Here is a 115,343-nt window from a genome sequence, read left to right as displayed (position 1 = left end):
GCTCTAACTCACCAATAGAAGTATTGCACTGAATGATCCAACCAGCTTCTGCATGCGCACTCACTTCAGACTGTATGAAAATTGTTGCTTTTTGTGGGTCTAAACCAACCGCTAGGTAAAGAGCTGCTAAGCTACGAATTTGTTGGCGTAGCTTTTGCGGTTCTTGGGGAACGGTAATGGCATGTTCATCCACAATACAAAAATAACAATTGTATTCATTTTGTAATTCGATAAATTGTTTCATTGCACCAATGTAATTTCCGATTGTCGGAGTACCACTGGGCTGAATACCAGAAAAAATTGTTTTCATTAAATAACCACCTGACTTTAGACTTAAGATAGTGAATAGTTCTATTATACATTTTATTAGAAAAAAATACATGGGAACTTCTTGAAAAATCACCAAGAGAAGTAAATTATAACAGCGACCATAAAAATAGAAAACTGTATTACTTTTTTACAGAATCATAACGAATATCCATAAAATTTCATAAAAATTAACCCTAATTTTACACGGATGTAATGAAGGAAAAATAAACAAAGTTAATAAAAAATGTTTAAAAACCCCTAGTATTTTTATTAGAAATTAGGTATACTGGTTTTAAATAGAGGAACAGTACAGTTCCCTGTTTCAGAAACGCGATGATTCGCGAAAAGGAGTGATGCACAATGTTGACACTTTATACTTCCCCGAGTTGCACGTCATGTCGTAAGGCTAGAGCCTGGTTGCAAGAGCACGAAATTCCTTTTAAAGAAAGAAATATTTTTTCTGAACCTTTAAATATTGAGGAATTAAAAGCAATTTTAATCATGACAGAAGATGGAACAGAAGAGATTATCTCTACTCGCTCTAAAGTTTTCCAAAAATTAAATATGGATTTGGACGAGCTTCCACTTCAAGATTTATTAGAGTTGGTTCAAGAAAACCCTGGATTGTTGCGTCGGCCAATTATGATTGATGAGAAAAGATTACAAGTCGGTTTTAACGAAGATGAAATTCGTCGATTCTTACCAAGAGATGTTCGACAACTGGAATTGCGCCAAGCACAATTAATGGCAGGTTTATAAAAAATATAAAATTTTGTTCTTTATTTGTTAATTGTAATAAAGAACGATTCATATGAATTTAGGGCCAGGGATTTTTATCTCTGGCTTTTTAATACATATTTAGAACTTGTATTCATTTGATTTGGCAGAACGTGGTCAAGGAAAAATAGTATCTTTTTTGGAGAGACTGCGTTAAGATGAAGAGGTAGAAGGAGCGAAAAACCAATCGTTAAAAAAGTTCAAAGTTTATAAAACGTTCGCTAGTTTTCTAGGATTTACAGACTTTCCACTTTACTTTTGTGTAGTTTTCGCTACAATGAACGTAAGAAGTTTCCTGATTGAAGCAAAGAGAGGTGTAGCGCTATGGAAATGGAACATATTAATGAAAATACGATTCGTGTGTTAATTGGCAACGAAGACCTGGCGGATAGAGGGATTACTTTTCTTGACTTACTAGGAAACCACAAAGATGTTGAAAATTTCTTTTATAGTATTTTAGAAGAAGTTGATGTCGAAGATGAATTCCAAGGCAGTGAAGCAGTCACTTTCCAAGTCTTGCCTAAAAATGATGGTTTAGAACTGTTTATTAGTAAAAATGTCGCTATGGACGACTTGTCTTCCTTAGAAGGTCTGAGCGAAGTCAATGCAGATGTTAGCGAATTAATTCGCAAACAAATTGAAGCAGACAAAGCAGCCGCCGATGAACTTGATGAGATGGAAGCCACAGATGAAACAAACAGAAATGTAATCTTTGAATTAGATAATTTTGAAGCGATGATCCAATTATCCAAAGAAGTCTTCATGCAATCTGTTTTGACTAACTTATACACGTACAACGATCGTTATTACTTACAAGTTTTGTTCTTAACCGATGAATTAGAAAAAACAAATGTTGACAATGAAATTGCACAGATTTTAGAATTTGCTCATAAAACAACTGTCACTCAGGATACTTTAGTCGAATATGGCACTTGTATTATGGAACGCAGTGCGTTGGAATTAACACGTTATTACTTTAATGATTAAGCAAAAAAGCAAAAACTTTCGAGTTTTTGCTTTTTTTTTGATGAAAATTAAGAAACTTTGCGTAGTTTATTTATGAGAGGTGAAAATCATGTTAACAGCTTTAACGGCAGACAACCAAGAGTTATTTTCTTTAATCGATTGCTCGATTGATGAATTAACACAGATACGAAGCGAACAAGCTTTTGTGTGTCCAATGTGTCATCAATCGGTCATTTTGAAGGCAGGCCCCATTAAAATACCCCATTTTGCTCATCGTAAAAAGAATAGTTGTTGGTACGAAGCAGAAGCTGAAACAGAAGAACACCTCCGCTTGAAGCAGCTTTTTGCGGAAAAGTGTTTACGCGAAAAGCTGTCCTTTCAAGTTGAGGCATACTTACCCACCTTGAAGCAACGCCCAGATTTACTCATTGGGAAGATAGCCATTGAAATTCAATGTAGTCCATTGCCAATTAAACGTTTGGTGGAACGGACGGAGACTTATCAAGCTCATGGCTATCAAGTTGTTTGGATTTTAGGTGAACGATTAGTGCCTAAAGACAAGCTCACGCAATTAACGAAACAATTTCTTTACTTTTCGGAGTCCTTGGGGTTTTATTTATGGACGGCCAATAAGAAACAAGAACGAATAGAATTACTTTGTCATATTGAAGAGAGTCAATGTCAACAATTTTATAGAAGAAAACAATCATGGGATTTTTACGAAAAAAAATTACTAGAAATCTTCCGACTACCGACCGCTAATTTAAATTTACTGCCAGATAGACGGCACACTGGTCAATTGATGCATGATTATTATCAAAAATTGACGCAACAACTTGGTTACAGAAATGCTCAGTTGCTTAGAACACAGAGTTTTTTATACACGAAAGGTTGTCACATTCTCCAGTTACCTCCTTGGTTTTACTATCCTGGATTGAAGCTATTACCTTCTTCTGAAGAAGATATTCATTTAAAAATGCTTGTTTGGGAAGCACTAAAAACCAAAGAAGGGCGTTTAGTGACCAAACAGGAACTATGGCGTATCTTGGAAGCTAGTTTTTTGGAAGAAGGGAACTTTATTTGGCAACCGCTGCCGAATATTGGCTTAAAAAAGCTTTTTAAAATCGTGGGGAATAGCTTATTGAGCTGGTTACAAGAATGTTATGTGTTAATTAAAGTAAACAATAAGTACCTAATAACTAGTATTTTCCTAAGAGAAGATCCTGAAAAGCTCATTCATTGGCTAAAAAAAGTGAAAAAACAACATTTTTTTAGTCACACGTGTTAAATTATGATAGTATAATGAGTAAAACGTTTCTTAAAGGAGAGTAAACTATGAGCGAAATTAAACAATTACCAACACGTGATGAAGTTCCAACTCCATTGACTTGGGATTTAACCAAAATTTTTAAAGATGATGCTGCTTTTGATGCTGCGTATAATCAGTTGACAGAAGAGCTAAATCAAGCAGAATCATTTAAAGGAACCTTAGGGAATGGTGCAGAAGCTTTTCTAGCTGCGTTAGAATACGTTTTAGATGTCTATCGAAAAGTGGAAACATTATATGTCTATTCTCATTTAAAAAATGATCAAGACACTACAAATACAGCTTACCAAGCTTTATATGCCAGAGCTAGTTCTTTATATGCACAAGTTAGTGAAGCTGTTTCTTGGTTTGACCCAGAGGTTTTAACATTAAGTGATGAACAAATCTGGGGATATTTTGAAGAGCAGCCCAAATTAGCTGTTTATCGTCACTATATTCAAAATATTTTAGATGAACGTCCCCATGTTTTATCGATGGAACAAGAAGCTTTACTGGCGGGGGCTAGTGAAATTTTTGGTGCCTCAAGTAATACATTTTCAATTTTAAATAATGCAGACTTAGAATTTCCAACTGTGCAAAATGCTGAAGGCGAAACGATTCAACTTTCTCATGGCGTTTATGGTCAATTAATGGAAAGTGTCGATCCATCTGTTCGTGAAGCAGCATTTAAAGGGTTGTACAAAGTGTACAAACAATTTAGAAATACATTAGCCTCAACTTTAGGTGCACATGTTAAAACGCATAATTATAAAGCAAAAATTAGAAATTATGATTCTGCTCGGGCAGCCTCTTTAGCAAGTAATCATATCCCTGAAAGTGTTCACGAAACATTAGTAGCTGTAGTAAATAAACATTTACCTTTGCTACATCGTTATGTAAAATTAAGAAAAAAATTATTAAACGTAGAAGAATTACACATGTACGACTTGTATGCGCCTTTGCTAGGTGAAGCACCAATTCGTTACAGCTATGAAGAAGCAAAAGAAAAAGCAATTGAGGCTTTAAAACCACTAGGTGAAGACTATCTATCTATTGTCAAAGAAGCTTTTTCAAGTCGTTGGATTGATGTGATTGAAAATCAAGGAAAACGAAGCGGCGCATATTCTTCAGGAGCTTATGATACAGCCCCATACATTTTAATGAATTGGCATGATAGTTTGGATCAACTATTTACATTAGTCCATGAGATGGGCCATAGTGTTCATAGTTACTATACAAGAAATAATCAGCCGTATGTTTATGGCGACTATTCAATTTTCTTAGCTGAGATTGCTTCAACCACAAATGAAAATATTTTAACAGAATATTTATTACAAACAGAAACAGATCCTAAAGTACGTGCGTATGTCTTAAATCACTATTTAGACGGCTTTAAGGGAACCATTTTCCGTCAAACCCAATTTGCGGAATTTGAACATTTTATTCACACGGAAGATGCTAAAGGCACGCCATTAACAAGTGAATATTTGAGTGAGTATTATGGCGAGCTCAATGCTAAATATTATGGACCAGAAGTAGTTAGAGACGAAGAAATCAGTTACGAATGGGCGAGAATTCCACATTTTTATTACAATTACTATGTTTATCAATATGCAACTGGCTTCTCAGCCGCTTCGGCATTGTCTAAACATATTTTAGCTGGAGAAGAAGGAGCTTTAGAGAAGTACCTTAACTACTTGAAAGCAGGAAGTAGTGACTTCCCAATTGAAGTGATGAAAAAAGCGGGCGTGGATATGACACAAGCCGCGTATATCGAAGATGCAATGAAAGTTTTTGAAGAACGTTTAACGGAATTAGAAGCTTTGGTTGAAAAATTATAAGTCGTAACTTCTTAGTAAACATAAAATATAAACCTGGTTTTACACAGAATAGTAAATATATCTGTGTAAAACCAGGTTTAGTTATATAATTAAATAGATTGTTGCTGTGATATAAAAGAAAGCAAAGATTCTTTGCTTTCTTTTATATCAAGCTTCTATTATCTTTAGAGTAATAAAAGGAGGTTTTTTTTTGAACATAGGGAATTCATTAAAAATGAGAAGAAATGAATTAGGATTGACACAATCAGAGGTTGCTGAGAAATTATACGTTACTAGGCAAACAATTTCTAACTGGGAGAATAATAAATCATATCCTAATATTGATTGTTTAATTGAACTAAGTAATCTTTATGAAATGACCTTGGATCGATTATTGAAGGAGGACAATACGATGGTGGAGAAACTTTCGAAAGATATTAGAGAGGGACAGAAGTACAAAAAATTATTTTTAATATTATTAATTATAGTACTATGTATAGGTGGATATTTTACTATTTTACAACTTCGTCTGAATAATTTTTATAGCGGTGTCAAAGAATGGAATCAAAATGGTCAAACTTATAATTTAATAGAAGATAACATTCAATATCATGTGGTTAAAATTGATAATTATAATCTGTTTACAATTCCAGAAGAATTGGAATTAATGAGTTCGTATATCTCTGAAAACGAAAAGTTTAATATGTATTATAGCGGTGATGATTCGAATATAAAAATTTACTGGACAACAGGAGCATTAAATGGGTTAGAGTTATCTTTTGATAAAGAATTCATCTTTGACAATGTAAATCAAAGAAATAAATTTTCTTATGAGATTCAGGAATTAATAAATAAAAATTTAGATAAGGATAAAAAAGAACTAACCATATTATATAAGCAGACTAAAAATAAATGGGAAGAAATAAATTAGCTTGTGTTAAACCGAATAAAATTTCCTCGATTTTTTGAGTTAGTATCGGCGAGTATTGTCTGATAGCGTTCCAAGAGGTTAGTCGATGAACTGAAATAAATATTGGTGGTCGATACAAATTTCGGTGTTAATATTTAAAAGTACATAATATATACATGGACCCATTCCATAGCTGTCTTTTATAAGAACAAATCATCAAATGTAGCAGTATTAGATTTTATCTATTATTATAGAACATGGTGAAAATAGTAAAAGAAGGGCCAGTAAACTGGTCCTTCTTTTTTATAATAAATGTAAATGTCCATTTGGAAAATGATAATTGGAGCGACGTTTAAATTCAAAGGTTGCGTCACCTTGGTCCAGCAACGGTTCGTTATGTGGATGGACACGACAAAGTTGTTTAATTTCATCCATGTTTTCAAAATTTTCGACTAAAATGCCGAAATCGTTCTCGCAAGTATAGTTGTAAACGACTGCGGTAGGATGTTGTTTAATCCCCATTTCTCGAGCAACTTTTTGGTCGGTTTGGAAAGATTCTTTGACAAAATCGGATTGTCGGTCTTTACGATACATATCAATATCCCCGCCGGCCGCTAGAAGTAGTTCTTCTGATAACTCAGGAGAGTAAGCTAGACCGTCTTCAGCTACTGCTTTTTGTAAGCCAATCAACAATTGTCGGCCTTTTTTTCGGCCTTGTAACTGTGCTGCTTTATAGTCAAGAGCGGCTGAGTATAAATCTTCAAAAATTCGATTCCGTCGTTTAATGTCATTAATCGGAATATGTTGACGACTCAAAAATTCATTGATCGTTTTCATGTTTAATAAAGGAATAAAGCGCAATTGTATTTTCTTCTTGTCGTTAACAGACAATTGTATAATTTCTTTTTCAATTTCTAAACAGACGCCGCCTAAAGGATTGACGAACAAATAAATTTCAACCATTCATACTTCCTCCAATGCCATGCTTTTTCAAATACAGGTGCCAGAACGTCAGTGCTTCGAATACTAAGGGGCAGTGGTCCGCATCATGCGTTGAATCTTGTTAGGTGCAAGCGTAATGGGAATGTTCAAATCAGCCATTAATGTTTGAAACGCTTGCTTGCCGCTTTCAGCTTCAGTAACTTCTAACTCTAATTCAAAATCGTGCTGTTGGTTATACCAACTTTCGTCTAACGCAAGTAGTCCTTGAGGAATTTGTTTTTCTGCACGTGCTGTTTTTAATGAACCAATTAAATGGATCGAGGCGATTTCAATACCTAATTCTTGTAATTTCTTCGCCACAGCCCCCTCAGTAGGGAGGTGATTCCTCTTGATAAAGTGGTTCGCCGTCTCAAGCGATAAAGGGTCATTGATTTCTAATAATCCTTCTGGCGCAGGAACTTTTAAGGTTAACTCACCACGATCTGCTAATACGCGAATTCTTAAGCCCATTCGTTGTGCTTTTAATTGAAAATCGTCCGTATCAAAATAATGATTTGTTTGCGTAAAAAAGTCCGTTTTTTGAATAGCAAAATGGTCGATTAATCGTTTGAAATCTTGCGGACTAACTAATGTTTTAAATTCAATTTCTAAGTGCTCACTCATGGGGTTCTCTCTCTTTCTTAAATCACTCCAATTTTCACATATTATATAGGTTTCCGTCAAGAAAAGTGGTCTTCTCTGTGAAAATTTTTTCTAATGAAAGGCGTTTGGAAATCAAATAGCGAATAACACCCTATTTTAGGGAGGACTGTGGTAAAATAATCAGTGAATGAAATTCAAGGAAATTGAGGGATCTACCATGGAACGAGAGTGGGAGCTGTTTTTAGCGCCATATGAACAGGCGGTCAGCGAATTAAAAGTAAAACTACGAGGTATTCGTAAACAATTTCGGGAGCAAGATAAACACATACCAATTGAATTCGTTACAGGACGTGTGAAACCAGTAGATAGTATTTTGACAAAGACGGCAATTCGGCATATTCCTTTAAATCGGATTGAAGAAGAAATGCAAGACATTGCTGGTTTGCGGATTATGTGCCAATTTGTGGAAGACATTTACCAGGTAGTCGCACTTTTAAGAAATCGTAAAGACTTAAAAATTGTGGAAGAACGTGACTACATTGAAAATAAAAAAGAAAGTGGCTATCGTTCGTACCATGTGGTGGTGGAATATCCTGTGCAATTAGTCACCGGGGAAAAGATTATTTTGGCCGAAATCCAAATTCGGACACTTTCCATGAATTTTTGGGCAACGATTGAACATTCTTTGAATTATAAATATCAAGGTGTCTTTCCTGAAGAAATGAAAGAACGCCTTCAGCGAGCGGCAGAGGCAGCCTATTTATTAGATGAAGAGATGTCATCTATCCGTGAAGAAATTCAAGAAGCACAACATTACTTCTCTCATGGCCGTGGATTGCTAGAAAACGAATACTATAAGCAAATTAAAAACGAAACACCAGAAAATCAGTAAAGGAGTCTGCTTATGAAAGTGGCGATTGTTCATAACTCGGAAGAAAAATCGAAACAAGTCACAAAACAACTGACAACACTATTAGAGCAAAACCAAATTCAAATAGACAATCGTCAACCTGAACTTGTGATTTCAGTCGGCGGAGATGGTACGCTTCTTTCCGCTTTTCATCGATTTAATCATCTGTTAAACGAAGTAAGTTTCTTAGGTGTACATACCGGACACTTGGGTTTCTATACAGATTGGCGTGATTATGAATTAAAAGAACTAGTTGAGAGTTTGTGTATTCATCGTGAAAAAAGTACGAGTTATCCATTATTAGATGTGCGGATTCGGTTTAGAGATGGGAAACCAGATAAACATTTTTTAGCATTAAATGAATCAACAATTAAACGAGGAAACCGGACGATGGTGGGCGATGTGTTTATTAAAGACGAACTGTTTGAACGATTTCGTGGTGATGGGTTGTCGATTTCGACCCCAACCGGCTCTACTGCGTATAATAAAAGTATTGGTGGAGCTGTTTTGCATCCTAGCATTAATGCGTTTCAGTTAACCGAAATCGCCTCCTTAAACAATCGTGTCTTTCGAACATTGGGGTCACCGATTGTAATCGCACATACGGAGTGGCTGGAGATTAAATTACAGGAAAGTGATGATTATTTTGTCACGGTGGACCAATTAGATATTTATCAAGAAAATATCGCTTCCGTCTGCTATCGAATTGCAGACGAACGGATTCATTTTGCCTCTTATCGGCACATGCATTTTTGGCATCGAGTGAAAGATGCCTTTATTGGTGAGGATTAATTAAACGATGGAATTTCAATGGACATACGACAAAGAAACAACACAACAAGTGAAATATTTTTTAAAGGAACAAGGCGTTTCAAAAGGGTTATTAGCTAAGGTGAAATTTCAGGGTGGTAAAATTCAAGTGAATGGGACCGTTCAAAATGCCATCTATCCTTTACAAACTGGCGATGTCGTTAAAATGACGATTCCAGATGAAGCGGAACATGAGACATTATTAACAGATGATGAACCGATTGAAATTGTGTTTGAAGATGATCATTTTTTAGTAGTTAATAAGCCCGCTGGCATTGCCTCGATACCTGCTCAGTATCATCCTTCAGGAACGATGGCGAATCGTGTTAAGGGCTATTACAAGCGTCAAAATTACGTGAATCAAGTTATTCATGTCGTGACTCGTTTAGATCGAGATACTTCTGGGCTGATGTTATTTGCGAAACACGGCTTTGCTCATGCTTTAATTGATCAAGAATTACGAGAAAAAAAGGTGACAAAAATTTATTATGCCCTTGTTGGTGGAGCGATTGAGCAGTTAAACGAGCATCAATTGATTGAAAAGCCAATTGGGCGCGACTTGTCCTCTTTATTAAAACGCCAAGTTATCGAAACAGGTCAATTTGCTAGTACAGAATATTGGCTCGTAAAAAGAGGAGCCCAAGCAGCAGCTGTGCGCATTCAGCTCCATACAGGACGAACACACCAAATTCGGGTACATTTTGAAGCAATTGGCTGTTCATTGTTAGGGGATGAGATGTATCATGGAGAGATGGATCAAGGAATTGAGCGGCAAGCGTTGCATTGCATGGAACTAATTTTTACTCATCCTTTTACCAAAGAAACGGTTCATCTGATTTCCCCACTAGCGGAGGATATGAAAAGTGTAGATGATACGTTATAATAATAAAGAGGCAGGAGGGGAAAGTGTAAGATGAATGAAGGCCAAGAAATGGAAGAGCAATTTGCCCTTCTTTTAGAAACGCTAAAAAATCAACAAATGAACGAATTTCGTGAGCTATTTTTAGCGTTACACATTTATGAACAAGGACAATTTTACCAATCGTTAGATGAAAAAGACCGACAACATTTATACAATTACCTATCTCCGAAAGAACTAGCGGATATGTTTGATGTTATCGAAGAAGATAATGAGAATATGAAAGATTATTTAGCTGAAATGCGTCCAAGTTATGCAGCAGATATGTTAGCTGAGATGTATACCGATAATGCGGTGGATTTACTAAATATGTTAGACAAAAGTCAAAAGGCGAAATATCTTAGTTTGTTAAGTAGTGAAGAAGCAGGCGAAATTAAAGAGTTACTTCATTACGAAGATGAAACTGCTGGGGCGATTATGACCACCGAATTTGTTTCGATTGTGGCGAATCAAACAGTGCGTTCTGCGATGTACGTCTTAAAGAATCAAGCGGACATGGCGGAAACAATCTATTACGTTTACGTAGTCGACCAAGAAAATCATTTAGTCGGCGTTATTTCGTTGCGGGATTTAATTGTTAATGATGATGATACCTTGATTGCTGATATTTTGAATGAACGGGTTATTTCAGTTCATGTCGGCGATGACCAAGAAGATGTCGCGCAAACAATTCGTGACTATGACTTCTTGGCTGTGCCAGTTACAGATTATGATGATCATTTGTTGGGGATTGTAACAGTTGATGATATTATTGATGTTATTGATGATGAGGCCGCTAGCGACTACTCTGGTTTAGCCGGGGTCGACGTTGAGGAAGTTAGTGAGAACCCTTTAAAAGCCGCTTCTAAACGATTACCTTGGTTAATTACGCTACTGTTTTTAGGAATGTCTACGGCCTCGTTAATCAGTAATTATGAGTCGTTAGTTAGCGAAGCGAGTATTTTAGCCGTTTTTATTTCTTTAATTACCGGAACAGCCGGCAATGCCGGGACACAATCATTGGCGGTCGCGGTACGCCGTTTGGCTATGAAAGATGAAAAGGATAGTAATTTTGGTCGCTTAATCTTAAGTGAAGTGCTCACGGGACTAGTGACGGGTGCTGTGACAGGTTTAACCATTATGATTGTGGTTGGCGTGTGGCAACATAATCTTCCGCTTGGATTTGTGATTGGGATGGCAATGCTCTGTGCAATTACTGTGGCGAATTTAGCAGGGAGTTTAATCCCAATGTTAATGGATAAATTAGGGTTTGATCCCGCAGTTGCCAGTGGCCCGTTTATTACTACCTTAAGTGATTTAACCAGTGTATTAATTTATTTCAATATTGCCAGCATGTTTATGCGTTATTTTGTTTAAAAAATTGCACTTATTTATCATAAGACTGAGGTAAAAGGATTCGTTGGTTTGCTTGAAATCAAAAAAGTGAGATAGCCGTTAATACGACGGCTACCTCACTTTTTTAGATACAAGAAATTAAACAATTTTTGTGCCATGGACTTCTGTGACTTTTAAAGTGTCCATCACAGTTTGAACGTTTTCTGTGGAAATACCGCCACCTGGTAAAATAAGAATCCGTTGATCTGCGTAGGCAATTAATTCTTTTAAATGATCAAAGTTGCCTTCGATAGGGGTACCAGCTGGCCCGCCATGAGTTAAAATACGCGTCACACCACGCTCAGCTAACCAGTCAATCGCCTTAAATTGGTTTTCTTTCGACAAGGCATCAAAAGCCATATGGAAAGTGATTTGCAAGCCTTCAGCTGTTTCAATGAATAAGTCCAAAGCTTCTTCATCTAACCAACCGTCCTCAGTTAAACAGCCAATAACAATGCCGTCGGTTCCTAATTTCTTTGCTTCGATTAAATCGGTATGCATAATTTTTAATTCAATATCATTATAGACAAAATTGCCGCCACGAGGACGAATGATTGTCATCACTGGTACAGAATGTTCGCCAGCGTATGCTAAGACTTCTTCAATAACACCAGTACTTGGCGTCGTTCCACCTACGGCTAAGTTATCGCATAATTCGATGCGATTCGCACCTTTTTGAATGGCTTGGGGAATCTTAGTGAAATTTTCGGCACAGAATTCTTTAATCATTTCTTATCGCTCCTTGCTTTTTCTTCACAGGCATTGTACCATAATTCTGCTTACTACCATAGCCCTGAAAAAAAGAGTGCAACTTTTTATAAGAGAAAATGTTCATTTAATGAACGTAAGGAGTTTTAAATGTTAAAGAAAATTGAACGAGCACAACAATTATTGAAAAAAGAAGCAGCCGTATTTCGCTGTCCAACTTGTCATGAACCAATGCATGTAGAAGGGGTTGGTCTGATTTGTCAACAGAGGCATCAATTTGATTTATCCAAGAAAGGCACGCTATACTTTCTAAATCATGGCGTTCAGACAGAATATAATAAAAAAATGTTTACTTCTCGGGGAAAAATGATTCAAAGTGGTATGTATGCGCCTGTTTTAAACAAAATTATGCACTATCTTCCTCAAAATAAAACAGTAGTCGATGTTGGTTGTGGTGAAGGGAGTTTTCTAGCTGAGTTAAGTCAAGCAGGCTTATCTGGACTGAAAATCGGGTTTGATTTATCAAAGGAAGGAATCTATTTAGCAAGTAATCAGCCGATTGATGCGTTTTGGTGTGTGGCGGATTTAACGAATTTGCCATTTGCGAATGAAGGGCTTGATACGATTTTAAATATTTTTTCCCCTTCACATTATCAAGAATTTCGGCGAGTACTAAAAGCTGACGGGACTGTGATTAAAATTATTCCTGAAGAGAATTACTTAAAGGAATTACGAGCGGCTTTTTATCCCAATGACGAAAAGAAACAAAGTTATTCCAATCAAAAAGTAGTCCAACGTTTTGCCGAGGAATTAGCAGTGGAAGTAGATGAACGAATAACTTATTGCTTTGACATTCCCGAGGAAAGACGGTTGGATTTATTAGAAATGTCGCCATTAGAGTGGCAAGTTTCTCAAGAAGTTAAAGCCGAGCTACAACAGCGACCATTGGAAAAAATCACGATTGACGTCCGCTTGTTAGTAGGTCGTAAAAGATAGACTTTTTTGTGAAGAAAATCCTAAAAAAGTCTTGCAATAAAGTGACATTGGTGTTATATTACTTACAAGTTGTTTTTTCATTGGTTTTTATCAGGGTCCTGTTCTGATAAAAGTTAGTGAAGAGACCTTCACTAACGTAACGACTCGCCGTGCTAGACACCGAGACGGTACGTTTTTTTTATTGGTTAGAATAGCTGCCGCCTGACATCATCGCGTCATGCGGTTTTTTTTTTGAAAATAAGTATTGTGGGCGCTATTTATTTTGAATTTATGCTAAAATGAACACGATTGATATTTGAGGAGCTGAAGATAGTTGACGAACCATATTGTTTTATTTGAACCACAAATTCCAGCAAATACTGGAAATATTGCACGGACATGTGCAGCGACGAATACACCGTTGCATTTAATTGAACCTTTAGGATTTTCAACAGATGATAAACACTTAAAACGTGCCGGATTAGATTATTGGAATGATGTAAATATTACGTATCATAAAGATTTGGCTGCCTTTTTAGCCCATGTGGCAGGCAAACACTTGCATTTAGTAACCAAATTTGCTCACCAAACATACAGCGAGGTCAATTATAATGATGGCGAGGACCATTATTTCCTTTTTGGAAAAGAAACAACGGGCTTACCAGAAACGTTTATGCGAGAAAACGAAGAAAAGTGTATCCGAATTCCTATGAATGATGAACATGTGCGCTCATTGAATCTTTCTAACACTGCCGCACTAATTGTTTATGAAGCCTTACGTCAGCAAAATTTTCCGAACTTAGAACTGACGCATCATTATGAAAATGATAAATTGGATTAAAAAAAGTTAAGACAGTAGCGCTTTTTTCAAAAATGTCAGAAGAAAGTGGTTTTATTTTTACTGTTGCCCAATTTTCAAGCCTAGAACAAAAAACAATTTAGATTTTTGTTCTAGGCTTATTTTGCTTGGATTACTAGAAACTTCCATGGATATTTTCGCAGGGAAGTGATAAACTAGAAAGACATATGAAGAGATAAAGAAGTTTGGAGAAGTTACATGAAATTATATTTTACACGACATGGAAAAACTGAATGGAATCAACAGAAACGATTTCAAGGAATGACAGGAGATTCGCCGTTATTACCAACTAGTTATGACGAAATTAAACAATTAGGCCAATATTTACAAGATATTCCGTTTGAAAAAATTTATTCTAGTCCGCTATTACGTGCCAAAAATACTGCGCGGGGAATTCAACAAGAATTGACTCATCCAGTTGAAATTGTTTATACAGATACCTTAAAAGAATTAGGTTTAGGTCGTCTAGAAGGACAATATATTGAAGAAATGCGTAATTTTTATGGAGAAGAATTAGATCATTTACGGCATCGTTTAGATTTGTATGATCCAACAATTTTTGATGGTGAACCAATCGAGCAAGCGATTCAACGGATTTCAGAAACAGTTGCTGAAGCGGCGAAGCAACACGAAGGTCCAGTTCTATTTGTCGGACACGGAGCAGCCCTGACAGCGGCAATCCAAGCGATGGCTGGTAAACCATTATCAGAATTACGGACAATGGGCGGGCTGTTAAACAATAGCCTTTCAATCCTTGAAACCAAAGAGGCATCAAGGAACATGCCGTACGACTTAACGTTATGGAATGATACGTCTTTTTTAGCTAAAGAAAAAGCACAATAAGCGCACAACAGAAAGGAGGGCTTGTAGTGGTAACACTTTTTGGTGAGGACGAAGAAAAAGCCTTTATTGTTGGGACTGTACAAGCAATCTTTTTTGAAAATCCCAGTAATTTTTATAAAGTTGTTCTTGTAAATGTGACCGATACAAATACAGATTATTTAGAAAAAGAAATTGTAGTAACTGGAAGTTTTGGCCAAGTTCAAGAAGAGGAACCCTATCGTTTCTTTGGTCATTTTGTGGACCATCCTCGTTATGGCAGACAGTTTCAGGTGGATAGTTATCAGCAAGAAAGACCGACTTCGGCTAGTGGGGTGGTTAACTATTTATCAAGTGACAAATTTCCTGGCATTGGTAAACGAACCGCTGAAAAAATTGTTGAAGTATTAGGGGAAAGTGCGATTGACCGAATTATTGATGATCCTAGTGTTTTGGAAGAAGTTACTGTTTTAAATGAAAAAAAACGTCAAGTAATCGTCGAAACAATTCGCTTGAATCATGGGATGGAGCAAGTGATTGTGGGACTAAATCGATACGGCTTCGGTAGTCAGTTAGCTTTTTCAATTTATCAAACCTATCAAGAAGAAACCCTTTCTGTGATTCAAGAAAATCCTTATCAGTTAGTTGAAGATATTGAGGGAGTCGGATTTAAACGAGCGGACAATATTGCTGAACAAATCGGCATTCAGGCGGATTCTGCTGTTCGAATTCGAGCGGCGATTTTACATGAAGTGTTTGAACACTCTATTCGCTCAGGCAATACGTATGTTCAAGCAGATGTTTTATTAGAAGAAGCGATTCGGACCTTGGAAGCAAGTCGCCCAGTGGAAATCTCACCTGATCAAGTGGCCAATGAAATCATTACGTTAGTCGAACATGGAAAAATCCAACAAGAAGAGACTAAACTTTTTGAGAACAGTCTCTATTTTTCTGAATGGGGCATTGGTACTTCGATTCAGCGTTTACTTTCTCGTAAAAAAGAAATTCATTATGAGGAAGAAGAAGTCCAAAAAAATATCCGAATGATTGAGAAACGTTTAAATATTCAGTATGGCGACTCGCAACAAGCAGCGATTGAAGAAGCGATTAAATCGCCGTTATTTATTTTAACTGGAGGGCCCGGAACAGGGAAAACAACTGTTATTAATGGGATTGTCTCGTTGTTTGCGGAACTAAATGGTCTTTCATTAGATCTCAAAGACTATACGCAGGAGATGTTTCCAATCTTGCTAGCGGCGCCAACTGGGCGAGCAGCGAAACGTATGAACGAAACGACAGGTTTACCTGCAAGTACCATCCATCGTTTGTTAGGCTTGACAGGCCGTGAAAAAAATCCGAGTTTAACCGCCAAAGAATTAGAAGGTGGTTTGCTAATTGTAGATGAAATGTCAATGGTGGATACTTGGTTAGCCAATACGTTATTAAAAGCTATTCCGACAAACATGCAAGTGATTTTTGTTGGTGATAAGGATCAGCTACCGTCTGTCGGTCCAGGTCAAGTCTTACATGACTTATTGCAAATTAACGAAATTCCCAAATGTGAATTAAACGAAATTTATCGTCAAGGAGACGGTTCAAGTATTATTCCTCTTGCCCATGAAATTAAAGAAGGAAAGTTGCCTGCTGATTTTCAAAAAAATCAAAAGGATCGCTCGTTCTTTGCAAGTGATATTGGTCATATTGAAGAATACATTCGACAAATCGTCACAAAGGCAAAAGCAAAAGGGTTTACGCCACAAGATATCCAAGTTTTAGCGCCAATGTATCGTGGCGCAGCTGGCATTGATGCCTTGAATAAGATGATGCAAGAAATCTTCAATCCAAATGAGGGGAAGAAAAAAGAAGTCAAGTGGAATGACACCGTCTATCGGATCGGGGACAAAGTTTTGCAACTAGTCAATACGCCAGAATTAAATGTGTTCAATGGAGATATGGGAGAAATCGTCGGAATTACTTTAGCCAAAGACTCAGAGGACAAAGTGGACGAGTTGGTTTTACAGTTTGATAATAATGAAGTAACGTATAAAAGAAATGAATGGAATAAAATTACGCTATCGTATTGTTGTTCGATTCATAAAGCGCAAGGTAGTGAATTCCGCATGGTGTTACTGCCAATGGTTCATCAGTATAGCCGAATGCTGCAACGAAATTTGTTGTATACAGCAGTGACACGTAGTAAAGAATTATTAATTCTATTAGGTGAGGTTTCTGCTTTTGAAACATGTGTCAAAAACGAATCGGCTAGTCGCATGACGATGCTAAAAGAACGAATCGTGAACGCAGAACAAATGACCTTAACGACTAGAACTCAGTTAGAAGCCTATGAAGAAGGTTTAACGGCAGACCATCCATTTACTGAAAAGGAAACAAAAGCTGTCTCTTATGAAACTGAACAGCAATCAACGAAAGCCAATCAGATCAAAGAAACAGACGAGCAATTAGTTGAAACAACGGTACAAGAAGTTTCACTATTTGCTGATGAAGGGGAAGAGTCAACCCCAGAAACAGCAAATAAAGCGACAAAAGTTGTCGAAGAACCATTACCAAAAGAACCACGACTAACAGTCGAAATTATTCAAACAAATGCTGTTGATCCAATGATTGGAATGAAGGATACGACGCCTTATCAATTTCTGTGAGAAAAGGAAAGAGTGCCATAAGTCGTTTTGACTTATGGCACTCTTTTTCAACCTTAAGGGACTCAGTTAAAACCAAAACAAACGTTTTTGTGTGGTATAAACCATATCAATACTTCGTTTGCCTAAAATCTCGCCATCTGCGTGAATGGTTTGTGGAATCGTCGAAACAATTCGAATTTTGCTTGATTGAAAATGATGAAAATGCTTAGATTTCCCTTGTTTTTGGCGAAGCAATAGGAAAATAAGCCACAAAATTTTAAAAATATTGATTCGTTCCACGACAACTAAGTCCACGACTGCTTTGCGAGGATTGGCCGTCGGCATAATTGATACGCCCCCGCCAAAATAAGGATGATTTGTGACCGTACATAGGAAAGCACGATTAAATGTGTATTGTTTACCATTCATTTCAACTAAAATTGGAAAGCCTTTTTGTTTAAAAAAGACATGAATGATTGAAGAAATATAGGAAAGCGAGCCAAGCTTAAATTTATTTAAGGCTTTTTTTGATGACGATTCGTTGGTTTTTTCCACGATTGCCGCATCTAACCCTAAGCCAACATTATTGGTGGCTAAGCCGATTTCTTCTTGGTTGGCTTCTACATAATGAATCGTTTGAATTTCTTTTGGTCGTCTGGTGCGCAGGATTTGATGCAATGCTTTATCAATATTTCTTGATAATCCCACCCCTCGTGCAAAATCATTTCCAGAGCCGCATGGAATATAGCTTAAAGGAATAGCTGAATCATATGGAAGTAATGAATTAATGACATTATGTAGTGTGCCATCGCCGCCTAGCACGACTAGGATTGGAAAAGTTGAAACGTCTAAGTCTTCAGACCAAGGAAGTAAAGTTGTTTCTGCAAGTTCCTTCGTCAATTCTTTTTCATGTCCAGCGTAATCAGTGTAAAGAGCCGTATATTTAAGTTCTTGTTGCTTGAGTTGTTGAATCACTTTTCTAGCGACTTTTCGGCCATTGCCGCTACTTGCCTGCTCGTTGATAATAAGATAGTAGTGAATGTTCATTGAGCTCCTCCTTTGAATCGCTATTGTCCATTATACCAGAGGGAGGAACTTCTGCGAATAAAGATTGCTTAAAAAAGTAAAAAATGACTAGAAAAAGGCACGAAACAATGCATGAGAGGTGAAAACTGCAAATAAGTGCAAAGTAAAACAGGGCTTTCATTGACTATTTTGACGTTCCATATTAGAATGTGAACTGTTGCAATTGTAACCAAGGTTCATCAACCGTATAGCGTAAATTGCTGAAAACCTTTATAAATAAGGGTTTGTATCGATGTTTTAAATTGTTTGCCACAAATTTGCCACAAAAAATTATAAAAAATTTTCGTATCTTGAAATGGAATCTGTTTCCATTTTTTTAGATACGTGTAGATAAACGTTTGCGGTCATATTGATCGTGTGATGGCCTAAGCGTTCTGAAACAAATTTTATATTAGAACCACTTTCTAAAAGATGAACTGCGTGCGAATGTCTTAGCGCATGTGGTGATAATTTAGGAATATCTGCTAATGTACATATTGTCGTAAAATACGTTCTGTAATTACACTGTTTTAAGAAGTCGCCTTTTGAATCTGTGAATACAAACTCTTTATTCAATATGAAAGCGTTTGATTTTAAAGAGTGTTCAATTTTCTTTATTTTAAAGCTTTTCAAGAGTTCAATACATTTTGTATCAAGCATAATTGTTCGATAGCTTGATATGGTTTTGGGTGTGGTAATAAAATTTTGATTGTTTTCACGGTATAGAGTTTTGTTCACTGTGAGTTTATCTTCTGTAACATCTTCCCATTTTAATGCTAACGCTTCACCTAGCCTTAATCCAGTTCGAGCAAGTAAAAAAGTAAGTACATAATATTGATAGTTAATAAAAGGTTTTGTCCCTTTATAAGATTCAGCAGTGACTAAAAGAGTTTGTAACTCTCTTTTTTCAAAGAACTGAATCGCTGTTTTTCTCTTTTCAGTTTTAGGATATTTAATATTTTTCATAGGGTTAGAATCTATTAATTTAAAATCGTTAACTGCATCCTCTAAAGCACTATTAAAAGTTGAACAATAGGATTTGGCTGATTCAATTGATAGATGAGTACACATTTCGTTTACCCAATTTATACAATCTATACGACGAATTTCGGTTATTTTATAATAAGCAAATTGGGGTAGAATGTGTAAACGAATTGCTCTATTTAATTTTGCCAAGGTTGATTTTTTTACTTGTTTTTCTTTTAGTTTTATCCAACTATTCAAATATTCCTGAACTAAAATATCCTTGTTGTGTTGTACAACTAGTCCTGAATTTAGCTTTCTTTCTAGCTCGTTTGCTGCAGCTTGTGCATCCCTTTTTGTTCTAAATCCGCTTTTTGAAACTTCTCTGAATTTTCCATTTTCTTTGTATCGAATGCGATAGCGCCATTTTCCATTAGGCTGTTGTTTAATACTTGCCATAGTTAAATTACCTCACTTTCTTAAAGAACTTATGTTCGTTTTTTGCTTTTTAAGAAAAGCCCGAAGGCTTTTCTTGTTATCCAATTTTTTTAATTAATATAAAAGCACTAGATACTAAAAGGAAAAATAATCCAACAATAGGTAAAGTATGATTGCCTTTTTCTCCAGTTTTTGGCAAAGTAGCTTTAGATGCTGAATTTGGCATTGTTTTAGCTTCTTTTTGTGACAATGTGTTTACATTAGATATTTCATTTTGAACAGGTACATTATTTGCTGTTGAATTAACGGTTACAGAATTTTCAGTGTTTTCTGTTGAAAGTGATGATGCAGGATTACCAATAGTTACTGTTGTTTGTATTGTTGTTTCGGGATTGTTTTTATCAGTAAATGAAACATTATATTGCCCTGGCAATGAACAATTAATTACTTCGATATTTTTATTAGCATTTCCTTGTGCAAGAGTTAAGCCAAGTTTTTGGGCTTGCGAAATTGTCATTAACTGAATATTATTTAAATTTGCTGTTCCAAGTAATGCATCAAGATCAGTATGATAAACTTTTGAATTTTGTTGCCCGTTTTTAGAAACATATGCATAGTTACTTGTTATAACAATATCTAAATTTGATTTATCTCCATATGTGTAACTAACTAAGCTTAATAAATCATTTTTTGTAAGTTTTACGCCATTTTCAACATTGTATTGACCGTTTTTAGCAGTCAAAAAAGGCTTTGGTACAGCGCTAGGTTTTTCTGTTGGTTCTGGAGTTGGGACAGTAGTTGGTTTTGTCGAGCTACTAGTACTTGAACTGTCAACGGAACTTGAAGATTGGGATTCAGTTGATGTTCTTGAACTATCGATAGTAGTACTATGCTCTGATTCTGCTTGAGTTGAAGAACTTGAACTAGTGTCAGTTTCAACGCTAGAGGATGTAGTGCTACTAGCTAAATCATTCGTTGTAGTAAAGGTACTATCTGTTGTAGCAATATTAGAATTTGTAGTCGAGCTGCTAGTCGTTTCCCCATATACAGTTTGCGATGAATAAATAAGTGATAAAAGAACAACAGATGATAATAAAATTTTTTTCATATAAAAATTCCTCATTTCTAAAAAATATTTATATAAAAACCACCTAGCCAAATTGGTCAGGTGGTTCTTTTTCGTTAACATAAAACCACTTTCCAAAGTTTCTGATTAGTCGTTTTTTAGTTATATTTATTTTTTTCTGCTTGTCTCTTGTTTTCCATAAGATAACAGAGATGTTAGTAATCAAAACTAGTAAAAAATAAGAATATAAGGGGCTATTTTAAAAAATAGTATTAAATATTCTAAAAATTTTTCCATTACATAACCACTTTTCCAACGATTCTGAATTCATCATTTTCAGTAATGATAATGTCTTTGTACTTTTTATTGAATGATTCTAATCTAACAAAGTTATTTTCAAACCAGATTCGTTTTAAAAACGATTCACCGTTTACAATAACAACGCCGATGTTACCGCTATAAATCTCTGACTGCCGTTTTACAAAAACGTAATCGTTATCATGGAAGATAGGTTCCATAGAATTGCCATTAACACTTAAACAAAAATCAGCTTCATCTGGTATCTGTTCAATAGGTAACTCTATTTCTTCACAAGTCTCATCTGTTAAAAATTCGCCTGTTCCTGCAGACACAGCCCCATACCATTTTGTAGTCCCGTAAACTGTTTCTTCTTCTTTTTTCTTTCTAAATTGTTCTAAAGAAGTGATGGGGTTATTTTCTCGTTTAATCTCTTGTTCTTGCTCTTTCAATTGATTATCTGCAAAATCATAAACTTTTTGTTGGCGAGATGGTGTGAGTTGATTGTAGACAGGTAAGACGTCTAAGGTATTTTTATAAATAGATTGCCCCGACAACCAAGCCATATCCACTTGAAAATAGTTTGCAAGTAAACCTACTAATTGTAGCTTGGGTGATCTTTCACCATTTTCATATCTTGATAAAGTTGTTTTAGTTGTACCTATATTTTTTGCCAATTCTTCTAAAGTTATTCCTTTTTCTATTCGTAATTCTTTAAGCCTTTCTGGAAATAACTTCTCATTCATATTTTATCACCTCCAAATTTTCTTTACAATACAAAGTATAATGCGATAAGTACAAAAAGTAAATAAAAAAGTTACCAAATGGTAAAAAAAGTGTTGACATTGGTAAAAAGTGTAGTATACTCAATTTGTAACCGAATGGTAACTCAAGGAGGTGAGATTAAATGGAAAAAGCTTTTAATCGATTAAAAGGCTTAAGAGCAGAAAGAGGTTTAACACAAGTTGATATGGCAAAATTGTTAGGTATGAACCCCGTTACTTATAGAAAAAAAGAAAATGGAGAACGTGATTTTACGTTAAAAGAAGTTGCTAAAGCGCAAGAAGTATTGGAGATTGATCCTCAGTACTATTTTTTTTATAAATTTAGTAACCAAACGGTAACAGGTCGGCCGGCATAGGAGGTGAGAGGAATGGAAATTGAAGAAAATAAAATAACCATTCCCATGAAAAATGGCGTGTGGGAATGGTCGTTACATGGTTTTGGTTTTAAGAAAGGTCAAACTCAAAACGGTTAGGACTAATTTCTTTTAACGGATAGTTCGTATAATAGGTAACTTTGCCTTCGGTAACACCCGAAAATACCAATATGCATACACCGTTAGAGTATTCAATGAAACTACCTTTAAAAGATGGCGTATCAATGATGTTATGTTTAGCATCATCATCGCTCTTAACGAAAGGTGTTTCAATAAAATGTTCACTGTCTTTGAAATGATATTCGTGTTTTAACTCACTATTGATATTCATAATATTTTCACCACCTTATCAGTTATTTCAGTGGACCACTCACTGATAAAGAAATTTTATCAAAAGGAATAAATAAAAATCAACCAACTTAGGAGGTGAGAAGGATGTTAGAACAATCTGATAATTTGTTAAAAGTAACAGTAAAAAACGTCAAGAAAATCCAGTACGTGGAGCGCATTATGAAGTTAAAGTAAACGATTTAGTTTTAGGTAGAGGCATAAGTAAAGTTACTTTTGATATGCCAGCTGGTGGACGTCCTAAGATGATAATTGAAGCATATCCAGATGAAATTATTTTCGATGAATTACGAACGGAAATCAAACTAAAACCGCTAGGACAATTTGAAGATAGTCCAGCGGCGGAATAAACTATTTCATAATTATGATTGGAGCTTTTCCATCGTAGTAGACGTCTGTTTCTTGAATTTCTTTTGGATTGGTAGTTGCAAAGTAATTCACAGTATCTGCTACGTCTTGTTGATTAAAATGTTCTAGATAGTATTCAGTAGTTTTATCTTTAGGAGCATTTTTGTAAAGTTCCATAATTTCATTGGCAATAGATTGCTTATAAGCCATGAAAATCACCACCTTATCAGTTATTTCAGTGGACCACTCACTGACAAGGAAATTTTATCAAAAGGAATGAATGAAAATCAACCAGCTTAGGAGGTAATAGAGATGATAAAAATTAATAGAAGTAATTCAAAAAGTGGAAGTAATTATGATGCTAATAGTATTGAAGAAGCTCAAAAAATCGTGAGTGAACTGATAGATAAAGATACAGTTACAATCACGATTAAACAAAAAGAGTGTGAAGAAGGAGAACCTGTGACAGCTAACGGCGATAAATTTTCTGACGTAAATAATCACTATCGCTAGAAGTAAACAGACCTTCGTAGTTCGAGGTCAATCCGCCAATAAACAGTCGGTCTTGTTTGGTGATTACCTGAAAAAACGAATCTCTGATTTGTATAATTGTTTTGTTTGACAAGATTATCCATACGTTAGGCTGTATCTGAATAAAGTCTTTTGAAACACTCTGAATAATGGATTGAAGCGAATTAGCGTTTGAAGCTCTTTCTAATTCAACAGAAACAATATATTTTTCCATATATATTTCACCTCCTTGGGCTAATTTTATCAAGAGGTGGGAATCAAAACAACCAGCATAGGAGGTGAGAGGGATGGATAAAAATCAACAAGAAGCAAAAGAAACTAGAAACATATTTGAAGGACGTAGCTTCAAATATCCACCAGTCTCAAAGGAAGAGTACATTAAAGCATATGAAGAATATGTTAAGCGATGTTCAGAAAAGCATTTAAATGTAACAACTCTTGAAGAATATACGAAAATTGCTGTTGAAACAGATGAAGAAAACCCGAAAACAATCGCAGTTATCACTGCTGATGATATTGAACCATGCGAAGGTTTTCGAGTTCGAATTGGATAGATGTCAATAAAGTAGACACAAAAAGAGAAGATACTTAAAGACATTCAAAGTACAGAGCCTCCTTTTCATTTGGTGTAAGCATATCTAAGGTGCCATGAGGAGAGGACGTTTGGTGTTATAGAATCCTTCAATGTAAGCGAAACAAGCTAACCGTACTTCTTCGATTGAATGAAATGAACGGCGGTTTAATTCTTCTTTTTTCATATATTTAAAAAAAGCTTCGGTGACAGCGTTATCCCACGGATAACCTGGTTTAGAAAGAGAATGGACAATCGGATGATTCTCTATAAACTTTCTAAATTCTAAAGAGGTATATTGAGAACCTTGATCTGTATGAAAAAGCACCGAATTCATTGGTTTTCGAGAGTGAATGGCTTTGTCTACTGTTTGAGTGGCTAGTCTTGTATTCATTGTTGCTCCTACGGTCCAAGCAATTACTTTTCTAGAATATAAGTCTAAAATGACACACAAATACACAAATGTTTTCTTCCCGATGGGGATATAAGAAAAATCACTTGTCCAAACTTGGTTTGGAGCAGGTGGATTGAACGCTTGTTTTAGATGATTTGGGCGTGTCAAAGAAACCTTATTTTTCTTTTTTTTGAAAACAGGTTTTATTGTAGACATTTTTGGTAGGTTCATTGATTTCATCAAGCGATAAACTCGGCCAATACTAATTGAAATGCCATAATCACGCAAAAGAATTCGGCGTATCTTTGCAGCGCCAAGACGTTTTTGAGAAGAAGTATAAATTTCTAAAATTATTTTTCTTAAGCGTTGATTTTCTTTTGTTCTTGGGGCTACTTTTCCAGAAAAGCGTTTGTAATAGGTGGAACGATTGACTTTGAGTACGCGACAGAGTGTAACAATACTGTGTTCATATCGAAGAATGTGTATGGCTTTTAATCGTTCGTCAAACGAGGCGTGAATATGGCAATCGCTTTTTTTAGGATTAAATTTTCCTCCTCGAGCTGCGCATTTCGTTTTTGTAGCTGTTTGATCTGACGAGCCGTAAGGATCGTGTCATCGTCAATTTTTACTTCAGAATATTGTTTGACCCAACGAGCAATTGAAGAAAGAGCAATGCCGTACTCTTTAGATAAAGCATTTTGAGTTTTACCACTTTCGTGAAGTTTCACAATGGATTTTTTAAACTCTTCATCAAATTTACGTGGTGATTTTCTGTTGTTTCCCATATTAAAAAGTCCTTTCAAAATTTGTGTCTATTTATTTAAGAGTATATCAAAAAATGTGTCCACTTTATTAGGATACATGCATTCCTATCAAGGCTATTGAGTGTATAAGCTTTGAAGAGATAACGCAGACCAAACTAGCTGATTTTTGCAACTAACAAAAAAGTCAACCGACCACTGGTTGACTAAGAAGAATATTTTACCAGAAAAGTGGTAGCTTGTGATATGCGAGGTTACTTTACCCCAAACATTGGTCACAATAAAAATATTTTATCATAAATAGAAAAACTCAACTAGTTTTTTTCTAGTCGAGTTTTCTAGATGACACCACTCAAGATGAATTGAGTTGTCCATATTATATCATGATGAAATATGAAATTTCAATAAGAGTAAATAAAAAAGTCGGATTGCTCCGACTGTGAGTAATGTTTTCGACATAGTTATTATACCACAAAAGGAGCGATTCCACTTGATTCAATTGCTAAAAGAAGTAGATTTTCGACAAACAAAAGCGAATGCTAGAAATGTGTTGAAGAATTTTAGACGTTTAGAGCGAATAGCTGGTCGCTCTTTGATAGATTTAAAATCACCAATTATTACAGATATGCCTAAAAGCCAAAGTCATGGGAACAAAGCAGAAGATGCACTGGTACAATTAGCAGATGCAGAAGCAGAAAGAGATGCAATTTTATCTGCGCTTATGGCATTAAGCCTAACTAGCAGACAAATTTTACATTATAGTTTTTGTGTGCAGGACCGTTACTCTAATTACAAGATAGCTAGGGAAGTTGGCTATTCTGAAAGAAGTATTCAACGAATGAAATCAGAGGCTTTAATTGAATTTGCCGAAGCGTATCGAAATGGAAAAATAATTGCATATAAATAAAATTTTTGGCGGTTTTTTGGCGGAAAGTTGGCGGTTTTTATCAATATTTAGATGTTATTATGGTAGTGTCGAAAGATAAGGAAACGAGGTAAGGCATGCATTACCTATCTTAGCTCCGTTTCGCTTATCTTTTGAGGCTACCTACAAAAAAAATAAAGAATAAGGATGTGGAAAGTCCAGTTCTTTCTGTCTCGTTTAGTCATAGGTAGCAAATATTGCAATAAACTTGGCATGAAGCTTACACGTAGACGTACGCTGAAAGCAATTGTCAAGATAGCGCTATGTAAGTTGCAATGATCACTCACAAATCATACGTTCTCAAACTAAAAGAAATGGGGTGTAATTCCTCTCTCTTTTTTCTACAGGTTTGTGAGTGATTACTATTAAAAATTGAAAAATCAATAGATTTAAACCTAGTGAAGAGCATTTGAACAATGTGCTAGGGTAGTATGGGATAAGTCGATAACTAAAATGAATTGGGATACTGATTGATTTTAGTGGTGGATTTTACAGCAATGTAAAAAGGACTAATAGTAAAAGCTATTAATCGTAAAGTACTACGTGGAATTTGTGCAGGTGTAAGGTACGAAACTTTCGGGCGTGACAATAGACGCTCCAGTGGAGAATAATCTAAGTTAGGTGGAAGTGTGAGAAGCTTGGCAGACCTTAGAAACCTCAAACCAAGCGCTTTGCAGAGAAACTGAGAAATCAGTGTTTAACGAAAGAAGTCGGTACGAGTAGCTTAATGCAGCAATTTATTTACAGATGACAAAATAATAAAAATGGGACTCTTATGTAAATGCTGAATGTTCAAGTGAAAGTTATTAGCCAGTAGAGCTAGATCATACAGAAAAAGCAAAGAGAAGCTATTGGGTAGCGCCCGATAGTTCAGCCTCTTTGGGTATGTGACCGAATAACACTGTAAACAAAGGAAGCAGGAAGAAAAGCCTAAATCTGTTGATTTTTGAGTTTTTAAATAGGGAGGTTAATGCCATGAAAACAGGCTTTTTCAAAACAAAATATCGTACAGAAAAAGGTTTATTTACGTGTAAGTGGTTAATGTTGTTAGGTAAATGCTTTTTTGTAAAACACAAGAAAGTAGCTTAAAAAGCTATTTTCCCTATTAATTATTTTCTGTATTTTGAATTATCGCTGTGGCGGAACAGGTAGACGCTCGTACGTGAGATTAGACATTGGAACAACGTATAAGTTCGTATGTAGGGCTTTGGCCCATCGGGTAAATCTAATCATGCAAGGTGCAAATCCTTGCCAGCGATATTGAGTTTGCGGTAAATCTCGACTGCCTGTAGCGAAAACCGTACAGAGATTGATCAGCAGTGATGGTATTCAAAGATATAAACCATTCTTATGCTGCTGGAATGACAATCTCAAAAATGGCATAGTGGGAAAATCCTTTCGGTTGGCGTGAAGCATCTGGGATGCAACGAGCATATAGCAAGATAAGAGGCAGGTTCGATTCCTGTCACGCCAATAGGTAGCTTTGCTACTTAAATAAAAGAATCATCAATAGATGTTTCTGCTACATTCACGTGAGGCACTAGCTTGCAAGTGCCTCTTTTTTATCTGGTAGAAGAATGAAAATTTATGTATAATAACGTTTGTAGAAAAGTGAAAAGATGGTGGCTAATCTCTTGAATAAAGGGGTGATGCCTATGGTTCATAGCTTTATCCCTAGAAGGGAGTAGGCATGTCTGTATTTGAAGCATTATCGCTAATGATTGCATTTGCGACATTGGTATTGCTGATTATAGACCATACGAACACAAAAAAATAACCATCTAACACTTTGACAGGTCGTAGATGGTTATCAAAACTAATTTATGACAGTCACCGTCTTTTTAACGGTTCTACATGGGGCGTGTTAGTAGCACGTCCTTTTTCTATATATATTATACCATGAAACAAAATAAATTCAATCGAGACTACTCAATGTAAGTGAGTGGTCTTTTTGTATTTTAAGAAAAGAGGTGAATCATATATGATTACAAGCGGCACTCTAAAGGTAGAAGAAATAAAAAAGCCACTAGACTATGGGTTCTAGTGGCTAGGTAGCAAATCTTTTTAATTGGATTGTTAGATAAAATTGAGGGTTGCAAAACATTTAATCAGCATCGATAAACTATTATTTATAAGGAGTTGCTACCTATCAATAGTATATCAAGAAATAATTTATTGAATCAAGTACATAAAAACAATTAGGAGAAAAAACATGAAAAGCTATTGGTATGTATCGCTAACACATAAATATCCACAGCCGAACCGCTCAACTGATTCAATGCGCGTTGTAATGTCTGTGCAGATAAAGAAGAATGCTTCCATTGTCGAAATGACAAGAGAAGCCACACCGAAAGAAATTGATGCGTGCAAGCTTGTTTATTGTGGGCATGGTAGTTGGGAAGATAAACATATACAAAAGAATATAGAGAAATACATTTAATTTACAAAACAAATGTTGCAAAAAGTGAGGTGGTGTCACATGTGAAAAAATACGAATTGGCCAGAGAGGATTATGAAAAAGGCTTAAAATACAGAGAAATAGCTGAAAAGTATGGAGTGTCAATTAGTACTGTTAAATCATGGAAATCTCGTTATTGGTCGCAAGAAAAGGTTGCAACTAAGGATGCAACCATACCTAACAATAAGGGGGCGCCTGACAGAAATAAAAATGCTGTAAAACATGGTCTTTTTGCTAATTGGTTACCATCTGAAATATTAGAAATCATGAATGAGGTTGCAACCTCTAAGCCAGAGGATATTATTTGGAATAACATTATGATTCAGTACACCGCTATTATCAGAGCGCAGAAAATCATGTATGTTTCTGGGTCAGAAGATTTATCAAAAGAAATTTCGAAATGGTCCTCGAGCGATTCTAGTAGTTCGGAAGAGTATGCTATTCAATATGCATGGGACAAACAAGCAAACTTTCTCAATGCGCAGTCAAGAGCGATGAGTACATTGTCTAATTTGATAAAGCAGTTTGTAGCTATTGCTGATGAGAAAGACGATAGACGGAAACGATTAGAGCTAATGTCAGCTCAAATCGAAAAAGCCGTTTCCGATGCTGCTATCGCTAAAAATGGATAGATGTCAATAAAGTAGACACAAAAAGAGAAGATACTTAAAGACATTCAAAGTAAAGAGCCTCCTTTTCATTTGGTGTAAGCATATCTAATGTTCCGTGAGGACGTTTGGTGTTATAGAATCCTTCAATGTAAGCGAAACAAGCCAAACGTACTTCTTCGATTGAATGGAATGAACGGCGATTTAATTCTTCTTTTTTCATATATTTAAAAAAAGCTTCGGTAACGGCGTTATCCCACGGATAACCTGGTTTTGAAAGAGAATGGACAATCGGATGATGCTCTATAAACTTTCTAAATTCAAAAGAGGTATATTGAGACCCTTGATCTGTATGAAAAAGAACAGGATTCATTAATTTTCGAGAATGAAGTGCTTTTTCTAATGTTTGAATGGCTAGTTTTGTATCAATCGTTGATCCTACGGTCCAAGCAATTACTTTTCTAGAAAACAAATCTAAAACGACACACAAATACGCAAATGTTTTCTTCCCGATGGGGATATAAGAAAAATCACTTGTCCAAACTTGATTTGGTGCAGGTGGATTGAACGCTTGGTTTAGATGATTTGGCCGTGTTAAAGAAACCTTGTTTTTCCTTTTTTTGAAAACAGGCTTTACTGTAGACATTTTTGGGAGGTCCATTGCTTTCATCAAGCGATAAACACGACCAATACTAATCGAAATGCCATAATCACGCAAAAGAATCTGGCGGATTTTTGCAGCGCCAAGACGTTTTTGAGAAGAAGTATAAATTTCTAAAATCACTTTTCTTAGGTGTTGATTTTCTTTTGTTCTTGGGGCTACTTTTCCAGAAAAGCGTTTGTAATAAGTGGAACGATTGACTTTGAGTACACGACAGAGTGTAACAATACTGTGTTCATATCGAAGAATGTGTATGGCTTTTAATCGTTCGTCAAGCGAGGCGTGAATATGGCAATCGCTTTTTTTAGGATTAAATTTTCCTCCTCGAGTTGCGCATTTCGTTTTTGTAGCTGTTTGATTTGACGGGCCGTAAGGATCGTGTCATCGTCAATTTTTACTTCGGAATATTGTTTGACCCAACGAGCAATTGAAGAAAGAGCAATGCCGTACTCCTTAGCTAAAGCATTTTGAGTTTTACCACTTTCGTGAAGTTTTACAATGGATTTTTTAAACTCTTCGTCAAATTTACGTGGTGATTTTCTGTTATTTACCATATTAAAAATTCCTTTCAAAATTTCTGTCTATTTATTTAATAGTATACCAAAAAATGTGTCTACTTTATTAGGATACATGCATGCTTCTTTTTTAGGAGGTGATCTTATGCAAAATTTTTCTACAGAAATGTTATTAGCGATGTTTGGCATATTCGTGGTAGGAAAAGTGTTTAAAGAAATTCCAAAGTTTCCTAATTGGTGTATTCCGTTAACATTAACAGCTTTTAGCTGTTTAGTAACGCCGTTATTGTTTGGAGGTTATACACCTTATAACTTCTGTATTGCGTTAGTTGCAGTAGGAATTACGGTATACGGTGACCAATTATGGAAACAAACCATTTATGGTATCAAAAAATCAGGAGAAGAAGGAGGTCAAACAAATGGTTAAAAAAAGCGATGTCGTAAACTATGTAAATAGTTTAATCGGCAAACGAGTAGACATGGACGGTGTTTACGGTTCGCAGTGTATGGACTTAACGGTTCACGTGATGAATAAGTTTTTTCATTGGTGGCCAATAGGAGATGCAATTGCGTTAACTACACAAGCAATTCCAGCTGGATTTCAACGGTTGCGAGTGTACCAAGCAACCGATATTCAAGCAGGCGATGTCATGATTTGGGGTCTAGGTGCTTATGCGCAATATGGGCACACTGCAATTGCAGTAGAAAACGGACGGCCAGATGGTACATTTGTGAGTGTAGATCAAAACTGGGTCAATGCTAGTTTGAAAGTAGGAAGTTCCGCTCAACCAGTAAAACACACAATGGACGGTGTTTGGGGCGTTATTCGACCAAATTATGAAGCCCCACAACAAGCAGTAGTTAATCAATCAACGCAAAAACCGCAAAATACAATAAAAGGGAGAGAAGCAACGATGTTTTGTTTATATCAACGACCAATTAATAGTAAAACAGGAAAATTAGAAGATAACGGTGACCACTGGGCTACCTTCTTCTGTAATGGAGTGAACTGCCGCCGATTGTATCATCCAGATGAAGCAGAAGTGATAAAAACAATATACAGAGAGAACAACGGAAAAGAAATACCGTTTTTTGGTAAAGATAAATGGCCTAAAAACGCACCATGGTACAAACGTTTAGAGACTGTTTGTCCAGTTGTAAAATAGCTTGAAAATTAGAATGAAATTATGTAAAATTTGATTAGGGTTTTAGTGGAAAGTACATCACTTCTAACAAATTTGTTTTAATAATGATAGCTATTACATAATATATAGAATAAACATTGAATTTTAAGTACATATTCGATAAAATAATTTTAGATTTTTCATCCTAAAAATTTTGTTTCTAACAAAGTTTTATCACTCGAAAAAACTCTCACTGTATAGTCTTTCAGTGGGAGTTTTTTTGTTTAGAGTTGTTGAATTTTTTCAAAAAATAATTTAAACTAACTATGATCTCTCATGAGGTCATTTGGTTTCTCGATGCGCTTTATTCACATTTGTAATAAAGCGCATTTCTTTATTGAAAGATAGAATAAATTTATATACAATAAACTTGTACCTTTCAAAATAGCTTTTTTTCATAAAAAAGAGCGTTCTTTATATTCTAATCGGTGATAGAGTTGCTTCAACAGCAACTCTATTATTTTTTGCTATAAATAGCTTGAAATTTAGAAGAAATAGGTCTAAAATATAGTTACTTTTTAATAATTCATACATTGACCTTCTTTTATGAGAGTATAAGAAGGGTGCACCTATCTTTTTCCAAGTCCTAAGATAGGTGCATTTTTTGTTATTTAATTAAATTTAATATAATTTTCAATCTGCTTTTGTTGAACTATATGTTCGTATTTTGACACATTTTGTTCTGTTTTTACCTATTTTGTGTTGTTTTTTTAATTATTTGTGTGCTATGTTTTTATTGCATACAATTCAATGGGGTGTTATATTATATACGAGAGAGCTTTTTCTACAGACTCTCTTTTTATAGATTGGATCAATTTCAATCAAAGTGGGAATGGAGTGCACCACGATCCTCAGCAGGTGGGTTAACCTAGCGTTGGTATGCATGGGACGGTATCCATGTTTTGCACTCTTTTTTGTCTAAAATTATAAGGGAATTGTATTTCATTTTATCCTCTTGCCGCTTTTCTAAAATTAGACGGCATCTTTTTACATAAAATGTTATGTTCGAAGTGAAAATATCCTATTAAAATTTTTAAATAAAAGATAATTTATGCAAACTAATAGTGAACATATTAGGAGGAGAAAATTTGAAAGTTTTTAATTTAATCTGTGTAAGAAAAACAGAATTTGAAAACGGGGAGTTGATCCTTACCAACCCACTAGGAGATGTGCAATTGCCTAGCTTATCACACAGTTTTTCTTTTGAAATTGCATTTGGTGTTGCTGAATGGGGAGATGATTCACAAAATCAGTTGAGAGTAACTATAGAAGACAGTGAAAAATGCTTGATTTTTGATTCTCACTATGTAAATGTACCTAGACCAGATCTTGAAAATTGTGGCATTCTAGGGTTGAAATTGAATGATTTTGAGTTTTCAAATTACGGAAAGCATACTGTGAAAGTCATTGAAGATGACAAGGTGTTAGCAGACACTATTTTTTTTATTAGTGAAAGGAGCAATAATGATGGAATTTAAATTTTTATCCGTTCCTAATGTTTCAACATTTGTTTTTACAGTTGCATTGTTAACGCCGTCAACATGTTCAATTGATAATGGACAAAATCTGTTATCTCAGCATGTCATTTATGATAAAGACAAAATAATTTCAAAAAATGATTATAAAGGAATTAGTTATCAAAGAAAAATTAACCTGACTAATATTTTACCTAATTCAGAAGATTTTACTGAAGAGGAAGAAAAAATATATAGTGAAGCAGCAAATGCTTATTATGGTAATAATTACAAAAATAAGAGTTTGCACGATTTATATTATGGATAAAGAACATTATTTTGATTTTTTGGAAAAAATGTTACCTTCTTTTTCTTATGGAGAACTAGATAAGAAGGTTTTGGAACAATTCAATTTTGAAGAAGATGGAAAATATGTAACTTCTGACAAAATTGAAGAATTAGCTCAGGGTGATATATTTGATAATATTCCTTTATTTGTAATAGAAGATATTGGTGAATTGCCAGGTATAAAACCAGTAAAAGCAATCTTGCTTAGTAATTCATGTGATGCTTCAAGAAGAGATTATTTAAATTTTGCTCCATTTATTCCAATTGAATTAATGGGAAAGATAAATAATGATAATGCAATACGTAAAAATAAAAAAAACTCTTTATTATATTTACCGTATGTTGATTTGCACGATTATGTAGTGGATTTGAATCATATGTTTTCTATAAAAAGAGAAATTTTTGAAAAATTATATCAAGATAATAAAATTCATAAGAAGTATTCTTTAAAAAATGCAGGATACTATCTACTATTATCTAAATTGATTATTTTATATTGTCGAATGGAATCAAAAGATATAAAAAGGTTAGATTAACTGAGTGATTTTTACCTTTACTGATTTGATTGATTGGACTTTTCGGTTCAGTTATTAATTCTTTTAAATTATTTTTGTTTTTCTAGCTTTGTTGTACTGTATAAAACAAAAATACTTTTAGAATGGTAGTTAGAAAGTAACAAAAGGCTTACTTCTCGTTTGAGAGGTAAGCCTTTTGTTTATTTGCCACAAACTTGCCACAAAAAATAGTGAAAATATGAAAAAATACGCTAAATAAAAAACTTTGGTAATCTCATAAACCTTGATAAATCAATGTTTTTATATCATGAAATACATGCTATAATGGAGTTCAAGGTTCATCAACCATCCCTTGTAAAAAAACTCGGAGAAAGAAGGAAAAAGTATGCAAAATTCGTTTCAAGCCAATCGAAAGCTAAGAACAGTCTTAGCCAATGGTATCATTATGGGCTTATATATTGTCCTCTCTTTATTGGTTCGGCCAGTTTCTTCTGGTATGATTCAATTTAGAATTTCAGAAAGTTTGAATCACCTAGTCGTTTTCAATCGCAAATTGATGTGGGGTGTTTTAGGCGGCGTTATCTTTTTTAACTTATTTTTTGGTTTCGGTGTAATAGATGCTCTGTTTGGTGGTGCGCAAACATTATTTGCGTTGAGCTTAACAGCTTTTTTACAAAAAAAGGTACCAAGTATTCCTGTTAGAATGTGTCTAAATAGTCTATTTTTCACTGTAAGTATGTTTTTTATTGCCTTTATGCTAGTACCAAGTGGCGGCCAAGCATTTTGGACAACTTATGGTTGGTTAGCATTAAGTGAAGCGATTATTATGACGATTTCAGCACCAATCATGTACTTTATCAACAAGTCATTAAAATTTGAAACACGTATTTAATTGAAAAGATGTGGATAGAAATGATTCATCCTTTGAATGGCAGTGAAGAAAAGTGTCGTTGCTATTAGTGAGCTAAGTGATAGAATGAACTGTTTCTACCTCGTCTTTTTTACATAAAGAATAAGATCTACATTTTTTCTAAAAATTTTCATGTAAAACTTTACTAGTCTGTTGGAATACACTATGATAGTGTAAGATAAACGGACTATTGGAAAGTCACAGCAGAGGAGTTTGAACATGTACACATTTAAAATCGGTATTCCGGCAGAAGTACACGATACATTTGTTAAAAATCACCCATTATGTAATTTACTACAGTCATCTTCATGGGCAAAAGTCAAGGATAACTGGGGTTCTGAAATTGTTGGGGTTTATGAAAAGGATACATTAGTCGCATCAAGTTTAGTTTTAATCAAACCATTACCAGCCGGTTTTACGATGTTATATACACCAAGAGGTCCAGTAATGGACTATACAAATGAACGTTTGGTCAGCTACTTTATGGCTGAATTGAAAAAATTTGGCAAGAAAAAACGAGCTTTATTTATAAAAATGGATCCAGCGGTTCACTATCAAGATTTTCATTTGGGAGAAGAACATCAACCGCATGCTGAAGCGACAGCTATTATTGAGACCTTGAAAAAAGCAGGGGCCAAATATCAAGGACTGACAATGGATATGGGGGCCACCATCCAGCCCCGCTTCCAAGCGAATATTTATCGTGAAGATTTTAGTGAAGAACAATTGTCAAAAAGCACCAAGAAAATGATTAAAACAGCTGAAAAAAAAGGGGTCGTTGTGCAGCAAGGGCATGTTGACTTTGTTGATGAATTTGAAAAAGTCATTCAATCAACCATGGAACGCCAACATATTTCTTTGCGGAATAGTGATTACTTTAAGAAGCTGTTGAACATTTACCCAGAAGACTCCTTTATTATGCTGGCGCAAGTCAATTTAAAGGAACGCTTAGATAGCACGCGACAACGCTATGACAAAAATCAAAAAGACTTGAGTAATTTGAAAGAAAATCAAGTGAAAAAGCGCCATAATTTAGAAGAATTAGATGCTTCCTTGACTCGGGAATTAAAAGAATTAGAAGAAAATATCGCAGAAGCTGGTGAAATCGTCACGGTTGCTGGCGCTTTGGCTGTGACATTTGGTCCAACAAGTGAAATCCTTTATGCTGGCTTAGATGATCGTTATAAACGCTACATGCCAACATATGTGACTTGGCGAGATGCCATTCAAGAATGTTTTAACCGTGGCTGCGAAAGCTGTAATATGGGCGGCTTAGAAGGTAGTTTAAATGATGGCTTAATTAAGTTTAAAGCGAACTTCAACCCAACGATTAATGAATTTATTGGGGAATTTGATTTACCGGTTAATAAATTATTATTTAAAGCCAGTGAATATGCCTATAAATTACGAAAACAAAAAAAATAAATAAAAAACACATGGACTAAAAATCAAACTTGATTTTTAGTCCATGTGTTTTTTTCTATAGTTTTTGCGTTGCATTCCGTTTCATTAAGCGAAGCAAAACGCTAGCAATTGCTGAAGCAGCTACACCAGCAACAAGAGCTTCTGGCACACCAGAACTGAAAATCGTCGCAATAATGGCTAAGTAAACAGCAGTTCCAGCTTTACCAATAATTTCAGCATAAGCTGAATTAAAAAGAAAATAAATCATGTTCATGACTAAAATGGTATTCGTTGCTGAGCCTAAAACACCAGCCACAAATAAGGAGACAGGTTGCGCTTTTTCCTTCGTTAATTTATTTAGCCATTTGTAAGCGAAATAAGGAACGACCCCAATTAAAATCCGCGGAATGAGCACAATTAAAAGAGCCTTCCAACTACCGTGATCGGTACCAATCACGGGAATAAATGGAGAAAAAACAAACGACAAAGGTGTTGGTGCTGTCGTATTTTTAATTAAGCTAATGATCCCAAACGTGCCGCCCAACATACTACCGATTTTTGGCCCTAAAACAATGGAACCAATAATTACAGGAATATGCATCGTGGTCGAATTTAAAGGACCTAATGTGATAAATCCTAGCGGGGTTAAAGCCAGTAAAAGTAAGATAGCTAAGAACATTGCTGTTAACGTAAATTTTTTCGTGTTATTCATAAATTACTCCTTGTTATCAGATGCTAAAATTTTCATCACTGTTTGAAGGATATCTTCAACAGTGGCAAGTGCGCCACGACCATAATCGCCACAAGCTAATAGAGCTTCACGTGGGATTATTTCTTGATAGCCGACTTCTTTTAAAATGCCAATATTTCGTTGGACAATGGGGTTTTGGTACATATACGTATTCATCGCGGGCGCAATAATTTTGGGTGTTTCAGGATAAAGCGCCAAAGCAACTGTTGATAATAAGTCGTCGGCAATCCCATGGGCTAATTTCCCAATTGTATTGGCCGAAGCAGGTGCTACTAAAAATAAATCCGCTTTTTTAGCTAATTCAATGTGATTAATTTTACTGGGATCAATTTCCATCATGACATCCGTATGCACTGGATTCTTAGAAAGTGATTGTAACGTCAGCGGAGTGATGAACGCTGTGCTGCTTTTAGTCATTAAAATTTCCACATTGTAGCCAAGCTTAGCTAGTTGACTTGTAATATCTGCTGCTTTATATGCAGAAATGCTGCCAGAGACGCCTAATAAAATAGTTTTCATTGTTGTTCTCTCCATTTCTTTTCAACATTTTTAACGATCATTGAACCAATCCCTTGTTTTGAACAAGCTTCTTGGACAATGCCCGTTTCGTTAATTAATAATCCTTCGTGTTCTGTTTCATGAACGTTCATCAAGTCATTGGCTAAGACAAAGTCACACCGATTTTTAACCAAAGCGGCTTGTGCAACCTGGACAAGTTCTTCTTGTGAAACGTCGACAAGTAATTTAAAGCCCACTAAAACAGTTTGGGGTTGCTTGTCACGAATCATTTGGATGACTTTAGGATTTTTCTTTAGAAAAATTAATAATCGGTCCGTATCAGATGAAATTTTTGTTGCTGTTTGAGGAATATCAGCAATCTGATTCAATGTGTTTTGAACGATAGTTACCAAGGCTTCTTTGGTCTTTGGCAATGTTTGTTCGCTTAATTGTTGAGCAAAAGAATCAATAAATTGTTCTTCCGTTTGCGCGGCTTCCGTCGTAAAATCACTGACTGCCATTGCGTGAACAATCGCATCAAATTGCTTTTCAGCAAAGAGTTGTTCTAACGTAGTGGCTAATTCAACCGTTGTTTCTATTTCTTTAATTAATAAGTCCAATTGTTGGGTTGGACGTAATGCATGTTTGGTTGTTACGTAGGTTACGGTGTGTCCAGCAGCTAAAAAACTTTCAGCAATTGCTTTTCCTAGTCCGCCAGAAGAATGATTGGTAATCGAACGAACATTATCAATCGGTTCTGACGTTCCGCCAGCAGTAACTAAAACATCCATAATCAAAACGCCTCCTTAAGAAATTCGGACAATGGTCCGTCCAATATGTTGGCCTGCTTGTAATGCTTCAAAAACAGGGGGAAGTTCTTCTAAAGTAATCTCTTGATACACAGCTTTTTCAGTGATGTCTAAATCAGTGGCAAGACGTTGCCAGACTATTTTTCGTTTGTCCATACCAACATTAACCGAATCAATGCCCAATAAATGAACGCCCCGTAAAATAAAGGGTAAAACGGTTGTCTCTAATGTAATTCCAGCAGCGCGGCCACAAATGGCTGAACGGCCATCATAACGAAGTTGTGGTAAAACAGCAGAAGTAATTTCCCCACCAGTGGTATCAATTGCAAAAGCAAAACGCTGTTTCATCAATGCTTTAACAGGAGTTGCTAAGAAATCTTCTACTAATAAGCATTCACTAACACCTAACTCTTTTAAAAGCTCAAAAGAATCTGGCTTTCTAGTTAATGCAGTGATTGAAGTGTAGCCTAATTGATGCAACATCGCAATAGACAATGTCGCAACACCGCCTGTCGCACCAGTTACAATAATGGGGGCTTCTTTGTCGTCGCGTAAGCCATCGTCTTCTAAAGCTGTGACAGATAATCCGGCCGTAAAGCCAGCAGTTCCGAAAATCATTGCTTCTTTGAGACTCATTTTTTCAGGAAGTGGAACTACCCAATCGCCAGGAACACGCACATATTCAGAATAACCACCAGTATGACTAACCCCTAATTGATAGCCTGTTACGATCACTTTATCGCCTTCTTTGAAACGAGGATCTTCCGATGTGACAACAGTGCCACTGACATCAATTCCTGGAATCATTGGATAATTGCGAATCACACCGCCGTCTTTTTTTGAAGCTAAAGAGTCTTTAAAGTTAACTGAGGAGTAGGCTGCTTTGATTACTACAGTGCCTTCTGATAAATCGTCTAAAGTAATGGTTTCTAGTTGACCAATAACAGATGTATCTTGTTCTCTTAACGTAAATGCTTGAAATGAATTCATATAAAAACTCTCCTTCCAATTATGTAAAAAAGCAACTCGTCTTATTTTATCATATTCTGATTTTTTCGTATCATTTTTCTTCTTATAAACAGTAAGTTATACAGAAAAGAAAGATTGTGTGACAATTAGACTAGAAAAATAAAGAAAAATGGTTGAAATTTTTCAAAAAGTTCGTATACTAAAAAAGGTAAAACTAAACTGTAAGTTTAGTATTACAAAACTTTTGTTGAAAAGATTAGCTGAAAATAGAAACGAGGTGTGCCATGGAAATTGGTGAGAAGTTGAGAAATTTACGCATTCAGAAAAATTTAACACAAGAAGAATTAGGCGAAAGAACGGATTTATCCAAAGGCTATATTTCCCAATTGGAGCGGGATTTAAGCTCACCATCAATGGAAACATTTTTCTCAATTTTAGAAGTACTAGGCGTGACGCCAGAGCAGTTTTTTAGTCAGCAACCGCTTGAACAGAAAATTGTCTACAATGAAGAAGAAAGTACCCTCTATTATGATGAAGAACATGGCTATGAACTAAAATGGTTAATTCCAGCCTCAAATGAAAAAGAAATGGAACCTGTCATTATTACTTTTGATAAAAATGGCGAATATAAAACGTTTGAACCTTCTCTATCGGAAACATTTATTTATGTGATTGATGGCTCCATTCGTTTGACATTAGGGGAAGCCACGTATATTGCTAAAAAAGGTCAAACCATGTATTATCAAGCAACAGAACCTCACCAAATTAGCAACAATGGTCGAGGAAAAAGTCGTGCGTTAATTGTGGCGACAGAATCGTATTTATAAAGGACGAAATGGAGGAGTTTATCCAGTGAGAAACCATGTGATTTCATTTGAAAATGTTGTCAAACAATTTGACGATGAACCAGTATTAAAAAATGTCAGCTTTGAAATTGAAGAAGGAAAATTTTATACGTTATTAGGACCTTCAGGATGTGGCAAAACAACGATTTTGCGTATTATTGCGGGATTCAATGACGTGACTTCTGGCGATGTTTATTTTGATGGTAAAAGAATAAATGATGTACCTGCCAATAAACGCCAAGTCAATACCGTGTTTCAGGATTATGCTTTGTTTCCTCACATGAATGTTTTTGATAATGTTGCGTTTGGTTTAAAAATCAAAAAACTATCCAAAGCAGAAATTGAAAAAAAAGTGAAAGAGGCATTACGTTTGGTTCAATTACCGGGCTACGAAACACGTGAAATTAGTGAAATGTCTGGGGGCCAGCGTCAGCGGGTCGCAATTGCACGAGCGATTGTCAATGAGCCAAAAGTATTGCTTTTAGATGAGCCGTTATCCGCTTTAGATTTGAAATTACGCACAGCGATGCAATATGAACTACGTGATTTACAACAACGTTTAGGAATTACTTTTATTTTTGTGACCCATGATCAAGAAGAAGCATTAGCGATGAGTGATGAAATTTTTGTCATGAATAAAGGTCATATCGTGCAAAGTGGCACACCAGTCGATATTTATGATGAACCGATTAATCACTTTGTTGCTGACTTTGTAGGGGAAAGTAATATTGTGGATGGCGTGATGCTGGAAGATAATTTAGTTTCATTTGTGGGCAAAAAGTTTGAATGTGTCGATGGCGGCATGCGGAAAAATGAACCTGTAGAAGTCGTTTTACGTCCAGAAGACCTAACGATTACCACGCTTGAAAAAGGCAAGCTAACTGTAACGGTGGACACGCAGTTATTCCGCGGCGTTCATTATGAAATTATTTGTTTTGATGAACAAGGAAACGAATGGATGGTGCATTCCACTCGAAAAGCCAAAGAAGGCGCTCAAGTAGGGCTCTCTTTTGAGCCAGAAGATATTCACGTGATGCGCTTCAATGAATCAGAAGAAGACTTTGATGCCCGTTTAGAAAGTTACGACGAGTAAACGAAAGGGGAAAATAAAATGAAAACAATGCGTCGAATTTATTCGATTCCCTATGTAATGTGGTTACTTTTATTCGTCATTGCGCCAGTGCTAATGATTATTTATCAATCATTTTTCGATATGAATGGCCAGTTTACTTTGGCGAATTACCAAACGTATTTTACATCAGGAACGTATTTAAGTATGACCATTAATTCGGTTTGGTATGCTTTTCTGATTACCATTTTTACGTTATTGGTAAGTTATCCTACGGCTTATTTTTTGACAAAGCTCAAGCATAAACAGTTGTGGTTAATGCTTGTTATTTTACCAACGTGGGTGAATTTATTATTAAAAGCTTATGCCTTTATTGGGATTTTCAGTATTCATGGGAGTATCAATCAGTTTATGAGTTTTATGGGTTTGGGTACGCACCAAATTCTGTTTACAGATTTCAGTTTTTTATTTGTCGCAACGTATATTGAAATTCCATTTATGATTATGCCGATTTTTAATGCCTTAGAAGAGATGAATCCTTCATTGATTAGTGCTAGTCGGGACTTAGGAGCTAGCAGTGCGGAAACATTCCGCCGTGTCATTTTTCCTCTCTCCCTAAACGGTGTGAAAAGTGGCGTTCAAGCTGTCTTTATTCCTTCGCTCTCGCTCTTTATGTTAACGCGTTTAATTGGCGGCAATCGGGTGATTACGTTGGGAACGGCGATTGAGGAACACTTCTTAGTAACGCAAAACTGGGGCATGGGTTCAACAATTGGTGTGATTTTAATTGTTGCCATGTTTATTGTGATGTTGCTGACGGGTGAGAAGAAGAAAGGGCGTGGCAAATAATGCAAAAGAAAAAGTTTAAATGGTCTTATGTGTATTTATTCGTTGTCTTTGCGCTACTGTACGCACCAATCTTTTATTTGATTTTTTATTCGTTTAACGACACGCAAACGATGAATCAGTTTACTGGTTTTACGTTAGATAATTATCGGAACGTTTTCGAAGACACACGCTTGTTAACCATTGTTCTGAATACGTTTTTGCTAGCTTTCTTATCGGCTTTAATAGCAACCATCATTGGAACATTTGGTGCGATGGGGATTTATTATACAAAACGTCGTAAAAACCGGAACACGTTGCTTAGCTTTAATAACATTTTACTCGTTTCACCAGATGTTATTATTGGAGCCAGTTTCTTAATTTTCTTCACGGCAGTAGGGTTTATCAGTTTAGGTTTTACAAGTGTATTATTGTCGCATATTGCCTTTAGTATTCCAATTGTTGTTTTAATGGTTTTACCAAAACTACAAGAGATGAACGATTCTATGGTAGATGCGGCACGGGATTTAGGGGCCAATAATGTTCAAGTGATTAAAAATATTATTTTGCCTTTTTTAGCGCCAGGAATTATTGCTGGCTACTTTATGGCCTTTACTTATTCGTTGGACGATTTTGCCGTAACATTCTTTGTGACAGGCAATGGTTTTTCAACATTATCTGTTGAAATTTATTCACGAGCACGTCAGGGAATTAGTTTAGAAATCAATGCCTTAAGTGCGTTAGTATTCCTATTCTCAATGATTCTAGTTGTCGGTTATTACTTTATCAGTAAAGACAATACGCCAAAACGTTTAAAGAAAATGCGTCGGGAACAAAGTGAGGTGGCCAAGTTAAAATGAAAAAATTACAGTCACTTTTTATTGGAATTATCGCTATTATTGTCATCTTGTTTTTTGGCGTGCGCCAATTGGAGAAAGCAAGTGGCATGGCAGGAGCAGATACCTTGACCATTTACAATTGGGGGGACTATATAGATCCAGCCTTGATTAAGAAATTTGAAAAAGAAACAGGCTATAAAGTCAATTACGAAACCTTTGATTCTAATGAAGCTATGTATACAAAAATTCAGCAAGGTGGCACAGCCTATGATATTGCCATTCCTTCTGAATATATGATTCAAAAAATGATGAAAGCAAAGATGCTTTTACCACTTGATCACAGCAAATTAAAAGGCTTAGAAAACATTGATGCACGCTTTTTAGATCAATCCTTCGATCCCCAAAATAAGTTTTCCGTTCCATACTTCTGGGGCACGTTGGGGATTATTTATAATGATAAATTTATTGACGGCCGTCAGATCCAACATTGGGATGATTTATGGCGCCCGGAATTAAAAAATAATGTCATGCTGATTGATGGCGCTCGCGAAGTGTTAGGATTATCTTTGAACAGTTTAGGCTATTCGTTAAACAGTAAAAACGACCAACAATTACGTCAGGCTACCGATAAGTTAAACCGATTAACGAACAATGTCAAAGCAATTGTTGCCGATGAAATCAAAATGTACATGGCTAATGAAGAAAGTGCAGTTGCTGTAACTTTCTCTGGTGAAGCTGCTGAAATGCTAGAAAACAATGAACATCTACATTATGTGATTCCCAGTGAAGGCTCTAATCTCTGGTTTGATAACATTGTGATGCCTAAGACAGCCAAAAATAAAGACGGCGCCTATGCATTTATGAACTTTATGTTACGACCAGAAAATGCAGCACAAAATGCAGAATATATTGGTTATTCCACACCAAATAAAGAAGCTAAAAAACTATTACCAAAAGAAGTTGCCGAAGATAAACAATTTTATCCAGATGATGAAACCATCAAACATTTAGAAGTTTACCAAGATTTAGGTCAAGAATACTTAGGAATTTATAACGATCTGTTCTTGGAGTTTAAGATGTATCGGAAATAAAAAAAGTACCTTCGTAACTTTCGAGCCGCCCCTAAAAGTTAGATTTTTAGTCTAACTTTTAGGGGCGGCTTTTATTCATACAAGCTTCTAATTGAGGCACAAAGAATCCTGTGCTACACTTTGTATAAAGCATAAAAGGAGCAAAGAAAATGAAAAGGAAAACAATCCGAATACTACTAATCAGTAGCGGGCTTATTTTAATCCTACTGGTAGGTTACCGTTTGTATCTAGAATATCAAACAGATATTCAATTATTTTTGAATCCTAAAGCCAGTAAGACACAATTATTAGAGCGAATTCGTTCACATGGTTTTTCAGCAGCGCTGTTGTTAGTTTTTTTGACCGCGATCATGTGTGCAGTACCAGGGATTCCGACCTCAGTAATTGGTGTGATTGCAGGATTGAGTTTTGGTCCCTTCAGCGGCACACTCATTAACGTTTTAGGGAATAGTATGGGAAATTTGGTTGCAATCTTTTTGATGCATCATATAAAATTTTTAGATAAAAAAACGGAGACCAATCATTGGGTCCAGTCCATTCGACGGATGAAGCATCCAAAAATTGGGATTATGGTGGGCTACATGATTCCAATTATTCCTTCTTCTGTGATTAATTTTGCTGCAGATACTATGCAGTTGCCATTAAAAAATTTAATAGCCGCTATATTCATTGGTGTAATTCCTTCCTCAATACTTTACGCATGTGGAGGCGAAGCGCTCTTTCATGGATATAATAAAACGGCAGTATTGTTAATTGTGAGTGTTCTTTTGTTCGTTGGCTTGGTGGTCATTATTGAGAAAGATAGAAAAAGATTTCAAAAAACTGTTCTTTAAGAACGGTTTTTTTTGTGCATTTGAACAATAAATCCTGTTAAATTTACAATTTTAAAAAGAAAGGACTTTGATAAAATGAAAGCGTAAACAATTTAAGGAGCTGATTTTGAATGCCAGATATTACAATATCTTGGGTTGCTGCAATTTTAGGATTAGTTGTAGCGATAGTATTAATTTTGAAAAAATTTAATCCTGTGTATTCCTTGTTTTTTGGTGCAATTGTTGGTTGTCTTATTGGAGGCGCTTCCCTGTCAGATACAGTCGCTGTTCTATTAAACGGAACACAAAGTATTATGGGAACCGCAATCCGTGTCTTAGCAGCCGGCATGTTGGCGGGTGTGATGATGGAATCTGGTGCGGCAGAATCAATTGCCAACGCCATTGTACAAAAGCTTGGCGAGAAAAAAGCTATTTTATCTTTGGCATCATCCACAATGGTAATTACAGCAGTGGGCGTATTCATTCCTGTTGCAGTGTTGATTGTTGCCCCGATTGCTCTATCTGTTGGGAAAAGTACGGGTATCAGTAAGTTATCATTATTGATTGCCTTATCAGGTGGCGGCAAAGCGGGCAATATTATTTCGCCTAATCCAAATACTATTGCAGCGGCGAACGGCTTTGATTTACCTTTAAGTGACGTTATGATTGCTGGTTTTATTCCAGCCGTATTTGGCTTAATTACAGCTGTTGTTCTTGCAAATATCATGAGAAGCAAAGGATCAATGGTCAAAGAAACGGATCTTGTAGAGGAACAAACAAAAGAATTATTACCTTTGAAAAAGGCGTTAATCGCGCCAGTGTTAGCGATTGTCTTATTATTACTTAATCCGATTGGCGCCGTTTTAAATATTTCTTTCATCAAAAGTTTGAATATTGATGCTCTGTATATTTTGCCGTTCGCTTCAGTTGTTGGGACAATTGCGATTGGGCAAACAAAACAACTGGCCTTTTATGCGTCTTCTGGCTTGAAGAGAGTAACCGATACCGTTTTAATTTTAATTGGTGCAGGTGCAATTGCTGGATTAATTTCTGTTTCTGATTTATCAACACAAATTGTCCACTTAATTTCTGTAATGGGAATTTCTGGAACCTTCTTGGCACCGATTTCTGGTATTTTAATGGGCTTAGCAGTTGGTTCAACATCCACAGCGGTTATTTTAGCGACAGGTTCTTTTGGACCAGCGATTTTAGATATGGGCACATCTTCACTTTCAGCAGCAGTCATGGTGCATACTGGGGCAACTGTGATTGATAGTGTTCCTCAAGGCAATTATTTCCATATTACGGCACAAAGTATGAATATGACGATTAAAGAAAGAATTCGAGTGATTCCTTATGAAATGTGTGTCGGTGGGGTAATGACGATTGTTGCAACCATTTTATATGGCTTTATTTTAAACTAGTTGGAAAGTAGGCGCGAAAAGATGACGAAAAAATTTGTTTTGGCTCCAGACTCATTTAAAGAAAGTATGAGTGCAAAAGAAGCCTGTCTGGCAATGGAAAAAGGGATTTTAGCTGTATTTAAAGATGCAGACATTCAACATGTCCCGATGGCAGACGGCGGGGAAGGAACGGTGGATTCCTTAGTGGATGCAACAGGAGGCACAAGAGTACCAGTGCGTGTGGCAGGACCGCTTCCTGATCAAATCGTTGAAACCTATTACGGCTTATTAGGTGACCAAGAAACGGTGGTCATTGAAATGGCGAAAGCCAACGGAATTGAATTGGTCAAAGCAGCAGAACGTAATCCCTTGATCACTTCTACTTATGGTACAGGAGAGATGATTCAACATGCGCTCAATCATGGGGCAAAAAAAATCATTATCGGCATTGGTGGTAGCGTGACAAATGATGGGGGTGCAGGTATGATTCAGGCACTTGGTGTGCGTTTGTTAGACAAGGAAGGGCAAGAATTGACACGTGGCGGTGGTGCATTAGATAAATTGGCGCAGATCGATTTAACACAGTTTGATCAACGTATTTTTGCTACCGAAGTTCTAGTAGCTAGTGATGTGAATAACCCACTAACAGGGCCAACAGGGGCGTCTCATGTCTTTGGTCCGCAAAAAGGTGCGACAGAAGAAATGGTGGCTCAATTAGATAAAAACTTAGCCCATTATGCAGCAATCATCAAAAAAGAGGTCGGCATTGATGTTGAGATGATGCCAGGCGCAGGAGCTGCTGGTGGTTTGGGTGCAGGGTTACTAGCATTCACAAAAGCTCAGTTACGCCCAGGGATTGATATTGTCGTAGAAGTGAATCAATTAGAAGAAAAAATAAAAGCTGCTGATTATGTCTTTACTGGTGAAGGCGGGATGGATTTTCAAACAAAATTCGGCAAAGCCCCTTATGGCGTCTCGCGTTTGGCCAAGAAGTATCAAAAACCGGTTTTCGCTTGTGCTGGCTATATCGGCAAAGATGTGGATGTCCTCTATGAAGAAGGGATGACGGCTATTTTTGGAATTTTGGCCAAAGCCGAACCATTGGAAGCAGCATTGAAAAATGGACCAGTTAACTTAGAAAGAACCGTTGAAAATATTGCTCGTACATTACAGCTGGTGCCTTGTGACTAAGAACTAACCATGGTATCATCAGTAATGAAAGCTGAAATAAAAATGTTCAGTCGTTGATCTGAAGAATTAAGCGTTTGGGACATAAGTCATTGCGGCTTATGTCCCAAACGCTACTCGCTTTTTAGAAAGTTGGCGATAGCAATGTTAAAATTAGACAAAATCCAAGCAAATAAAATTGTTGAAAAGTTAATGGCGGATATTCCTTATAACATCAATATTATGGATGAACGAGGAAAAATTATTGCGAGTGGAGATTCTGCTCGAATTGGGGAGCGCCATCGTGGCGCAGAAAGAGCCATCAATGAACGAAAAAATATTGAAATTTATAAAGATACTTCTTTAGAGAAAAAAGGCACCAATGAACCGATTATTTTGAATGATCACATTTTAGGTGTCGTAGGCATTTCAGGAGAACCAGACGAGGTGCGCAAATTTACCAAGCTTGTGCGCTCGATTGTTCTTTTACTGACAGAAGAATTAAATACACAACAAGAACGCGAAAAAAAGAAAAAACAAAAAAATCAGTTTATCCAGCACTTAATGCATGTTGATTCTGCTTACTCAGAAGCCTTAAAACTTGAAGCGTTGGAACTATATAACCTTCAATTAGATGACCAGAATCATTGTGTACTGACCAAGGATAAGCGCTTATTATCCAGTTATTATCCTGGCCATGAAATATTTGAATGGGAAAATTGTTATCTGGTGATTACTTCTGAACCACCTCAGATAACAAAGCCAGTAACAGAATACCTTGTGATAAGTTCGGAAAAAGCCACGATTCAACAAATGGTCCAAGAGGCACAAAACACGTATTTACTTCTATCGTTTCTTCAATTAGAAAAGGCTAAGTTTTACCAAGCAGAAGATTTTTTCATTCAAGGCATTTTTAATTTTCCTTTTCATATTGAATTGGATTTTTTTGAAACCATCCAGACGATTTATGATGAATACTATGAAACCGTTATTTTTTTCGCCAATCATAACTTAAACATCAATGAAACCTCACAAGTATTACATATCCATCGAAATACATTGAATTACCGTTTGAAACGAATTCATGAATTGACGGGGATGGATCCAAAAGTTTGGCAAGATTTTTGGAAATTGTTCTATTATTTTGCCTATTGCTTTAAAGAACGTTTTGAAAAGTAGTGAGGAGCAGGAATGCTTGTTTGTTAAGCAAGTGTCAGCATATTTTTCGCCAGAATTAAAAATATCTTTTATAATAATTGTAAGGAATCAAACGATTTAGATATCAATGAGGAGTGGTGCCAGTGAAAAAAGCAGTTTTAATTGTTAACCCCAGTTCTGGTGGTGAAAAAGCCAAAGAATTTGAAACGTTAGCAGAAGAAAAATTAAAGCAGTTATTTGATGAAGTTGTAGTGAAACAAACAGAAAAAGGCGGCGATGCAGAACAATTTGCCCGTGAAGCTGCGGAAAGTCACTTCGACAGTGTTTTCGTAATGGGGGGAGATGGAACCGTTAATGAAGGAATTAGCGGGTTGGCAGAACAAGCTTACCGCTCAAAATTTGGCTTTTTTCCTTTAGGAACGGTGAACGATTTAGCGCGAGCCTTGAATTTACCGATGGACCCTGAAGAAGCGATTCAACAATTAGATTTAGAAAAAACCAGTGCTTTAGATGTGGGGAAAATCAATGACGACTACTTTATGAATGTCGTTGCGATTGGGACGATTCCAGAGTCAATTAACGACGTGGACGTTGAACAAAAAACGAAGTTAGGAAAACTCGCTTATTTTATTTCAGGTGCCAAACATTTAGCGAATGCTCAAACGTATCCTTTTCATTTAAGATTGGATCAAAAAGAACAAACCATTGAAAGTAGTACCGTTTTAGTTGGCTTAACAAATTCAATCGGTGGGTTTGAAACATTATTACCAGAGGCCCAAGTGGATGATGGCAAACTTCATTTAGTTTATTTAAAAGATCAATCATTGTGGGATGCAGTAAAAGCAGTCCCAGATTTGTTAAAAGGCGTCGACCAGTCCACTGATAATTTAGTTTACCTAACCTTTAAAGAAGGAACAATCTCCTTAGAAAACCAAGAAGAATTAACCACTAATGTGGATGGTGATGAAGGAGCTGCTTTGCCAATTACGCTGGAAATTTTACCTAAACACTTGACGGTGTATTGCGGTGAAGAACAAACAAAATAGCTGATTTTTTGAGAAAAGCTAGAACATTTCTATTTGTTTAAAAAACAGATAAGTTCTGGCTTTTCAAATCATCTAAAAGAGAATCAATCAGGGGCTATGCTATACTTTGTTTCTACATATTGATAGATAAGGGAGTTAATGAGATGAGAAGAAAAAAACATAAAAACAAAAAGAAACAAGAACTTTTTGAAGAGATTGAAAAACAAGAATTAGCAGAACAAGAAACTAAGCAATTGAATGAAGAAATCGAAGACCCAGAATTTCGTTCTTTTTTTCAAGATGTCTTGAAAAAATTTCCACAAAAAACGTCTACGGCCATAATGAATGCTTTCGCAACTTCTAAAGGTAAAGCAGAACAATTAGTGACGAACAGTCAAACACAACTCGACAAAGTATTTGATGAATTTTTGGCTGGTGTTTCACCTGACGTGAAAAAGAAAAGTCATCAAACGATTCATTTTGCTGCATTGTCAGCAGCAATTATTGGGTTTTCGCCAATTCCGTTTTCGGATGCTTTTTTACTGGTACCTGTTCAATTAACTATGATGTCACGGCTGCATAAAATTTTTGGTCAGTCTTGGTCCGAAAGCTTAGGGAAAAGCTTAACCAAAGAATTAGTAGTGGTTAGTTTAGGTAAGAGTGCAGTCGGGAATATTCTAAAAGTGATTCCTGTTGTCGGAACTGTGACTGGTGGCATGGTCAATGCTTCAGTTGCGGTAGCAATTACGGAAGCGCTTGGCTGGGTGACCGTCAAAATGTTAAACGATGGTGTTGATATCTTTGATGATGTGATGTCTTTCAAAGGACAATTTTCAACATTATTTAAAGCCATCCAAAATGCTAAAAAGAAATAATCACTGTATCGATTAACTAGGGTGAGACACATTTAAACTTTTTTAAGTAATTCGTAGCAAATTTCCAAGGTTTTCGTCACAAATTATTCACAGGTTCTCGTTAATATATAAGCATACCAACAAAACACCCAACATAAACACTTTTCATTTTTACTCCTCAAGTAAAAATAACTCCTTTCCACTCAGTCTACCCAACTGAGTGGTTTTTTTTCGAAAAAAGAGGGCGTTGAACAATTTGTTCAACGTCCTCTTTTAATAGATGGGGAAGTCATTTGTTAAGAATTATTTTTTCCATTCTGCTACTTGGTCTTTATGTGAATCAACCCAATCACGTGCAGCTTCTTGTGGGTCTTTGCCTTCGTTAATTTCTAACATGACAGATTCCATATCCTTAGTTGTCCAATGGAAATTATCTAACACTTTGTAAGCTTCTGGTTGATCTTCTTTTAGGCCTTGGCGAGCCATTGTGTGAATCGCTTCTTCGCCGCCCATAGTGCCTTTTGGATCAGCTAAATATTTTAAATCATATTTTGCAAACATCCAGTGAGGAGACCAGCCAGTAATAACGATGTCTTCGTTGTTTTTAATTGCTTGTCCTAAGGCGACAGTCATGGCACCTGATGAAGAAGTTTCAACAGACCAATCTTTCAAATTAGGATAAGCTTCTTTAGTTTTCTCTGCTGCTGCAACAACACCAGCCCCAGGTTCAATTCCAGTAATCTTTTTCCCAGCTTGATCAGATAAATCTTCGATAGAATCAACATCCATATAAGAAGGGACGACAATTCCTAGCTTTGCACCTTTAAGGTTTTCACCAAGGTCGTCTAATTTATCTTTATATTGTTTATATTGCTCTGCGTGAGTTCCTGGCAGCCACGCACCAACCATGGCATCTGTTTCACCTTTAGCTACAGATTCCCACATAATTGCGTTATCTAAAGGAGTCGTTTTAACATCATACCCCATATCTTTTAAGACTTCGGCAACAACATGTGTGGAGGCTACTTCGGTATCCCATTCCACATAAGAAAGGGAAATTTGCTTATCATTTGTTGTTGTAAAAATTGAAGCACCAACTAAGCCAGCGACAATTACAACAACCGCTGCAATAATCCCATATTTTTTCTTTTTAGAGGTGGTACCAGCTGCTTTAGGGGCTGCTTTTTTATTATTTAAATGTTGAGTAAAACGGTCAATGATAATCGCTAAAATAACTAAAGCCACACCATTTACGAAACCGTTCCCGACTTGCGCACGTTGTAAAGCAGAAAGGACGCCACGTCCTAATCCAGGCGCACCAATCATTGAAGCAATAACTACCATTGATAGAGCTAGCATGGTTGTTTGGTTAACACCAGCCATAATCGTGTTTTTGGCTAAAGGTAATTCTAATTTGAATAATTTTTGCCAGCCAGTACTACCGTAAGAATCAGCTGCTTCAACAAGTTCATTTGGTACTTGTCGAATTCCTAAATTCGTAAAGCGCACGGTTGGTGGTAAAGCGAAGATAACAGAGGCGAAGACCCCAGGAACCATACCAATTCCGAAGAATGCAACGGCTGGAATCAAGTAAACGAAACCAGGCATTGTTTGCATGAAGTCCAAAATCGGTGTAATAATACTCTTGGCTTTTTCGCTTTTCGCCATTAAAATCCCTAGTGGCACACCAATGATAATGGAAATAACACTAGAAAGTAAAACTAACGTAACGGTACTCATTAAATCGTTCCATAAGTTTTGATTATAGATAAACATTAAGCCGATAAACGTGAATAAACTTAAGCCAATTTTTTTATTAGAAATAAAGAAAGCAGCAATCGTTAATAGCACAATCAGCACAAGTGGTGGTACGGCTGTTAGTAAGGCAGTAATGTTGTCCATTACACTTTGACCAATTGTTTGTAAAAAGCTGAATAATCCAGCAAATGTTGAAGTTAACCAATCAGTAAAACTTTCAACCCAAGACGCGACAGGTAATTGATACTTATTCATGTTCGTTCACCTCTGTTTCTGCAAGTGCTTCAAGTACGCTACCACGGATGACCACGCCTAATAGTTTGCCGTTATCAGTCACGGCAAGAGGCGTTTGTGCATCATAAATCAGTGGGAAAATATCATTCACTAACATATCTTTGTCGATTGTTTGAATTTCTGGATCCACACATTCTACAAGAGAAGTCCCGTTTTTACGCGCTTCTAAAGCTTTTTCTGCGCGTACAACGCCTTTTAGTTGGCGTTTTTTATCCACGGCAAGTAACATACTCACTTCTTCTTGACGCATCCGTTTTAAAGCAACAGTTGGGCCATCAATTTCAATGTTAGTAGTTAAAGCAGGTACCATAATATTTTGGGCAGTTAAGACTTTTGAACGATCCACATCTTCCACGAAGGTTCGCACATATTCGTTGGCTGGGTTGGTTAAAATTTCTTCTCCAGTCCCAATTTGCATAATTTGACCATCTTTCATCAAAGCAATCCGGTCGCCGATTCGTAAAGCTTCATTCAAATCATGTGTGATAAAGATAATGGTTTTTTTGACATTTTCTTGTAAATCTAATAGTTCGTCTTGCATTTCACGACGAATTAACGGATCAAGAGCAGAGAACGCTTCGTCCATTAATAAAATTTCTGGATCGTTAGCCAAGGCACGAGCAAGTCCGACACGTTGTTGCATCCCACCAGATAATTGACTTGGTAATTGGTCTTTAAAAGCAATTAAGCTAGAATTTTCTAAGGCTTTTTCAGCTTTTGCTTGGCGTTCTTCTTTAGGAACACCACGAATTTCTAAACCATATTCCGTATTTTCTAAGATAGTTCGATGGGGGAAAAGACCAAAGTTTTGGAAAACCATGCTCATTTTATTTCGACGTACTTCACGTAATCCTTCTTTATCTAAAGAAGAAATATCTTGTCCATCAATATAAATATTTCCTGAAGTTGGTTCAATCAAACGATTTAATAAACGAATTAATGTTGATTTTCCACTTCCTGATAACCCCATAATAACGAAAATTTCGCCTTCTTCAACTTCGAAATTTACATCATAAACACCGATTGTGGCACCCGTTTTTTCTAAAATTTCTGTTTTGCTTTTGTTGGCACGAATCATTTCAAGTGCCGGTTTGGTTTTCTTACCAAAGATCTTGGTAAGGTGATTTACTTTTACTTTTGGCAAATCATTGTTCCTCCTCATTAAAAAAAGTGACTACATCAGACTACTATAAAGTTGTCACTTTGTCAAATTAGATGAAAATCTTTCTGAAAATGAAGAAAAACAGTATTTTAACTAGGTTTTATAGTGGTTTTTTATGAAAAATAGAAATAATAAATAAAAAAAGTGACTATTTACCGCAAGATAAGTAGTCACTTTTTTGTTTAAGGATAAAAGAAATTCTGCACTCGTTGTAAGGTTGACTCGTCATGTCCAACAAAATAAAGTGTGTCGTTCAACGAAATCTTTGCATATGGACCAGGTGAGACCAGAAGTTCTTCTTTGTGTTTGATGGCGATAATCGTTGCCGAAGTGTTTTGCCAAAAATTCATTTCGCTAATCGTCGCCTCAAGATAAGCAGCTTCTTCTGTTAAAACTAATGAATAAGGATTCATTGGATTGAAAGAATCAAAACGCTTTGTTTGTTCAACAAGAGTATCTAGAATGCTAGAAAAATGAGTAAGTTCTTCTTTTTGTTTCGCTACGCTATCTAGCAATTCTTCTTTAATTTCAGCAATCGTTTGAACGTCTTGATATTGTGTCACAAAGTCCTGCGCTTTTTCTTTTGATGCCACATAGAAGCCGCTGCCGTGTTTGGCTTTAACGATTTCTAAATCGACTAAAACGATAATGGCTTTGCGGGCTGTTTCTGGCGACACTTGGTATTGGTTAGCTAGGGTGGAACGGGCATGGATTTTATCTCCGACATGTAATTTGCCTTCTGCAATTTTTTCCGCAACATCAACGGCGATTTGTTGATATTTGGGCTTCGTTAAACTGATTTTTTTGGAAGCCATAGTGAATCCCTCCGTTAATTGTTATTTTCCATTTCTTCTAATTCTAAACTGAAATTTTCCCATTGCTCAAGTAGTTCATCTTGTTGCTGACGAGCGTCATCTAATTGTTGGTTTAGAGCCAGCAATTCAACATGATTTTCTAGAATGTCTGGTTGACTCATTTGTGCTTCTAATTGTGCAATTGTCGTATCTAACTGAGCAAGATTTTCTTCGACTTGTGTTATTTTTCTTTGCAAAGTACGGAGTAATTTTTGTTGCTCCTTGTTTTGATAAAAGGTATTTTTGGCTGTAACTGGTTCGGGTTTTTTCGCCGCTTCTTCATTAGCTAAGAGGGCAGCTATTTCTTCTTCCTCTTGTTTCTTTTCTAAATAATAATCATAGTCGCCTAAATAAAGTTTGCTGCCTTTTTCGGAAAGCTCAACAACTTTTGTTGCAATTCGATTGATAAAGTAACGGTCATGGGAAACGAAGAGGATGGTTCCTTCATAATCAATCAGCGCATTTTCTAAAACTTCTTTATTATCGATATCCAAGTGGTTGGTTGGCTCATCGAGAATCAAGAAATTGTCACGATCCATCGCTAATTTTGCTAATGCCACACGTGCTTTTTCGCCACCGCTTAATAAAGGAATCGTTTTTTCAACATCGTCTCCACTGAAGAGAAAGCCGCCTAAAATACTTCGAATCTCTTTTTCAGGTGTGGTTGGGTGTTCATCCCATAATTCCGCTAAGACCGTTTTATTGCCATGTAAATTGGCTTGCTCTTGGTCATAGTAACCTACAGAAACATTGGTGCCAAAAGTTTTACTTCCTTTAATGAAAGGAATGCGGTCAATAATTGATTTCAAGAGAGTAGATTTACCAATTCCGTTCGGTCCGACTAAGGCAATGGCTTCTTTGCGACGAATATCCAAGTGAATAGGTTCGGATAAAATATGTTCTTGGTCGTAACCAATGGCGGCATCTTCGACTTGTAAAACAACATTTCCCGAGACTTTTTCACTATCGAAAAGAAAATGCGCCGATTTTTCATCTCCTTGAGGTCGGTCTAAACGGTCCATTTTTTCTAATACTTTTCGGCGACTTTGTGCACGTTTCGTTGTAGATGCACGAACCAGATTTTTGGCAACGAAATCTTCTAACTTATTGATTTCTTCTTGTTGCTTTTCATACGCTTTCCATTCACTGGCTAATTGTTCTGCTTTTAACTCTAAGTATTTGGAATAGTTTCCTTTGTAGTGAGTCATTTTTTTGCGACTCAGTTCATAAACTTCATTAACTACCTTATCTAAAAAATAACGATCGTGGGAAACAATCAATAGGGCGCCGGCATAGCTTGGCAAATAAGATTCCAGCCAAGAAAGCGTCTCGATATCTAAGTGGTTTGTAGGCTCGTCCAGAATTAAAATATCTGGTTTTTGTAAAAGCATTCTCGCTAATGCAAGCCGGGTTTTTTGACCACCAGATAAGGTTTGAATATCTTTCGTGTAAAAGGATTCATCAAAGCCAAAGCCGTGAAGGACTGAGCGAATTTCATTTTCATAGCCGTAGCCATTTTTTTCAGAAAACGTATGTTGCAATTGATCGTACTCTTTTAAAATTCCTTCATAAACGGAAGTGGTTGGCTCCATTTCACTAATTTTAGTTTCTAATTCTCGCATACGCTGTTCCATTTCTAGGATGTCAGCAAAGGCTTTTGTCATTTCTTCCCAAACGGTTTTATCTGATTCTAAGCCGGTATTTTGAGCTAAATAACCTAACGTAGCAGTTTTATTTTTGGCAATGGTTCCGCTATCGGGAGCATCAATGCCTGCAATGATTTTTAAAAAAGTCGATTTTCCAGCACCATTACGACCAACTAAGGCAATCCGACTTTTTGTTGCAATTTCTAAATGTATGTTTTCAAACAATGTTTCCGAGCCAAAATGCCGGGCAACTTGATTTGCTTGTAATAAAATCATCAGTAGTCCTCATTTCTAAATTCATTGCCCTTAGTGTAGCATAAAATCTGCTAAAATAGCACGTATCAAAAAATGCTTTGTGAAGGTTTATACCTTTTATCACAAACTTTTGAAGAAAAATGCTATTTTTGAGCCATAGAATTGCTTTTTATTGTGAAAAACTGCTATTATGTTAATGGATAAGATTTAAGTGAAAGTATTGGAGGTCCAATTGTGAAAGATCAAGTTATTCCAAAAGCAACGGCGCGACGCCTTCCTTTATATTATCGCTACTTAAGAATGTTACATGATACAGGAAAAAATAAAGTCTCATCAACTGAATTAAGTGAAGCGGTACAAGTAGACAGTGCGACTATTCGTCGTGACTTTTCATATTTTGGTGAATTAGGTAAACGTGGGTACGGCTATGATGTTGAAAACTTAATGAACTTTTTTGCAAAAACATTGAATGAAGATGAGTTAACCAATGTCGCATTAATCGGGGTTGGTAATTTAGGAAGTGCTTTATTAAAGTACAAATTCCATCAAAGCAACAGTATTCGTGTAAGTTGCGCATTTGATGTGAATGAAGATATTGTGGGACGCATTGTTGACGGTATTCCGGTTTATCCAATGGAAGATATGATGGAACAAATCCGTGTTCAACAAATCGAAGTAGCTATTTTAACTATTCCAGCTCGCAAAGCGCAAGAAGTTGTGAACAAACTTGCCGAAGCAGGGGTTAAAGGAATTCTAAACTTTACGGCTGCGCGTTTAGTAGCGCCACCTGAAGTATTAATTCAAAATGTTGACTTAACCAACGAATTACAAACATTAATTTATTTCTTACATCATGACAACGAATTGATTGACGAAGAAGAATAAGCAAAAGAAAAGGGCCTAGTCGTTTAGACGAAGGCCCTTTTCTTATTGAATTGTACCATTATGCAAAAGTAGTTGAACAATAATCACAATCGTATTCATGCCGCAATGGGCAATAATTGAGGTCCAAATTTTTCCAGTTTGCTTGTACAAAAGAGCAAAGAAAAATCCCATAAAGAAATAAACAAAAAAGTGACCATCGGCATGTGCGAGTGAAAAAATCGCCGAACTAACAGTAGCCGCAATCCAGAAATTTGTAAAAGGCTGGATTAAATGGATAAATGCATAACGAAAGACGAATTCTTCCATAATCGGACCACCGATAGTAGTTGCCAAAATAAATAAAGGATTTGCCAAAATCACCGCTACAATAGCTTGTGTATTTTGAGAAGTAGCTTGTTCTCCTGTGATGGCTACTTCAATGGCAAAAGTAACCCCTTGAATCAGCATGGCAATGAAAATCCCACTAACACCTAGTAAAAAAATAAAAATAGGTGATTTCAAGGTTGCTGTTTCCTCTAAAGGAGAAGGTTCTGTTGTTTTTAAAAAGATGCCAATCATTACAAGGGCGCCAATAATGTAGAGAGCAGTTGTCACATTAATCGCTGCATTGGGGGAAATACCCGAAAAAAGTAACGGCCCGAAAAAAGCGATAATGTATGTGACTAAAATAAATAAACTTGATTTTCTTAAGGTCATGGTTAATCCTTTCTATAATTATTTTTTACGATTATTGCGATATCCTAATAAAAGAAAAACGAATAAGAAAAAGAAAAGAGATTCCCAAAGTGTCGAAACAATTCCTTCTGTGACACTGAAAACAAGATTTCCTAAATTCGCTATCACAAAATAAACGAAGGTTGCTATTAGTGCTGTAAGTAAACGTTGTTTCATTTTATTCGCCTCCAATCGTAGTCAATTTATTTTACCATGAATTAAAGGATTGGAAAAACATTCCATGAAAAAAGAATACTCAATAAAAAATGCGTATCTTATAATTGACAAGAAAAAGAGAGAAAAGACTTGCATTTTTAGAGTGAAATGAGTATTATAAATAGTGTGAGTTAGCACTCTTATGTATCGAGTGCTAAAATAAGCGAAAACTTTTTATTTGGAGGGATTTATTGTGTTAAAACCATTAGGCGATCGCGTCGTAATTAGAGTCGCGAAAGAAGAAGAAAAAACTGTTGGAGGAATTGTTCTTGCATCCGTTGCAAAAGAAAAACCACAAACAGGTGAAGTTATCGCAGTAGGTGAAGGTCGTGTGCTTGAAAATGGCACAAAAGTTCCGATGGAAGTAAAAATTGGTGACACAGTAATGTTTGAAAAATATTCAGGAACAGAAGTGAAATACGAAGGCGTAGAATACTTAATTGTATCAGCCAAAGACATTATTGCCACTGTTGAATAATAAACAACTTTTACAGAATAATATAATAGAAGAAAAAAATTATGAGGTGAAGAAATCATGGCAAAAGAGATTAAATTTGCAGAAGATGCACGTGCAGCAATGCTACGCGGAGTAGATGTATTAGCAGATACAGTGAAAGTGACATTAGGCCCTAAAGGTCGTAACGTTGTTTTAGAAAAATCATTTGGTTCACCATTGATTACTAACGATGGAGTAACAATTGCTAAGGAAATTGAATTGGAAGATCATTTTGAAAACATGGGCGCAAAATTAGTTTCAGAAGTTGCTTCTAAAACGAATGATATTGCTGGTGACGGAACAACAACAGCGACTGTTTTGACACAAGCCATTGTTCGTGAAGGCTTAAAAAACGTAACTGCTGGAGCTAACCCATTAGGTATTCGTCGTGGGATTGAATTAGCAACAAAAACAGCAGTAGAAGAATTACACAATATTTCATCTGTAGTTGATTCAAAAGAAGCGATTGCACAAGTCGCTGCTGTTTCATCAGGTTCTGAAAAAGTCGGCCAATTAATTGCTGATGCAATGGAAAAAGTTGGTAACGACGGCGTAATTACCATTGAAGAATCAAAAGGGATTGAAACAGAATTAGATGTGGTTGAAGGAATGCAATTCGACCGCGGTTATTTATCTCAATACATGGTTACTGACAACGATAAAATGGAAGCTGTTTTAGAAAATCCATATATCTTAATTACCGACAAAAAAATCTCAAATATTCAAGATATCTTACCTTTATTAGAACAAATTCTACAACAAAGCCGTCCACTATTGATCATTGCGGATGATGTTGATGGGGAAGCTCTACCAACATTAGTATTGAACAAAATCCGTGGTACATTTAATGTTGTCGCAGTAAAAGCGCCAGGATTTGGTGACCGCCGCAAAGCGATGCTTGAAGATATTGCTATTTTAACAGGTGGTACAGTAATCACTGACGACTTAGGGTTAGAGTTAAAAGACACAACTATTGAAAACTTAGGAAATGCTAGCAAAGTAGTTGTCGACAAAGATAACACAACAATTGTCGAAGGTGCTGGTTCAAAAGAAGCCATTGATGCCCGCGTTCATTTAATTAAAAACCAAATCGGCGAAACAACGTCTGATTTTGATCGTGAAAAATTACAAGAACGTTTAGCTAAATTAGCTGGCGGGGTTGCTGTCGTTAAAGTCGGTGCTGCAACTGAAACAGAATTAAAAGAATTAAAATTACGAATTGAAGATGCATTAAACGCAACACGTGCCGCTGTAGAAGAAGGCATGGTTTCTGGTGGTGGTACCGCACTGGTCAATGTAATTGGTAAAGTCGCTGCGCTAGAAGCTGAAGGCGATGTGGCAACAGGGATCAAGATTGTCGTTCGTGCATTAGAAGAACCAATCCGTCAAATCGCTGAAAATGCTGGTTATGAAGGATCAGTGATTGTTGACAAACTAAAAAATGTTGACTTAGGTATCGGATTCAATGCAGCTAACGGTGAATGGGTAAACATGGTTGAAGCCGGTATTGTTGACCCAACAAAAGTAACTCGTTCTGCCTTACAAAATGCAGCTTCTGTGTCAGCTTTATTATTAACAACTGAAGCAGTTGTTGCAGACAAACCAGAACCAGCTGCACCAGCTCCTATGATGGATCCATCAATGGGCATGGGCGGTATGATGTAAAAATAAAAAAGTATTCTAAAAGCTTACGATTGAAAAATCGTAAGCTTTTTTTTACATAAAGAATAAATAATCTAAATAATATCTTTGCTTATGGTGTTTTCTCAAATATTTACTCAATTAACAAAAAAGATGATAATTTAAAGGCTTCGTTTTAGCTAGACAGCCTTGTTTTTATTCGATAAAATTTAGTAATAACAATCATTTTTTGAAAACTAGTAGTTGGTAATTTTTATTTATTAATAGAATATAAATAAAAATTATTATATTTTGAAGGGGAATATTAGGAAGATTGAGGTGGAAAAATGGAAAAATATACAATTGGTGTCGTTCCTTTGACAATTGAAACAAAAGAATACTGTCAAAATTGGTTTGTTAGTAATCAAGTAGAATGTCAGATCATCCAAGGAACAAATATACTTCTTCATTTGCACCATATTGATGGATTAGTGATTGAAGTTACTGACCACCAGCAAGTAAATACTTGTTGTGAGTTATTAATGACGATTCGCAAGCAGTCAGATTTACCGATTTGGTTATTTTCTCGGACAGAAGTAATTAGTAAAGTCAATCGAATTATTTATTTACAATTAGGTGCAGATGGCGTTTTTGATCATTCTTATGATCGTCAAGAATGCATGTTAAGCATGAGTAATTTATTGCAACGTGTAAAAAGACGTTTTTATCCTAAATTAGCTATTGCAAACGAGGAACAAACAGTTACTAAGAATCTTTCTGAGAGATTGTATTTAATTGCGCCAAATTTGAGTGTTTGCTTGGGAAGTGGAGAAGAAATTCTTTTAACAAAATTGGAATTTTTCACAATAGAGTATTTATACAAACACGCAGGACAAACAATTACATATGAAGAACTCTACAAAAATGTCTGGAAAGATACTGCGAATGAACGAAAATATCGTGTCGCTAATGTGATTTTCCATTTGCGTAAAAAAATTGAACAAGATGTGAACAAACCACAATATATCAAAACAATTCGTTCAAAAGGCTATATGTTAACGGTGTAAAAGGTACGAAGGAGGAGAAACAAATGTGGCAATTTTTGACTAAAAACAATGAAGATGAGGAGTATGAGAAGATGCCGGATTTTGAAAATGAACAATCGATGAAAGCACAACCAACGGTAACAGAAGAAGCAATCTTTGATGACGAGGTCGTTTATGCAAAAGAGCAATCCGCAAAAGTAAAACAGGTCCAGCAACAAGTGCCGACTGAACTGTCAGAAGAGTCATTTTCTTTTGTTGAAAAACTAGAAGAAGAAAATCAACTATATCAGCAATCCATTAAAAAGCTAACGGAGCAATTATTAATGCAAACCAATGAAGTGGAAGCATTACAAAAACAAGTAGTCGAAAAAGATGTTCAACTTAAACATGTTAAAGAAACATTAAGTGATAAAGAAACAACTATCACTTCTTTACAGAAACAATTGTCTGAAGAAAAGATGCAACAGAGACAGACCAGTGAAGAGAATTTAGACACAGCCGTTACGCTTTCTCAAAAAGAAATTGGCGAAGTGTTATTGGAAGCCAAACGTCAAGTGGATAGATGTCAATAAAGTAGACACAAAAAGAGAAGATACTTAAAGACATTCAAAGTAAAGAGCCTCCTTTTCATTTGGTGTAAGCATATCTAATGTTCCGTGAGGACGTTTGGTGTTATAGAATCCTTCAATGTAAGCGAAACAAGCCAAACGTACTTCTTCGATTGAATGGAATGAACGGCGATTTAATTCTTCTTTTTTCATATATTTAAAAAAAGCTTCGGTAACGGCGTTATCCCACGGATAACCTGGTTTTGAAAGAGAATGGACAATCGGATGATGCTCTATAAACTTTCTAAATTCAAAAGAGGTATATTGAGACCCTTGATCTGTATGAAAAAGAACAGGATTCATTAATTTTCGAGAATGAAGTGCTTTTTCTAATGTTTGAATGGCTAGTTTTGTATCAATCGTTGATCCTACGGTCCAAGCAATTACTTTTCTAGAAAACAAATCTAAAACGACACACAAATACGCAAATGTTTTCTTCCCGATGGGGATATAAGAAAAATCACTTGTCCAAACTTGATTTGGTGCAGGTGGATTGAACGCTTGGTTTAGATGATTTGGCCGTGTTAAAGAAACCTTGTTTTTCCTTTTTTTGAAAACAGGCTTTACTGTAGACATTTTTGGGAGGTCCATTGCTTTCATCAAGCGATAAACACGACCAATACTAATCGAAATGCCATAATCACGCAAAAGAATCTGGCGGATTTTTGCAGCGCCAAGACGTTTTTGAGAAGAAGTATAAATTTCTAAAATCACTTTTCTTAGGTGTTGATTTTCTTTTGTTCTTGGGGCTACTTTTCCAGAAAAGCGTTTGTAATAAGTGGAACGATTGACTTTGAGTACACGACAGAGTGTAACAATACTGTGTTCATATCGAAGAATGTGTATGGCTTTTAATCGTTCGTCAAGCGAGGCGTGAATATGGCAATCGCTTTTTTTAGGATTAAATTTTCCTCCTCGAGTTGCGCATTTCGTTTTTGTAGCTGTTTGATTTGACGGGCCGTAAGGATCGTGTCATCGTCAATTTTTACTTCGGAATATTGTTTGACCCAACGAGCAATTGAAGAAAGAGCAATGCCGTACTCCTTAGCTAAAGCATTTTGAGTTTTACCACTTTCGTGAAGTTTTACAATGGATTTTTTAAACTCTTCGTCAAATTTACGTGGTGATTTTCTGTTATTTACCATATTAAAAATTCCTTTCAAAATTTCTGTCTATTTATTTAATAGTATACCAAAAAATGTGTCTACTTTATTAGGATACATGCAAAGCAAAAGAAACAATTAGTCAAGCCAAACAACAAGTTGCAACAGTTCATGAAGAAATGGAACAACGTTTAGCAACTTTAACACGCATGAAGCAAGTGGCAAGAGAGTACCAAGCTTATTGTGAACAAATGCTGACAATCAAGAATGAATCAACAGGAACGTACCAACAGATAGAGCAGTTATTAGCAGAAATAAAGAGGTAAATGAAGGAGAAATGCGATGAAAAAAAGAAAGGCAAGATATTTGAAGTTGGTATGTATTGGAATTTTAGGGATTTATGCGGGCGCCAGTTACTACAATTCGGAACCATTAATCGCTCAAGAAGAGACCGAAACGAGGGACGAAAGTCGACAGCTATCGCTGGAAGAAAAAAGAGCGGACCAAGCCAATCAAGACCAAGGAACCCTTACTTCTTCAACGCTGAACGAAACAATAATAAGTTCGTCTGAACAACAAGAAAGTTCAACACAAAATGACAGCAGTGACCATCAGGAAAATAATGTGGAACCATTAGAATCTGAAAATAGTTTACCGCCACAAGAAAAGACAATTGCTAGTACTAAACCAACCGAATCGTTACAAAATGAGCAACCAGTATCTGAAGAGCGTAAAGCGCTCACTGAGAAGTCACCTCATAATCAGGAACCACAAAATTCTACATTAACTGAAAAGACCAAAGAGCCGTTGGTACATTCAGAGGTAGACAATAGTCAAGAAAAGGAAAAGCAAGCAGGAATTCAACAACAAGCCGAGGCAAATTTTGTTGTCCAAGAGAATGCTTCTACTTCTGAGTTTATTAGAAAAATCGGTGAAGAAGCACGAGTTATTGGTCAGCGACATGATCTATACGCTTCTGTCATGATAGCTCAAGCTATTTTAGAGAGTGGCTCGGGCAATAGTGCGTTAGCGGCGGCGCCAAATTATAATTTGTTTGGCATTAAAGGCGCTTATCAAGGTCAAAGTGTCAGCTTTCCCACACAAGAAGATGATGGTAAAGGGAAGATGACCACCATTCATGCCGATTTTCGTCAGTATCCTTCCTATAAAGAGTCTTTAACAGACTATAGTAAATTAATCATCAATGGGCTGGCGGGTAATCCAACGTTTTATCACGGCGTTTTGAAAGCAAACACGACGAATTATCAGCAGGCAACAAAATTTTTAACAGGTCGCTATGCAACGGATACATATTACGATAAAAAATTAAATGCGTTGATTGAAACCTATCAATTAACTGAATACGATCAAGAAAAGAAGAAACCAGTAGTGACTAATTTGGCAGAAGAAAAGAAACCTTCGTTTGATAAGGAAGCAGTCAAAGAACAGCTAAAAAAAGAAGCAGTCATCTATGAAGTAAGCAAAGGAGATTCTCTCGCCACCATTAGCCAGACGTTTGGTGTGTCAGCAACAGCCATCTTAAAACAAAATTCAAAGACTCAAGAAATGTTTTATATTGGCCAAAAAATCACGATTCCTCAGCATACAGCGGCGACTTCTCTAGAACCGAAAGAACAAGCGTTACTTCAATCACTAATAATCAGTAAATCGGTGACTAATGCTTTGGAAACTGCAGAGCAATCAAATGGTACAGCGAATGACTCAAAAACAGAGTCTACTGAGTATTATGAAGTAAAAAGAGGAGAGACACTCGCAAAAATTGCTAAAAAAACGGGCTATTCCTTAACCGCACTCAAGCAGGCAAATGGCTTAACGTATTCTGTATTAACCGAAGGACAAACGATAGCACTTCCTAAGCTAAAGGACTAATGCTGATTTAACTTATTGGTCGATAGAGTCAATATATTATTAGACGAAGAGTAGAGGAAAAGTTCATTCATGGATGAACTTTTCCTCTACTCTTACTATGTTTTTCATAAATACTTAATAAATAGTAAAATTAGCAAGAGAATTGTGTCTTTACACAAAATAGATAGGTTTTCTTGCCGAAGTTTGATAAAATGATTAGTTGAAAGGATGCGTGAAAATTGAAAGAATTATTTCGTAAATACCGAGAAGTACTGGCTTATTTATTTTTTGGTGGTGCAACGACGGTCGTCAACTTAGTTGTGTTTTTTGTTTGTCAAAATGTGTTAGGGCTGGATTACAAGATAAGTAACACAATTAGTTGGTTTTTATCTGTTCTATTTGCCTTTTTCACGAATAAATATTGGGTATTCGCAAGTAAGCATGAAAGCATAGCTGGTTTTTTTAAAGAAATGGGCTTATTTTATTGGTACCGAATTTTATCTTTTGTGGCTGATATGGGTTTAATGATTCTCCTAATTGATGGCATTCATTTTTCATCGTTTTGGGCGAAAATGATTACACAAGTTGTAGTAGTGATTTTAAATTATTTCTTCAGTAAATTTTTCATTTTTAAAGAAAAAGAGGTCTAAGCAGATTTTAGGCTAAAAAAAATTTTTTTGTTATAATATAAACAAGTTTTTAATACAAAGAATAGAGGTAGAAAACGATGGACTATACATATGCAGATGATAGTTTGACATTGCATACAGATATGTATCAAATCAATATGATGCAAACATACTGGGAATTAGGGAGAGCAGATTTACATGCTGTTTTTGAATGTTACTTTAGAGAGATGCCCTTTAATCATGGCTACGCAATTTTTGCAGGTTTAGAACGTTTAGTCAATTATCTCGAAAATTTAACGTTCACAGAATCTGATATTGCATATCTCCGAGAAGTTGAAGAATATCCAGAAGATTTCTTGACGTATTTAGCAAATTTTGAATTTAAATGTACTGTACGCTCTGCTTTAGAAGGGGATTTGGTTTTTAATAACGAACCGTTAATTCAAATTGAAGGTCCTTTGGCACAATGTCAATTGGTAGAAACTGCCTTGCTAAATATGGTGAATTTCCAAACATTAATTGCGACAAAAGCGGCTCGAATTAAATCCGTGATTGGCGATGATCCTTTATTGGAATTTGGAACACGCCGAGCACAAGAATTAGATGCTGCCATTTGGGGCACAAGAGCCGCCTATATTGGTGGGGCGGACGCGACAAGTAATGTTCGTGCTGGTAAAATTTTTGGTATTCCGATTAGTGGGACCCATGCCCATTCATTGGTTCAGTCGTATGGAAATGATTATGAAGCATTCATGGCGTATGCCAAAACACATCGGGATTGCGTTTTCCTTGTTGATACGTATGATACTTTGAAAGCGGGAGTGCCAAGCGCAATTCGAGTAGCTCGAGAAATGGGTGATAAAATTAATTTCCTAGGCGTGCGGATTGATAGTGGCGATATGGCTTATATTTCTAAACGAGTTCGTGAACAACTGGACGAAGCAGGCTTTACTGAAGCAAAAATTTATGCATCGAACGATTTAGATGAAAATACGATTTTGAATCTAAAAATGCAAAAATCAAAAATTGATGTATGGGGCGTGGGTACCAAGCTGATTACCGCCTATGATCAACCGGCTTTAGGAGCGGTGTTTAAATTAGTTTCAATTGAAGGTGAAGATGGTCAAATGAAAGATACCATTAAACTATCTAGCAATGCTGAAAAAGTGACAACACCAGGAAAAAAACAAGTCTGGCGCATTACACGTAAATCTGATAAAAAGTCAGAAGGGGACTATGTGACACTTTGGAACGAAGATCCTCGCCAAGAAGAAGAAATTTATATGTTCCATCCCGTTCATACCTTTATTAATAAGTATGTCCGTGATTTTGAAGCACGGCCAGTACTCCAAGATATTTTCGTTGAAGGAAAACGTGTGTATGAATTACCAACTTTAGATGAAATTAAACAATATGCAAAAGAAAATTTAGATTCACTTTGGGAAGAATACAAGCGGGACTTGAATCCGCAGAAATATCCAGTGGACCTTTCAACAGATTGTTGGAACCACAAAATGAATTTATTGGAAAAAGTGCGTAAAGACGTTAAACATTTAACGGAAACGGTGAATAAGGAGGCCTAGAAATGACAACACTTCAAGAAAAAATCATTCAAGAGTTAGGTGTTTTACCGACAATTGACCCAAAAGAAGAAGTTCGTAAAAGTATTGATTTTCTGAAAGCTTATTTAACTAAACATCCTTTTTTAAAAACCTTTGTCTTGGGAATTAGTGGCGGACAAGATTCAACATTAGCTGGGCGCTTAGCACAATTAGCGATGACTGAAATGCGCGAAGAAACAGGAGATATGTCGTATCAATTTATTGCGATTCGGCTTCCATACGGTGAGCAAGCAGATGAAGCTGATGCACAAGCCGCGCTAGCCTTTATCCAGCCAGATGTTTCTTTACGAGTGGATATTAAACCAGCAGTGGATGCAATGGTTGGTTCGCTAGAAAACGCTGGCGTTCAAATTAGCGATTTTAATAAAGGGAACATGAAAGCACGTCAACGTATGATTACACAATATGCAGTAGCTGGCGAAAATGCTGGCGCAGTAATTGGCACAGACCACGCAGCCGAAAATGTCACAGCTTTCTTCACCAAATATGGCGATGGCGGAGCGGATATTTTACCGTTATTTCGTTTAAATAAGCGCCAAGGAAAAGCTTTGCTGAAAGAACTTGGGGCACCAGAAGCCTTGTATCTAAAAATACCAACAGCTGATCTAGAAGATGACAAACCGTTAGTTGCAGATGAAGTTGCCTTAGGTGTCACGTATGATGCCATTGATGACTATTTGGAAGGCAAAAAAGTCTCGGAAACAGATCAACAAACAATTGAAAACTGGTATAAAAAAGGACAACACAAACGGCATTTACCCATTACAATTTTTGATGATTTTTGGAAATAAAAACACAGACCATCGGCGAATGAACGATGGTCTGTGTTTTTTTTACATAACTACTTTTCAGAAAGTAAACGTTGCTACAGCAACTATCCCATGATAATGAAAGTCGTTTTCATTTAGGCGTTTTCACTTTCTTTTTCAAAACAGAAAAGGTACGCTCAATAATGTAAAGTGAATGATGGGAGAGAAAAAGAGATGAAGCATGTAACAAAATTGGGGATTACAATTATAACAGGAGTTTTGGCATTATTATTTGAATTTATTTTACATCAGCCGAATTGGGCGTATGGCATTATTTTAATAACAGGTTCTGTAATGGCGTTAATGATGTTCTGGGAAATGATTCAAACCTTACGTGAAGGAAAATATGGTGTCGATATTTTAGCGATTACCGCTATCGTTGCAACCTTAGCTGTGGGAGAATACTGGGCCAGTTTGATGATTTTAATTATGTTGACTGGTGGTGATTCATTAGAAGACTATGCCGCTGGAAAAGCTAACCAAGAGCTGAAGTCATTATTGGATAACTCGCCACAAAAAGCTCATCGCTTGAATGGCGAAAATTTAGAAGATGTTTCTGTTGAGGAAATCAATGTTGGCGATGAATTAGTAGTAAAACCAGGGGAACTAGTTCCAGTTGATGGCTTGGTAAAAACTGGGACATCAACAGTCGATGAATCTTCATTAACAGGAGAATCAAAACCAATTGAAAAAAATCCTGGGGATGAATTAATGTCGGGTTCCGTGAATGGTGATGGCTCTTTGAAAATGGTTGCTGAAAAAACTGTAGCCGACAGTCAATATCAAACGATTGTGAACTTAGTGAAAGAATCTGCGGCGCGTCCAGCTCATTTTGTACGTTTAGCAGACCGCTATGCGGTACCTTTTACACTAATTGCCTACTTAATTGCAGGTGTTGCTTGGTTTGTTTCAAAAAGTCCGACACGTTTTGCGGAAGTCTTAGTTGTTGCTTCGCCGTGTCCTTTAATTCTATCTGCTCCAATTGCTTTAGTGGCAGGGATGGGTCGTTCAAGTCGTCATGGGGTCGTTATTAAATCGGGAACGATGGTCGAAAAATTAGCTTCTGCAAAAACGATTGCGTTTGATAAAACAGGCACGATTACGCAAGGACAACTTTCTGTTGATCAAGTCCAACCAATCAATGCTGAAATAACTGCTGCTGAATTAGTGGGATTGGCAGCAAGCGTGGAACAAGAATCAAGTCATATTTTAGCTAGATCAATTGTTGCTTATGCCAGAAAGCAAGATGTCCCATTAAAAAATATTACAGATCTAGCAGAAGTTTCTGGTGCTGGCGTGAAGGCATTTGTGGATGGTGCTGAGATACGGGTAGGTAAAAAGAATTTTGTGACACAAGAGTCTCAAGCAACTGAAAAAATTGATAAAACGACTATTCATATTTCACGTAATGGCACATATTTAGGCCGAATTACTTTTACAGACACTGTACGCCCAGAAGCAAAAGAGACTATGGAAAAATTACACCAATTACATCTTCAACGAATTTTAATGCTGACGGGGGATCAAGAATCCGTCGCAGAAACGATTGCTGCAGAAGTAGGAATTACCGAAGTACATGGGGAATGTTTACCACAAGATAAGTTAACCATTTTAAAAGAATTGCCTAAAGAAAATCATCCAGTCATCATGGTAGGAGATGGTGTAAATGATGCACCTTCGCTTGCTGTTGCAGACGTAGGTATTGCTATGGGCGCTCATGGAGCTACTGCGGCTAGTGAAACTGCTGACGTTGTTATTTTAAAAGATGACTTAAGTAAAGTCAGCCAAGCGGTCGAAATTGCCCAAGATACCATGAAAATTGCCAAACAATCTGTATTAATCGGAATTTTTATCTGCGTTTTACTAATGCTAATTGCTAGTACCGGGATCATTCCGGCGCTAATCGGGGCTATGCTACAAGAAGTCGTGGACACTGTGTCAATCTTATCTGCTTTGCGTGCTCGTCGAATTGGCAAGTAAGGTGGAACAATTAATTGCCTGAATGTCCAGCTTAGTGGTAAAATAAAGGTACGTTTTTAATATTAATAAGTTACAGGGGAGAGATTGTGCAATGAAAGGAAACCAAATAGATGGGCAACCAGTCACGGAAGAACAACTATTAAAAGAAAGCTACCGTAAATATACGGGGGAAGGAATTGATATCTTTTATAATAAAGATATTTGTGAACATATTGGTAATTGTGTTCGCGGAAATCCAGAAGTCTTTGAAGTTGGTCGGAAACCATGGATTATTCCAGATAACGGAAGTGTTGAAAATGACATGATTGTGGTAGATTCATGTCCAAGTGGTGCTCTAAAATATATTCGGAAAGCAGGGAACGAATATGCAAATTAAAGAAGAAAACAATCGTTTTGCTCTATATAACGATGAAAACCAAGAAATTGGTGAAATGACTTGGTCAGATGCTGGCGAAAGCATGATGATTATTGATCATACGTTTGTTGATCCAACTTATCGTGGACAAAAATTAGCTGAAAAACTTGTTTTAGCCGGTGTTGAAAAAGCGAGAAAAGAGCATAAAAAAATTATTCCGCTATGTCCATTTGCCAAAAAAGAATTTGATACTAAACCTGAATACGGAGACGTATTGAGAAAATAAAGAAGAAACTAGCAACAGCCGCAAGTAGAAATCTGATTCCTACTTGCGGCTGTTGCTATTAGAGACAAATAGGGAAAGACATTAAATTTCACTGGTGTTTACAGATAAAATATGCTACATTAAAGTAGATGAATTTCGCATATTTGTATAAAAAGGAGAATTAACGCATGTATAATCTAATCTTAACGTTGGTCATCATTTTATCTGTTTTAATCGTCATTACTGTTATGATGCAACCAAGCAAACAAAACAGTGCAGCAAGTGCCTTCACTGGCGGTGCAGATAAATTATTTGGGAAGCAAAAAGCGCGCGGTTTTGAAGCTGTTATGCAACGCTCAACAGCAGTTCTTGGCGCAATTTGGATGATTTTATTATTTGTTTTGGCGTTCTTATCTTCAAAATAAGTACGTAATCTTTTAAAATGACAAGTTTAGAACAGAGAGATGAGTGCGGACACTTATTTTTCTGTTCTTTTTCTTTCTGAAAAAGTCTTTGAAACTTATCATTTCGGAAGGTTTTCTTTTGAGAATATGATAGAATGAAGCTGAGGTGAGCGAAGTGGCAAAAAAAATCAATTTACCGAAGCCGTTATTTTCAGAAAAAGGAAAACGGGCGGTCCTTTTATTACACGCTTATTCTGGCAGCAGTAATGATGTACGGATGTTAAGCAGACGTTTAGAAAAAGAAAATTATACTGTCTATTCGCCTAATTTTTCAGGACATGGCACGCTAGTTCCTGAAGATATTTTAGATCAAACAACGGAACAATGGTGGCAAGATACACAAGAAGCAGTCGCTTTTTTGAGAGAAAGAGGTTACCAAGAAATTGCCATTTTTGGTTTATCAATGGGCGGGATTTTCAGTATGCATGCATTAACGGAACAATTAACAGGATTAATTGGTGGTGGATTTTTCTGTTCACCGATCTACCCTGTCGAAAATAAAGTCCCAGAAAATTTCGTATTATACGCAGAAAATGTGATGAAAATCGCAGAAGTTCCTGCAGAGGAACAACAAAGCCGGTTGCAATCGATTGAGCAACGAGTCAAACAACAATTAGGAGCGATTGAAACGATTGCTAGTCAGACGGCTGACAAACTAAACAAAATCCACGCACCTCTTTTCTTAGCGCAAGCTGGCAAAGATGAAATGATTGAGCCAATGGGCGTCTATCAAACGGCCCAAGCGCTAACACAAGCACGTGTGACCTTACAATGGTACCCAAACAGCGGACATGTCATTACGGTGAGTGGAGAACACAAACAATTAGAGCAAGATGTGGTGCAATTTTTAGCAACACTACCTTGGAATGAGGAGAAATAATGACAAAACAAACAATTAAAGAGCAAATTTTACATTTCATGGAAAGCCAAAAAAAGAAAAGCTTTTCAATGGAAGAAATTGCACAAGGCTTGAATTTAGAAAAAAGTTCAGATTTTAAAATTTTAGTGCAAACCATTGCACAAATGGAACGAGAAAAGTCAGTTAGTTTCAACAAAAAAGGCAAAGTCCTGTTACCAATGAAAGACTTATTAATAGAAGGAACGTTTCGTGCAAATGAACGAGGCTTTGGTTTTGTAACCATCGATCCTGAAGAACCAGATGTTTATATTCCGAAAGAGGCAACGAACTTTGCAATGGATGGAGATACGGTTTTAATCGACGTGATCCAACATGCGGATCCTTTTTCAGATCGCGGCGCAGAAGGTAAAGTCAAAGAAATTAAAGAGCGAGCAGTGAGCCAAGTTGTCGGAGAATTTGTGGCATATAGTGAAGAAGAAATGGCAGAAATGGGACTGTATGGCTACATGATTCCCAAAGATAAGAAATTGAATCAGTATACTGTATCAATTGCACCTGAAGGGATTAAGCCAGTAGATGGTAGCATTGTCATTGCTGAAATTACCTATTATCCAGATCAAGAATATCCAACGAGTATGGAAGGACTAGTCAAACAAGTGATTGGTCATAAAAATGATCCAGGAATGGATATTTTATCAATCGTGGTGGCTCATGGAATTCCCACAGCATTTCCTGATGAAGTTTTGGCTGAAGCGGACCAAGTACCAGAAACTATTGCAGAAAGCGATTTAGTCGGTCGTCGGGATTTACGTGATCAGTTGATTGTGACGATTGATGGAGAAGATGCGAAAGATTTAGATGATGCAGTAACGGTACAAAAGTTAGCAAATGGCAATTTCTTTTTAGGGGTGCATATTGCAGATGTTTCTTATTATGTAACTGAAGGAAGCCAATTGGATATGGAAGCGTATGAACGTGGTACAAGTGTCTATTTGACAGACCGAGTTGTGCCAATGATTCCGCAGCGATTATCAAATGGGATTTGTTCGCTAAACCCACATGTTCCACGTTTAACCATGAGTTGTGAGATGGAAATTACACCAGAAGGAGAAGTTATTTCGCATGAAATTTTCCAAAGTGTAATCCAAACAACGGAGCGAATGACCTATACAGCAGTCAATGAAATTTTAGAAGAGCAAAAACCTGAAACGTTAGAACGCTACAAAGAACTAGTTCCCATGTTTAAAGAGATGGGTGAGCTGCACCATATATTAGAAGAGATGCGTATGCGCCGTGGTGCGATTTCTTTTGAAGATCGTGAAGCCAAAGTCCTAGTTGATGAAAATGGTCATCCCAAAGATATTCTTTTACGCACGCGTGGTGTGGGTGAACGATTAATTGAATCCTTTATGTTGGCAGCGAATGAAACTGTGGCGCGTCATTATCATGACTTAAAACTGCCATTTATTTATCGGATTCATGAACAACCAAAAGAAGAAAAAATGCAACGTTTCTTTGACTTTGCTGCAGTACTTGGCATTCTTGTTAAAGGAACAAAAGAAAACATTTCACCGAAAGATTTACAAAAAGTTTTAGAGCAAGTTGAAAATAAGCCGGAAGAAGTGGTTATCAATACGATGTTGCTAAGAAGTATGCAACAAGCGAAATACTCAGAAGACAACTACGGACACTATGGGTTGGCTGCTGAATATTATACGCATTTCACTTCACCAATACGTCGTTATCCAGATTTAATTGTGCATCGTTTGATTCGCAGCTATAGCCAAGATCAATCTGAAAAAAATCAAGAAAAATGGAACGAAGCATTACCAGAAATTGCCAATCATAGTTCAAGTATGGAACGTCGCGCAGTTGATGCAGAGCGTGAAGTGGACGCCATGAAGAAAGCCGAATTTATGGTAGATAAAGTGGGAGAAACGTATGACGGGATTATCAGCTCAGTCACAAAATTTGGTATCTTTGTGGAACTGCCTAATACAATAGAAGGCTTGATTCACGTGAACAACTTAAAACAAGATTATTTCCACTTTATTGAAAATCATATGGCGTTAGTTGGTGAACGGACGGGAATGACTTTGAAAATTGGTCAGAAAGTTCAAATCCGTGTTGAAAAAGCTGATCCAGAAACAAGAGAAGTTGATTTTGAATTGATTTCAGCTGAGGAAGTCGCGCCAGTCGAAGGACCAAAAGGACGTAAAAAAGGCAAAGCCAATTCTTCAACTCGTTCAAATAATCAACGAAGAAATAAAAAAGATGAATCATTTGATGGTAAGAAAAAGAAAAATAAGAAAAAAGGCAAAGGCAAAAAACAACCTTTTTATAAAGAAGCAATGAAACAAAAAAATAAAAAAGGGAAAAAGAAGAAGTAGAGGAGGTCGCTTATGCCAAAAGGGGAAGGAAAATTAATCGCACAAAACCGCAAAGCTAGACATGATTATTCAATTATCGATACGGTTGAAGCTGGGCTTGTTTTACAAGGAACAGAAATCAAATCTATTCGAAATGGTCGTATCAATTTAAAAGATGGTTTTGCACGAATTCGAAACGGAGAAGCCTTTTTGTATAATGTTCATATTAGTCCATATGAACAAGGCAATATTTTTAATCATGACCCATTACGTACCAGAAAATTATTATTACACAAAAAACAAATTAATAAGTTAATCGGCGAAACCAAAAATACAGGTATCACATTAGTACCTTTGAAGGTCTATATTAAAGACGGCTATGCCAAAGTTTTGATTGGTTTAGCTAAAGGGAAAAAGCAGTACGACAAGCGTGAAGACTTGAAACGTAAGGAAGTTGACCGACAAATCAGCCGAACATTAAAAAATAACCGACGTTAAAAATGTAAATTTATTCTTTTTCGCATATTTGCTTGCCTTTCTTCGGATTAGGTGTAAAATCTGGTAAGTGTTGAGTAAATGAATGTAAATGATTCATTTTTTAATCGCTTCGGAAAGCAGTACCACCCTGCATTAGATTGGTTTATGGAAAAGGTTTTCCAACCAATTTTCAACACATGAAATTTTAAAAGTAAACTATTTGTAAATTATCAACAAGTGGTGGTACGATAGCTTTGCCAGGGATTATCACTCAGGAGTAGGATGAAACTTCTGAAAGATTGTTGGAAAAGAGGTGAATTGATTTGGAAGAGAAGAAATTACTCTTCAATATCGGACCAATTTGGTTTGATGGAACCATTGTTTTGATGGTGCTGTTGACGTGTATCATTGTTTTCGCCTTTGTCTATGCTTGTACGAGAAATATGAAGCTACGACCTAAAGGCAAACAAACGGTCATCGAATGGTTAGTGGATTTTATTCGTGGAATCATTACAGACAATTTACCTCGTAAAGAAGTGAGCAATTTTCATTTAATGGCGTTTACCCTGTTCATGTTTGTACTTGTTTCAAACATCTTGGGTCTCGTTACAAAAATCGTTGTGGGCGACGATCTCAGCGTTTGGAAAAGTCCAACCGCCGATCCAATCGTAACCTTAACGTTAGCGATGATGATGATTGTCTTAACACACTTCTTTGGTATGAAACGCTTTGGTTTTAAAGGCTATCTAGTTAATAGTTATTTAAGACCCGTTGGTTTCTTACTACCGGTAAAATTAATGGAAGAATTCACGAATCTATTAACATTAGGCTTGCGTTTGTACGGAAACATTTTTGCCGGCGAAGTTCTATTGGGCTTGATTGCTGGAACCGTAGCAAGCGTTGGATTATGGGTTATCCCACTAGCAATTCCGCTAGAAATGATTTGGGTAGCATTCTCAATCTTTATTGGATGTATCCAAGCGTTTATCTTTGTGACACTTTCAATGGTTTATATGTCACACAAAATTGAAACAGAAGAATAATCAAGAAATACGAAGGACAAAAATTATCTTTTAGGAGGATTTTACACAATGGAAGGATTAAATTTTATCGCAGCAGCAATTGCAATTTTCGGTTCAGCTATCGGAGCCGCTATCGGTAACGGACAAGTTATTTCAAAAACAATCGAGTCAATGACTCGTCAACCAGAAATGTCTGGTCAATTAAGAACAACAATGTTTATCGGGGTCGCTTTAATCGAAGCTGTGCCAATTTTAGGTGTCGTTGTTTCTTTATTACTTTTATTCAGATAAGCAATAAAATGGAGGCAGGACGCTGATTATTATCGGGACCGTCACTGCTTTCTTCTATCTTTAGCCTTTTCAATAGCTGGTGATAAAGCAGTTGAAGAAGCTAAATCGATTTTTGCAGGAAAGGAAGTTGAGACTTCATGCTACTTACTACATTGGTAGTCGGTGAAACGGCTCCTAGTACCACACTAGGCACGATGATTGTTGTCAGTGGTGCATTTTTAATCTTGATGCTCTTATTAAAGAAATATGCATGGGGAGCAATCGTAGATATTTTGACACAACGTGAAGAAAAAATTGCCAACGATTTAGACTCTGCAGAACAATCTCGCGTAGCAGCAGCGAAAATGGAAAAAGAACGTCAACAACAATTACTTTCTTCCAGATCAGAAGCAGCTGAAATTATTAAAAACGCGAAAGAAAGTGGAGAACAGACTCGCCAAAAAACATTAAAAGAAACAACTGCGGAAGTTACTCGCCTACGCGAAAAAGCTCGGACAGATATTTCACAAGAACGTGAAGAAGCATTGTCTTCAGTAAAAAATGAAGTGGCAGATCTTTCTCTTCAAATTGCAGCCAAAATTTTAAATAAAGAATTAACACCAGATGCACATGAAGCATTGATTGATTCTTATATTGAAAGTTTAGGTAAAGCAAATGAAACTAGATAAATATACAGTTGGTAAACGCTACGGCAAGGCTTTGTTTGAGTTGGCAGTTGAAAAGAACCAAGCTGAAGCAATTTATCAAGAATTATTGACGCTTCGCGAAGTCTATCACCAAGTACCTGGTATTGGCGATATTTTAAGTGATGATCGCTTAGAACCTTATGAAAAAGACAGCATCATGGAAAAACTAGTAACAGGTTTTAGTGAAATGATGCAAAACTTTTTGCGAGTGGTTTACGAATATCGTCGCATGTACGATCTGCTCTTGATGATTGATGAATATGAACGACGTTATGATGAGCACCAAGGACTAATTTTGGGTTCAGTGACAACAGCCATTCCTTTATCAAAAGAACAACATCAAGCAATGGAAGAAAAAGCTGCCCAATTATTAGGGTATGAACAAGCGCATTTAGTCAATTTAATTGACCCGTCAATTGTCGGCGGAGTGGTTATTGAAGCAAACCATCAAGTAATCGATGGCAGCATCCGCAAACAATTAGAACATATGCAGCAGAAGTTATTAAAATAATCTTTAGGACTACAAAGAGGTGAATTGAATGGCTATCAAAGCAGAAGAAATCAGTGCCTTGATTAAAGAACAAATCGAAAACTATCAACAACAGCTTGCTGTTGAAGAAGTTGGAACAGTCACTTACGTCGGTGACGGAATTGCCCGCGCCCACGGTTTAGAAAATGCCATGAGTGGAGAACTTGTTGAGTTTTCAAACGGTTCATACGGAATGGCACAAAACTTAGAAACAAATGATGTAGGGATTATTATCCTTGGCGATTTTGAAACCATTCGTGAAGGAGATAAAGTACAACGCACAGGCAAAATCATGGAAGTACCCGTTGGGGAAGCTTTGATTGGCCGTGTTGTTAATCCATTAGGTCAACCATTAGATGGTTTAGGCGAAATTAAAACAGACAAAACACGTCCTGTGGAAGCAACAGCTCCCGGTGTTATGCAACGTCAATCTGTTGCTGAACCAATGCAAACTGGCTTAAAAGCCATTGATGCCCTCGTACCAATTGGTCGTGGACAACGGGAATTAGTTATTGGAGACCGTAAAACAGGGAAAACATCGATTGCAATTGATACAATTATTAACCAAAAAGGACAAGATGTAATTTGTATTTATGTAGCGATTGGTCAAAAAGAATCTACTGTTCGTAACCAAGTAGAAACACTTCGTAAATTTGGTGCCTTAGATTATACAATCGTTGTGACTGCAGGGGCTTCACAACCAGCACCATTACTTTACATTGCACCGTATGCAGGAACTGCAATGGGTGAAGAATTCATGTATAACGGCAAACATGTCTTAATTATTTTTGATGACTTATCAAAACAAGCCGTGGCTTATCGTGAACTTTCTCTACTATTACGCCGTCCACCAGGTCGTGAAGCTTATCCAGGGGATGTCTTCTATTTACACTCACGTTTATTAGAACGTGCAGCTAAATTAAGTGATGAATTAGGTGGCGGCTCAATGACAGCCTTACCATTCGTTGAAACCCAAGCAGGCGATATTTCTGCTTATATTCCAACAAACGTTATTTCAATCACTGATGGACAAATTTTCTTAGAAAGCGACCTGTTCTATGCAGGCACTCGTCCAGCCGTTGATGCTGGGTTATCTGTTTCTCGGGTCGGAGGATCAGCGCAAATCAAAGCAATGAAAAAAGTTGCCGGAACGCTTCGTTTAGACTTAGCTAGTTACCGTGAGTTAGAAGCCTTTACACAATTTGGCTCTGATTTAGATGCGGCAACACAAGCTAAATTAAACCGTGGTCGTCGTACGGTAGAAATTTTAAAACAAAAACTACATGCGCCACTGCCTGTAGAAAAACAAGTCTTAATTTTATATGCGTTAACACACGGCTTTTTAGATAGCGTGAGCGTAGATAAAATTTTACACTTTGAACAAGATTTATTCGATTATTTTGATGGCAAACATGCAGACTTATTGGAAACCATTCGTACTACGAAAGACTTACCAGATACTGATGCATTAGATGCAGCGATTACAGAGTTTTCTGAAATGTTTGCAGCGGCAAACAATAGCGGAGATTCAGCCAAAGAAGCTTTAGAAAAAATCGATAACGCATAAGAGAGGTGAGCGACATTGGGTGCTTCATTAAACGAAATCAAACAACGCATTGCATCAACAAAAAAGACAAGCCAAATTACCAAAGCGATGCAAATGGTTTCTGCAGCCAAATTGACCAAGTCAGAAGGCGCCTCTAAAAGCTTTCAAGAATATTCTTCAAAAATTCGTAGTGTCGTTACGCATTTAGTAGCTGCTCAGTTAAGTGAATTACGTGAAACAGAACAATCTTCTCTTAGTGAAGGGAACTATCATGTGATGTTAGCACAACGACCTGTCAAAAAAACAGGCTATATCGTTATCACTTCTGACAAAGGGTTAGTTGGTGGCTACAATAGCTCAATCTTAAAACAAACCATGAGTATGATTCAAGAAGACCATGATTCTAATAAAGAATATGCCTTAATCGCTATTGGTGGTACAGGGGCGGATTTCTTTAAAGCACGCGGAATCGATGTTTCCTATGAGCTAAGAGGCTTAACGGATCAACCAACGTTTGAAGAAGTCCGTAAGATTGTGACAACGGCAACGACTATGTACCAAAACGAAGTGTTTGATGAATTGTATGTTTGTTATAATCACCACGTTAACTCACTAACGAGTCAGTTTCGTGTGGAAAAAATGTTGCCAATTACTGATTTAGATCCATCAGAGGCGACCTCTTACGAACAAGAATATCTTTTAGAGCCTTCACCTGAAGCAATCTTGGATCAATTATTACCACAATATGCAGAAAGCTTAATTTATGGGGCGATCATTGATGCGAAAACAGCAGAACATGCTGCTGGGATGACCGCCATGAAAACAGCCACTGACAATGCGCAAAATATTATTAGCGATTTAACAATTTCTTATAACCGTGCTCGTCAAGGGGCGATTACCCAAGAAATTACAGAAATTGTTGCTGGTGCAGCTGCACTAGAATAATCTAGTCTTACGTTTGAACGTTTATAAAAATGTTCAAAGCGTGTGACTTTATGAAGACTGGAGGAAAGAAATTATGAGTTCAGGAAAGATTGTTCAAGTAATCGGTCCCGTTGTTGACGTGGAATTTTCATTAGATCAATCCTTACCCGATATTAACAACGCTTTAGTCGTTTATAAAAATGGCGAAGCAAAACAAAAAGTAGTACTTGAAGTCGCTTTAGAACTAGGTGATGGAGTGATTCGTTCTATCGCTATGGAATCGACAGATGGTTTACAACGTGGAATGGAAGTTATCGATACAGGAAAATCAATTTCAGTTCCTGTTGGTAAAGATACATTAGGTCGTGTGTTTAACGTTTTAGGAGACACAATTGACTTAGAAGCGCCATTCCCTGCAGATGCTGAACGTAGTGGGATTCATAAAAAAGCGCCAGCATTTGATGAATTAAGTACCAGTAATGAAATTTTAGAAACAGGGATTAAAGTTATTGACTTATTAGCACCTTATCTAAAAGGTGGTAAAGTCGGACTTTTCGGTGGTGCCGGTGTTGGTAAAACCGTCTTAATTCAAGAATTAATTCATAATATTGCCCAAGAACATGGAGGGATTTCCGTCTTTACTGGTGTTGGTGAACGGACACGTGAAGGGAACGACCTGTACTATGAAATGAAAGATTCAGGCGTTATTGAAAAAACAGCCATGGTTTTTGGTCAAATGAACGAACCACCAGGTGCACGGATGCGTGTGGCCTTAACTGGGTTAACGATTGCTGAATATTTCCGTGATGTGGAAGGACAAGACGTGCTATTATTTATTGATAACATTTTCCGTTTCACCCAAGCCGGTTCAGAAGTTTCTGCCCTTTTAGGTCGGATGCCGTCAGCCGTTGGTTACCAACCAACCTTAGCGACTGAAATGGGACAATTACAAGAACGGATTACTTCAACGAAAAAAGGATCAATTACCTCTATTCAAGCAATCTATGTTCCAGCCGATGACTATACCGATCCAGCGCCAGCAACAGCGTTTGCCCATTTGGATGCAACAACTAACTTGGAACGTAAATTAACCGAACAAGGGATTTATCCAGCGGTAGATCCGTTAGCTTCATCTTCTAGTGCCTTGGCTCCTGAAATTGTTGGAGAAGAACACTACGAAGTGGCTACCGAAGTGCAACATATTTTACAACGTTACCGTGAATTACAAGATATCATCGCTATTTTAGGGATGGACGAATTATCAGATGACGAAAAAGTACTTGTTGGTCGCGCACGCCGTGTTCAATTCTTCTTATCTCAAAACTTTAACGTTGCTGAACAATTTACAGGTCAACCTGGTTCTTATGTACCAGTTGCGGAAACAGTTCGTGGCTTTAAAGAAATTCTTGAAGGTAAACATGACAATCTGCCAGAAGAAGCCTTCCGTAGTGTCGGTAAAATTGAAGATGCCATCGAAAAAGCGAAACAATTAAACTACTAGAAAGGCGGCAAACACAATGGATAGTCTTACTGTGAATGTAGTAACGCCTAATGGTCTAGTTTATGACCACCATGCAAAAATCGTTGTGGCGAAAACAACAGATGGTGAAATTGGTATTTTACCAAAACATGCGCCAATCATCGTTCCGCTAGCGATTGATGAAGTCCGCATCAAACGGACCGATTCAGATACACATGTTGACTGGGTAGCTGTAAATGGTGGTATCATGGAAGTCCGTGATAATGTCGTTTCTATTATTGCCGATAGTGCCGAACGTGAACGAGATATCGATGTACCTCGTGCTGAACGAGCAAAACAACGAGCAGAACGTTTAATTGAAGAAGCCAAAGCAAAAGATGACCGCGATCAACTACGTCGTGCGACTGTTGCTTTGCATCGTGCAATCAACCGGATCAACGTATCGAAACATGGGTAAAAAAGGCTGAAGGATTCAGTCACTTTTGTAGAGTTTAAGGCGCTTGCTATTGAGTCAGGTGCCTTAAACTCTATTTCTTCGTATTTTTTAATAAATAGTGTCAAATTTTGGCATTTCAAGTGGATTAATTATCGGTTTTTATTATTTTGTGATAAAATGTTCCTACGTTAGAAAAAAGGAGGCTCCTTATGCAATACTATGGAGTAGATGCTATTGTTCGAATCGTTAGTCATCTTATGTTCATTTACATAAGTTTTTGGGCGTTGCAATCATTGCGTATTGAGCAATTTTTCAAAACCCAATTTACACCGCAAATTAGAATGCTGATGGTATTTTTCGCCATCGCTATCGGATACACAGTTAGCTCGTTTGCTTTAGAATTGATTGCGCTTTGTCGAAATCTTTTCATTGTGTATTTTCCTTAAAAATTGAAAAATAAAAAAAGGTACAATTTTTAGTTGAATAATGGTATAATAGTAAAGATTTTGAATAGGAATACCTATTCTCATTTTTTTGGGGGGAACAAAATGGAACAAATTATTGTTCATGGTGGTAATACAAAATTAGAAGGAACTGTAAAAATTGAAGGCGCCAAAAACGCTGTTTTACCAATTTTAGCAGCTACTCTTTTAGCTGAAGAAGGCGTTACTACTTTAAAAAATGTACCAATTTTATCTGATGTATTTACAATGAATCAAGTAATTAAGCATTTGAATGTAGCCATTGATTTTGATGAAGACGCGAATGAAGTAACAATAGACGCAACACAACCTTTAGGGATCGAAGCAAACTATGAGTACGTTAGTAAAATGCGTGCTTCTATCGTTGTAATGGGACCTTTATTGGCTCGTAATGGCCATGCCAAAGTGGCAATGCCAGGTGGCTGTGCCATTGGCAAACGACCAATTGATTTACACTTAAAAGGCTTCCAAGCATTAGGTGCAAAAATCATCCAAAAAAATGGTTATATTGAAGCAATTGCGGATGAACTAATCGGTAACACTATTTACTTAGACTTCCCAAGTGTCGGCGCTACGCAAAATATTATGATGGCTGCTGTTCGTGCGAAAGGAACAACCATCATTGAAAACGTTGCTCGTGAACCTGAAATCGTTGACTTAGCAAACATTTTAAACAAAATGGGTGCCAATGTTATCGGTGCTGGGACAGAAACGATGCGTATCGAAGGCGTCGATAAATTACATGCCGTAGAGCATTCAATCGTTCAAGATCGAATTGAAGCAGGTACGTTCATGGTAGCTGCAGCAATGACTGAGGGCAATGTTTTAATTGAAGAAGCAATTTCTGAACATAATCGTCCGCTAATTTCTAAATTAACTGAAATGGGTGCAATCATTGAAGAAGAAGAAAACGGCATCCGTGTAATTGGACCAAAACATCTAAAACCAACAGATGTTAAGACAATGCCGCATCCTGGTTTCCCAACAGACATGCAAGCACAAATGACAGCAATCCAAATGTTTGCTGAAGGAACAAGCATCGTGACAGAAACAGTCTTTGAAAATCGTTACCAACACTTAGAGGAAATGCGTCGAATGAACGCTGACTTAAAAATTGACGGCAACATTGCCGTTATTAATGGTGGCAACGAGTTACAAGGAGCAGCAGTGGAAGCCACTGATTTACGGGCAGCTGCCGCATTGATTTTAGTAGGGTTACGTGCAAATGGCATTACACGTGTCTCTAATTTGAAATATTTAGATCGTGGCTATTATGAGTTCCATAAAAAACTTCAAAAATTAGGCGCGAACGTTGAACGTGTCAATGATGAAAAAATTGAAGAAAAACAAGCAACGACAGTAATCTAAAGGAGTCAAACGTATGAGTTCATTTCGTTATATTTTAGTAACATTATTGAAAATTCTAGTGGTCATTTCGTTAGTCATTATCTTATTTGTTGTGGGAACAATGATTGGTTATGGTTTGATTGGAAATGGGAATCCAATGGATGTCTTTGATGAAAAAATTTGGACTCATATTATGAACTTCTTTAAATAAAAACTTATTTTAAGGCGGTGAACAAAAGTCAATTGACGATTGTTCATCGCCTTTTCTTTTTCCTGAATATCTATTTTATTCTATGCTATAATAATAGAAGTAAGATAATGAAGGAGTGGGATGGAAGATGCAAGCAACCGTAACAGAAATAGGCAAACATGCAATCGATGATTCAGAAAAAATGATTATTCTTTTTGGAGAAACTGCTACCGATACCTTGAAGCAACATGCAGTTATTCAATCATTCCCAGAAAAAGACCAAGTTACCTTGGCAGAAGGAGATCATCTGAAAATTGGCGATACAAACTATACAATTACAAAAGTGGGTTCTTTTGCCAATAGTAACTTGCAAAGTATCGCTCACAGCACTTTAATCTTTGCTGATGCACCAACCGATGAGGATGATGTTATCCGAAATGGTGTTTATTTAACGCCCCATCAGTTACCAAAGATAACCATTGGAACAACAATTGATTATTTAGTAAATGGAGCGTGAATCAATGGATAAAAAACAAACGACTGATAAACGCCTGTCTTGGTTTTGGCGTTGGTTTTTAAATAATCAAGTAGTAACAGCCTTACTGATTGTCTTATTGGTGCTGTTAATTATTCTAACTTTTACGAAAGTTTCTTATTTATTTAAGCCCGTCTGGCAGTTTTTCGGCGTTGTCGGCTTACCAGTAATTATGGCGGGGATTTTATATTATTTATTAAATCCAATTGTCGATTATTTAGAGAAAAAACAAATCTCACGTGTATGGAGTATTATTGGCCTATTTATTTTAATTGTGGCACTACTCATTTGGGGTGGTATTGTAATCGTTCCTAAAATTCGTGAGCAATCTGTCAGCTTTGTGAATCATTTTCCTCAATATATTGATACAATTGATCAAAAATCGCAGGAAATATTAAGTGATCCACTTTTCGCGCAATTTAGAGAACAACTTGAAGCGGCAGGCGATAAAGTTGTCAGTTCGTTAGGTACCATCATTAAAAACGTCTCAACGTTCACAGTACAAGGAATTGGTAATTTCTTTGGGGCGGTGGCTACGATCTTTGTCGCCATCATTACGATGCCGTTTATTCTATTTTATTTACTGAAAGATGGCAAAAACTTAGCGCCATATTTAATGAAGTTTTTACCAGTGAAGATGCGTAAACCAACCTTAAAAGTTCTTGCAGAAGTCAATGATCAAGTCTCTTCTTATATTAGAGGACAGTTAACTGTCGCTTTCGCAGTGGCAATTATGTTTATGATTGGTTTTTCTGTCATTGGCTTAGATTATGCAGTCACTTTAGGTATTGCAGCAGGCTTTTTAAATTTAATCCCTTATTTAGGGTCATTTTTAGCCATGATTCCAGCAGTCTTTTTAGGAATTGTCAGTGGGCCAGCTTTGTTAATTAAAGTCTTGATTGTTTTTGCCATTGAGCAAACGGTCGAAGGTCGGTTTATTTCACCACTTGTCCTAGGCAGTCAGTTATCCATTCATCCAGTCACCATTTTGGTTGTTTTATTAACGTCTGGTAAACTATTTGGGATTTTCGGGGTGATTTTAGGAATTCCTGTTTATGCCGCAGCTAAGGTGATAATTACACACATTTTTGAGTGGTACCAAATTGTTTCCGGTTTGTATGATGAAGATAAGCCGGATCAACAAGAATCTACGTAACAAAAGAGACAAGCAGTGAACGAACTGCTTGTCTCTTTTTGCTGTAAATCACTCGGAAAATTTAGAATGTTTTACCGTATTCAGTTGCTTTGGTCATGGCAGTATTTAAAAGTTCTTCCGCGCGATCAGGGAAATGATCGATTCCTTCGATGAATAATCCGTCGACTTGATCAACACCAATAAAGTTTAGAATCGCTTTAATGTATTGAGAAGCAAAATCTTTTCCTTCGTAGAAGCCGCCATTTGATTGGATGTGTAAGGCTTTTTTACCACTTGTTAGAGGTTTTGGTCCTTCTGCAGTATATTGGAATGTTTTTCCAGCAACGTTGATTGTATCTACCCAAGCTTTTAAGCGTGTTGGTACGTTTAAGTTCCACATTGGATTAGCAATTACTACTTTGTCTGCAGATAAAAATTGATCAGTTAATTCATTAAAACGAGCCACTTTTTGTTGTTGGTTTTCGCTTAATGTTTCAAATGCTGCGCCAGCGCGAAGTGCACCCCAAGCAGATAATAATTCTTCATCGATTTCCGGCATGTTTGTTTCTGGTGCATAAACATCTAAAATTTCGATTTCGTCTGATGGATTTGTTTCACGGTATGAAGCTAAAAATGTTTCTAACGCACGAACTGAGCGTGATTCTTCTTTTGTTAATGGATGTGCTTTAACAACTAATAATTTTGACATTGTGTAATCTCCTTAAAATAAATAGTTTAAAAATTCAACATCTCTATTTTACTAATAAAAAGTAAGAGAAAGCAAGTCTTTTTTTTACTTTTAGTAAACTTTTTTTTAAAATGGATCAACAGAGTAAAAAATAAATAAAAATATTTTTTTGGAAAGGCTTGCATATTAAAAAAAAGCATGCTATTATTACTTTGTAAATAAGGATTGTTACTGCTTTGCAGGCAAAACCAGAGTCTTCCATTAACACAATCAGTGGAGGGATTCTGGGCTTTTTTTATAAAAAAGTGAGGTTGCATTCATCATGAGGATTGAAAAAGTTTTAAATAATAATGTCGTGCTTTCAAGAAATGAGCAAGGCGAAGAAATTGTTTATATGGGACGCGGCTTAGCCTTTCAAAAGAAGATTGGAGACACGATCAATCCAGATTATGTTGAAAAGGAATTCGTGTTAAAGGACTCCGCTATGGCAGGGCAATTCCAGCAGCTGTTTGAAGACGTCCCCACCAAAGAAGTAGAAGTCGTCAAACAAATCGTTGATTTAGCAGAAACAACGCTAGCGATTGAGCTTTCATCAAATATTTATTTAACTTTAACGGATCATATTCACTATGCGTTACTTCGAGCCAAAGAAGGAATTGATATTCCGAATCCTCTTGTATTCGAAACACGCAAATTTTATCCTAAAGAATTTGAAATCGCAAAGCAAGCATTAGCGATTATTGCTGAAAAGCTAGGAGTTCAATTTTCAGAAAATGAAGCGGGCTTCATTGCTTTTCATATTGTGAATGCTGAACAAGGAAATGGCAATATGGAAGTTACCATGGAAGCAACCAAGATGGTTCGTGATATTTTAACGATTATTAGTCGCTACTTTGGACAGGTGTTTGATGAAGATTCATTGAACTATCAACGAATTGTTACACATCTTCAATATTTTGCGCAACGTTATTTAAAACAAGAAGCGCATGATGAGGAGGACGAATTTCTTTTTGCATTGGTCCAAGGAAAGTATCCTAAGGCGTTTCAAGCGGTCCAACGTATTAATGAGTATTTATTAAAAAGCTATGATCGACCAATTGATCAAGCGGAAATGATTTATTTAACCATTCATATCCAAAGAGTGGTCAATGATAAAAAAGCATAACAACCAATAATCGCGGATTGTTACTGATAATGCAGGCAAAACCTAGATTGAAAAAACCGATAACGATTTTCGCAGACTGCGCAGCTGTGAAGAGAAGGATCTGGCTCTTTTTCAATGTAGGTTTTTTTGATATTAAAAATTAATGGAAATGAGGATCTAGAGATGAGTAAAAATCAAGAAATTGCAGCACGTGTGTTAAAAGCTGTTGGGGGCGAAGGCAACGTTAATAGTGTTGTTCACTGTGCTACACGCTTACGTTTTAAATTAAAAGATGAAAATAAAGCAGATACAGCTGCATTGAATGCTGACCCAGATGTTATTCAGGTAGTTCAAAGTGCAGGACAATATCAAGTGGTTATTGGCAGTCACGTTAGTGATGTGTATAAGGATTTGATGGCCAACAGTGGACTAGGTAATGATTCTGATAATAGAGAAAAAGAAAGTGGCGGAAATATCTTTAACCGTTTAATTGATATTATTTCTTCTATTTTTACACCGTTTTTAGGTGCAATGGCCGGCGCTGGGGTTCTAAAAGGCTTCTTAACATTGGCTGTAACTATGGGCTGGTTAGCTGACACTTCAGGCGTATATCTTGTTCTCTTTTCGATTGCAGATGGTTTATTTACTTTCTTACCAATTATGTTAGCGTTTACGGCTGCTAAAAAATTCAATACTAATCCCTTTTTAGCGGTTGCTTTGGCGATGGCCTTAGTTCATCCCAGCATTACTGCTTTAGCAGGCAAAACAATTAGCTTTGCTGGTCTTCCAGTGATTATTGGGCCAAGTGGCTATACTTCTTCGGTTTTACCAATTATTTTGGCTGTTTTTGCACAAAGTTATGTGGAACGTTTCTTCAAAAAAGTAATTCCGAGTTTTCTACAAATTATCTGCGTTCCGTTAGCTGTGTTCCTTATTATGGCACCTGTTACCTTCTTAGCTATTGGTCCTATTGGGACGGTCATCGGCGATTGGTTGGGACAAGGATACAACGCAATTTACGCTTTTAGTCCAATTATCGCAGGGTTATTAATGGGTTCGTTGTGGCAAGTCTTGGTAATGTTTGGTATGCATTGGGGCTTTGTACCAATTATGATGTTAAACTTAACACAAGGTGGCGATACGATGGTACCAATGTTATTACCAGCCGTTATTGCACAAGGCGGGGCTGCTTTAGCTGTCTTTTTCCTAACAAAAAATGTGAAACTAAAAGGTTTGGCTTTGTCTTCAAGCATTACAACTATTTTTGGAATTACTGAACCAACTGTATATGGCGTGACTTTACCATTGAAAAAACCATTTATTGCAGCTTGTATTGGTGGCGGTATCGGTGGCGGTATCGGTGGTGCATTTGTGGCTATGAATCACGTGAAAAACTTTACGTTTGGCTTGGTTAGTATGTTGAGCTTACCTGGGTTTATTCCTGCAGAGACAAAAGATACTGCACCGATGATTACTGGTGCAATTGGTGCCGGAATTGCCTTTATCATTGCGTTTGTCTTAACGTTTGTCTTACGTTTTGAAGATCAACCTAATTCAGAAACAGTAACTGAAAAAACAGAAACTGATAAGATGGTGGCACCTGTAAAAACGAATCAAGAAGACAAAATTATTTTAGCAAGTCCACTTCAAGGTGAAATTTTACCGCTAGAAAAAGTACAAGACCCTGTTTTTGCGTCAGGTGTTTTAGGAAAAGGTGTTGCAATTGAGCCGACTGAAGGCAAACTGTATGCACCCGCAGATGGTGAAATCACCACATTATTTCCGACAGGACATGCTGTTGGCTTGACGACAACAGAGGGCGTTGAATTATTAATGCATATTGGCATGGATACAGTCGAATTAGATGGTAAAGGATTTGAATTATCAGTGAAACAAGGTGATTCTGTTAAAAAAGGAGATTTGCTGGTTACTTTTGATATTGCTGCCATTAAAGAAGCTGGTTATCCAGTAGTTACACCGATTGTGGTAACGAATACGAATGATTATTTAGATGTTTTGGATATGAACCAAACAGACGTGTTACATGGTGAAGACTTTTTAGCCATTATTAAATAAAAGACAATTGGAGGAGGAACAAGTATGACAACAACGACAAAATTTCCAAAAGGATTTTTATGGGGCGGTGCGACCGCAGCCAATCAATTAGAAGGGGCTTACTTAGCCGATGGTAAAGGGTTATCTGTGGCAGATGCGATGCCGGGAGGAAAACAACGTTTCGCTATTTTAGGAGATGAAGCGTTTGATTGGACGATTGACGAAACGAAATATCGCTACCCTAATCATACAGGAATTGATCACTATGATCGCTTTAAAGAGGACATTGCGTTGTTTGCTAAAATGGGCTTCAAATGTTATCGATTTTCAATTGCGTGGTCGCGTATTTTTCCACAAGGAGATGAAACACAGCCGAATGAAGCCGGCTTGAAATTTTATGATGCGGTTATCGATGAATGCTTAAGCTATAACATTGAACCAGTAATTACGATTTCTCATTATGAAATGCCACTGCATTTAGCGAAAGAATACGGCGGGTGGAAAAATCGTCAATTAGTTGACTTTTATGAACGTTTTGCGGAAACTGTTTTAACACGTTACCACCAAAAAGTTAACTATTGGATGACATTCAATGAAATTAATTCAGCTTTTCATTTCCCAGCACTTAGTCAAGGATTGGTAAAAAGCAATGGAGCCAATGATTATCAAAACATTTTCCAAGCATGGCATAATCAATTTGTTGCAAGTAGTAAAGCTGTAAAAATTGGCCATGAATTAAATCCAGAATTACAAATTGGATGTATGATTATTTATGCCACAACGTATGGCATTGATTCGAATCCAGTCAATCAAGTTGCTACAATGATTGAAAACCAAGAGTTTAATTATTATTGTACAGATGTTCAAGTTCGTGGTGAATATCCAGCATACGCAGAACGCATGTATCAAAAATATGCTGTGAAAGACTTAGTTATTGAAGAAGGAGATTTAGAATTATTAAAAGAATACCCAGTGGATTACATTGGCTTTAGTTATTATATGTCGACTGCTGTCGATGTTACTGGTACTACCAACGATACAGCAAATGGGAATCTTTTAGGCGGCGTTAAAAATCCCTTCTTAGAAGCAAGTGAATGGGGTTGGCAAATTGATCCCGAAGGCTTACGAATCGCCCTAAATGAATTATATAATCGTTATCAAAAACCTTTATTTATTGTGGAAAACGGCTTAGGTGCAATTGATAAAGTAGACGAAAATTTCTATGTGGCAGACGACTATCGGATTGATTATTTACGTCGTCATATTGAAGCAATGGCAGAAGCAGTTGCAGATGGCGTCGATTTAATGGGCTATACGCCGTGGGGCTGTATTGATTTAGTCAGTGCTTCCACAGGTGAAATGAGTAAACGGTATGGGTTTATTTACGTTGATTTAGACGATGAAGGAAATGGTACTAAAAACCGTTATGAAAAAAAATCGTTTAATTGGTACAAACAAGTTATTGAAACTAATGGACAAAACTTAGACTAGTTATTGTAATTAAACAAAACAAGATAAGCGTAGTAGGTTGTTGCTTCTGTTCCCGCCGTTTATTAATTTTTAAGCTTGGGCCAAAAATCCAAAGTGATTTTTGGCCCAAGCTCTTTTTTGTCAATTTTTCAAAATAGTGCACAATACGTTATAATAGAAACAACTGAGAGGAGCGTTTCTAATGATTAAGCAATTACAACATCCATTTTTTGTTATTATGGGTCCTAGTGGTTCTGGCAAGACCGCAATTACAAGTAAGGTTTTTCCGAAAAACTATAAAGTTATCTCGCATACTACGAGGAAAAAACGATTGGATGAAGTGGATGGTGTGGATTACTATTTTGAAACAAAAGCAAGTTTTCAAACCTTGATTGAAACCAATCAGTTAGTGGAGTATGATTTTTACCATGGAAACTATTACGGTGTCGGTGTAGCTGCCATCGTTGAAACAACGAAAGAGCATCCAGCCTATAATGCGTTAACTTTTCCAGGCTTTCAAGCGGTCTTTGAGCGTTTCGGCGAGTCCGTCATTCCAGTTTTTTTTGACGTTTCAAAAGAAAATATTTATCAACGTTTAAAGCAACGAGAATCTGATCCTAAAATTATTGAAGAACGTTTAAACCTTTATGATCAAGAAATTCTTATCAAAAACCAATTGAAACAATATCCTAATTATCAACGAATAGATGCCAATGGACCTATAAAAGAGGTCGCTGACTTGTTACAAGAATGCATCAAACACTATTATTAATCAAGCAACTGGTGAGACAGAATCTAACATCAATTTTGTCTTGCTAGGTGCTTGATTTTTTTTGTAAAAAACTTGCATTCTGAATAGAGAGTGCTATAATGACATGGTGTCATATGACAACGTGTCATAAAAGGGAGGAACACAAATATGCCTACGAATACGTTTTTTCATTTGCCAGAAGAAAAGCAACAACGCTTATTAGATGCTGCGCAAATTGAATTTTCACGCCATTCTTTACAAGAAGCGTCAATTGCAAATATTGTTAAATTAGCGGAAATTCCTCGCGGTAGCTTTTATCAATATTTTGAGAACAAAGAAGATTTGTATTTTTATTACTTTGCGACATTAAGAAAAAATAGTGAACGAGATTTAGAGAAACAAATTATTGCGGAAAATGGTGATTTAATCGAAGCCATGGATGTCTATTTCTCCAAAATGATTGTCGAAGTGCTAACTGGGGAGAATGCTTCTTTCTATCGGAATTTATTTGTCAACATGGATTATCGTGCTTCACGTCGGGTGACGGATAATTTAGCGACTGGAGAAGAGGAAAAAAATAGGAAACAGCACTGTCATAAGCATAGAGGAAGAAAAGGCCATGCTGCCTATGCAGAACATCTTTATCAAATAATTGATCGTTCGAAATTAACCATTGAAACGCCAAAAGAATTCACATGGTTCATGCAGACGGCGATGCATGCCGTTTTCTCAACAATTGTTGATGGGTATCGTCAACAAAGAGAAAATACTGCCTATGATTCAACTGAAGCAGTCAAACAATTAAAAATGAAATTAAATTGGTTGAAAAATGGCGCTTATAAGTAGCAAAAAGGAGGAGAAGTTAGTTGATTAAACTAGTCAAACGGATGTCGTTATGGTCGGTCTTTGCAGCGGTTGTATTTATGATCGTACAAATTATCGCAGATTTATATCTGCCCACATTAACATCTAATATCATTAATGACGGTGTCGCTAAAGGAGATATTAACTATATTTGGAGTACAGGAGTTGTCATGTTAGGCTTTTCTTTGATTAGCATTGTCGCTTCTATTGGAAATACTTTTTTTGCCACCAAAGAATCACAAAGTTTAGGAAAAAAATTACGGACTGATATTTATCGAAAAGTTGAAAATTTTTCTAATAATGAATTTGACAAATTTGGGACAGCTTCGCTAATTACACGAACAACCAATGATGTCAATCAGATTCAAATGGTTATGCAAATGTTTTTACGTTTAATGATTAACGCACCTTTAACGTTAATTGGTGCAAGTTTTATGGCGTATAACAAGGACCCACAATTAACGAAAATTTTTCTATATGTTTTACCAATTATGGCTGTTTTAGTGGGAGGTATCATGTTTTTAGCGGTTCCGTTATTTAAGAGCATGCAAAAGAAAACCGACCGTTTAAATTTAGTTTTTCGTGAAGGACTGACAGGAGTTCGTGTGATTCGGGCCTTTGGCAAAGCAAACTATGAAGAACAACGTTTTGATGAAGCCAATAAGGATTATACACAAACGGCGATTAAAGTGAATACGATTGTCGCTTTGATGATTCCTTTAATGACACTCATTATGAGTGGTACCAATATTGCAATCACTTGGTTTGGCGGTCATTATATTGCGGAAATGCAACTAGAGGTAGGGAACTTAATTGCCTTTATGACTTATGCCATGCAAATTCTGATGAGTTTCATGATGTTATCCATGATTTTTGTCATGGTACCGCGGGCGCAAGCCTCTGCTGATCGGATTAATGAGGTGCTAAATACTGATTCAGAAATCAAAGATGTACCCAATCCAGAACTACTCTCTCTAAAAGGCGACAAAGCAACATTGGCGTTTGAACATGTTAATTATCGTTACCAGCATGCTGAAAACTTAGCACTGGAAGATATAGATTTTTCAGCAAAATCTGGAGAGACGGTCGCGATTATTGGTGGGACTGGTTCTGGGAAAACAACGCTGGTTAATCTTTTACCACGCTTTTATGATGTTGAATCTGGCAAGATTTTGCTAAATGGTAAAAACATTAAAGATACGTCACAGCATAATTTACGAGAAATGATTGGCTTTGTACCGCAAAAGGCTGTTTTATTTACAGGAACGATTCGTGAAAATATGCAATACGGCGCCCCAAATGCGACCGATGAAGAAATTTGGCAAGCCTTAGAAATCGCGCAGGCGAAGGCGTTTGTTTCAGAATTGGCAGAAGGTTTGGATAGTCATGTCGAACAAGGCGGCGGTAATTTCTCTGGCGGACAACGCCAGCGGTTGGCTATTGCTCGTGCTTTAGTAAAACCAGCAGATGTCTATGTTTTTGATGATTCCTTTTCTGCATTGGATTTCAAAACAGATGCTAATTTAAGAAAAGCCTTAAAAGAGCAGATGACGGATGCAATTGTCGTTTTAGTAGCCCAACGTGTAAGTACGGTTATGGAAGCATCGACAATTTTAGTATTAGACGAAGGAAAATTAGTTGGTAAAGGAACGCATGAAGAGTTATTAGCGAATAACCAAACGTATCAAGAAATTGTACATTCTCAATTGAGAGAGGAGGACCTTGCATGAGTAGTCGACCAAAAGGCGGACCAATGGGCGGGGGACCAGGACGCAACATTGGCGCAAAAGGGCCAAAACCAAAAAATTTCTGGAAAACAGTGAAACGTTTATTTTGGTACATGTCTAAACGAATGCTGTCAATTATTGCTGTCTTAGTGTTAGCAATCGCAGCCGTCGTTTTCCAAATTCAAACACCAAAAGTATTAGGACAGGCAACAACTGAAATTTTTAAAGGCGTCATGAAAGGCGCTGCTGAAATGAAACAAGGCTTAAAAATAACATCTTTTCCAATTGATTTTGACAAAATCGGTCAAATTTTATTAATTGTTATTGCCATGTACCTTATTTCTGCTGTCTTTAATTTCTTGCAGCAAGTAATTATGACACGTGTTTCACAGCGAACAGTTTATGAATTACGTCAAGAATTAGAAGCGAAAATGAACAAAGTTCCAATTTCCTATTATGATACTCATAGTAATGGGGACATCATGTCGCGGGCAATTAACGACATGGATAATATTGCGAGTACTTTACAACAAAACTTAACCCAATTAATTACCAGTATCGTGACATTTGTGGGTGTACTTTGGATGATGCTGACCATTAGCTGGCAGTTAACACTAATTGCCTTAGCAACAGTGCCATTAAGTTTAATTGTTGTGATGGTTGTGGCGCCTCGCTCGCAAAAACATTTTGCGGCTCAACAAAAAAGCTTAGGATTATTGAATAACCAAGTCGAAGAAACCTACGGTGGTCACGTAGTAGTAAAAAGTTTCAACCACGAAGAAAGTGATCAAGAAGTATTTGAAAAAGAAAATGAAAAATTATACCATGCTGGTCGCAAAGCACAATTTATTTCAGCGATCATTATGCCTTTAATGAACTTTATCAAAAATCTAGGCTACGTGTTTGTTGCAGTCCTTGGTGGCGTAAAAGTGGCGAATGGTATGATGGATTTAGGGGATGTCCAAGCGTTTCTTCAATATACCAATCAATTTTCACAACCGATTACTCAAATCGCTAATTTAATGAATACAATCCAAGCTACGGTGGCTTCGGCAGAACGTGTCTTTGAAGTATTAGATGAAGAGGAAATGGTGGATGAACCTTCTGGCGTACCAGTGGAAACAGATAGTCCTTATCGTGTTTCTTTTGAACATGTTGCTTTTGGCTATTCACCAGAGAAATTATTAATGAAAGATTTCAATTTAAATGTTAAACCTGGGGAAATGGTCGCAATCGTGGGCCCAACAGGTGCTGGGAAAACAACCCTAATTAACTTATTGGAACGCTTCTATGATATTAGTAGCGGCAGCATCAAATATGATGGCGTTGATACGCGCGATTTATCTCGCGAAGAGTTGCGAGCACACTTTTCAATGGTTCTTCAAGATACTTGGTTGTTCACTGGAAGTATCTATGACAATATTTATTATGGTAATGAGCAAGCGAGCGAAGAAGAAGTGATCCGTGCGGCGAAAGCAGCCCATGTGGATGATTTTGTCAGAAAATTACCAGAAGGCTATCAAACGATTCTAAATGAAGAAGCCAGCAATATTTCTCAAGGTCAACGACAATTAATTACAATTGCTCGAGCATTCTTAGCAAATCCAGACGTTTTAATTTTGGATGAAGCCACCTCAAGTGTGGACACTCGAACAGAAATACTGATTCAAGCAGCAATGAATCGTTTATTGGAAAATCGGACCAGCTTTGTAGTTGCTCATCGCTTGTCAACTATCCGTGATGCCGATACGATTATCGTTATGGCAGAAGGTTCAATTGTAGAAACAGGAACCCACGATGAATTAATGGCGAAAAACGGTTTTTATGCTGACTTATATAACAGTCAGTTTTCAGAAGAAGTAGCCTAAAAGGCGAAGCAAAAAAATAGTAATTCATGATGAGGCTTCAGGAGCCATAGTCGTAAAGACTGGTTCCTGAAGACTTATTTTTTTGACAAAAAGTTAGCGAAATTGAAAAATTTCTATTTTCTTTTGAGAAAAACAGGATATTACTTGATGAAATAGCAAGAGATGTATAAAATGGGAGAGAAGAAAATGGAGGTAACAGAAAAAATGACTGAATTTCAATTAGAAAAAGCTGCGACATTAAAAACAATTGCCATTCGTGCGAAAAAAGTTGGCGAAATGGTCGACTTTTATAAAAAAGTAATGGGTTTTGTTTTAAAGTCAGAAGAAAATAACCTGTCTATCTGGGGTACACGTGAAGCAGGAACGCAATTATTAATTTTAGAAGAAACTAGAAAAGCCGAAGATTTTCATAATGAAGAAAAACAAATGGCTTATTTTTCAATTAAAGTTCCTACGGAAAAAGAATTTTTACAAATTGCTCAACGAGTGCTTGAACAAGACTACCCAATTGATGAAAGTTTCCAAATTGGCACACGACAAAGCATGTTCATTACTGATCTTGAAGGCAATCAATTTGAGATTTTTCACGATGAAGCAACAGCAAATTCGACTTCTGAAAAGCAACCAATTGTGCTTAAAGATCTTATCAGTGAGGACTTAGAGCCACATCAAGGGTTAGCCGCTGGCTCATATTTAGCGCATGTGCAATTAAAAACAAACAATCAAAAAGAAATAAAAGCATACTATGAGGAAGTTCTGGGTTTAAAACGCAATGAAAAAGATCAATTTGTTTTAGAAGATGGCAAAGCAACTATTGGATTCCAAAAACCTGAAACAAGTGAAGTGGATCAATTACCTGATCCACACTTAGGTTTAGATTTCTTTACCATTAAGCTCTCTGATCAAGACCATATTTTAGCAATAGAGCAACAATTAACGGCAAAAAATCAAGAGTTCTTTATTGACCAGAAAAAAGCAATTGTCACTGTGTTTGATCCAATTGGCTTGGAATGGTGGTTTGTCTTAAAATAAACGCTTAGACAGACAAAATAAGCTTGTTTTAGCAAGTCTGGAATAAAGTCGGAATAAAAGTTTAACGCTACTTTTGTTCGGAACTTATTCTAGACTTTTCCTTTAATATTAAAAATAGTAGGTGAAAAAATGTACGAAAAAACAAAGTGGAAAATTCAAAAAATGATGAAAAAAGGTGTTTTTTCGGGCGCTAGTTTTTGTTTCATTGAAGGTGAAAAAGAGGAGAGCAATTGTTGGGGACTCGCACAAATAAAACCCACTAAAGAACAATTAACCTTGGCCATGCTGTTTGATGTGGCTTCTTTAACCAAAGTAGTCGGCACCACCACCGTTATTTTGCAATTAGTGGAAGAAGGAAAAATTATTCTAGATCAATCATTACAAACTTATTATCCCTCTTTTCAAGATTCTAATATTACAATCCGGCATTTGTTGACACATACGGCAGATTTACAAGGCTATATTCCTAATCGTGATCAGCTAAATGCCCAAGAATTAAAAGACGCCTACAATCATTCATTTCACGTAGGCAAAGCGATAGGTAAAAAAGTTGTTTATACAGATGCAGGGACTATTTTATTAGGCTTTATGTTAGAAGAAATGTTCCAGCAATCAATGATAGAAATTTTATCTGAGCGAGTATTGCTTCCTTTAGGGATGAACGAAAGTACGTTTCTACCAAAGAATCCTTTAAACTGTGTGCCAACAGAATTACATGAACAAAGAGGGTTGATTCGAGGTACAACCCATGATCCTAAGGCATTTGTTTTACGGGAACATGCAGGGAATGCTGGCTTGTTTAGCAATGTCTATGATTTAACAAAATTTGTTCGAATGTATTTAAATCGAGGCAGTTATCACAATCACCAATTCTTGAAAAAAGAGACAATTGATTTGTTACTAGTTAACCAAGTGCCAGCTGCAGATAAACCACGTTCTCTAGGCTGGGATTTTAAATATGATGTAGCTACGCAACGGCCATTATTATTCCATACAGGCTATACAGGCACTTTTTTGCTAATTGATGTGCGACAACAATCAGCGTTTATCTTTTTATCTAATCGAGTCCATCCAGAGGACCACCGGAATACTTATATCGAAGAAAGAGATCAGTTGTTGGCAACCTATTTAAAAGAGAAATCATCAGTTTCAGATGAAATGACTAGTTTTTAGTGATATAATGAGAGCGAATTCAATTTGGGAGGTCACAGTCAATGCAAGAACCATTATTTTTACAACCTGTTTTTCAAGAAAAAATTTGGGGCGGCAATCGTCTACACACGCTATTTGGTTTCGATTTACCGAGCGATAAAATTGGTGAAGATTGGGCAATCAGTGCACATCCACATGGCGTTAGTACTGTTTTAAATGGCGAATTTAAAGGAAAAAAATTAGATGAATTGTGGGCAGACCATCAAGAGTTATTCGGCCATGCAGGTGGCGCTGTCTTTCCATTATTAACGAAAATTTTAGATGCTGAAGATGATTTATCCGTGCAAGTTCATCCTGATGATGCATATGGTCAAAAACATGAAGGCGAGCTAGGCAAAACTGAATGTTGGTACATTATTGATGCAGAACCTGGCGCTGAAATCATTTATGGACATCACGCGAAAACAAAAGAAGAACTAGCTGAAATGATTGAAGAAGGTCGTTGGGACGATCTTTTAAGAAAAGTACCAGTGAAAAAAGGCGATTTTTATTATGTACCAAGCGGCACTATTCATGCCATCGGCTCGGGTATTTTAATTTTAGAAACGCAACAAAGCAGTGATACTACGTATCGGGTTTATGATTATGATCGAACAGATGATCAAGGAAAGACCCGGGAATTGCATATTCAACAATCCATTGATGTGACAACCGTTCCGGCAAAGGATCCTGACCTCTCTATTCAACAAGAAAATCAAGGACAATCAAGCATTGTTACTTATGTAAAAACAGATTTCTTTAATGTCTATGAGTGGCGTGTCAGTGGAATTCTAAAAGTCAAAAAACAAGCACCTTATACATTAGCAACAGTTATTGAAGGTGTGGGTCGATTGATTACAGAAGATGCTGCAAAAGCAGATGTAGCTACTTTTGATTTGAAAAAAGGCGATAGCTTTATCTTTCCAACAGATATTCCGAGCTGGCGTTTTGAAGGTGATTTAACGATTATAGCTTCAGAACCTGGCAGTCGCTAAAAAAATGAGGAGATCATCAACAGATGATTTCCTCATTTTTTGGCATTAAAACAGTTTATTTTGTTATAAAGGAACGTTTAGGTAAGGCAGCGATAACAGCTGTGACGATGATGACTGATAGCAGACGATCCCCGTAATCTGTTATCAATTGAACCAACAGGACGCTTGCTAACTGATTGAAGCCTAAACCATATAAAAATTGGACAATTATGCTGGAGCCAGCAGAAGTAATTCCACCAAATAAACAAACTGTGATTAAGGAAGAAATCACTGTTCCTGGTATCGTTAACCACAACGTTTTAAATGGTAATTTGGTTACTTTTAACTGCTGATGAAGGAGCAAGCCTGCTAAAATTCCTGTGCAGAGTTGGACAGGTGAATAATACAGAGAAAAGATATCCGTTGTCAATCCAGTTAGTAGACTTGTTAAAATACCTGTCAGTGCGCCAAAGAGTGGGCCTAATAACGCACCTGTAAAAATAGTTCCCGCGCTATCAAGATAAATTGGTAAACGAAGGAGTAACGCAATGGTACTGCCAAGGTAATTTAAAGCAACACTAAAAGCGATAATTGTAATGATTCGTGGTGTTATTTTTTTCATGGTTGTCCCATCCTTAAATTTTTGAAATCTCTTTCGATCTCATCTATTTGTACATTTAAAAGAATGGATAGAAACTTCACGAAAAACTGTTGACTATCAACCGTAGTCAAGACATGACAATTAGCTGGTTGCTGCTGGAAATGATACTGATCGATCATTGATTGCCCCATAGCAATGCCGTCAGGAACAATTTGTCCGTAACTGGAAAAGCCTTGGCAGAGCGTAGGATCAATAAAATAAGCAACCGCTAAGGGATCGTTGATAACACACCCTAAAATACGTTCATATTTCCAATGAAAATCAAAATAAAATTGAGTAATCTCAGCGAGGTAATTCCCCATTTTGGGGTTGAGTCGTTGGCAATAATTGAGAATTATTGGTGTAAAAACAATTTCTCGTGTGACATCTAAGCCGACCATTTCGATTTTTGCACCTAATTTCTCAAAAACCCAAGCTGCTGCATCAGGATCACATCAATAATTAAATTCTGCAACAGGAGAGCAATTGCCGTGGCTTTTAAAGGTACCACCCATTGAGACAAAACGTTGAAGATTTCGCCCCAGAAGAGGTTCTTTTTTTAAAGCCAAAGCAATATTTGTTAAAGGACCAAGGGCAATGATTGAGCAATCGGTAGCTTGTTGAAAGGTTTGTGCTAAATAGTCAGCAGCGGAAAGCGCTTGTGCTTGAATTTTGCTAGTTCTGGGGAAATATGTTTCACCTAAACCATCCATGCCATGTGTATCTTGTGCACTAACAAATGGCCGTTTTAAAGGGCTAGCAGCCCCTTGGTAGACAGGAATATCTAAGCGATTAACTTTTTCCAAACATTTAAAAACATTTTCCACGCCAATCTCAACAGGGACATTTCCGCAAACAACTGTAATCGCTTGGACATCTAGCTCTGGTGAAGCAAGTGCATACAAGAGAGCAAGCGTGTCATCAATTCCAGGATCACAATCAATAATTACTTTTTGCATTTTTTCCAATCCTCCTTTTTCGTTAACTGCAAATGATAACTCTTGTTAAAAAAGCTATGACTTGAGTTAGTATTGAGAGATACTTAGTTTTTTATTCTGGGAAGTTTCCGAACCAGTCCGAGAAATTCTCGATTTTAAATGCACCTCTTTATCTTACTATATTTTGTAAAGATGTAAATAGTTGTCGGAGAAATGAAAAAGAATCTAGTCCTATATGTAGGAACTAGATTCTTCTTTTATTTATAAAGCGTTTCAGGAATAGCGATCGGTTCACCATATTTTTTCTCTAAAGCGGTCCGAATTAACCGAATCCCTAGATTTTTGTTGCGTGCTAAGATTGGACCGTGGAAGTAGGAGCCAAACACATTTTTATAGACAACGCCTTCGCCATTATCTTGACCGTTATTGCCTTTGCCTTGTTTGACTGTTCCTAAAGGTCGTTCACCTTCGCCTAAAAAAGTCATGCCGTTATGATTCTCAAAACCATAATACGTTTCATCAAATTCTTCATTATAAATTTCGATATCACCAATGAAACGATTGTTGTCTTGGCTCAAAGTGTAATGATCTAACGCACCGATTCCTTTAATTTTTTCGCCTTGTGCGCCGACATAGTAATGTCCTAGAAGTTGATAACCACCACAGATAGCTAACAAGACGCCGTCATTTTCAATATAAGAAGTCAAAGCTTCTTTTTTATTCTGAATGTCTTCTGAGATGATCAGTTGCTCGAAGTCTTGACCGCCACCAACAAAGACTAAATCATATTTTTTGGGATCAAACGGTTCGTAGATACTGATAATTTCTGATCGGAAGGTAACGCCCATTTTTTCGGTTAAATATTTAAGCATCAATAAATTTCCGTTATCTCCGTAAGTATTTAATAAGTTGCCATATAAATGACAAACGACTAATTCTTTAGACACCATTCATTCCCCCTTGAATATACCCTTGGGCTGTTAATGATTTTCTTAATTGCAAAACAGCAGTATAGGTTGCCAAAATATAGACATGATCTGTCGGCAACCTTTTAATTTCTGAAATTACTTGCTCCAAATCAGCAATTTCTAGTAATTTTTCTTCAGGAATACCTGCAACTTTTAAACGCAAGGCCATATCTTCATGGCGATCACCGCCAGCAATTACTTTTGGAATGTCCATATCAGCAAAGGCTTCATGATTACCATCCCAAATCCAACTGACATCAATTCCATCTGCATAATTGGCATTTAATAATGAAACCAGCGAGAAAGAGTAAGGGGCTAAGCCCATCATATCAATGACCTGATTTAAACCAACGGGATTTTTTACTAAAACTAATGTACATTCTTTATCGCCAACTTTAATAGTTTCTTGACGCCCAAAAACTTTTTCATCATAAGCTAAACCTGCTCGGATTTTATCTGGTGCCACCTGATAGTATTCTGCTACCGCTGTGGCCGCTAGCGCATTATAAACATTATACATCCCACCAACAGCAATGCCGTATTCTTCGCCATCAATCACAAAATCAGCAGATGTATTATCCATCCGGACCATTTCCGTTAACTGCACATCCAATTCAGGGCGTTTGAAGCCACAATTTGGGCAATAGTAATCACCTAAATTAGCATACGTAATCATTTTATAATGAAGAATATGATTACATTTTGGACATAAAACCCCATCTGTATTGTAATGTGCTAATTGCTCTTTCGGTGGTAAATGATTAAATCCATAGTATTTGCGAGGATTTACAGTTTCTTTTGAATTAAAAATTGGCGAGTCACCATTGCACAAAATAGTTGCTTCAGGAGCAGCGGCGGCGCCTTCCATAATTAAGCGATACGTCGTATAAATTTCACCATAGCGATCCATTTGGTCGCGGAAAATATTCGTAAAAACAAATAATTTTGGTTGAATATATTTAGTGACACGGCTTAAACTTGCTTCATCAATTTCTAAAACCGCAAATTTCTTTTGCCCTTTTTTCGCCTTGGCATTTAAAAAAGTAGAGACAATTCCTTGCTCCATGTTAGCACCCGTTGGATTTGTTAATACCTCATCAAATTCTTGGCGTAAAATGTTAACAGTTAAAGCAGTTGTCAATGTTTTGCCGTTCGTTCCAGTGACTACGACAATTTCATAGTCTTTTGCCAATGTATCTAAAATTTTAGGATCGATTTTTAGGGCTAATTTCCCTGGGTAGCTACTGCCGCCTTTAAAAAATGTTTGTAAAACCCATTGCGAAGTTTTTCCTGCAGCAATTGCTAAATGACTTCGAATCCCCATTTGTTGTCCCCCAATTTCTATATCTTTAATTTTTAGTTATTTTAAATTAAACTCAATCTATCATACCATAACTAAAATAAAAAATTAATTCCTTTTACTTTTTCTTACTATTATTTAAAAAGTCTTTTAGAAAAAGTAGAATAGTGAAGGAAAAAAGAGAATAGACGACTTGTCTTAACAACAAATCGTCCATCGATTTCCATTTTTATTTCGCATCAATATAACTGTATAGCGTATATTTAGAAATATTGAAGAAGTTAGAAACTTTGTCCCCAGATTTAGTGACTAAGAAGGCGCCTTTATTATTTAAAAATTGAATACACTTGATTTTATCGTCCTTCGTCATTAATGGGACCGGCTTGCCAACTAATTTGACTGATTCGTGAATTAAATCGTCTAACAACTCATTAACATCCTGAGGAATGTAATCAGGGTCTTTATCTTCTTCAGGTTCTGCAGTGGAAATCAAAGATTTTAAGTTCGACTCTGCAGCAATCAATGTAGTGATGTCGTAGTTAATAGCAAAAATACCATCGAGTTGACCATTCTCATCTTTAAAATACATTGTACTAGATTTTAAAATACGACCATCATGGGTGCGGGTCAGATAGTTAATATGATCATTCAACTCACTAGGGTCTTTTTTTAAGGCTTCTAAGACTACTTGAGAAGGTCCATCGCCCAGATGACGAGAAGAGACATGACCATTTTCAATGGAAACAATAGAATTGTTAATATTGTCTTCATTGATTTGGTGGATAACGACTTCGCAGTTTTCACCAAATTGACCAGCTAAACCTTTAGCAATTTGTGTTAAAAAAGTAAGTTTTTCGTCGGATAACATAAATAAGCTCCTTTCTAATGTGCCTGGCACAAACAGTTTTTATAAGATTGTGTCAAATTTAACATAATATTTTTAAATGGAATAGGCAGGGCTAAATCCTTTAATGTCGCATACTACCTGTTCTGAAAAATAATGATAGCATGATAAAAATAATAATACAAGATAACGGCTGTCAAAATTCTAAAAAATATTTTTTAGGTAGCATTGTTTTTTTTAAGGTAAGGTGATATACTTTAATTAAGTTAATGAGTTCGTTAGTAAAAAAATGCAAGCGCTTCAAATGCTTTTCGTAAGGAATGTAGATTAGCAAAGCTAATCAAGCTATATTCGTGAATGATTGAGCGATTGATTTGTAAGCGTTTGCCACTTGTGGGGAATAGGTTGAAAAATAGGAGGAGAATACATGTTATTAATTGGAAATGGGCGTTTAATCACTCGGGATGCGCAGAATCATTTTTTTGAAAATGGGTGTGTGGCGATTGATGGTCAAGTTGTGAAACAAGTCGGAACGACAGAAGAATTAAAACAAGCTTATCCAGAAGCGACATTTATTGATGCTAAAGGTGGAGTGATTATGCCAGGCTTTATTAACATGCACAATCATATTTATAGTACCTTTGCACGTGGGTTAAGTTTAACGAATTATCATCCTAAAAATTTCATGGATATTTTGGTAGATCAATGGTGGCGAATTGATCGTGCATTGACATTAGAAGACACTTATCAAAGTGGTAAGGTTGCTTATTTAGATAGTATTCGCAACGGTGTTACAACTGTCTTTGATCATCATGCTAGTTACGGAGAAATTACAGGGAGTTTAACCCAATTATCTAATGCAGCGGACGAGTTAGGGATTCGGACCTGCCTTTGTTATGAAGTTTCTGATCGCGATGGTGAGCAGAAAATGCGGGAAGCAGTTCAAGAAAATGCCGCCTTTATTAAAGCCAGTTCCTTAAGAAATGATGATATGCAAAAAGCGATGATGGGTATGCATGCAGCCTTTACTTTATCAGATGCTTCTTTAGAATTATGTGCAGCCAATACGCCAGATGGGATTGGTTATCATATTCATATTGCAGAAGATTTAGCCGATGTTCATGATTCTTTGAAAAAATATGGGAAGCCGATTGTGAACCGATTATTTGATTTAGGAATTTTAGGAAAACAGACAATGGCAGGCCATTGCATCCATATTGGCCCTCATGAGATGGAATTACTAAGAGAAACAGACACAATGGTGGTCACGAATCCAGAGTCGAATATGGGGAATGCGGTCGGCTGCCCACCTGCGATGCGTATGTTTAATGAGTATGGTATTTTGATGGGTCTTGGCACAGATGGTTATACGAATGATATGACGGAATCTTATAAGGTAGGAAATGTTATCCACAAACATCATTTAGCTGATCCAAATGCTGCTTGGGCAGAAATTCCTGCAATGCTGTTTGATAATAATCCGCAAATGGCTAATCGCTATTTTAAAACAAAGCTAGGTGTTTTAGAACCTGATGCAGCAGCAGACGTCATTATTGTTGATTATCATGGCCCGACACCAATGACAAAAGAGAATTATAACATGCACATTTTATTCGGCATGAATGGTGGGATGGTCACTGACACGGTGATTAATGGAGAAATTCGGATGCGTAATCGTGAAGTTCAAGGAATTGATGAAGAGAAAGTTTGGCATGATGTGCAAACGCAAGCACAATCTTTCTGGAAACGAGTAAATCAATAGCTTTCATTATAAATAAAAGGAGTGACGTTAATGAGTGATATTATGCATCCCATCTCAATTGAGGCTTTATTAAATTGGATTTTTAGTGAGTATCAACAAGATGGCACAATTTTTGGCATTCGTAAATTTTATCATGCGGATCCTACAAAAACGATTCCGTTATTTGGAGAAAAAATGGAAACCCCTTGTGGTCCAGCAGCAGGTCCTCATACACAATTAGCACAAAATATTATTGCGGCCTATTTAACAGGTTCTCGTTTTTTTGAAGTTAAGACAGTCCAGATACTGGATGGAGAAGATTTACCAGTGAGTAAACCATGTATCGCAGCAGCGGATGAATGTTACAACGTTGAGTGGTCCACAGAATTGCGCGTTCCCCAAGCTTATGATGAATACGTCAAAGCATGGTTTGTTTTGAAGTTACTGAGTAAAGAGTTTGAGCTAGGTGACCCGAATGGTTTCATTTTTAACATGAGTGTTGGCTATGATTTGGCAGGGATTCAATCACCAAAAATTGATCGTTATATTAACGAAATGCAGAACGCAGAAGGAACGCCGATTTGGGCGGAATGCCAAGCAGCTGCCAAAAAATATCTATCTTATTTTAAAAAAGTAGATGACTTATATATCGAAGCAATTAGTCCTAAAGTCTGTCATTCTATTACGCTGTCGACTTTACACGGTTGTCCATCAGACGAAATTGAACGAATTGCGGCCTATTTATTAAGTGAAAAAGGGCTCCATTCCTTTATTAAATGTAATCCAACCATGTTAGGTTATGAATATGCGCGTCAAACGATGGATGAGCTAGGGTTTGATTATATGGTTTTTGACGATCACCATTTTAAAGAAGATTTACAATTTGAAGAAGCAGTACCGATGTTACAACGTCTACAATTATTAGCCAATAGTAAAAATCTAAGCTTCGGAGTTAAAATTACGAACACTTTCCCGGTAACGATTGCAGCAAATGAATTACCTGGTGATGAAATGTACATGTCAGGACGTTCGCTATTTCCTCTTAGTATTTCATTGGCACAAAAATTATCAGAAGCATTTGATGGGAAACTACAAATTTCTTATTCTGGCGGTGCAGATATTTTCAATAGTAAAGAAATATTTGATGCTGGGATTTGGCCAATCACTATGGCAACGACGCTGTTGAAACCCGGTGGCTATCAACGAATGAATCAAGTTGCTAATGTATTAAGCGCAGCAGAATATCCTCAGATGGTTCATGTCAACTTGAATAAATTAGCCCAAGTTGTTGAGAAAGCTAAAACACAAGCTCGTTACCAAAAATCAATTAAATTACCAGAAAGTACCAAACTAAGAAAAACAGTTCCGTTAACAGATTGTTATATTGCTCCTTGTCGAAGTGACGGTGGTTGTCCAATCAATCAGGATATTCCTGCTTACCTTCGTTATGTAAGTGAAGGTAATTATTTAAAGGCCTTGCAAGTAATTGTCGATAAAAATCCATTGCCTTTTATTACTGGAACCATTTGTGCACATCCTTGTATGACTAAATGTACACGTCAATTTTATGAAGAATCTATTCATATTCGGGAAGTGAAGTTAGAAGCAGCTGAACATGCTTATGATGAATTATTGACGACACTAGAAAAGCCACAGCCAAAAGAAAATGCACCTAAAACAGCTGTTGTGGGTGGAGGCCCTGCAGGGATCTCTGCTGGGTATTTATTAGCACGTGAAGGCATGCCTGTTACTGTGTTTGAAAAATCCGAGACAATTGGGGGCGTTTGTAGCCAGATTGTACCAGAATTTCGAATTTCTATGGAATCTGTTCAAAAAGACATTCAGTTAGCGGAATTTATGGGAGCCGAATTCCGTACAGGACAAGAGGCACCATCATTGGCAGAATTGAAAAACCAAGGCTATACGAATGTTATTTATGCCATTGGTGCATGGAAACATGGGGTCCTTCGTTTAGAATCTGGTCGAGCATTGAACTCGTTAGAATTTTTAAAAGCAAATCGAGAAAATCCAACGATTAATCCTTACGGAGAACAGATTGTCGTCGTTGGTGGCGGAAATACAGCTATGGACTGTGCTCGTGCAGCCACAACATTACCTGGTGTTAAAAAAGTCTCAGTGGTTTATCGTCGGAATAAACGCAATATGCCAGCAGATGAAGAAGAACTTTATTTAGCCTTAGAAGATGGCGTTGACTTTTTAGAATTACTTTCGCCAATTAAACATGAAAATCAACAATTAACTTGTGAAAAAATGGTCCTAGGTGAACGAGATGCCTCTGGACGCCGTCGACCAATTGGTACAGGAGAAATGATTGATATTCCTGCTGATACAGTGATTGCCGCTGTTGGTGAAAAAGTAGATACAGAATTTTACCAAGCATTAGGCATTCACACAGACAACTATGGGAAAGTCGTTTCAAATCAAGAAACATTGGAAACAAATATACCAGGCGTCTATGTCATTGGTGATGCTAATTTAGGACCAGCTACAATTGTTGAAGCAATCGCTGATGCAACCAAAGCGGCCAATAATATTTGTCTTGTCCACAATCATCACTATGAAAAAGATAATTTAAATAGTGATGTCGCATTTGTTAGAAACAAACGGGGTATCCTTGTGACAGACGAGATGTCTTGTAGTCAAGCTAGTCGTTGCTTAGAATGCTCCACAATTTGTGAATCTTGTATGGATGTCTGTCCAAACCGAGCAAATATTGTTGTGTATGTCGAAGGAAAACCACAAATTGTCCATGTTGATCGGATGTGTAACGAATGTGGTAACTGTGAAACATTTTGCCCTTATGCAAGTGCCCCTTACAAAGACAAATTTACCTTATTTAACAGTGAAGCTGATTTTTATGACAGTACTAATTCAGGTTTCTATGTTCAAAATCCTGTGGATAAAATTTGTTTACTGCGTCTATGGGGAACGGTGTCAACAATTCAATTAACAGATCAAGGATTAGATGTACCAGAAGATTTAATTGCATTAATGGTAACTATGATTGAAGAATATGCTTATTGTATGCAAGCATAAAAGGAAATTTACGACTGGGGGATAAATAAATGTCTATTCTGCTCAAAGGTGGAACCGTCGTATCTGCATATAATCGTCGTCAATTGGATATTCGAATTGACGGCGAGCAAATTGTAGAGATGGGGGCAAATTTACCAGTAGAAAATTCTCAGATTGAGGATGTTACGGGGTGTTATGTATTACCAGGCTTTATTGATGCGCACACGCATCTGGAATTAAATAATGGCAAAGGTTCGTTAAGTACGGCGGATAACTTTACTACTGGCAGCCAAGCGGCGGTGGCCAAAGGTACGACTACGGTTATTGATATGGCTACACCTAATAAAGGTGGCTCATTGAAAGACTGTTTAGCTACTTGGAATCAATTGGCTGAAGGCAAGAGTTCATGTGATTATACTTACCATATGTCCATGATCGAATGGAACCCAACGATAGCTGCTGAAATTCAGGAAATGATTGCTGCAGGTATTACTTCCTTCAAAATGTATATGGCTTATGATAACTTGCGGACCACAGATGCGGAAATTTTTGAAGCGATGAAAGAAATAAAAAAAGTTAATGGAATGTTAGGCGTTCATTGTGAAAATGGTGATTTAGTAGATGAATTAATCCAATCATATGTTTCTCAAGGAAAGCTAACCCCGCACTATCATCCGTTATCAAGACCGGCGGCTGTTGAAGCAGAAGCGGTAGCAAGATATTTGATGATAGCGGAAATGGCTGATTTGCCGGTTAACATTGTGCATTTAAGCACAAAACGATCATTAGAAGCGGTGGAACGGGCTCGTCAAAGAGGACAATCAGTCTATGTAGAAACTTGCCCTCAATATCTTTTACTAGATGATCACTTGTATGATGCGCCTAATTTTGAAGCAGCAAAATATGTCTGCTCACCGCCACTACGCAAACGAGAGGATTAACAGGCTTTGTGGCAAGGGATTAAAGAGGGGGCAATCAATACAATATCGACAGATCACTGCAGTTTTAATTTTCACGGACAAAAAACAGTTGGCGAAGATGATTTTAGTAAAATTCCCAATGGGATGCCAGGTGTTGAAACGAGACCAGAATTAATTTACACGGAAGGTGTGGCGAAGGGCCGAATCACCTTGGAAAAAATGGTTGCTCTGCTTTCTGAAAATATTGCTAAACAATTCTCGATGTATCCACAAAAAGGTGTGGTGCAAGAAGGCAGTGATGCCGATTTAGTTGTTTGGGATCCTAGAACAACCGGCGTGATTGCTGCGAGAACGCAGTTACAAAATGTCGATTATACGCCGTATGAAGGATTTGAAACACAAGGACAGGCTCGAATGGTTTATTTAAGAGGTCAAAAAGTTGCTGAAGCTGGGCAAGTCATCTTGGCAAATCAAGGAAAATTTGTTTTTCGTAAAGCAACTTAAAAATAGAAGGAGGAGAAGTATTTTTGGAAAAAATTAAATGGACAGCAAATGAAATGCCGAAGACGGAGGATAAGTACTTACCACTGATGTCTAAAGAAAAAATTGAGAAAGCTTTGGCTTTTCACAAAAGTTTTCCACAGTATTCAGAAACACCATTAGCAGAATTGAATCATATGGCCGCGTATCTGGGGTTAAATGATTTCTTTGTTAAAGATGAATCTTATCGCTTTGGTTTAAATGCTTTTAAAGTCTTAGGTGGTTCGTTTGCCATGGCTAACTATATTGCCGAAAAATTAAAGAAAGATGTTTCGGAACTAACATATGATGAATTAACTTCTGATCAATTACGATCAGCTTTTGGACAAGCTACGTTTTTTACAGCAACTGATGGCAACCATGGACGAGGAGTCGCTTGGGCTGCGAATAAATTAGGTCAAAAATCAGTTGTACTCATGCCAAAGGGTTCAACACAGACGAGAAAAGAAAATATTGAAAAAGAAGGCGCAACCGTCACAATCGAAGAAGTTAATTACGATGAATGTGTGCGAATGGCTAATAAAATGGCCGAAGAAACTGAAAACGGTGTCATGGTTCAAGACACCGCTTGGGACGGATATGAAAAAATTCCAACTTGGATTATGCAAGGATATGGAACGATGGCGTTAGAAGCCTCTCAACAATTAAGAAAATTTGGCTCTGAACGACCTAGTCATGTTTTTGTTCAAGCTGGTGTCGGCAGTTTAGCTGGGGCGGTGATTGGTTATTTTGCTAATGCTTTTCCAGAAAACCCACCGATTATGGTCGTAGTTGAGGCACAGGCGGCTGACTGTTTATATCAATCAGCAATTAAAAAAGACGGAGAAATTCGCTTTGTCGATGGTGATTTACAGACAATTATGGCTGGCCTAGCATGTGGAGAACCTAATACGATTTCTTTTGATATTCTAAAAAATCATACATCCTTCTTTGTTTCAGCACCAGATTGGGTTTCTGAAAAAGGAATGCGTATGTTGGGCGCGCCATTAAAAGGGGATCCGCAAGTTGTATCAGGCGAATCTGGGGCAGTAGCAATGGGCTTAGTAGCTACAGTGATGCAAGATCCCGACTATCAAGAATTACGTGAGGCATTGCAACTGGATGAGACGTCAAACGTTTTAATGTTTTCTACCGAAGGGGACACTGATCCAGACAATTATAAAAAAATTTTATGGAGGTAAAAGGAATGGATTTTAATGCAGTAAATGCAGCAGCAGAAGGTTACAGAGAAGATATGGTCAAATTTTTAAGAGACCTTGTCAAAATTCCAGGAGAAAGTGCAGAAGAAGGCAACAAAATTGCGCGAGCAAAAGCCGAAATGGAAAAATTAGGTTTCGATAAAATTGACATTGATCCTCAAGGAAATTTACTTGGTTATATGGGGTCTGGTGAAAAATTAATTGCTTTTGATGGGCACATGGATACTGTCGGAATTGGTGAAATGAGTAACTGGAAATTTGATCCTTACGATGGTTATGAAACAGAAACTGAGATCGGTGGTCGCGGTACATCTGACCAAGAAGGCGGGATTGTTTCAGCTATTTATGGCGCTAAAATTATGAAAGATTTAGTTCTATTATCAGAAAAATACACTGCTTTGGTAACAGTTACTGTCCAAGAAGAAGACTGTGACGGTTTATGCTGGCAGTACATTATCAAAGAAGACGGTATCCGTCCAGAATTTGTTGTTTCAACAGAGCCAACAGATGGTGGGATTTATCGTGGTCAACGAGGCCGAATGGAAATTAAAGTTGATGTCAAAGGCGTTTCGTGTCATGGCTCAGCACCAGAACGTGGAGATAATGCCATTTACAAAATGGCGGATATCTTACAAGATGTTCGTGCCTTAAACAACAATGGAGATACAGAAAGCACAGCGATTCGTGGTTTAGTTCGTATGTTAGATCCTAAGTACAATCCAGAGTGGCAAGAAGCCCGTTTCTTAGGACGTGGTACGGTGACTGTTTCGCAAATCTTCCATTCTTCACCAAGTCGGTGTGCTGTTGCGGATGGCTGTACCGTTTCACTAGACCGTCGAATGACAGCTGGAGAAACTTGGGAAAGTTGTTTAGAAGAAATTCGTAATTTACCAGCTGTTAAAAAATATGGAGATGATGTGACGGTTTCAATGTACAACTATGATCGTCCTTCTTATACTGATTTAACTTATGAAATTGAATGTTATTTCCCAACGTGGGTAATTCCAGAAAATCATGATGTAACAAAAGCCTTGATGGAAACGCATAAAAATCTCTATGGAGAAACACGGAAAGGCTCTGTAGAAACAGTGGAAATGCGTGAAGAACGCCCATTGTTAGATAAGTGGACCTTCTCAACAAATGGCGTTTCAATTATGGGACGTAATGGCATTCCTTGTATTGGTTTCGGGCCAGGGGCGGAAGCACAAGCACATGCACCAAATGAAAAAACTTGGAAAGATGATTTGGTTCGTTGTGCAGCCGTTTATGCGGCATTACCAACGGTCTATTGTGGTTAAGTAAAGGATTATTAGACAAGAAAAAAGGAGCAGATGGAATGGAAACGTTTAAAGAATATATTGAGAAATTAGATAAATTAGAATTTGAAAAAATGTACGAAAATGACTTTTTCCTAACTTGGGAAAAAACAAGAGATGAATTAGAAGCTGTTTTCACAGTTGCCGATACATTACGCTATTTAAGAGAAAATAATATTTCAACTAAAATCTTTGATAGTGGCTTGGGGATTTCTTTATTCCGCGACAACTCTACAAGAACACGTTTTAGTTTCGCTTCAGCGTGTAATCTTTTGGGCTTAGAAGTTCAAGATTTAGACGAAGGAAAAAGTCAAATTTCTCACGGAGAAACTGTTCGTGAGACAGCAAACATGATTTCTTTTATGGCTGATATCATTGGTATTCGTGATGACATGTACATTGGTAAAGGCAATGCTTACATGCACGAAGTATCAGAATCTGTCCAAGAAGGATATAAAGATGGGGTATTAGAACAACGTCCAACGTTAGTGAATTTACAATGTGATATTGACCATCCGACGCAAGCAATGGCGGATGCGTTGCATTTAATTCATGAATTTGGTGGCATTGAAAACCTGAAAGGGAAAAAAGTTGCCATGACTTGGGCGTATTCACCATCTTATGGAAAACCATTATCTGTTCCTCAAGGAATTGTTGGTCTAATGACCCGCTTAGGAATGGATGTCGTCTTAGCACATCCAGAAGGTTATGAAATTATGCCAGAAGTAGAAGAAGTTGCGAAGAAAAATGCAGCAGAATTTGGTGGAAACTTTACTAAAACGAATAGTATGGCAGAAGCATTCAAAGATGCGGATGTTGTTTATCCGAAAAGCTGGGCACCTTTTGCGGCAATGGAAAAGCGAACTGAATTATATGGCAATGGTGACCAAGCAGGAATTGATCAATTAGAACAAGAATTACTTTCTCAAAATAAAAAGCACAAAGATTGGGAATGTACAGAAGAATTGATGAAAACAACAAAAGACGGCAAAGCTTTGTATATGCATTGTCTACCAGCTGATATTACTGGCGTTAGTTGTGAAGAAGGCGAAGTGGAAGCTTCTGTTTTCGATCGTTATCGGGTCGAACTTTACAAAGAAGCTAGCTACAAACCGTATGTTATTGCGGCTATGATTTTCTTAAGTAAAGTAAAAAATCCGCAAAAAACCTTAACAGACTTAGCGGATAAAGCGATACCAAGAGAAGTAAAATAATGAATTTGGCATGAAGACAGATGCTTTTTCTTTACACAATGAATCATTAGAAGTTGCCTCTTCAACATGAACAAATAAGACCTTCCCAAGTCTATTCATGAATGTGTGATTGTCTCGAGTCAAGAACGCTTAGTCATGTGCGTTGACTTCATGCAACGACAACAGACAGTTAATACGAAAACTCGTTGTGAAAAAGAAAAAGCATCGTCCTTTTTATAAAACAGAAAATGAGGTGAAGCAATGGGCAAACGCGTCGTAGTAGCTTTAGGTGGCAATGCTTTAGGAAATAATTTGACGGAGCAGATGACTGCCGTAAAACAGACCTCCAAAGCGATTGCAGATTTGATTGAAGCAGGATATGAAGTTATTTTATCTCATGGCAATGGTCCTCAAGTGGGGATGATTCAATTAGCTATGGAAGAATTTTCCTTTAATAATCCACAATATCCAGTTGTTCCGTTATCCATGTGCGTAGCCATGAGTCAAAGTTACATTGGCTATGATTTAGAGAATGCGCTACAAGAAGAGTTGCGTCAGCGAAATATAAGTAAAGCCGTCACCACCATAGTCACTCAAGTGGTCGTGGATGAAAATGATCCGGCGTTCAAAAAACCAACGAAACCAATTGGCCGCTTCATGACAAAAGAAGAAGCAGAACAATTAGTCAAAGAAAAAAATATACAAGTGATGGAAGATGCTGGCCGTGGTTACCGCCAAGTCGTCGCTTCCCCTAAACCCAAAAATATTGTCGAACTTCTCACGATTCAAACATTGGTTGACGCTGGCCAAACAGTCATTGCTGGCGGCGGTGGTGGCATCCCAGTCATTCAAGAAGGGAACCGACTGAAAGGGGTAAATGCAGTCATCGACAAAGATTTTTGTAGTGAACGACTAGCTGAACAAGTAGATGCTGATCTGCTCGTGATTTTAACAGCAGTTGAAAAAGTTTGTATTAATTTTGGTAAAGAAAATCAAGAAGCCTTAGGGAATATTTCAACAGAAAAAATGAAACAATATGCGCAAGAAGGTCAGTTTGCTCCAGGTTCAATGTTACCAAAAGTTGAAGCAGCGATTAAGTTTGCTGAATCTAAGCCAGGTCGAAAAACATTGATTACGTTATTAGAAAAAGCCAAAGAAGGATTATCTGGAAAAACAGGGACTTTAATTGAAAATAAAGAATCATAGAATGGAGGAAAACGATGACAAACAAAATGATTAATTCTGCACAGGCACCAGCTGCTG

At 36.9% G+C, this 115,343-nt stretch carries 110 protein-coding genes, 5 pseudogenes and 1 riboswitch (2 of these 116 cut by a window edge); of the genes and pseudogenes, 86 read left to right on the top strand and 29 right to left on the bottom strand.

What is annotated here, in order from left to right; genetic code table 11:
• Window positions 1-310, bottom strand: partial view of a tryptophan--tRNA ligase gene (gene trpS, locus IGJ63_RS10320; RefSeq protein WP_002359559.1) — the start only. It extends 701 nt beyond the left edge of the window; the window shows 310 of its 1,011 coding nt (coding positions 1-310); it begins with the start codon at window positions 308-310; the stop codon falls past the left edge of the window.
• 359 nt (window positions 311-669) lie between these two features.
• On the opposite strand from trpS, the gene spxA reads away from it, so the two are divergent.
• From spxA to IGJ63_RS10295, 5 genes are all read left to right on the top strand, one after another.
• Entirely contained in the window at window positions 670-1,068 is a 399-nt protein-coding gene (gene spxA, locus IGJ63_RS10315) for a transcriptional regulator SpxA (protein WP_002356477.1), read from the top strand.
• 342 nt (window positions 1,069-1,410) lie between these two features.
• The gene (locus tag IGJ63_RS10310; protein WP_002356478.1) at window positions 1,411-2,073 is read left to right on the top strand and encodes an adaptor protein MecA; all 663 of its coding nucleotides are present in this window, start codon (window positions 1,411-1,413) and stop codon (window positions 2,071-2,073) included.
• Window positions 2,074-2,161: 88 nt separating this feature from the next.
• Window positions 2,162-3,340 (top strand): competence protein CoiA, encoded by a 1,179-nt coding sequence (locus IGJ63_RS10305; protein ID WP_002379737.1) that lies wholly within the window; start codon window positions 2,162-2,164, stop codon window positions 3,338-3,340.
• A 47-nt stretch (window positions 3,341-3,387) separates the two neighbouring features.
• A complete protein-coding gene (gene pepF / locus IGJ63_RS10300; protein ID WP_002362285.1) occupies window positions 3,388-5,199 on the top strand; it encodes an oligoendopeptidase F in 1,812 nt (603 codons plus the stop codon).
• A gap of 190 nt (window positions 5,200-5,389) precedes the next feature.
• Window positions 5,390-6,109 carry a helix-turn-helix transcriptional regulator gene (locus IGJ63_RS10295; RefSeq protein ID WP_002356481.1) on the top strand — a complete coding sequence of 240 codons (720 nt, stop codon included), beginning with the start codon at window positions 5,390-5,392 and terminating at the stop codon, window positions 6,107-6,109.
• Between the two features lie 282 nt (window positions 6,110-6,391).
• Here the strand turns inward: IGJ63_RS10295 and IGJ63_RS10290 are convergent, their stop codons facing one another.
• The gene (locus IGJ63_RS10290) at window positions 6,392-7,051 is read right to left on the bottom strand and encodes a ClpXP adapter SpxH family protein (protein WP_002356482.1); all 660 of its coding nucleotides are present in this window, start codon (window positions 7,049-7,051) and stop codon (window positions 6,392-6,394) included.
• A gap of 63 nt (window positions 7,052-7,114) precedes the next feature.
• Window positions 7,115-7,693, bottom strand: a complete 579-nt coding sequence (locus IGJ63_RS10285; RefSeq protein WP_002356483.1) for a CYTH domain-containing protein — start codon at window positions 7,691-7,693, stop codon at window positions 7,115-7,117.
• Between the two features lie 196 nt (window positions 7,694-7,889).
• On the opposite strand from IGJ63_RS10285, the gene IGJ63_RS10280 reads away from it, so the two are divergent.
• Genes IGJ63_RS10280 through mgtE form a run of 4 tightly spaced genes read left to right on the top strand, consistent with a single transcriptional unit; the run spans window position 7,890 to window position 11,667 of the window.
• Window positions 7,890-8,564, top strand: coding sequence for a GTP pyrophosphokinase (locus tag IGJ63_RS10280; RefSeq protein WP_002356484.1), 675 nt, complete (start codon window positions 7,890-7,892; stop codon window positions 8,562-8,564).
• Between the two features lie 12 nt (window positions 8,565-8,576).
• Window positions 8,577-9,374, top strand: coding sequence for an NAD kinase (locus IGJ63_RS10275; protein ID WP_002356486.1), 798 nt, complete (start codon window positions 8,577-8,579; stop codon window positions 9,372-9,374).
• 7 nt (window positions 9,375-9,381) lie between these two features.
• Window positions 9,382-10,275 carry an RluA family pseudouridine synthase gene (locus tag IGJ63_RS10270; RefSeq protein WP_192190369.1) on the top strand — a complete coding sequence of 298 codons (894 nt, stop codon included), beginning with the start codon at window positions 9,382-9,384 and terminating at the stop codon, window positions 10,273-10,275.
• A 30-nt stretch (window positions 10,276-10,305) separates the two neighbouring features.
• A complete protein-coding gene (gene mgtE / locus IGJ63_RS10265; RefSeq protein ID WP_002362548.1) occupies window positions 10,306-11,667 on the top strand; it encodes a magnesium transporter in 1,362 nt (453 codons plus the stop codon).
• 117 nt (window positions 11,668-11,784) lie between these two features.
• Here mgtE and cutC read toward each other — a convergent pair whose 3' ends face one another.
• Complete coding sequence (cutC, locus tag IGJ63_RS10260; RefSeq protein WP_002407233.1) at window positions 11,785-12,414, bottom strand: copper homeostasis protein CutC; 630 nt, start codon at window positions 12,412-12,414, stop codon at window positions 11,785-11,787.
• A gap of 129 nt (window positions 12,415-12,543) precedes the next feature.
• On the opposite strand from cutC, the gene IGJ63_RS10255 reads away from it, so the two are divergent.
• The 4 genes from IGJ63_RS10255 to recD2 all read left to right on the top strand — a co-directional run bounded on the left by IGJ63_RS10255 (window position 12,544) and on the right by recD2 (window position 17,706).
• Entirely contained in the window at window positions 12,544-13,389 is an 846-nt protein-coding gene (locus tag IGJ63_RS10255; protein ID WP_002362280.1) for a methyltransferase domain-containing protein, read from the top strand.
• 313 nt (window positions 13,390-13,702) lie between these two features.
• Window positions 13,703-14,209 carry a tRNA (uridine(34)/cytosine(34)/5-carboxymethylaminomethyluridine(34)-2'-O)-methyltransferase TrmL gene (gene trmL / locus IGJ63_RS10250; RefSeq protein ID WP_002356493.1) on the top strand — a complete coding sequence of 169 codons (507 nt, stop codon included), beginning with the start codon at window positions 13,703-13,705 and terminating at the stop codon, window positions 14,207-14,209.
• Window positions 14,210-14,425: 216 nt separating this feature from the next.
• Window positions 14,426-15,070, top strand: coding sequence for a histidine phosphatase family protein (locus tag IGJ63_RS10245; protein ID WP_002362550.1), 645 nt, complete (start codon window positions 14,426-14,428; stop codon window positions 15,068-15,070).
• Between the two features lie 26 nt (window positions 15,071-15,096).
• Window positions 15,097-17,706: an SF1B family DNA helicase RecD2 gene (gene recD2 / locus IGJ63_RS10240; RefSeq protein WP_002370508.1), complete on the top strand. Its 2,610-nt coding sequence runs from the start codon at window positions 15,097-15,099 to the stop codon at window positions 17,704-17,706.
• Window positions 17,707-17,772: 66 nt separating this feature from the next.
• Here recD2 and IGJ63_RS10235 read toward each other — a convergent pair whose 3' ends face one another.
• The 4 genes from IGJ63_RS10235 to IGJ63_RS10220 all read right to left on the bottom strand — a co-directional run bounded on the left by IGJ63_RS10235 (window position 17,773) and on the right by IGJ63_RS10220 (window position 22,260).
• On the bottom strand, window positions 17,773-18,732 hold the full coding sequence (locus tag IGJ63_RS10235; protein WP_002356498.1) for a diacylglycerol/lipid kinase family protein: 960 nt from the start codon (window positions 18,730-18,732) through the stop codon (window positions 17,773-17,775).
• A gap of 309 nt (window positions 18,733-19,041) precedes the next feature.
• Window positions 19,042-20,172 carry a tyrosine-type recombinase/integrase gene (locus IGJ63_RS10230; protein ID WP_070363886.1) on the bottom strand — a complete coding sequence of 377 codons (1,131 nt, stop codon included), beginning with the start codon at window positions 20,170-20,172 and terminating at the stop codon, window positions 19,042-19,044.
• 76 nt (window positions 20,173-20,248) lie between these two features.
• The gene (locus IGJ63_RS10225) at window positions 20,249-21,259 is read right to left on the bottom strand and encodes an LPXTG cell wall anchor domain-containing protein (RefSeq protein WP_070363885.1); all 1,011 of its coding nucleotides are present in this window, start codon (window positions 21,257-21,259) and stop codon (window positions 20,249-20,251) included.
• A 254-nt stretch (window positions 21,260-21,513) separates the two neighbouring features.
• Window positions 21,514-22,260, bottom strand: coding sequence for a helix-turn-helix domain-containing protein (locus tag IGJ63_RS10220; RefSeq protein ID WP_438746431.1), 747 nt, complete (start codon window positions 22,258-22,260; stop codon window positions 21,514-21,516).
• 161 nt (window positions 22,261-22,421) lie between these two features.
• On the opposite strand from IGJ63_RS10220, the gene IGJ63_RS10215 reads away from it, so the two are divergent.
• Window positions 22,422-22,655 carry a helix-turn-helix transcriptional regulator gene (locus IGJ63_RS10215; protein ID WP_128704547.1) on the top strand — a complete coding sequence of 78 codons (234 nt, stop codon included), beginning with the start codon at window positions 22,422-22,424 and terminating at the stop codon, window positions 22,653-22,655.
• A gap of 88 nt (window positions 22,656-22,743) precedes the next feature.
• Here IGJ63_RS10215 and IGJ63_RS10210 read toward each other — a convergent pair whose 3' ends face one another.
• Both IGJ63_RS10210 and IGJ63_RS10205 read right to left on the bottom strand, forming a co-directional pair.
• Window positions 22,744-23,004: a hypothetical protein gene (locus IGJ63_RS10210; RefSeq protein WP_143484130.1), complete on the bottom strand. Its 261-nt coding sequence runs from the start codon at window positions 23,002-23,004 to the stop codon at window positions 22,744-22,746.
• A gap of 368 nt (window positions 23,005-23,372) precedes the next feature.
• A complete protein-coding gene (locus IGJ63_RS10205) occupies window positions 23,373-23,579 on the bottom strand; it encodes a hypothetical protein (protein ID WP_101732122.1) in 207 nt (68 codons plus the stop codon).
• A 102-nt stretch (window positions 23,580-23,681) separates the two neighbouring features.
• On the opposite strand from IGJ63_RS10205, the gene IGJ63_RS10200 reads away from it, so the two are divergent.
• Complete coding sequence (locus IGJ63_RS10200) at window positions 23,682-23,882, top strand: hypothetical protein (protein WP_070363880.1); 201 nt, start codon at window positions 23,682-23,684, stop codon at window positions 23,880-23,882.
• Window positions 23,883-24,187: 305 nt separating this feature from the next.
• Window positions 24,188-24,454, top strand: a complete 267-nt coding sequence (locus tag IGJ63_RS10195; RefSeq protein WP_438746427.1) for a hypothetical protein — start codon at window positions 24,188-24,190, stop codon at window positions 24,452-24,454.
• 34 nt (window positions 24,455-24,488) lie between these two features.
• Here IGJ63_RS10195 and IGJ63_RS10190 read toward each other — a convergent pair.
• Window positions 24,489-25,650, bottom strand: a pseudogene (locus tag IGJ63_RS10190) (IS3 family transposase).
• 466 nt (window positions 25,651-26,116) lie between these two features.
• Between IGJ63_RS10190 and IGJ63_RS10185 the strand changes: the two are divergent.
• The 4 genes from IGJ63_RS10185 (at window position 26,117) to terS (ending at window position 29,641) form a co-directional block, all read left to right on the top strand.
• Entirely contained in the window at window positions 26,117-26,533 is a 417-nt protein-coding gene (locus IGJ63_RS10185; protein WP_192189386.1) for an ArpU family phage packaging/lysis transcriptional regulator, read from the top strand.
• Window positions 26,534-28,241: 1,708 nt separating this feature from the next.
• Entirely contained in the window at window positions 28,242-28,328 is an 87-nt protein-coding gene (locus IGJ63_RS10180) for a putative holin-like toxin (RefSeq protein ID WP_219376566.1), read from the top strand.
• Window positions 28,329-28,763: 435 nt separating this feature from the next.
• Entirely contained in the window at window positions 28,764-28,991 is a 228-nt protein-coding gene (locus tag IGJ63_RS10175) for a hypothetical protein (RefSeq protein ID WP_438746424.1), read from the top strand.
• A 41-nt stretch (window positions 28,992-29,032) separates the two neighbouring features.
• A complete protein-coding gene (gene terS / locus IGJ63_RS10170; RefSeq protein ID WP_438746422.1) occupies window positions 29,033-29,641 on the top strand; it encodes a phage terminase small subunit in 609 nt (202 codons plus the stop codon).
• Between the two features lie 34 nt (window positions 29,642-29,675).
• Here terS and IGJ63_RS10165 read toward each other — a convergent pair.
• A protein-coding gene (locus IGJ63_RS10165; protein WP_438745968.1) for an IS3 family transposase occupies window positions 29,676-30,832 on the bottom strand; the annotation gives its coding sequence in 2 pieces (ribosomal slippage) (window positions 29,676-30,574 and window positions 30,574-30,832; 1,158 coding nt in all).
• A gap of 106 nt (window positions 30,833-30,938) precedes the next feature.
• On the opposite strand from IGJ63_RS10165, the gene IGJ63_RS10160 reads away from it, so the two are divergent.
• The 7 genes from IGJ63_RS10160 (at window position 30,939) to IGJ63_RS10130 (ending at window position 36,629) form a co-directional block, all read left to right on the top strand.
• The gene (locus IGJ63_RS10160; protein WP_070363677.1) at window positions 30,939-31,220 is read left to right on the top strand and encodes a phage holin family protein; all 282 of its coding nucleotides are present in this window, start codon (window positions 30,939-30,941) and stop codon (window positions 31,218-31,220) included.
• On the top strand, window positions 31,213-31,959 hold the full coding sequence (locus IGJ63_RS10155; protein ID WP_070363678.1) for a CHAP domain-containing protein: 747 nt from the start codon (window positions 31,213-31,215) through the stop codon (window positions 31,957-31,959). Before IGJ63_RS10160 ends, IGJ63_RS10155 begins: the two co-directional genes overlap by 8 nt.
• 1,106 nt (window positions 31,960-33,065) lie before the next feature.
• Entirely contained in the window at window positions 33,066-33,455 is a 390-nt protein-coding gene (locus IGJ63_RS10150; protein ID WP_101731941.1) for a hypothetical protein, read from the top strand.
• Entirely contained in the window at window positions 33,445-33,759 is a 315-nt protein-coding gene (locus IGJ63_RS10145; protein WP_101731940.1) for a hypothetical protein, read from the top strand. Before IGJ63_RS10150 ends, IGJ63_RS10145 begins: the two co-directional genes overlap by 11 nt.
• Window positions 33,752-34,315 carry a hypothetical protein gene (locus tag IGJ63_RS10140; RefSeq protein WP_101731939.1) on the top strand — a complete coding sequence of 188 codons (564 nt, stop codon included), beginning with the start codon at window positions 33,752-33,754 and terminating at the stop codon, window positions 34,313-34,315. Before IGJ63_RS10145 ends, IGJ63_RS10140 begins: the two co-directional genes overlap by 8 nt.
• Window positions 34,316-34,679: 364 nt before the next feature.
• The gene (locus IGJ63_RS10135; protein WP_002388397.1) at window positions 34,680-35,186 is read left to right on the top strand and encodes a QueT transporter family protein; all 507 of its coding nucleotides are present in this window, start codon (window positions 34,680-34,682) and stop codon (window positions 35,184-35,186) included.
• Between the two features lie 237 nt (window positions 35,187-35,423).
• On the top strand, window positions 35,424-36,629 hold the full coding sequence (locus IGJ63_RS10130; protein ID WP_002385715.1) for an aminoacyltransferase: 1,206 nt from the start codon (window positions 35,424-35,426) through the stop codon (window positions 36,627-36,629).
• Between the two features lie 55 nt (window positions 36,630-36,684).
• On the opposite strand, the gene IGJ63_RS10125 is transcribed toward IGJ63_RS10130, so the two are convergent.
• The 4 genes from IGJ63_RS10125 to IGJ63_RS10110 are packed head-to-tail and all read right to left on the bottom strand — an operon-like array spanning window position 36,685 to window position 39,656.
• Entirely contained in the window at window positions 36,685-37,320 is a 636-nt protein-coding gene (locus IGJ63_RS10125) for an ECF transporter S component (protein WP_002356501.1), read from the bottom strand.
• A gap of 3 nt (window positions 37,321-37,323) precedes the next feature.
• A complete protein-coding gene (coaC, locus tag IGJ63_RS10120) occupies window positions 37,324-37,878 on the bottom strand; it encodes a phosphopantothenoylcysteine decarboxylase (protein ID WP_002359573.1) in 555 nt (184 codons plus the stop codon).
• Window positions 37,875-38,648 carry a phosphopantothenate--cysteine ligase gene (gene coaB / locus IGJ63_RS10115; RefSeq protein WP_202567943.1) on the bottom strand — a complete coding sequence of 258 codons (774 nt, stop codon included), beginning with the start codon at window positions 38,646-38,648 and terminating at the stop codon, window positions 37,875-37,877. The genes coaC and coaB overlap by 4 nt, the downstream gene beginning before the upstream one ends.
• Window positions 38,649-38,663: 15 nt before the next feature.
• Entirely contained in the window at window positions 38,664-39,656 is a 993-nt protein-coding gene (locus IGJ63_RS10110) for a YhdH/YhfP family quinone oxidoreductase (RefSeq protein WP_002356506.1), read from the bottom strand.
• Window positions 39,657-39,919: 263 nt separating this feature from the next.
• Here IGJ63_RS10110 and IGJ63_RS10105 point away from each other — a divergent pair, with 263 nt between their 5' ends.
• The 11 genes from IGJ63_RS10105 (at window position 39,920) to IGJ63_RS10055 (ending at window position 50,744) form a co-directional block, all read left to right on the top strand.
• Window positions 39,920-40,462, top strand: a complete 543-nt coding sequence (locus tag IGJ63_RS10105; RefSeq protein ID WP_002356507.1) for a helix-turn-helix domain-containing protein — start codon at window positions 39,920-39,922, stop codon at window positions 40,460-40,462.
• Between the two features lie 25 nt (window positions 40,463-40,487).
• A complete protein-coding gene (locus IGJ63_RS10100) occupies window positions 40,488-41,573 on the top strand; it encodes an ABC transporter ATP-binding protein (protein ID WP_002356508.1) in 1,086 nt (361 codons plus the stop codon).
• Between the two features lie 18 nt (window positions 41,574-41,591).
• Window positions 41,592-42,398 (top strand): ABC transporter permease, encoded by an 807-nt coding sequence (locus IGJ63_RS10095; RefSeq protein ID WP_002356510.1) that lies wholly within the window; start codon window positions 41,592-41,594, stop codon window positions 42,396-42,398.
• The gene (locus IGJ63_RS10090) at window positions 42,398-43,234 is read left to right on the top strand and encodes an ABC transporter permease (RefSeq protein ID WP_002356512.1); all 837 of its coding nucleotides are present in this window, start codon (window positions 42,398-42,400) and stop codon (window positions 43,232-43,234) included. Before IGJ63_RS10095 ends, IGJ63_RS10090 begins: the two co-directional genes overlap by 1 nt.
• Window positions 43,231-44,304 carry an ABC transporter substrate-binding protein gene (locus tag IGJ63_RS10085; RefSeq protein WP_002362278.1) on the top strand — a complete coding sequence of 358 codons (1,074 nt, stop codon included), beginning with the start codon at window positions 43,231-43,233 and terminating at the stop codon, window positions 44,302-44,304. Before IGJ63_RS10090 ends, IGJ63_RS10085 begins: the two co-directional genes overlap by 4 nt.
• A gap of 149 nt (window positions 44,305-44,453) precedes the next feature.
• Entirely contained in the window at window positions 44,454-45,137 is a 684-nt protein-coding gene (locus IGJ63_RS10080; protein ID WP_002362276.1) for a TVP38/TMEM64 family protein, read from the top strand.
• 110 nt (window positions 45,138-45,247) lie between these two features.
• On the top strand, window positions 45,248-46,540 hold the full coding sequence (locus tag IGJ63_RS10075; RefSeq protein WP_438746418.1) for a GntP family permease: 1,293 nt from the start codon (window positions 45,248-45,250) through the stop codon (window positions 46,538-46,540).
• Between the two features lie 21 nt (window positions 46,541-46,561).
• Window positions 46,562-47,710, top strand: coding sequence for a glycerate kinase (locus IGJ63_RS10070; RefSeq protein WP_353973713.1), 1,149 nt, complete (start codon window positions 46,562-46,564; stop codon window positions 47,708-47,710).
• Between the two features lie 141 nt (window positions 47,711-47,851).
• On the top strand, window positions 47,852-48,865 hold the full coding sequence (locus IGJ63_RS10065; RefSeq protein ID WP_002356518.1) for a CdaR family transcriptional regulator: 1,014 nt from the start codon (window positions 47,852-47,854) through the stop codon (window positions 48,863-48,865).
• A 122-nt stretch (window positions 48,866-48,987) separates the two neighbouring features.
• Entirely contained in the window at window positions 48,988-49,890 is a 903-nt protein-coding gene (locus IGJ63_RS10060) for a diacylglycerol/lipid kinase family protein (RefSeq protein WP_438746415.1), read from the top strand.
• Between the two features lie 119 nt (window positions 49,891-50,009).
• Window positions 50,010-50,744 carry a YcjF family protein gene (locus IGJ63_RS10055; protein ID WP_002384134.1) on the top strand — a complete coding sequence of 245 codons (735 nt, stop codon included), beginning with the start codon at window positions 50,010-50,012 and terminating at the stop codon, window positions 50,742-50,744.
• A gap of 282 nt (window positions 50,745-51,026) precedes the next feature.
• Here the strand turns inward: IGJ63_RS10055 and IGJ63_RS10050 are convergent, their stop codons facing one another.
• The 4 genes from IGJ63_RS10050 to IGJ63_RS10035 form a co-directional block, all read right to left on the bottom strand.
• Window positions 51,027-52,736: an ABC transporter permease/substrate binding protein gene (locus IGJ63_RS10050; protein WP_231414229.1), complete on the bottom strand. Its 1,710-nt coding sequence runs from the start codon at window positions 52,734-52,736 to the stop codon at window positions 51,027-51,029.
• The gene (locus IGJ63_RS10045) at window positions 52,729-53,919 is read right to left on the bottom strand and encodes a quaternary amine ABC transporter ATP-binding protein (RefSeq protein WP_438746412.1); all 1,191 of its coding nucleotides are present in this window, start codon (window positions 53,917-53,919) and stop codon (window positions 52,729-52,731) included. The genes IGJ63_RS10050 and IGJ63_RS10045 overlap by 8 nt, the downstream gene beginning before the upstream one ends.
• Before the next feature lie 200 nt (window positions 53,920-54,119).
• On the bottom strand, window positions 54,120-54,752 hold the full coding sequence (locus IGJ63_RS10040) for a GntR family transcriptional regulator (RefSeq protein WP_002356525.1): 633 nt from the start codon (window positions 54,750-54,752) through the stop codon (window positions 54,120-54,122).
• A gap of 14 nt (window positions 54,753-54,766) precedes the next feature.
• A complete protein-coding gene (locus IGJ63_RS10035) occupies window positions 54,767-56,713 on the bottom strand; it encodes an ABC-F family ATP-binding cassette domain-containing protein (protein ID WP_002365037.1) in 1,947 nt (648 codons plus the stop codon).
• Between the two features lie 213 nt (window positions 56,714-56,926).
• Between IGJ63_RS10035 and IGJ63_RS10030 the strand changes: the two genes are divergently transcribed.
• Window positions 56,927-57,577 (top strand): redox-sensing transcriptional repressor Rex, encoded by a 651-nt coding sequence (locus IGJ63_RS10030; protein WP_002356528.1) that lies wholly within the window; start codon window positions 56,927-56,929, stop codon window positions 57,575-57,577.
• 42 nt (window positions 57,578-57,619) lie between these two features.
• Here IGJ63_RS10030 and IGJ63_RS10025 read toward each other — a convergent pair whose 3' ends face one another.
• Both IGJ63_RS10025 and IGJ63_RS10020 read right to left on the bottom strand, forming a co-directional pair.
• Entirely contained in the window at window positions 57,620-58,273 is a 654-nt protein-coding gene (locus IGJ63_RS10025; protein WP_002362272.1) for a CPBP family intramembrane glutamic endopeptidase, read from the bottom strand.
• An 18-nt stretch (window positions 58,274-58,291) separates the two neighbouring features.
• The gene (locus tag IGJ63_RS10020; protein WP_002356530.1) at window positions 58,292-58,468 is read right to left on the bottom strand and encodes a hypothetical protein; all 177 of its coding nucleotides are present in this window, start codon (window positions 58,466-58,468) and stop codon (window positions 58,292-58,294) included.
• Between the two features lie 232 nt (window positions 58,469-58,700).
• On the opposite strand from IGJ63_RS10020, the gene groES reads away from it, so the two are divergent.
• The 4 genes and pseudogenes from groES to IGJ63_RS10000 form a co-directional block, all read left to right on the top strand.
• Window positions 58,701-58,985 (top strand): co-chaperone GroES, encoded by a 285-nt coding sequence (gene groES / locus IGJ63_RS10015; protein ID WP_002356531.1) that lies wholly within the window; start codon window positions 58,701-58,703, stop codon window positions 58,983-58,985.
• A gap of 57 nt (window positions 58,986-59,042) precedes the next feature.
• A complete protein-coding gene (groL, locus tag IGJ63_RS10010) occupies window positions 59,043-60,668 on the top strand; it encodes a chaperonin GroEL (RefSeq protein ID WP_002362559.1) in 1,626 nt (541 codons plus the stop codon).
• A 302-nt stretch (window positions 60,669-60,970) separates the two neighbouring features.
• Window positions 60,971-61,690, top strand: a complete 720-nt coding sequence (locus tag IGJ63_RS10005) for a response regulator transcription factor (RefSeq protein ID WP_002356534.1) — start codon at window positions 60,971-60,973, stop codon at window positions 61,688-61,690.
• Window positions 61,691-61,713: 23 nt separating this feature from the next.
• Window positions 61,714-62,223: pseudogene (locus tag IGJ63_RS10000) on the top strand (hypothetical protein); the annotation flags it as partial.
• A 42-nt stretch (window positions 62,224-62,265) separates the two neighbouring features.
• Here the strand turns inward: IGJ63_RS10000 and IGJ63_RS09995 are convergent.
• Window positions 62,266-63,422 (bottom strand): IS3 family transposase gene (locus IGJ63_RS09995; RefSeq protein ID WP_438745968.1). Its coding sequence is split into 2 segments (ribosomal slippage): window positions 62,266-63,164 and window positions 63,164-63,422, totalling 1,158 coding nucleotides; the frame shifts between segments, so codons are not numbered across the junction.
• An 80-nt stretch (window positions 63,423-63,502) separates the two neighbouring features.
• Between IGJ63_RS09995 and IGJ63_RS09990 the strand changes: the two are divergent.
• From IGJ63_RS09990 to IGJ63_RS09870, 25 genes and pseudogenes are all read left to right on the top strand, one after another.
• Window positions 63,503-63,706, top strand: a pseudogene (locus IGJ63_RS09990) (hypothetical protein); the annotation flags it as partial.
• Window positions 63,707-63,722: 16 nt separating this feature from the next.
• Window positions 63,723-65,270: a glucosaminidase domain-containing protein gene (locus tag IGJ63_RS09985; protein WP_438746410.1), complete on the top strand. Its 1,548-nt coding sequence runs from the start codon at window positions 63,723-63,725 to the stop codon at window positions 65,268-65,270.
• A 218-nt stretch (window positions 65,271-65,488) separates the two neighbouring features.
• A complete protein-coding gene (locus IGJ63_RS09980; protein ID WP_002356537.1) occupies window positions 65,489-65,899 on the top strand; it encodes a GtrA family protein in 411 nt (136 codons plus the stop codon).
• Between the two features lie 77 nt (window positions 65,900-65,976).
• Window positions 65,977-67,461, top strand: coding sequence for a nicotinate phosphoribosyltransferase (locus IGJ63_RS09975; RefSeq protein WP_438746409.1), 1,485 nt, complete (start codon window positions 65,977-65,979; stop codon window positions 67,459-67,461).
• A gap of 2 nt (window positions 67,462-67,463) precedes the next feature.
• Window positions 67,464-68,291 (top strand): ammonia-dependent NAD(+) synthetase, encoded by an 828-nt coding sequence (gene nadE / locus IGJ63_RS09970; RefSeq protein WP_002356540.1) that lies wholly within the window; start codon window positions 67,464-67,466, stop codon window positions 68,289-68,291.
• 168 nt (window positions 68,292-68,459) lie between these two features.
• A complete protein-coding gene (locus IGJ63_RS09965; protein WP_173951095.1) occupies window positions 68,460-70,289 on the top strand; it encodes a heavy metal translocating P-type ATPase in 1,830 nt (609 codons plus the stop codon).
• A 91-nt stretch (window positions 70,290-70,380) separates the two neighbouring features.
• Complete coding sequence (locus tag IGJ63_RS09960) at window positions 70,381-70,665, top strand: (4Fe-4S)-binding protein (RefSeq protein WP_002362567.1); 285 nt, start codon at window positions 70,381-70,383, stop codon at window positions 70,663-70,665.
• Window positions 70,655-70,930 carry a GNAT family N-acetyltransferase gene (locus tag IGJ63_RS09955; RefSeq protein WP_002356545.1) on the top strand — a complete coding sequence of 92 codons (276 nt, stop codon included), beginning with the start codon at window positions 70,655-70,657 and terminating at the stop codon, window positions 70,928-70,930. Before IGJ63_RS09960 ends, IGJ63_RS09955 begins: the two co-directional genes overlap by 11 nt.
• A gap of 167 nt (window positions 70,931-71,097) precedes the next feature.
• Window positions 71,098-71,334 carry a preprotein translocase subunit SecG gene (gene secG / locus IGJ63_RS09950; protein WP_002356546.1) on the top strand — a complete coding sequence of 79 codons (237 nt, stop codon included), beginning with the start codon at window positions 71,098-71,100 and terminating at the stop codon, window positions 71,332-71,334.
• A gap of 145 nt (window positions 71,335-71,479) precedes the next feature.
• A complete protein-coding gene (locus IGJ63_RS09945) occupies window positions 71,480-72,253 on the top strand; it encodes an alpha/beta hydrolase (protein WP_002384145.1) in 774 nt (257 codons plus the stop codon).
• Window positions 72,253-74,622, top strand: coding sequence for a ribonuclease R (rnr, locus tag IGJ63_RS09940; RefSeq protein WP_002387150.1), 2,370 nt, complete (start codon window positions 72,253-72,255; stop codon window positions 74,620-74,622). The genes IGJ63_RS09945 and rnr overlap by 1 nt, the downstream gene beginning before the upstream one ends.
• 12 nt (window positions 74,623-74,634) lie before the next feature.
• Complete coding sequence (smpB, locus tag IGJ63_RS09935; RefSeq protein ID WP_002356550.1) at window positions 74,635-75,099, top strand: SsrA-binding protein SmpB; 465 nt, start codon at window positions 74,635-74,637, stop codon at window positions 75,097-75,099.
• 302 nt (window positions 75,100-75,401) lie between these two features.
• Window positions 75,402-76,121 carry a F0F1 ATP synthase subunit A gene (atpB, locus tag IGJ63_RS09930; RefSeq protein WP_002356551.1) on the top strand — a complete coding sequence of 240 codons (720 nt, stop codon included), beginning with the start codon at window positions 75,402-75,404 and terminating at the stop codon, window positions 76,119-76,121.
• Window positions 76,122-76,169: 48 nt separating this feature from the next.
• Complete coding sequence (gene atpE, locus IGJ63_RS09925; protein ID WP_002356552.1) at window positions 76,170-76,391, top strand: ATP synthase F0 subunit C; 222 nt, start codon at window positions 76,170-76,172, stop codon at window positions 76,389-76,391.
• Between the two features lie 137 nt (window positions 76,392-76,528).
• The gene (gene atpF, locus IGJ63_RS09920) at window positions 76,529-77,059 is read left to right on the top strand and encodes a F0F1 ATP synthase subunit B (protein ID WP_002365031.1); all 531 of its coding nucleotides are present in this window, start codon (window positions 76,529-76,531) and stop codon (window positions 77,057-77,059) included.
• The gene (gene atpH, locus IGJ63_RS09915; protein WP_002356554.1) at window positions 77,046-77,588 is read left to right on the top strand and encodes an ATP synthase F1 subunit delta; all 543 of its coding nucleotides are present in this window, start codon (window positions 77,046-77,048) and stop codon (window positions 77,586-77,588) included. The genes atpF and atpH overlap by 14 nt, the downstream gene beginning before the upstream one ends.
• Before the next feature lie 28 nt (window positions 77,589-77,616).
• A complete protein-coding gene (gene atpA, locus IGJ63_RS09910) occupies window positions 77,617-79,173 on the top strand; it encodes a F0F1 ATP synthase subunit alpha (protein WP_002356555.1) in 1,557 nt (518 codons plus the stop codon).
• 15 nt (window positions 79,174-79,188) lie between these two features.
• Window positions 79,189-80,097 (top strand): F0F1 ATP synthase subunit gamma, encoded by a 909-nt coding sequence (locus IGJ63_RS09905; RefSeq protein WP_002359606.1) that lies wholly within the window; start codon window positions 79,189-79,191, stop codon window positions 80,095-80,097.
• Between the two features lie 73 nt (window positions 80,098-80,170).
• Complete coding sequence (gene atpD, locus IGJ63_RS09900; RefSeq protein WP_002356558.1) at window positions 80,171-81,577, top strand: F0F1 ATP synthase subunit beta; 1,407 nt, start codon at window positions 80,171-80,173, stop codon at window positions 81,575-81,577.
• A 16-nt stretch (window positions 81,578-81,593) separates the two neighbouring features.
• Entirely contained in the window at window positions 81,594-82,013 is a 420-nt protein-coding gene (locus IGJ63_RS09895; RefSeq protein WP_002356559.1) for a F0F1 ATP synthase subunit epsilon, read from the top strand.
• A 188-nt stretch (window positions 82,014-82,201) separates the two neighbouring features.
• Window positions 82,202-82,438 carry a DUF1146 family protein gene (locus IGJ63_RS09890; RefSeq protein WP_002356560.1) on the top strand — a complete coding sequence of 79 codons (237 nt, stop codon included), beginning with the start codon at window positions 82,202-82,204 and terminating at the stop codon, window positions 82,436-82,438.
• Between the two features lie 102 nt (window positions 82,439-82,540).
• Complete coding sequence (murA, locus tag IGJ63_RS09885; RefSeq protein ID WP_002356562.1) at window positions 82,541-83,842, top strand: UDP-N-acetylglucosamine 1-carboxyvinyltransferase; 1,302 nt, start codon at window positions 82,541-82,543, stop codon at window positions 83,840-83,842.
• 13 nt (window positions 83,843-83,855) lie between these two features.
• On the top strand, window positions 83,856-84,032 hold the full coding sequence (locus IGJ63_RS09880; protein ID WP_002356564.1) for a DNA-directed RNA polymerase subunit beta: 177 nt from the start codon (window positions 83,856-83,858) through the stop codon (window positions 84,030-84,032).
• 127 nt (window positions 84,033-84,159) lie between these two features.
• Complete coding sequence (locus IGJ63_RS09875; protein ID WP_002356567.1) at window positions 84,160-84,528, top strand: PTS glucitol/sorbitol transporter subunit IIA; 369 nt, start codon at window positions 84,160-84,162, stop codon at window positions 84,526-84,528.
• A 4-nt stretch (window positions 84,529-84,532) separates the two neighbouring features.
• Window positions 84,533-85,702, top strand: a complete 1,170-nt coding sequence (locus IGJ63_RS09870) for an AI-2E family transporter (RefSeq protein ID WP_129193738.1) — start codon at window positions 84,533-84,535, stop codon at window positions 85,700-85,702.
• 61 nt (window positions 85,703-85,763) lie between these two features.
• On the opposite strand, the gene IGJ63_RS09865 is transcribed toward IGJ63_RS09870, so the two are convergent.
• Window positions 85,764-86,390 (bottom strand): FMN-dependent NADH-azoreductase, encoded by a 627-nt coding sequence (locus tag IGJ63_RS09865; RefSeq protein ID WP_002367152.1) that lies wholly within the window; start codon window positions 86,388-86,390, stop codon window positions 85,764-85,766.
• 301 nt (window positions 86,391-86,691) lie between these two features.
• Here IGJ63_RS09865 and licT point away from each other — a divergent pair, with 301 nt between their 5' ends.
• The 10 genes from licT (at window position 86,692) to manA (ending at window position 99,466) form a co-directional block, all read left to right on the top strand.
• On the top strand, window positions 86,692-87,534 hold the full coding sequence (licT, locus tag IGJ63_RS09860) for a BglG family transcription antiterminator LicT (RefSeq protein ID WP_002359608.1): 843 nt from the start codon (window positions 86,692-86,694) through the stop codon (window positions 87,532-87,534).
• Window positions 87,535-87,696: 162 nt separating this feature from the next.
• A complete protein-coding gene (locus IGJ63_RS09855; protein ID WP_438746405.1) occupies window positions 87,697-89,589 on the top strand; it encodes a beta-glucoside-specific PTS transporter subunit IIABC in 1,893 nt (630 codons plus the stop codon).
• Between the two features lie 24 nt (window positions 89,590-89,613).
• Window positions 89,614-91,059: a glycoside hydrolase family 1 protein gene (locus IGJ63_RS09850; protein ID WP_002362575.1), complete on the top strand. Its 1,446-nt coding sequence runs from the start codon at window positions 89,614-89,616 to the stop codon at window positions 91,057-91,059.
• A gap of 181 nt (window positions 91,060-91,240) precedes the next feature.
• Window positions 91,241-91,810 carry a guanylate kinase gene (locus IGJ63_RS09845; RefSeq protein WP_104845872.1) on the top strand — a complete coding sequence of 190 codons (570 nt, stop codon included), beginning with the start codon at window positions 91,241-91,243 and terminating at the stop codon, window positions 91,808-91,810.
• A 147-nt stretch (window positions 91,811-91,957) separates the two neighbouring features.
• Window positions 91,958-92,635 carry a TetR/AcrR family transcriptional regulator gene (locus IGJ63_RS09840; protein ID WP_002367146.1) on the top strand — a complete coding sequence of 226 codons (678 nt, stop codon included), beginning with the start codon at window positions 91,958-91,960 and terminating at the stop codon, window positions 92,633-92,635.
• A 20-nt stretch (window positions 92,636-92,655) separates the two neighbouring features.
• The gene (locus tag IGJ63_RS09835) at window positions 92,656-94,383 is read left to right on the top strand and encodes an ABC transporter ATP-binding protein (protein ID WP_002379719.1); all 1,728 of its coding nucleotides are present in this window, start codon (window positions 92,656-92,658) and stop codon (window positions 94,381-94,383) included.
• The gene (locus IGJ63_RS09830; protein ID WP_173968596.1) at window positions 94,380-96,248 is read left to right on the top strand and encodes an ABC transporter ATP-binding protein; all 1,869 of its coding nucleotides are present in this window, start codon (window positions 94,380-94,382) and stop codon (window positions 96,246-96,248) included. The genes IGJ63_RS09835 and IGJ63_RS09830 overlap by 4 nt, the downstream gene beginning before the upstream one ends.
• Window positions 96,249-96,410: 162 nt before the next feature.
• Window positions 96,411-97,280 (top strand): VOC family protein, encoded by an 870-nt coding sequence (locus IGJ63_RS09825; RefSeq protein WP_002356578.1) that lies wholly within the window; start codon window positions 96,411-96,413, stop codon window positions 97,278-97,280.
• 129 nt (window positions 97,281-97,409) lie between these two features.
• Complete coding sequence (locus IGJ63_RS09820) at window positions 97,410-98,453, top strand: serine hydrolase domain-containing protein (protein WP_438746402.1); 1,044 nt, start codon at window positions 97,410-97,412, stop codon at window positions 98,451-98,453.
• Between the two features lie 41 nt (window positions 98,454-98,494).
• A complete protein-coding gene (gene manA, locus IGJ63_RS09815; RefSeq protein WP_002356580.1) occupies window positions 98,495-99,466 on the top strand; it encodes a mannose-6-phosphate isomerase, class I in 972 nt (323 codons plus the stop codon).
• A gap of 55 nt (window positions 99,467-99,521) precedes the next feature.
• On the opposite strand, the gene IGJ63_RS09810 is transcribed toward manA, so the two are convergent.
• From IGJ63_RS09810 to IGJ63_RS09790, 5 genes and pseudogenes are all read right to left on the bottom strand, one after another.
• Entirely contained in the window at window positions 99,522-100,067 is a 546-nt protein-coding gene (locus IGJ63_RS09810) for an ECF transporter S component (RefSeq protein WP_002368898.1), read from the bottom strand.
• A pseudogene (locus tag IGJ63_RS09805) lies at window positions 100,064-101,044 on the bottom strand (nucleoside hydrolase). The gene IGJ63_RS09810 and the pseudogene IGJ63_RS09805 overlap by 4 nt, the downstream one beginning before the upstream one ends.
• Before the next feature lie 77 nt (window positions 101,045-101,121).
• Window positions 101,122-101,166: riboswitch (PreQ1 riboswitch) on the bottom strand.
• 114 nt (window positions 101,167-101,280) lie between these two features.
• Window positions 101,281-101,973 carry a type 1 glutamine amidotransferase gene (locus IGJ63_RS09800; RefSeq protein ID WP_173951074.1) on the bottom strand — a complete coding sequence of 231 codons (693 nt, stop codon included), beginning with the start codon at window positions 101,971-101,973 and terminating at the stop codon, window positions 101,281-101,283.
• On the bottom strand, window positions 101,963-103,315 hold the full coding sequence (locus tag IGJ63_RS09795; RefSeq protein ID WP_086318029.1) for a Mur ligase family protein: 1,353 nt from the start codon (window positions 103,313-103,315) through the stop codon (window positions 101,963-101,965). Before IGJ63_RS09795 ends, IGJ63_RS09800 begins: the two co-directional genes overlap by 11 nt.
• Window positions 103,316-103,520: 205 nt before the next feature.
• Window positions 103,521-104,159, bottom strand: a complete 639-nt coding sequence (locus IGJ63_RS09790; protein WP_002381503.1) for a helix-turn-helix transcriptional regulator — start codon at window positions 104,157-104,159, stop codon at window positions 103,521-103,523.
• A 403-nt stretch (window positions 104,160-104,562) separates the two neighbouring features.
• Between IGJ63_RS09790 and ssnA the strand changes: the two genes are divergently transcribed.
• From ssnA to IGJ63_RS09750, 8 genes and pseudogenes are all read left to right on the top strand, one after another.
• Entirely contained in the window at window positions 104,563-105,897 is a 1,335-nt protein-coding gene (ssnA, locus tag IGJ63_RS09785; protein ID WP_010823890.1) for a putative aminohydrolase SsnA, read from the top strand.
• 30 nt (window positions 105,898-105,927) lie between these two features.
• The gene (ygfK, locus tag IGJ63_RS09780) at window positions 105,928-108,933 is read left to right on the top strand and encodes a putative selenate reductase subunit YgfK (protein ID WP_010823889.1); all 3,006 of its coding nucleotides are present in this window, start codon (window positions 105,928-105,930) and stop codon (window positions 108,931-108,933) included.
• 29 nt (window positions 108,934-108,962) lie between these two features.
• Window positions 108,963-110,336 (top strand): annotated as a pseudogene (gene hydA, locus IGJ63_RS09775) (dihydropyrimidinase).
• Window positions 110,337-110,359: 23 nt separating this feature from the next.
• Entirely contained in the window at window positions 110,360-111,553 is a 1,194-nt protein-coding gene (dpaL, locus tag IGJ63_RS09770) for a diaminopropionate ammonia-lyase (protein WP_002356589.1), read from the top strand.
• The gene (locus IGJ63_RS09765) at window positions 111,544-112,869 is read left to right on the top strand and encodes a YgeY family selenium metabolism-linked hydrolase (protein WP_438746398.1); all 1,326 of its coding nucleotides are present in this window, start codon (window positions 111,544-111,546) and stop codon (window positions 112,867-112,869) included. The genes dpaL and IGJ63_RS09765 overlap by 10 nt, the downstream gene beginning before the upstream one ends.
• A gap of 38 nt (window positions 112,870-112,907) precedes the next feature.
• On the top strand, window positions 112,908-114,101 hold the full coding sequence (ygeW, locus tag IGJ63_RS09760; RefSeq protein WP_010707240.1) for a knotted carbamoyltransferase YgeW: 1,194 nt from the start codon (window positions 112,908-112,910) through the stop codon (window positions 114,099-114,101).
• A gap of 240 nt (window positions 114,102-114,341) precedes the next feature.
• Window positions 114,342-115,286, top strand: coding sequence for a carbamate kinase (arcC, locus tag IGJ63_RS09755; RefSeq protein WP_002359647.1), 945 nt, complete (start codon window positions 114,342-114,344; stop codon window positions 115,284-115,286).
• 14 nt (window positions 115,287-115,300) lie between these two features.
• Window positions 115,301-115,343 carry the beginning of a RidA family protein gene (locus IGJ63_RS09750; protein ID WP_002362244.1) on the top strand. It continues 338 nt past the right edge of the window, so the window shows 43 of its 381 coding nt (coding positions 1-43); the start codon lies at window positions 115,301-115,303; the stop codon falls past the right edge of the window.

Source organism: Enterococcus sp. DIV1375a (assembly GCF_051712205.1).
Lineage (GTDB): Bacteria > Bacillota > Bacilli > Lactobacillales > Enterococcaceae > Enterococcus > Enterococcus faecalis.
Note: the sequence above shows the minus strand (reverse complement) of the source record. Positions and strands in the feature narration are given on the sequence as shown.

Coding starts and splice junctions, on each gene's coding strand:
- spxA (WP_002356477.1), top strand. CDS start 670: ATGTTGACACTTTATACTTCCCCGAGTTGCACGTCATGTCGTAAGGCT.
- IGJ63_RS10310 (WP_002356478.1), top strand. CDS start 1,411: ATGGAAATGGAACATATTAATGAAAATACGATTCGTGTGTTAATTGGC.
- IGJ63_RS10305 (WP_002379737.1), top strand. CDS start 2,162: ATGTTAACAGCTTTAACGGCAGACAACCAAGAGTTATTTTCTTTAATC.
- pepF (WP_002362285.1), top strand. CDS start 3,388: ATGAGCGAAATTAAACAATTACCAACACGTGATGAAGTTCCAACTCCA.
- IGJ63_RS10290 (WP_002356482.1), bottom strand. CDS start 7,051: ATGGTTGAAATTTATTTGTTCGTCAATCCTTTAGGCGGCGTCTGTTTA.
- IGJ63_RS10285 (WP_002356483.1), bottom strand. CDS start 7,693: ATGAGTGAGCACTTAGAAATTGAATTTAAAACATTAGTTAGTCCGCAA.
- IGJ63_RS10280 (WP_002356484.1), top strand. CDS start 7,890: ATGGAACGAGAGTGGGAGCTGTTTTTAGCGCCATATGAACAGGCGGTC.
- IGJ63_RS10275 (WP_002356486.1), top strand. CDS start 8,577: ATGAAAGTGGCGATTGTTCATAACTCGGAAGAAAAATCGAAACAAGTC.
- IGJ63_RS10270 (WP_192190369.1), top strand. CDS start 9,382: ATGGAATTTCAATGGACATACGACAAAGAAACAACACAACAAGTGAAA.
- mgtE (WP_002362548.1), top strand. CDS start 10,306: ATGAATGAAGGCCAAGAAATGGAAGAGCAATTTGCCCTTCTTTTAGAA.
- cutC (WP_002407233.1), bottom strand. CDS start 12,414: ATGATTAAAGAATTCTGTGCCGAAAATTTCACTAAGATTCCCCAAGCC.
- IGJ63_RS10255 (WP_002362280.1), top strand. CDS start 12,544: ATGTTAAAGAAAATTGAACGAGCACAACAATTATTGAAAAAAGAAGCA.
- IGJ63_RS10245 (WP_002362550.1), top strand. CDS start 14,426: ATGAAATTATATTTTACACGACATGGAAAAACTGAATGGAATCAACAG.
- IGJ63_RS10235 (WP_002356498.1), bottom strand. CDS start 18,732: ATGAACATTCACTACTATCTTATTATCAACGAGCAGGCAAGTAGCGGC.
- IGJ63_RS10230 (WP_070363886.1), bottom strand. CDS start 20,172: ATGGCAAGTATTAAACAACAGCCTAATGGAAAATGGCGCTATCGCATT.
- IGJ63_RS10225 (WP_070363885.1), bottom strand. CDS start 21,259: ATGAAAAAAATTTTATTATCATCTGTTGTTCTTTTATCACTTATTTAT.
- IGJ63_RS10220 (WP_438746431.1), bottom strand. CDS start 22,260: ATGAATGAGAAGTTATTTCCAGAAAGGCTTAAAGAATTACGAATAGAA.
- IGJ63_RS10215 (WP_128704547.1), top strand. CDS start 22,422: ATGGAAAAAGCTTTTAATCGATTAAAAGGCTTAAGAGCAGAAAGAGGT.
- IGJ63_RS10210 (WP_143484130.1), bottom strand. CDS start 23,004: ATGAATATCAATAGTGAGTTAAAACACGAATATCATTTCAAAGACAGT.
- IGJ63_RS10205 (WP_101732122.1), bottom strand. CDS start 23,579: ATGGCTTATAAGCAATCTATTGCCAATGAAATTATGGAACTTTACAAA.
- IGJ63_RS10200 (WP_070363880.1), top strand. CDS start 23,682: ATGATAAAAATTAATAGAAGTAATTCAAAAAGTGGAAGTAATTATGAT.
- IGJ63_RS10195 (WP_438746427.1), top strand. CDS start 24,188: ATGGATAAAAATCAACAAGAAGCAAAAGAAACTAGAAACATATTTGAA.
- IGJ63_RS10180 (WP_219376566.1), top strand. CDS start 28,242: ATGTCTGTATTTGAAGCATTATCGCTAATGATTGCATTTGCGACATTG.
- IGJ63_RS10175 (WP_438746424.1), top strand. CDS start 28,764: ATGAAAAGCTATTGGTATGTATCGCTAACACATAAATATCCACAGCCG.
- IGJ63_RS10160 (WP_070363677.1), top strand. CDS start 30,939: ATGCAAAATTTTTCTACAGAAATGTTATTAGCGATGTTTGGCATATTC.
- IGJ63_RS10155 (WP_070363678.1), top strand. CDS start 31,213: ATGGTTAAAAAAAGCGATGTCGTAAACTATGTAAATAGTTTAATCGGC.
- IGJ63_RS10145 (WP_101731940.1), top strand. CDS start 33,445: ATGGAATTTAAATTTTTATCCGTTCCTAATGTTTCAACATTTGTTTTT.
- IGJ63_RS10140 (WP_101731939.1), top strand. CDS start 33,752: ATGGATAAAGAACATTATTTTGATTTTTTGGAAAAAATGTTACCTTCT.
- IGJ63_RS10135 (WP_002388397.1), top strand. CDS start 34,680: ATGCAAAATTCGTTTCAAGCCAATCGAAAGCTAAGAACAGTCTTAGCC.
- IGJ63_RS10130 (WP_002385715.1), top strand. CDS start 35,424: ATGTACACATTTAAAATCGGTATTCCGGCAGAAGTACACGATACATTT.
- IGJ63_RS10125 (WP_002356501.1), bottom strand. CDS start 37,320: ATGAATAACACGAAAAAATTTACGTTAACAGCAATGTTCTTAGCTATC.
- coaC (WP_002359573.1), bottom strand. CDS start 37,878: ATGAAAACTATTTTATTAGGCGTCTCTGGCAGCATTTCTGCATATAAA.
- coaB (WP_202567943.1), bottom strand. CDS start 38,648: ATGGATGTTTTAGTTACTGCTGGCGGAACGTCAGAACCGATTGATAAT.
- IGJ63_RS10110 (WP_002356506.1), bottom strand. CDS start 39,656: ATGAATTCATTTCAAGCATTTACGTTAAGAGAACAAGATACATCTGTT.
- IGJ63_RS10105 (WP_002356507.1), top strand. CDS start 39,920: ATGGAAATTGGTGAGAAGTTGAGAAATTTACGCATTCAGAAAAATTTA.
- IGJ63_RS10095 (WP_002356510.1), top strand. CDS start 41,592: ATGAAAACAATGCGTCGAATTTATTCGATTCCCTATGTAATGTGGTTA.
- IGJ63_RS10090 (WP_002356512.1), top strand. CDS start 42,398: ATGCAAAAGAAAAAGTTTAAATGGTCTTATGTGTATTTATTCGTTGTC.
- IGJ63_RS10085 (WP_002362278.1), top strand. CDS start 43,231: ATGAAAAAATTACAGTCACTTTTTATTGGAATTATCGCTATTATTGTC.
- IGJ63_RS10080 (WP_002362276.1), top strand. CDS start 44,454: ATGAAAAGGAAAACAATCCGAATACTACTAATCAGTAGCGGGCTTATT.
- IGJ63_RS10075 (WP_438746418.1), top strand. CDS start 45,248: ATGCCAGATATTACAATATCTTGGGTTGCTGCAATTTTAGGATTAGTT.
- IGJ63_RS10070 (WP_353973713.1), top strand. CDS start 46,562: ATGACGAAAAAATTTGTTTTGGCTCCAGACTCATTTAAAGAAAGTATG.
- IGJ63_RS10065 (WP_002356518.1), top strand. CDS start 47,852: ATGTTAAAATTAGACAAAATCCAAGCAAATAAAATTGTTGAAAAGTTA.
- IGJ63_RS10050 (WP_231414229.1), bottom strand. CDS start 52,736: ATGAATAAGTATCAATTACCTGTCGCGTCTTGGGTTGAAAGTTTTACT.
- IGJ63_RS10040 (WP_002356525.1), bottom strand. CDS start 54,752: ATGGCTTCCAAAAAAATCAGTTTAACGAAGCCCAAATATCAACAAATC.
- IGJ63_RS10035 (WP_002365037.1), bottom strand. CDS start 56,713: ATGATTTTATTACAAGCAAATCAAGTTGCCCGGCATTTTGGCTCGGAA.
- IGJ63_RS10025 (WP_002362272.1), bottom strand. CDS start 58,273: ATGACCTTAAGAAAATCAAGTTTATTTATTTTAGTCACATACATTATC.
- IGJ63_RS10020 (WP_002356530.1), bottom strand. CDS start 58,468: ATGAAACAACGTTTACTTACAGCACTAATAGCAACCTTCGTTTATTTT.
- groL (WP_002362559.1), top strand. CDS start 59,043: ATGGCAAAAGAGATTAAATTTGCAGAAGATGCACGTGCAGCAATGCTA.
- IGJ63_RS10005 (WP_002356534.1), top strand. CDS start 60,971: ATGGAAAAATATACAATTGGTGTCGTTCCTTTGACAATTGAAACAAAA.
- IGJ63_RS09985 (WP_438746410.1), top strand. CDS start 63,723: ATGAAAAAAAGAAAGGCAAGATATTTGAAGTTGGTATGTATTGGAATT.
- IGJ63_RS09975 (WP_438746409.1), top strand. CDS start 65,977: ATGGACTATACATATGCAGATGATAGTTTGACATTGCATACAGATATG.
- nadE (WP_002356540.1), top strand. CDS start 67,464: ATGACAACACTTCAAGAAAAAATCATTCAAGAGTTAGGTGTTTTACCG.
- IGJ63_RS09960 (WP_002362567.1), top strand. CDS start 70,381: ATGAAAGGAAACCAAATAGATGGGCAACCAGTCACGGAAGAACAACTA.
- IGJ63_RS09955 (WP_002356545.1), top strand. CDS start 70,655: ATGCAAATTAAAGAAGAAAACAATCGTTTTGCTCTATATAACGATGAA.
- secG (WP_002356546.1), top strand. CDS start 71,098: ATGTATAATCTAATCTTAACGTTGGTCATCATTTTATCTGTTTTAATC.
- rnr (WP_002387150.1), top strand. CDS start 72,253: ATGACAAAACAAACAATTAAAGAGCAAATTTTACATTTCATGGAAAGC.
- smpB (WP_002356550.1), top strand. CDS start 74,635: ATGCCAAAAGGGGAAGGAAAATTAATCGCACAAAACCGCAAAGCTAGA.
- atpE (WP_002356552.1), top strand. CDS start 76,170: ATGGAAGGATTAAATTTTATCGCAGCAGCAATTGCAATTTTCGGTTCA.
- atpF (WP_002365031.1), top strand. CDS start 76,529: ATGCTACTTACTACATTGGTAGTCGGTGAAACGGCTCCTAGTACCACA.
- atpH (WP_002356554.1), top strand. CDS start 77,046: ATGAAACTAGATAAATATACAGTTGGTAAACGCTACGGCAAGGCTTTG.
- atpA (WP_002356555.1), top strand. CDS start 77,617: ATGGCTATCAAAGCAGAAGAAATCAGTGCCTTGATTAAAGAACAAATC.
- atpD (WP_002356558.1), top strand. CDS start 80,171: ATGAGTTCAGGAAAGATTGTTCAAGTAATCGGTCCCGTTGTTGACGTG.
- IGJ63_RS09895 (WP_002356559.1), top strand. CDS start 81,594: ATGGATAGTCTTACTGTGAATGTAGTAACGCCTAATGGTCTAGTTTAT.
- IGJ63_RS09890 (WP_002356560.1), top strand. CDS start 82,202: ATGCAATACTATGGAGTAGATGCTATTGTTCGAATCGTTAGTCATCTT.
- murA (WP_002356562.1), top strand. CDS start 82,541: ATGGAACAAATTATTGTTCATGGTGGTAATACAAAATTAGAAGGAACT.
- IGJ63_RS09880 (WP_002356564.1), top strand. CDS start 83,856: ATGAGTTCATTTCGTTATATTTTAGTAACATTATTGAAAATTCTAGTG.
- IGJ63_RS09875 (WP_002356567.1), top strand. CDS start 84,160: ATGCAAGCAACCGTAACAGAAATAGGCAAACATGCAATCGATGATTCA.
- IGJ63_RS09870 (WP_129193738.1), top strand. CDS start 84,533: ATGGATAAAAAACAAACGACTGATAAACGCCTGTCTTGGTTTTGGCGT.
- IGJ63_RS09865 (WP_002367152.1), bottom strand. CDS start 86,390: ATGTCAAAATTATTAGTTGTTAAAGCACATCCATTAACAAAAGAAGAA.
- licT (WP_002359608.1), top strand. CDS start 86,692: ATGAGGATTGAAAAAGTTTTAAATAATAATGTCGTGCTTTCAAGAAAT.
- IGJ63_RS09855 (WP_438746405.1), top strand. CDS start 87,697: ATGAGTAAAAATCAAGAAATTGCAGCACGTGTGTTAAAAGCTGTTGGG.
- IGJ63_RS09850 (WP_002362575.1), top strand. CDS start 89,614: ATGACAACAACGACAAAATTTCCAAAAGGATTTTTATGGGGCGGTGCG.
- IGJ63_RS09845 (WP_104845872.1), top strand. CDS start 91,241: ATGATTAAGCAATTACAACATCCATTTTTTGTTATTATGGGTCCTAGT.
- IGJ63_RS09840 (WP_002367146.1), top strand. CDS start 91,958: ATGCCTACGAATACGTTTTTTCATTTGCCAGAAGAAAAGCAACAACGC.
- IGJ63_RS09830 (WP_173968596.1), top strand. CDS start 94,380: ATGAGTAGTCGACCAAAAGGCGGACCAATGGGCGGGGGACCAGGACGC.
- IGJ63_RS09825 (WP_002356578.1), top strand. CDS start 96,411: ATGTATAAAATGGGAGAGAAGAAAATGGAGGTAACAGAAAAAATGACT.
- IGJ63_RS09820 (WP_438746402.1), top strand. CDS start 97,410: ATGTACGAAAAAACAAAGTGGAAAATTCAAAAAATGATGAAAAAAGGT.
- manA (WP_002356580.1), top strand. CDS start 98,495: ATGCAAGAACCATTATTTTTACAACCTGTTTTTCAAGAAAAAATTTGG.
- IGJ63_RS09810 (WP_002368898.1), bottom strand. CDS start 100,067: ATGAAAAAAATAACACCACGAATCATTACAATTATCGCTTTTAGTGTT.
- IGJ63_RS09800 (WP_173951074.1), bottom strand. CDS start 101,973: ATGGTGTCTAAAGAATTAGTCGTTTGTCATTTATATGGCAACTTATTA.
- IGJ63_RS09795 (WP_086318029.1), bottom strand. CDS start 103,315: ATGGGGATTCGAAGTCATTTAGCAATTGCTGCAGGAAAAACTTCGCAA.
- IGJ63_RS09790 (WP_002381503.1), bottom strand. CDS start 104,159: ATGTTATCCGACGAAAAACTTACTTTTTTAACACAAATTGCTAAAGGT.
- ssnA (WP_010823890.1), top strand. CDS start 104,563: ATGTTATTAATTGGAAATGGGCGTTTAATCACTCGGGATGCGCAGAAT.
- ygfK (WP_010823889.1), top strand. CDS start 105,928: ATGAGTGATATTATGCATCCCATCTCAATTGAGGCTTTATTAAATTGG.
- IGJ63_RS09765 (WP_438746398.1), top strand. CDS start 111,544: ATGGAGGTAAAAGGAATGGATTTTAATGCAGTAAATGCAGCAGCAGAA.
- ygeW (WP_010707240.1), top strand. CDS start 112,908: ATGGAAACGTTTAAAGAATATATTGAGAAATTAGATAAATTAGAATTT.
- arcC (WP_002359647.1), top strand. CDS start 114,342: ATGGGCAAACGCGTCGTAGTAGCTTTAGGTGGCAATGCTTTAGGAAAT.